This window comes from Nitrobacter sp. NHB1 (assembly GCF_036964665.1).
GTDB lineage: Bacteria > Pseudomonadota > Alphaproteobacteria > Rhizobiales > Xanthobacteraceae > Nitrobacter.
On the sequence record NZ_JBAMDA010000003.1, the window covers coordinates 1 to 113,142 of the forward strand.

103 protein-coding genes, 21 pseudogenes and 1 other annotated feature (1 of these 125 only partly in view) are annotated in these 113,142 nt (G+C 59.2%); of the genes and pseudogenes, 64 read left to right on the forward strand and 60 right to left on the reverse strand.

What is annotated here, in order from left to right:
• Nucleotides 1-223: 223 nt before the first annotated feature.
• The 4 genes and pseudogenes from V4R08_RS15500 to V4R08_RS15515 form a co-directional block, all read right to left on the reverse strand.
• A complete protein-coding gene (locus tag V4R08_RS15500) occupies nt 224-2,509 on the reverse strand; it encodes an HAD-IC family P-type ATPase (RefSeq protein WP_335580316.1) in 2,286 nt (761 codons plus the stop codon).
• Between the two features lie 175 nt (nt 2,510-2,684).
• Nucleotides 2,685-3,070: pseudogene (locus tag V4R08_RS15505) on the reverse strand (ATP-binding protein); the annotation flags it as partial.
• A gap of 209 nt (nt 3,071-3,279) precedes the next feature.
• On the reverse strand, nt 3,280-3,525 hold the full coding sequence (locus V4R08_RS15510; protein WP_335580537.1) for an HP1242/YdcH family protein: 246 nt from the start codon (nt 3,523-3,525) through the stop codon (nt 3,280-3,282).
• 133 nt (nt 3,526-3,658) lie between these two features.
• Entirely contained in the window at nt 3,659-3,838 is a 180-nt protein-coding gene (locus V4R08_RS15515; protein WP_335580317.1) for a hypothetical protein, read from the reverse strand.
• A 64-nt stretch (nt 3,839-3,902) separates the two neighbouring features.
• Here V4R08_RS15515 and V4R08_RS15520 point away from each other — a divergent pair, with 64 nt between their 5' ends.
• Complete coding sequence (locus tag V4R08_RS15520; protein WP_335580318.1) at nt 3,903-4,052, forward strand: hypothetical protein; 150 nt, start codon at nt 3,903-3,905, stop codon at nt 4,050-4,052.
• A 372-nt stretch (nt 4,053-4,424) separates the two neighbouring features.
• On the opposite strand, the gene V4R08_RS15525 is transcribed toward V4R08_RS15520, so the two are convergent.
• From V4R08_RS15525 to V4R08_RS15540, 4 genes and pseudogenes are all read right to left on the reverse strand, one after another.
• Nucleotides 4,425-5,222, reverse strand: coding sequence for a universal stress protein (locus V4R08_RS15525; RefSeq protein WP_335580319.1), 798 nt, complete (start codon nt 5,220-5,222; stop codon nt 4,425-4,427).
• A gap of 323 nt (nt 5,223-5,545) precedes the next feature.
• Nucleotides 5,546-5,773, reverse strand: a complete 228-nt coding sequence (locus tag V4R08_RS15530; RefSeq protein WP_335580320.1) for a hypothetical protein — start codon at nt 5,771-5,773, stop codon at nt 5,546-5,548.
• Nucleotides 5,774-5,880: 107 nt separating this feature from the next.
• Nucleotides 5,881-6,054, reverse strand: a pseudogene (locus V4R08_RS15535) (IS4 family transposase); the annotation flags it as partial.
• A 5-nt stretch (nt 6,055-6,059) separates the two neighbouring features.
• Nucleotides 6,060-6,310, reverse strand: a pseudogene (locus tag V4R08_RS15540) (IS66 family transposase); the annotation flags it as partial.
• A gap of 373 nt (nt 6,311-6,683) precedes the next feature.
• Here V4R08_RS15540 and V4R08_RS15545 point away from each other — a divergent pair.
• Together V4R08_RS15545 and V4R08_RS15550 are read left to right on the forward strand one after the other, a co-directional pair.
• Nucleotides 6,684-7,964, forward strand: a complete 1,281-nt coding sequence (locus V4R08_RS15545; protein WP_442935691.1) for an MFS transporter — start codon at nt 6,684-6,686, stop codon at nt 7,962-7,964.
• A 278-nt stretch (nt 7,965-8,242) separates the two neighbouring features.
• Entirely contained in the window at nt 8,243-9,106 is an 864-nt protein-coding gene (locus V4R08_RS15550) for a formylglycine-generating enzyme family protein (protein WP_335580321.1), read from the forward strand.
• Nucleotides 9,107-9,128: 22 nt separating this feature from the next.
• Here the strand turns inward: V4R08_RS15550 and V4R08_RS15555 are convergent.
• Nucleotides 9,129-9,349, reverse strand: a pseudogene (locus V4R08_RS15555) (IS5/IS1182 family transposase); the annotation flags it as partial.
• 93 nt (nt 9,350-9,442) lie between these two features.
• Between V4R08_RS15555 and V4R08_RS15560 the strand changes: the two are divergent.
• Nucleotides 9,443-9,568: a hypothetical protein gene (locus tag V4R08_RS15560; RefSeq protein ID WP_335580322.1), complete on the forward strand. Its 126-nt coding sequence runs from the start codon at nt 9,443-9,445 to the stop codon at nt 9,566-9,568.
• A gap of 51 nt (nt 9,569-9,619) precedes the next feature.
• Here the strand turns inward: V4R08_RS15560 and V4R08_RS15565 are convergent.
• Nucleotides 9,620-10,009 (reverse strand): annotated as a pseudogene (locus tag V4R08_RS15565) (IS66 family transposase); the annotation flags it as partial.
• Between V4R08_RS15565 and V4R08_RS15570 the strand changes: the two are divergent.
• Nucleotides 10,009-10,433, forward strand: a pseudogene (locus V4R08_RS15570) (glycoside hydrolase family 15 protein); the annotation flags it as partial. The pseudogenes V4R08_RS15565 and V4R08_RS15570 sit on opposite strands and share 1 nt — an antisense overlap.
• Here the strand turns inward: V4R08_RS15570 and V4R08_RS15575 are convergent.
• The 4 genes and pseudogenes from V4R08_RS15575 to V4R08_RS15590 all read right to left on the reverse strand — a co-directional run.
• A pseudogene (locus V4R08_RS15575) lies at nt 10,384-11,947 on the reverse strand (GMC oxidoreductase). The pseudogenes V4R08_RS15570 and V4R08_RS15575 sit on opposite strands and share 50 nt — an antisense overlap.
• Before the next feature lie 179 nt (nt 11,948-12,126).
• On the reverse strand, nt 12,127-13,683 hold the full coding sequence (locus V4R08_RS15580; RefSeq protein ID WP_335580323.1) for an ISL3 family transposase: 1,557 nt from the start codon (nt 13,681-13,683) through the stop codon (nt 12,127-12,129).
• Between the two features lie 205 nt (nt 13,684-13,888).
• Nucleotides 13,889-14,452, reverse strand: coding sequence for a hypothetical protein (locus V4R08_RS15585; protein WP_335580324.1), 564 nt, complete (start codon nt 14,450-14,452; stop codon nt 13,889-13,891).
• A 342-nt stretch (nt 14,453-14,794) separates the two neighbouring features.
• A pseudogene (locus V4R08_RS15590) lies at nt 14,795-15,208 on the reverse strand (sigma factor-like helix-turn-helix DNA-binding protein); the annotation flags it as partial.
• Between the two features lie 176 nt (nt 15,209-15,384).
• Between V4R08_RS15590 and V4R08_RS15595 the strand changes: the two are divergent.
• A pseudogene (locus V4R08_RS15595) lies at nt 15,385-15,714 on the forward strand (IS5/IS1182 family transposase); the annotation flags it as partial.
• A gap of 354 nt (nt 15,715-16,068) precedes the next feature.
• On the opposite strand, the gene V4R08_RS15600 reads toward V4R08_RS15595, so the two are convergent.
• The 4 genes from V4R08_RS15600 to V4R08_RS15610 form a co-directional block, all read right to left on the reverse strand.
• A complete protein-coding gene (locus V4R08_RS15600; RefSeq protein WP_335580325.1) occupies nt 16,069-16,377 on the reverse strand; it encodes a WGR domain-containing protein in 309 nt (102 codons plus the stop codon).
• A complete protein-coding gene (locus tag V4R08_RS18265) occupies nt 16,374-16,508 on the reverse strand; it encodes a helix-turn-helix domain-containing protein (protein WP_442935692.1) in 135 nt (44 codons plus the stop codon). The genes V4R08_RS15600 and V4R08_RS18265 overlap by 4 nt, the downstream gene beginning before the upstream one ends.
• A 34-nt stretch (nt 16,509-16,542) precedes the next feature.
• Entirely contained in the window at nt 16,543-16,737 is a 195-nt protein-coding gene (locus V4R08_RS15605; RefSeq protein ID WP_335580326.1) for a hypothetical protein, read from the reverse strand.
• Nucleotides 16,738-17,081: 344 nt separating this feature from the next.
• Nucleotides 17,082-18,314: an IS701 family transposase gene (locus V4R08_RS15610; protein ID WP_335577531.1), complete on the reverse strand. Its 1,233-nt coding sequence runs from the start codon at nt 18,312-18,314 to the stop codon at nt 17,082-17,084.
• A 389-nt stretch (nt 18,315-18,703) separates the two neighbouring features.
• Here V4R08_RS15610 and V4R08_RS15615 point away from each other — a divergent pair, with 389 nt between their 5' ends.
• Complete coding sequence (locus V4R08_RS15615; protein WP_335580327.1) at nt 18,704-18,850, forward strand: hypothetical protein; 147 nt, start codon at nt 18,704-18,706, stop codon at nt 18,848-18,850.
• Nucleotides 18,851-19,240: 390 nt separating this feature from the next.
• Here V4R08_RS15615 and V4R08_RS15620 read toward each other — a convergent pair whose 3' ends face one another.
• On the reverse strand, nt 19,241-19,786 hold the full coding sequence (locus V4R08_RS15620) for a DUF488 domain-containing protein (protein ID WP_335580539.1): 546 nt from the start codon (nt 19,784-19,786) through the stop codon (nt 19,241-19,243).
• A 150-nt stretch (nt 19,787-19,936) separates the two neighbouring features.
• Nucleotides 19,937-20,437 carry a hypothetical protein gene (locus V4R08_RS15625; RefSeq protein WP_335580328.1) on the reverse strand — a complete coding sequence of 167 codons (501 nt, stop codon included), beginning with the start codon at nt 20,435-20,437 and terminating at the stop codon, nt 19,937-19,939.
• Between the two features lie 124 nt (nt 20,438-20,561).
• Here V4R08_RS15625 and V4R08_RS15630 point away from each other — a divergent pair, with 124 nt between their 5' ends.
• The 3 genes from V4R08_RS15630 (at nt 20,562) to V4R08_RS15635 (ending at nt 21,255) form a co-directional block, all read left to right on the forward strand.
• Nucleotides 20,562-20,837 carry a hypothetical protein gene (locus V4R08_RS15630; protein WP_335580329.1) on the forward strand — a complete coding sequence of 92 codons (276 nt, stop codon included), beginning with the start codon at nt 20,562-20,564 and terminating at the stop codon, nt 20,835-20,837.
• 149 nt (nt 20,838-20,986) lie between these two features.
• Nucleotides 20,987-21,109, forward strand: a complete 123-nt coding sequence (locus V4R08_RS18270; protein ID WP_442935693.1) for a type II toxin-antitoxin system ParD family antitoxin — start codon at nt 20,987-20,989, stop codon at nt 21,107-21,109.
• A gap of 8 nt (nt 21,110-21,117) precedes the next feature.
• Nucleotides 21,118-21,255: a hypothetical protein gene (locus tag V4R08_RS15635; RefSeq protein ID WP_335580330.1), complete on the forward strand. Its 138-nt coding sequence runs from the start codon at nt 21,118-21,120 to the stop codon at nt 21,253-21,255.
• A gap of 227 nt (nt 21,256-21,482) precedes the next feature.
• Here V4R08_RS15635 and V4R08_RS15640 read toward each other — a convergent pair whose 3' ends face one another.
• The 3 genes from V4R08_RS15640 to V4R08_RS15650 form a co-directional block, all read right to left on the reverse strand.
• Complete coding sequence (locus V4R08_RS15640) at nt 21,483-22,838, reverse strand: IS5-like element ISNha6 family transposase (protein ID WP_335580331.1); 1,356 nt, start codon at nt 22,836-22,838, stop codon at nt 21,483-21,485.
• 246 nt (nt 22,839-23,084) lie between these two features.
• Nucleotides 23,085-24,701 (reverse strand): cytochrome c oxidase subunit I, encoded by a 1,617-nt coding sequence (ctaD, locus tag V4R08_RS15645; protein WP_335580332.1) that lies wholly within the window; start codon nt 24,699-24,701, stop codon nt 23,085-23,087.
• Nucleotides 24,702-24,906: 205 nt separating this feature from the next.
• The gene (locus V4R08_RS15650) at nt 24,907-25,059 is read right to left on the reverse strand and encodes an aa3-type cytochrome c oxidase subunit IV (RefSeq protein WP_335580333.1); all 153 of its coding nucleotides are present in this window, start codon (nt 25,057-25,059) and stop codon (nt 24,907-24,909) included.
• Nucleotides 25,060-25,455: 396 nt separating this feature from the next.
• On the opposite strand from V4R08_RS15650, the gene V4R08_RS15655 reads away from it, so the two are divergent.
• The gene (locus tag V4R08_RS15655; RefSeq protein ID WP_335580334.1) at nt 25,456-26,553 is read left to right on the forward strand and encodes an Acg family FMN-binding oxidoreductase; all 1,098 of its coding nucleotides are present in this window, start codon (nt 25,456-25,458) and stop codon (nt 26,551-26,553) included.
• Between the two features lie 359 nt (nt 26,554-26,912).
• Here V4R08_RS15655 and V4R08_RS15660 read toward each other — a convergent pair.
• Both V4R08_RS15660 and V4R08_RS15665 read right to left on the reverse strand, forming a co-directional pair.
• A pseudogene (locus tag V4R08_RS15660) lies at nt 26,913-27,152 on the reverse strand (SPFH domain-containing protein); the annotation flags it as partial.
• A 504-nt stretch (nt 27,153-27,656) separates the two neighbouring features.
• Nucleotides 27,657-28,157: a hypothetical protein gene (locus V4R08_RS15665; RefSeq protein ID WP_335580335.1), complete on the reverse strand. Its 501-nt coding sequence runs from the start codon at nt 28,155-28,157 to the stop codon at nt 27,657-27,659.
• Between the two features lie 83 nt (nt 28,158-28,240).
• On the opposite strand from V4R08_RS15665, the gene V4R08_RS15670 reads away from it, so the two are divergent.
• Both V4R08_RS15670 and V4R08_RS15675 read left to right on the forward strand, forming a co-directional pair.
• Complete coding sequence (locus V4R08_RS15670) at nt 28,241-28,579, forward strand: hypothetical protein (protein WP_335580336.1); 339 nt, start codon at nt 28,241-28,243, stop codon at nt 28,577-28,579.
• Nucleotides 28,580-28,948: 369 nt separating this feature from the next.
• The gene (locus V4R08_RS15675; RefSeq protein ID WP_335580337.1) at nt 28,949-29,467 is read left to right on the forward strand and encodes a GNAT family N-acetyltransferase; all 519 of its coding nucleotides are present in this window, start codon (nt 28,949-28,951) and stop codon (nt 29,465-29,467) included.
• A gap of 197 nt (nt 29,468-29,664) precedes the next feature.
• Here the strand turns inward: V4R08_RS15675 and V4R08_RS15680 are convergent, their stop codons facing one another.
• The 6 genes from V4R08_RS15680 to V4R08_RS15705 all read right to left on the reverse strand — a co-directional run bounded on the left by V4R08_RS15680 (nt 29,665) and on the right by V4R08_RS15705 (nt 34,551).
• Nucleotides 29,665-30,822: an ABC transporter permease gene (locus V4R08_RS15680; RefSeq protein WP_335580338.1), complete on the reverse strand. Its 1,158-nt coding sequence runs from the start codon at nt 30,820-30,822 to the stop codon at nt 29,665-29,667.
• On the reverse strand, nt 30,819-31,763 hold the full coding sequence (locus tag V4R08_RS15685; RefSeq protein ID WP_335580339.1) for an ABC transporter ATP-binding protein: 945 nt from the start codon (nt 31,761-31,763) through the stop codon (nt 30,819-30,821). The genes V4R08_RS15680 and V4R08_RS15685 overlap by 4 nt, the downstream gene beginning before the upstream one ends.
• Before the next feature lie 10 nt (nt 31,764-31,773).
• Nucleotides 31,774-32,547: an HlyD family secretion protein gene (locus V4R08_RS15690; protein WP_335580340.1), complete on the reverse strand. Its 774-nt coding sequence runs from the start codon at nt 32,545-32,547 to the stop codon at nt 31,774-31,776.
• Complete coding sequence (locus V4R08_RS15695; RefSeq protein WP_335580341.1) at nt 32,544-33,263, reverse strand: TetR/AcrR family transcriptional regulator; 720 nt, start codon at nt 33,261-33,263, stop codon at nt 32,544-32,546. Before V4R08_RS15695 ends, V4R08_RS15690 begins: the two co-directional genes overlap by 4 nt.
• 312 nt (nt 33,264-33,575) lie before the next feature.
• Nucleotides 33,576-33,986 (reverse strand): universal stress protein, encoded by a 411-nt coding sequence (locus tag V4R08_RS15700; protein ID WP_335580342.1) that lies wholly within the window; start codon nt 33,984-33,986, stop codon nt 33,576-33,578.
• Nucleotides 33,961-34,551 (reverse strand): universal stress protein, encoded by a 591-nt coding sequence (locus tag V4R08_RS15705; RefSeq protein WP_335580343.1) that lies wholly within the window; start codon nt 34,549-34,551, stop codon nt 33,961-33,963. The genes V4R08_RS15700 and V4R08_RS15705 overlap by 26 nt, the downstream gene beginning before the upstream one ends.
• A 332-nt stretch (nt 34,552-34,883) precedes the next feature.
• Between V4R08_RS15705 and V4R08_RS15710 the strand changes: the two genes are divergently transcribed.
• The gene (locus V4R08_RS15710) at nt 34,884-36,101 is read left to right on the forward strand and encodes an IS256 family transposase (protein WP_335580540.1); all 1,218 of its coding nucleotides are present in this window, start codon (nt 34,884-34,886) and stop codon (nt 36,099-36,101) included.
• Nucleotides 36,102-36,111: 10 nt separating this feature from the next.
• On the opposite strand, the gene V4R08_RS15715 is transcribed toward V4R08_RS15710, so the two are convergent.
• Together V4R08_RS15715 and V4R08_RS15720 are read right to left on the reverse strand one after the other, a co-directional pair.
• Nucleotides 36,112-36,561, reverse strand: a complete 450-nt coding sequence (locus tag V4R08_RS15715) for a host attachment protein (RefSeq protein ID WP_335580541.1) — start codon at nt 36,559-36,561, stop codon at nt 36,112-36,114.
• 58 nt (nt 36,562-36,619) lie between these two features.
• Nucleotides 36,620-38,656, reverse strand: coding sequence for a protein-L-isoaspartate(D-aspartate) O-methyltransferase (locus V4R08_RS15720; RefSeq protein WP_335580344.1), 2,037 nt, complete (start codon nt 38,654-38,656; stop codon nt 36,620-36,622).
• A gap of 410 nt (nt 38,657-39,066) precedes the next feature.
• Between V4R08_RS15720 and V4R08_RS15725 the strand changes: the two genes are divergently transcribed.
• A complete protein-coding gene (locus tag V4R08_RS15725; RefSeq protein ID WP_335580542.1) occupies nt 39,067-39,288 on the forward strand; it encodes a ChaB family protein in 222 nt (73 codons plus the stop codon).
• A gap of 304 nt (nt 39,289-39,592) precedes the next feature.
• Nucleotides 39,593-40,630, forward strand: coding sequence for a zinc-dependent alcohol dehydrogenase family protein (locus V4R08_RS15730; protein ID WP_335580543.1), 1,038 nt, complete (start codon nt 39,593-39,595; stop codon nt 40,628-40,630).
• A gap of 95 nt (nt 40,631-40,725) precedes the next feature.
• On the opposite strand, the gene mgtA is transcribed toward V4R08_RS15730, so the two are convergent.
• Nucleotides 40,726-43,320 (reverse strand): magnesium-translocating P-type ATPase, encoded by a 2,595-nt coding sequence (mgtA, locus tag V4R08_RS15735; protein WP_335580345.1) that lies wholly within the window; start codon nt 43,318-43,320, stop codon nt 40,726-40,728.
• A 182-nt stretch (nt 43,321-43,502) separates the two neighbouring features.
• Nucleotides 43,503-44,336 carry a universal stress protein gene (locus V4R08_RS15740; protein WP_335580346.1) on the reverse strand — a complete coding sequence of 278 codons (834 nt, stop codon included), beginning with the start codon at nt 44,334-44,336 and terminating at the stop codon, nt 43,503-43,505.
• A 180-nt stretch (nt 44,337-44,516) separates the two neighbouring features.
• On the opposite strand from V4R08_RS15740, the gene V4R08_RS15745 reads away from it, so the two are divergent.
• The 4 genes from V4R08_RS15745 (at nt 44,517) to V4R08_RS15760 (ending at nt 48,859) form a co-directional block, all read left to right on the forward strand.
• The gene (locus V4R08_RS15745) at nt 44,517-44,843 is read left to right on the forward strand and encodes a c-type cytochrome (protein WP_335580347.1); all 327 of its coding nucleotides are present in this window, start codon (nt 44,517-44,519) and stop codon (nt 44,841-44,843) included.
• A 32-nt stretch (nt 44,844-44,875) separates the two neighbouring features.
• Nucleotides 44,876-45,106 (forward strand): CBS domain-containing protein, encoded by a 231-nt coding sequence (locus tag V4R08_RS15750; protein ID WP_335580544.1) that lies wholly within the window; start codon nt 44,876-44,878, stop codon nt 45,104-45,106.
• 60 nt (nt 45,107-45,166) lie between these two features.
• Nucleotides 45,167-47,578, forward strand: coding sequence for a phosphoketolase family protein (locus V4R08_RS15755; RefSeq protein WP_335580348.1), 2,412 nt, complete (start codon nt 45,167-45,169; stop codon nt 47,576-47,578).
• 78 nt (nt 47,579-47,656) lie between these two features.
• Nucleotides 47,657-48,859 (forward strand): acetate/propionate family kinase, encoded by a 1,203-nt coding sequence (locus tag V4R08_RS15760; RefSeq protein WP_335580349.1) that lies wholly within the window; start codon nt 47,657-47,659, stop codon nt 48,857-48,859.
• A 167-nt stretch (nt 48,860-49,026) separates the two neighbouring features.
• Here V4R08_RS15760 and V4R08_RS15765 read toward each other — a convergent pair whose 3' ends face one another.
• Nucleotides 49,027-49,377, reverse strand: a complete 351-nt coding sequence (locus tag V4R08_RS15765) for a hypothetical protein (RefSeq protein WP_335580350.1) — start codon at nt 49,375-49,377, stop codon at nt 49,027-49,029.
• Nucleotides 49,378-49,449: 72 nt separating this feature from the next.
• Nucleotides 49,450-50,451: an HlyD family secretion protein gene (locus V4R08_RS15770; RefSeq protein ID WP_442935694.1), complete on the reverse strand. Its 1,002-nt coding sequence runs from the start codon at nt 50,449-50,451 to the stop codon at nt 49,450-49,452.
• Between the two features lie 307 nt (nt 50,452-50,758).
• On the opposite strand from V4R08_RS15770, the gene V4R08_RS15775 reads away from it, so the two are divergent.
• Nucleotides 50,759-52,903 (forward strand): HAD-IC family P-type ATPase, encoded by a 2,145-nt coding sequence (locus tag V4R08_RS15775; RefSeq protein WP_335580352.1) that lies wholly within the window; start codon nt 50,759-50,761, stop codon nt 52,901-52,903.
• Nucleotides 52,900-53,076 carry a hypothetical protein gene (locus V4R08_RS15780; RefSeq protein WP_335580353.1) on the forward strand — a complete coding sequence of 59 codons (177 nt, stop codon included), beginning with the start codon at nt 52,900-52,902 and terminating at the stop codon, nt 53,074-53,076. Before V4R08_RS15775 ends, V4R08_RS15780 begins: the two co-directional genes overlap by 4 nt.
• 182 nt (nt 53,077-53,258) lie before the next feature.
• On the opposite strand, the gene V4R08_RS15785 is transcribed toward V4R08_RS15780, so the two are convergent.
• The 4 genes from V4R08_RS15785 to V4R08_RS15800 all read right to left on the reverse strand — a co-directional run bounded on the left by V4R08_RS15785 (nt 53,259) and on the right by V4R08_RS15800 (nt 56,676).
• Entirely contained in the window at nt 53,259-53,480 is a 222-nt protein-coding gene (locus V4R08_RS15785) for a hypothetical protein (RefSeq protein WP_335580354.1), read from the reverse strand.
• A 164-nt stretch (nt 53,481-53,644) separates the two neighbouring features.
• Complete coding sequence (locus V4R08_RS15790; RefSeq protein ID WP_335580355.1) at nt 53,645-54,754, reverse strand: ABC-type transport auxiliary lipoprotein family protein; 1,110 nt, start codon at nt 54,752-54,754, stop codon at nt 53,645-53,647.
• Between the two features lie 3 nt (nt 54,755-54,757).
• On the reverse strand, nt 54,758-55,537 hold the full coding sequence (locus V4R08_RS15795) for an ABC transporter ATP-binding protein (protein WP_335580356.1): 780 nt from the start codon (nt 55,535-55,537) through the stop codon (nt 54,758-54,760).
• A gap of 2 nt (nt 55,538-55,539) precedes the next feature.
• Nucleotides 55,540-56,676 carry an MlaE family lipid ABC transporter permease subunit gene (locus V4R08_RS15800; protein ID WP_335580357.1) on the reverse strand — a complete coding sequence of 379 codons (1,137 nt, stop codon included), beginning with the start codon at nt 56,674-56,676 and terminating at the stop codon, nt 55,540-55,542.
• Nucleotides 56,677-56,949: 273 nt separating this feature from the next.
• Between V4R08_RS15800 and V4R08_RS15805 the strand changes: the two genes are divergently transcribed.
• Nucleotides 56,950-57,354 carry a hypothetical protein gene (locus tag V4R08_RS15805; protein ID WP_335580358.1) on the forward strand — a complete coding sequence of 135 codons (405 nt, stop codon included), beginning with the start codon at nt 56,950-56,952 and terminating at the stop codon, nt 57,352-57,354.
• Between the two features lie 37 nt (nt 57,355-57,391).
• Here the strand turns inward: V4R08_RS15805 and V4R08_RS15810 are convergent, their stop codons facing one another.
• From V4R08_RS15810 to V4R08_RS15820, 3 genes are all read right to left on the reverse strand, one after another.
• Nucleotides 57,392-60,085, reverse strand: a complete 2,694-nt coding sequence (locus V4R08_RS15810) for a bifunctional acetate--CoA ligase family protein/GNAT family N-acetyltransferase (protein WP_335580359.1) — start codon at nt 60,083-60,085, stop codon at nt 57,392-57,394.
• Nucleotides 60,086-60,158: 73 nt separating this feature from the next.
• Nucleotides 60,159-60,599, reverse strand: coding sequence for a CBS domain-containing protein (locus V4R08_RS15815; protein WP_335580545.1), 441 nt, complete (start codon nt 60,597-60,599; stop codon nt 60,159-60,161).
• Between the two features lie 87 nt (nt 60,600-60,686).
• Nucleotides 60,687-61,157, reverse strand: a complete 471-nt coding sequence (locus V4R08_RS15820; RefSeq protein ID WP_442935695.1) for an Hsp20/alpha crystallin family protein — start codon at nt 61,155-61,157, stop codon at nt 60,687-60,689.
• 160 nt (nt 61,158-61,317) lie between these two features.
• Between V4R08_RS15820 and V4R08_RS15825 the strand changes: the two genes are divergently transcribed.
• Nucleotides 61,318-62,301, forward strand: a complete 984-nt coding sequence (locus tag V4R08_RS15825; RefSeq protein WP_335580360.1) for a zinc-dependent alcohol dehydrogenase family protein — start codon at nt 61,318-61,320, stop codon at nt 62,299-62,301.
• Here the strand turns inward: V4R08_RS15825 and V4R08_RS15830 are convergent.
• Entirely contained in the window at nt 62,257-62,700 is a 444-nt protein-coding gene (locus V4R08_RS15830; protein ID WP_335580361.1) for a hypothetical protein, read from the reverse strand. The two genes, V4R08_RS15825 and V4R08_RS15830, sit on opposite strands and share 45 nt — an antisense overlap.
• Between V4R08_RS15830 and V4R08_RS15835 the strand changes: the two genes are divergently transcribed.
• The gene (locus tag V4R08_RS15835) at nt 62,656-63,897 is read left to right on the forward strand and encodes a bifunctional aminoglycoside phosphotransferase/ATP-binding protein (RefSeq protein WP_335580362.1); all 1,242 of its coding nucleotides are present in this window, start codon (nt 62,656-62,658) and stop codon (nt 63,895-63,897) included. The genes V4R08_RS15830 and V4R08_RS15835 overlap by 45 nt on opposite strands.
• Nucleotides 63,898-63,917: 20 nt before the next feature.
• The gene (locus tag V4R08_RS15840) at nt 63,918-64,826 is read left to right on the forward strand and encodes a CHAD domain-containing protein (protein ID WP_335580363.1); all 909 of its coding nucleotides are present in this window, start codon (nt 63,918-63,920) and stop codon (nt 64,824-64,826) included.
• 120 nt (nt 64,827-64,946) lie between these two features.
• Here V4R08_RS15840 and V4R08_RS15845 read toward each other — a convergent pair.
• Nucleotides 64,947-65,575 (reverse strand): annotated as a pseudogene (locus V4R08_RS15845) (transposase); the annotation flags it as partial.
• Here V4R08_RS15845 and V4R08_RS15850 point away from each other — a divergent pair.
• The 4 genes and pseudogenes from V4R08_RS15850 to V4R08_RS15865 form a co-directional block, all read left to right on the forward strand.
• Nucleotides 65,569-65,793 (forward strand): annotated as a pseudogene (locus V4R08_RS15850) (IS256 family transposase); the annotation flags it as partial. The pseudogenes V4R08_RS15845 and V4R08_RS15850 sit on opposite strands and share 7 nt — an antisense overlap.
• Before the next feature lie 25 nt (nt 65,794-65,818).
• Nucleotides 65,819-65,989, forward strand: a pseudogene (locus V4R08_RS15855) (IS256 family transposase); the annotation flags it as partial.
• Between the two features lie 45 nt (nt 65,990-66,034).
• A pseudogene (locus V4R08_RS15860) lies at nt 66,035-66,553 on the forward strand (IS110 family RNA-guided transposase); the annotation flags it as partial.
• A 302-nt stretch (nt 66,554-66,855) separates the two neighbouring features.
• A complete protein-coding gene (locus V4R08_RS15865; protein WP_335580547.1) occupies nt 66,856-67,887 on the forward strand; it encodes an IS110 family RNA-guided transposase in 1,032 nt (343 codons plus the stop codon).
• A 201-nt stretch (nt 67,888-68,088) separates the two neighbouring features.
• Here V4R08_RS15865 and V4R08_RS18275 read toward each other — a convergent pair whose 3' ends face one another.
• Nucleotides 68,089-68,445 (reverse strand): transposase, encoded by a 357-nt coding sequence (locus tag V4R08_RS18275; RefSeq protein ID WP_442935696.1) that lies wholly within the window; start codon nt 68,443-68,445, stop codon nt 68,089-68,091.
• Here V4R08_RS18275 and V4R08_RS15875 point away from each other — a divergent pair.
• Nucleotides 68,366-68,973, forward strand: a pseudogene (locus tag V4R08_RS15875) (divalent metal cation transporter); the annotation flags it as partial. The gene V4R08_RS18275 and the pseudogene V4R08_RS15875 sit on opposite strands and share 80 nt — an antisense overlap.
• A gap of 79 nt (nt 68,974-69,052) precedes the next feature.
• Here V4R08_RS15875 and V4R08_RS15880 read toward each other — a convergent pair.
• On the reverse strand, nt 69,053-69,889 hold the full coding sequence (locus V4R08_RS15880; RefSeq protein ID WP_335580364.1) for a universal stress protein: 837 nt from the start codon (nt 69,887-69,889) through the stop codon (nt 69,053-69,055).
• Between the two features lie 270 nt (nt 69,890-70,159).
• On the opposite strand from V4R08_RS15880, the gene V4R08_RS15885 reads away from it, so the two are divergent.
• The 4 genes from V4R08_RS15885 to V4R08_RS15905 all read left to right on the forward strand — a co-directional run bounded on the left by V4R08_RS15885 (nt 70,160) and on the right by V4R08_RS15905 (nt 74,191).
• Nucleotides 70,160-70,888 carry a CBS domain-containing protein gene (locus V4R08_RS15885; protein WP_335580365.1) on the forward strand — a complete coding sequence of 243 codons (729 nt, stop codon included), beginning with the start codon at nt 70,160-70,162 and terminating at the stop codon, nt 70,886-70,888.
• Nucleotides 70,889-71,270: 382 nt separating this feature from the next.
• Nucleotides 71,271-72,227 (forward strand): IS5 family transposase, encoded by a 957-nt coding sequence (locus V4R08_RS15895; RefSeq protein ID WP_335580366.1) that lies wholly within the window; start codon nt 71,271-71,273, stop codon nt 72,225-72,227.
• A 686-nt stretch (nt 72,228-72,913) separates the two neighbouring features.
• Nucleotides 72,914-73,306 carry a DUF302 domain-containing protein gene (locus V4R08_RS15900; RefSeq protein ID WP_335580548.1) on the forward strand — a complete coding sequence of 131 codons (393 nt, stop codon included), beginning with the start codon at nt 72,914-72,916 and terminating at the stop codon, nt 73,304-73,306.
• A gap of 237 nt (nt 73,307-73,543) precedes the next feature.
• Complete coding sequence (locus V4R08_RS15905; RefSeq protein ID WP_335580367.1) at nt 73,544-74,191, forward strand: BON domain-containing protein; 648 nt, start codon at nt 73,544-73,546, stop codon at nt 74,189-74,191.
• Nucleotides 74,192-74,243: 52 nt separating this feature from the next.
• On the opposite strand, the gene V4R08_RS15910 is transcribed toward V4R08_RS15905, so the two are convergent.
• Nucleotides 74,244-74,393 carry a hypothetical protein gene (locus tag V4R08_RS15910; RefSeq protein ID WP_335580368.1) on the reverse strand — a complete coding sequence of 50 codons (150 nt, stop codon included), beginning with the start codon at nt 74,391-74,393 and terminating at the stop codon, nt 74,244-74,246.
• Between the two features lie 277 nt (nt 74,394-74,670).
• On the opposite strand from V4R08_RS15910, the gene fixL reads away from it, so the two are divergent.
• The 4 genes from fixL (at nt 74,671) to V4R08_RS15930 (ending at nt 78,117) form a co-directional block, all read left to right on the forward strand.
• Complete coding sequence (fixL, locus tag V4R08_RS15915) at nt 74,671-76,206, forward strand: sensor protein FixL (protein ID WP_335580369.1); 1,536 nt, start codon at nt 74,671-74,673, stop codon at nt 76,204-76,206.
• Nucleotides 76,196-76,810, forward strand: a complete 615-nt coding sequence (gene fixJ, locus V4R08_RS15920; protein WP_335580370.1) for a response regulator FixJ — start codon at nt 76,196-76,198, stop codon at nt 76,808-76,810. Before fixL ends, fixJ begins: the two co-directional genes overlap by 11 nt.
• Nucleotides 76,811-76,879: 69 nt before the next feature.
• On the forward strand, nt 76,880-77,272 hold the full coding sequence (locus tag V4R08_RS15925) for a response regulator transcription factor (RefSeq protein WP_335580371.1): 393 nt from the start codon (nt 76,880-76,882) through the stop codon (nt 77,270-77,272).
• A gap of 158 nt (nt 77,273-77,430) precedes the next feature.
• On the forward strand, nt 77,431-78,117 hold the full coding sequence (locus tag V4R08_RS15930) for a helix-turn-helix domain-containing protein (protein ID WP_335580372.1): 687 nt from the start codon (nt 77,431-77,433) through the stop codon (nt 78,115-78,117).
• 309 nt (nt 78,118-78,426) lie between these two features.
• Here the strand turns inward: V4R08_RS15930 and V4R08_RS15935 are convergent, their stop codons facing one another.
• Entirely contained in the window at nt 78,427-79,668 is a 1,242-nt protein-coding gene (locus tag V4R08_RS15935) for an MgtC/SapB family protein (protein WP_335580373.1), read from the reverse strand.
• A 140-nt stretch (nt 79,669-79,808) separates the two neighbouring features.
• Between V4R08_RS15935 and V4R08_RS15940 the strand changes: the two genes are divergently transcribed.
• The 4 genes from V4R08_RS15940 (at nt 79,809) to V4R08_RS15955 (ending at nt 85,894) form a co-directional block, all read left to right on the forward strand.
• The gene (locus tag V4R08_RS15940) at nt 79,809-81,353 is read left to right on the forward strand and encodes a thymidine phosphorylase family protein (RefSeq protein ID WP_335580374.1); all 1,545 of its coding nucleotides are present in this window, start codon (nt 79,809-79,811) and stop codon (nt 81,351-81,353) included.
• Nucleotides 81,350-82,270: a ribose-phosphate pyrophosphokinase gene (locus V4R08_RS15945; RefSeq protein ID WP_335580375.1), complete on the forward strand. Its 921-nt coding sequence runs from the start codon at nt 81,350-81,352 to the stop codon at nt 82,268-82,270. Before V4R08_RS15940 ends, V4R08_RS15945 begins: the two co-directional genes overlap by 4 nt.
• Entirely contained in the window at nt 82,267-83,865 is a 1,599-nt protein-coding gene (locus V4R08_RS15950) for an MBL fold metallo-hydrolase (RefSeq protein WP_335580376.1), read from the forward strand. Before V4R08_RS15945 ends, V4R08_RS15950 begins: the two co-directional genes overlap by 4 nt.
• Nucleotides 83,866-84,037: 172 nt before the next feature.
• Nucleotides 84,038-85,894: a heavy metal translocating P-type ATPase gene (locus tag V4R08_RS15955; protein WP_335580377.1), complete on the forward strand. Its 1,857-nt coding sequence runs from the start codon at nt 84,038-84,040 to the stop codon at nt 85,892-85,894.
• An 88-nt stretch (nt 85,895-85,982) separates the two neighbouring features.
• Here V4R08_RS15955 and V4R08_RS15960 read toward each other — a convergent pair.
• Both V4R08_RS15960 and V4R08_RS15965 read right to left on the reverse strand, forming a co-directional pair.
• A pseudogene (locus tag V4R08_RS15960) lies at nt 85,983-86,156 on the reverse strand (IS21 family transposase); the annotation flags it as partial.
• 248 nt (nt 86,157-86,404) lie between these two features.
• Nucleotides 86,405-87,550, reverse strand: a pseudogene (locus tag V4R08_RS15965) (efflux RND transporter permease subunit); the annotation flags it as partial.
• Here V4R08_RS15965 and V4R08_RS15970 point away from each other — a divergent pair.
• From V4R08_RS15970 to V4R08_RS15985, 4 genes and pseudogenes are all read left to right on the forward strand, one after another.
• Nucleotides 87,467-88,133 (forward strand): annotated as a pseudogene (locus V4R08_RS15970) (MFS transporter); the annotation flags it as partial. The pseudogenes V4R08_RS15965 and V4R08_RS15970 overlap by 84 nt on opposite strands.
• Nucleotides 88,134-88,239: 106 nt before the next feature.
• A complete protein-coding gene (locus V4R08_RS15975; RefSeq protein ID WP_335580378.1) occupies nt 88,240-88,596 on the forward strand; it encodes an SHOCT domain-containing protein in 357 nt (118 codons plus the stop codon).
• A 48-nt stretch (nt 88,597-88,644) separates the two neighbouring features.
• A pseudogene (locus V4R08_RS15980) lies at nt 88,645-88,863 on the forward strand (DsrE/DsrF/TusD sulfur relay family protein); the annotation flags it as partial.
• A gap of 152 nt (nt 88,864-89,015) precedes the next feature.
• Nucleotides 89,016-89,156 carry a hypothetical protein gene (locus tag V4R08_RS15985; RefSeq protein WP_335580558.1) on the forward strand — a complete coding sequence of 47 codons (141 nt, stop codon included), beginning with the start codon at nt 89,016-89,018 and terminating at the stop codon, nt 89,154-89,156.
• Nucleotides 89,157-89,769: 613 nt separating this feature from the next.
• On the opposite strand, the pseudogene V4R08_RS15990 reads toward V4R08_RS15985, so the two are convergent.
• Nucleotides 89,770-90,036, reverse strand: a pseudogene (locus tag V4R08_RS15990) (ISL3 family transposase); the annotation flags it as partial.
• Between V4R08_RS15990 and V4R08_RS15995 the strand changes: the two are divergent.
• The 6 genes from V4R08_RS15995 to V4R08_RS16020 all read left to right on the forward strand — a co-directional run bounded on the left by V4R08_RS15995 (nt 89,936) and on the right by V4R08_RS16020 (nt 96,856).
• Entirely contained in the window at nt 89,936-90,229 is a 294-nt protein-coding gene (locus V4R08_RS15995) for a response regulator (protein WP_335580379.1), read from the forward strand. The pseudogene V4R08_RS15990 and the gene V4R08_RS15995 overlap by 101 nt on opposite strands.
• A gap of 365 nt (nt 90,230-90,594) precedes the next feature.
• On the forward strand, nt 90,595-90,750 hold the full coding sequence (locus tag V4R08_RS16000; RefSeq protein WP_335580380.1) for a hypothetical protein: 156 nt from the start codon (nt 90,595-90,597) through the stop codon (nt 90,748-90,750).
• Nucleotides 90,751-91,127: 377 nt separating this feature from the next.
• Nucleotides 91,128-92,261 (forward strand): efflux RND transporter periplasmic adaptor subunit, encoded by a 1,134-nt coding sequence (locus V4R08_RS16005; protein WP_335580381.1) that lies wholly within the window; start codon nt 91,128-91,130, stop codon nt 92,259-92,261.
• A gap of 2 nt (nt 92,262-92,263) precedes the next feature.
• Nucleotides 92,264-95,341 (forward strand): efflux RND transporter permease subunit, encoded by a 3,078-nt coding sequence (locus V4R08_RS16010; RefSeq protein WP_335580382.1) that lies wholly within the window; start codon nt 92,264-92,266, stop codon nt 95,339-95,341.
• Complete coding sequence (locus tag V4R08_RS16015) at nt 95,338-95,661, forward strand: DUF3240 family protein (RefSeq protein ID WP_335580383.1); 324 nt, start codon at nt 95,338-95,340, stop codon at nt 95,659-95,661. Before V4R08_RS16010 ends, V4R08_RS16015 begins: the two co-directional genes overlap by 4 nt.
• Nucleotides 95,662-96,139: 478 nt before the next feature.
• Nucleotides 96,140-96,856, forward strand: coding sequence for a cytochrome b/b6 domain-containing protein (locus V4R08_RS16020; RefSeq protein WP_335580384.1), 717 nt, complete (start codon nt 96,140-96,142; stop codon nt 96,854-96,856).
• A gap of 59 nt (nt 96,857-96,915) precedes the next feature.
• On the opposite strand, the gene istB is transcribed toward V4R08_RS16020, so the two are convergent.
• Nucleotides 96,916-97,677: an IS21-like element helper ATPase IstB gene (gene istB, locus V4R08_RS16025; RefSeq protein ID WP_335578154.1), complete on the reverse strand. Its 762-nt coding sequence runs from the start codon at nt 97,675-97,677 to the stop codon at nt 96,916-96,918.
• A 15-nt stretch (nt 97,678-97,692) separates the two neighbouring features.
• Entirely contained in the window at nt 97,693-99,231 is a 1,539-nt protein-coding gene (gene istA / locus V4R08_RS16030; protein WP_335578153.1) for an IS21 family transposase, read from the reverse strand.
• Here istA and V4R08_RS16035 point away from each other — a divergent pair.
• Nucleotides 99,152-99,505, forward strand: coding sequence for a hypothetical protein (locus tag V4R08_RS16035; RefSeq protein WP_335580559.1), 354 nt, complete (start codon nt 99,152-99,154; stop codon nt 99,503-99,505). The two genes, istA and V4R08_RS16035, sit on opposite strands and share 80 nt — an antisense overlap.
• A 5-nt stretch (nt 99,506-99,510) precedes the next feature.
• A complete protein-coding gene (locus V4R08_RS16040) occupies nt 99,511-100,206 on the forward strand; it encodes a VIT1/CCC1 transporter family protein (protein ID WP_335580385.1) in 696 nt (231 codons plus the stop codon).
• Nucleotides 100,207-100,477: 271 nt separating this feature from the next.
• On the opposite strand, the pseudogene V4R08_RS16045 reads toward V4R08_RS16040, so the two are convergent.
• Both V4R08_RS16045 and V4R08_RS16050 read right to left on the reverse strand, forming a co-directional pair.
• A pseudogene (locus V4R08_RS16045) lies at nt 100,478-101,130 on the reverse strand (IS3 family transposase); the annotation flags it as partial.
• Nucleotides 100,754-100,870 (reverse strand) — a sequence feature (AL1L pseudoknot). Its footprint overlaps the pseudogene before it by 117 nt.
• An 86-nt stretch (nt 101,131-101,216) precedes the next feature.
• Nucleotides 101,217-101,582: an ArsR/SmtB family transcription factor gene (locus V4R08_RS16050; RefSeq protein ID WP_335580386.1), complete on the reverse strand. Its 366-nt coding sequence runs from the start codon at nt 101,580-101,582 to the stop codon at nt 101,217-101,219.
• A gap of 125 nt (nt 101,583-101,707) precedes the next feature.
• Between V4R08_RS16050 and V4R08_RS16055 the strand changes: the two genes are divergently transcribed.
• The 5 genes from V4R08_RS16055 to V4R08_RS16075 all read left to right on the forward strand — a co-directional run bounded on the left by V4R08_RS16055 (nt 101,708) and on the right by V4R08_RS16075 (nt 107,962).
• A complete protein-coding gene (locus V4R08_RS16055; RefSeq protein ID WP_335580387.1) occupies nt 101,708-103,000 on the forward strand; it encodes an NAD(P)/FAD-dependent oxidoreductase in 1,293 nt (430 codons plus the stop codon).
• Nucleotides 103,001-103,029: 29 nt separating this feature from the next.
• Nucleotides 103,030-103,233 carry a YgaP family membrane protein gene (locus V4R08_RS16060; protein ID WP_335580388.1) on the forward strand — a complete coding sequence of 68 codons (204 nt, stop codon included), beginning with the start codon at nt 103,030-103,032 and terminating at the stop codon, nt 103,231-103,233.
• A gap of 65 nt (nt 103,234-103,298) precedes the next feature.
• Nucleotides 103,299-104,312, forward strand: coding sequence for an efflux RND transporter periplasmic adaptor subunit (locus V4R08_RS16065; protein WP_442935700.1), 1,014 nt, complete (start codon nt 103,299-103,301; stop codon nt 104,310-104,312).
• Nucleotides 104,309-107,566, forward strand: a complete 3,258-nt coding sequence (locus V4R08_RS16070; RefSeq protein WP_335580390.1) for an efflux RND transporter permease subunit — start codon at nt 104,309-104,311, stop codon at nt 107,564-107,566. The genes V4R08_RS16065 and V4R08_RS16070 overlap by 4 nt, the downstream gene beginning before the upstream one ends.
• Nucleotides 107,567-107,575: 9 nt before the next feature.
• Nucleotides 107,576-107,962, forward strand: coding sequence for a DUF302 domain-containing protein (locus tag V4R08_RS16075; RefSeq protein ID WP_335580391.1), 387 nt, complete (start codon nt 107,576-107,578; stop codon nt 107,960-107,962).
• Between the two features lie 359 nt (nt 107,963-108,321).
• On the opposite strand, the gene V4R08_RS16080 is transcribed toward V4R08_RS16075, so the two are convergent.
• Nucleotides 108,322-108,549, reverse strand: a complete 228-nt coding sequence (locus tag V4R08_RS16080) for an ArsR/SmtB family transcription factor (protein ID WP_335580392.1) — start codon at nt 108,547-108,549, stop codon at nt 108,322-108,324.
• Between the two features lie 155 nt (nt 108,550-108,704).
• Between V4R08_RS16080 and V4R08_RS16085 the strand changes: the two genes are divergently transcribed.
• Genes V4R08_RS16085 through V4R08_RS16095 form a run of 3 tightly spaced genes read left to right on the forward strand, consistent with a single transcriptional unit; the run spans nt 108,705 to nt 111,779 of the window.
• Nucleotides 108,705-109,943, forward strand: coding sequence for an efflux RND transporter periplasmic adaptor subunit (locus V4R08_RS16085; protein ID WP_335580393.1), 1,239 nt, complete (start codon nt 108,705-108,707; stop codon nt 109,941-109,943).
• The gene (locus V4R08_RS16090) at nt 109,940-111,073 is read left to right on the forward strand and encodes an ABC transporter permease (protein WP_335580394.1); all 1,134 of its coding nucleotides are present in this window, start codon (nt 109,940-109,942) and stop codon (nt 111,071-111,073) included. Before V4R08_RS16085 ends, V4R08_RS16090 begins: the two co-directional genes overlap by 4 nt.
• Before the next feature lies 1 nt (nt 111,074).
• The gene (locus V4R08_RS16095) at nt 111,075-111,779 is read left to right on the forward strand and encodes an ABC transporter ATP-binding protein (RefSeq protein ID WP_335580395.1); all 705 of its coding nucleotides are present in this window, start codon (nt 111,075-111,077) and stop codon (nt 111,777-111,779) included.
• Between the two features lie 131 nt (nt 111,780-111,910).
• Here V4R08_RS16095 and V4R08_RS16100 read toward each other — a convergent pair whose 3' ends face one another.
• Complete coding sequence (locus tag V4R08_RS16100; protein WP_335580396.1) at nt 111,911-112,387, reverse strand: hypothetical protein; 477 nt, start codon at nt 112,385-112,387, stop codon at nt 111,911-111,913.
• 399 nt (nt 112,388-112,786) lie between these two features.
• Between V4R08_RS16100 and V4R08_RS16105 the strand changes: the two genes are divergently transcribed.
• Nucleotides 112,787-113,002 (forward strand): hypothetical protein, encoded by a 216-nt coding sequence (locus tag V4R08_RS16105; RefSeq protein WP_335580397.1) that lies wholly within the window; start codon nt 112,787-112,789, stop codon nt 113,000-113,002.
• Between the two features lie 102 nt (nt 113,003-113,104).
• Here the strand turns inward: V4R08_RS16105 and V4R08_RS16110 are convergent, their stop codons facing one another.
• Nucleotides 113,105-113,142, reverse strand: partial view of a hypothetical protein gene (locus V4R08_RS16110; RefSeq protein WP_335580398.1) — the 3' end only. The gene runs 106 nt beyond the window's last position; only the last 38 of its 144 coding nucleotides appear in the window; the start codon falls outside the window, past its right edge; it ends in the stop codon at nt 113,105-113,107.

Sequence of the window (113,142 nt, forward strand, 5' to 3'; positions counted from 1 at the left end):
AAGTCAATCACCAGTTGTCGGTAACGATTAGCTTTCGTGCGATCTTCGCGTCCGGATCCAGATAGGACATACGGTCTTACATTGAAGGCTCGCTCCGCGACGCTCCATCATGCGGCGGCTACTGTCGACGGCGAAGACAACCATGCACTTGGTAGCTCCCTCAAGGAGATCATGCTAGACGTTTCAGCAGCGCCCATCGGGTCTAACGTCGGGCGGTAAGATACTATCGCCGCAGACTCGCAGGCGCATACGTAAGGCGGCTCAATCCATTCAGGATGTAGGCGAGCCACGCCGACGCTACGAGCAGCACGGCAATCGCGAGGACCGGCAGCGGCGTCGCGATATATCCCGTCGTAGCCACAATAACCCCGATAGTTATGTCCGCGACGGAAGCGGCGACGAGCCAACCGCTCGGCGCTGTCTCCCAAAGTTTGCCCTGAGTACGGATCGCATAAATCGTCGCCTGTCCGCCGAAAACCAGCGTGAGAAAGGCGAGCGTCATCAGAGTGTCAGGCCCGAAATGAAGACCAAAAGCCCCGATCGCGAGAACCGCGGTTGCAAAAGCCAGTTGCGCAAGCCCCAGGACCACGCCCTTCGCCGTCAGTGCATCGACGCGCCAGACGTTCGGGGTAAGCGATGGCACCGCGCGGTCGGTTGCGATCGACATTGACAGAAAATCGCCCGCGACCAGCAGCACGATCATCAGCAATGGCGTCAGGATCGGATGGCCAGTCATGACAAAGCCAATGGTGATAAAGAGAACAGTGACAATCTTCTTAACGATCGAATTGAGGGCATATGTATGCACGCGCCGAAACGCCTTGCGGCCTTCTTCGATCGCCGCCAAGACGCTGCCAAGACCGGGCTCAGTGAGCACGAGCCCGGCAGCCGCTTTCGCGACATCGGTCGCCTGCGACACGGCGATGCCCATATGCGCCTGACGGAGTGCAGGCGCGTCGTTGACGCCATCTCCGCACATGCCGACCACGTGACCCTCGGCCTGCAGCGCCCGCACAAGGCTGAACTTGTCCTCGGGCAATACTCCGGCAAAGACTGCATAGTCTGATAGATTTTGTGCAGCAACCCCGGCGACGCAGACAGGGCCGGCGATCCCTATCTCACGCGCGACCGCTTGTGCGGTAACCGGCGCATCGCCCGTGACCATTACAACGCGCACCGCATGCTCGTGCAGGCGAGCGACCAGCGCCGCCGCATCGTCACGCGGCGGGTCGCTCATCGCGATCAGTCCGGCGATGGTCAATCCGTCCGAGTTATCGATTGCGACCGCAAGCACCCGATAACCTTGAGCTTCCATCTTTTCCGCTTCACGGCGGCTTTCTGTATCGGCCTGAGCCGCATCGGCGATCGCAGCGAATGCGCCTTTCACAATACGCCATTCGCGGCCGTCGGCGCCGACCACGCGCGCCTCGGCCCGCTTCGTCGCAGGGTCGAACGGCTGAAATGCAATAAGGGTCGGCAAGCCTCCCACACGAGGTGTCGTAGCCCGGATCGCCGCATCGACAGGGTCGGCGCCACCGTCGGAGCTTGCGAGCGCCGCGAGCCCCAGCAACCGGGCCTCATCATAACCCGGAGCCGGGCGCGCCAGGGCGACGCGCAGTTCATTGCGCGTGAGTGTACCGGTCTTGTCGGAACAAAGCACATCCATGGTGCCAGCCTCATCGAGCGCCGAAAGCCGCGTCGGCAACACACCACGTCCGGTAAGCGCGTGGGCAGCAAGCGCCGCCGCCATGGTGAAGGTTGCCGGCAACGAGACGGGGATCGAGGCAAGGACGCAGACCAGCACGATCGGCTCGATCACTACCCAGGGGGCGCCCGATCGCCAAGCATATCCGGCAAACGCGATAACGACGAGCCCGTTGAAAAAGGCAAGATTGCGTACGACGCGCAGGACCGATTTTTGCTGCGTTCCGACGACGTGAGCCGTCTTGACCAGCTCGGCTGTACGGCCAAACTTCGTGTGCGGCCCGGTCGCGGTGACAACCGCCGTCGCTTCCCCACGACGCACCATCGCGCCGGAAAAAGCGGTGTCCCCTTCACTCGCCTCGACCGGCGCCGATTCACCGGTCAGTATCGATTGGTCGAGCAGCACATTGCCCAAGACGATGCATGCATCAGCCGGAACCACCGCGCCGAGCGACAGCTTTACCGCGTCGCCTGGCACCACGTCCCTCGCCGCAATCGTTTGCCACACGCCATCCCGGTGTACATGAGCGTTGAGGGCGAGGCGTGTCTTCAACGCAGCAAGTGCCGATTGCGCGCGCCCTTCCTGGAACATCGCCATGACGGCGTTGAACAATACCAGCGCCGCGATGACACCTGTCTCCAGCAGTTTGCCTTGCCACAGTTCGAGCACCATGGCGGCTTCGAGCATCCAGGGCACCGGCGCCCACAGCTTGTCCACAAGGCGGCGCGCGAAGCTTTCTCGGGCATCTGGAACCTCATTCGGACCCGACTGGCGCCGCGTCGCTGCAGCCTCCGCTGTCGTCATGCCCGAAGGTGTCTCGCTGGCGCTTATGTGACGGCCCATGATTCAAGGTGCCTGTAGCGGGTTGCTGTCGAGTGATTCGACATGCCATCCCGCACCGCGGAAACGGAGCGATCGCAGGGTGAAGGCCTCGGGATCGTCGAAGCAACGACCTCTGTGAAGCGCGTTGTCAGCAACCTTGGTAGGCGGCAAGGCTAAGGGTGAGCGCGACTGTGTTTTGCCGGTGCCGGAGTTGCCGAGCGCGATAACGTTCTCACGGCGCCGGATGAACTGGCCGCGGGCCAGCTCGAGCACCAGCATCTTGTTGAGTGAGGGGATAGCGCTGAAGTCAAATGTATCGAGGCTCTTCACAGCCGGGAATCTGGCCTCCGTGATGCGCCGCTCGACGACACGACGTTCCCAGCCGATCAGTTCCTGTCCGAGATAGCGAGAACGATCGACGCCATCGCGCGCGCATTCGCAGGCCGGCTTGTCGTATTCTCGCAGCACGGTCGGCAACTTTAATTGCTTAAGATGATGGCTGAGCAGCACCTGCGGCGTTCCACTCGTCGTTCCCACCGGCATCATATCCACAGTCTTCCCATCGAAAACAAAGACGGCGCTCAGTACCCCGCCAACAGCCGATGCGCTGAAGAAGATGCGTCTCGAAACGAGTCTGGCGGCGCACGAGGGACTCCTTCCGATCTCAGTCGACATTTCTGGAGTCGCAATTCGAGCGCCACATTCAGAAATGGCAGCCTGACGATGCATGATGTCGTCGCCGGCCGACCCTATTATGCCCCGCGCTTGTTCAAAGCCGATGCGATCTTGTCCTTGAGAGCCAGGCGCTTCTTGCGCAATGTGACCTCGGTCTCTTCGCTGATCGATTCGATCCGTGTCTCCGCCCGGTGAATCTGATCATTCACCTCATCGTATTCTTCCAAAATCCGCGCGAATTCGGGGTTTGCGACCTTGAGGGCGTGGATAGTGTCCATCTGGTCGGGAAATTCATCACGAAGCGTGTGAGGGGTATTCGACAATTCCTCTTCTCCCTGCTGTTCATCGAAGTGCGCCCGTCGCAAAGGCCACGCGCAATGCTTTCGGACAGAAATTCCGCTTGCGTTGTAATTTAAGTCAGACTGACCGAATTGCGACACTAACAGCGCCACGCGATCAAGGTTTCTCCACACGAACGATGCGATAGGGGTGGTATTGCTTCCCCTGCCCGATCGACACGTATTCACCAATAACAAAGCGTTCCTCGCCGAGACGAAAGCCGATCTCATCGTCGCTTTCGCCTTCTTCGTAGTCAAAGGTACCATTGCCTGCCTGGCTTGCGACGCAGCCGACCAATCTTGACGTCTCCGTGTTTGTCAAAACGTCTCACGCGGCAAACCGCCTGATGCGTCTTCCACTCGTGAGCATCAAGGCGATTGTCCTCGTCGAGCGGCACGAGAAGGTCATAGCCTTCGTGCTGTTCGCCCTCGGGATGCGCCTTTTCGCGCCCGAGCAACAATCGCACGTGACGAAAACGCGGCGTCAAATCCTCAGCCCGGACCATAAATGACCTTTCTTTTTACAATCCATCTTATGCCTTGCGATTCGGGAGTTGATTTTGATCCGCATCAACATTTATGCAGTCGGTGATTCGCGTCGCAAAGAACAGACGGCTTCGAAACTCCAGACATTTCCTCGACGGCGAAACCTGCCTCGCGCACAAAATCTCTGGCAGTCCCGGGACGCCGGGCTCACGCTGGCGGGTCAGAATGTTAAGGGATCCTTTCAAAAGATAGTCGAGAGGCCAAAGTGCAGATGGTTCCAACGAATGCAGACTTTCTTTATAGCGCGACAGTTAATCTGGATCCGCGCAGATTTTCCTGTCTTTTACCCGTGGGATGCCCAAAGCCAGACATGACGATTAATCCAATCTGATGCCGATTTAGTGCGACATGAAAACAGGAACCGTCATCGCCGACAGTATTCCGCGCGTCGCTCCACCAAACACGAATTCGCGGAGGCGGGAATGTCCATAGCCGCCCATCACAAGCAGGCTCGCCGAACCCTCGGCAACGTGCGACAGAATGGCACTCGCCACGTCGGTATCAGCAGCAAGCACTGTTTTCACCTCGACCTTGATATCGTGCCGACCGAGATGTCGGCCGATTTCGGCCCCACGAAGTATCTGCTCATTCGTGGTCTTTTCATTTTCAACAATAAACATTTCGACGGCATTGGCTTTCCTCAGTAGCGGCAACGCATCATTGATGGCGCGCGCTGCAGTGCGACTTCCATCCCAACAGCACACAACCCGATCGAGCTTCAACCTATCCTTCTGTGTGCAAGGAACGACAATGAGTGGCCGACCAGAATCAAACAGCGCCGCTTCGATTAGAATGCTGTTATTAATGCCATTATCATCGTCTGATTGCATGACGATGCTTAGATCGAAGCACCGTGCCATCTCCGAAAACGTCTTAGGCATTCCGAGGATAAGCCGTGACTCAGCCGAAAGATCATCGCGTTTCATAGCCAACTCAAAGCGGTCAATTGCACCGCGCGCCTCTGCTTCGCTCTCGGCAAATAGATCGCCGAGAGCATCTGCGGGAAGGTTTGCCGCAAAGGCAAATATAACTCCCGTCAGATGCGCGGCGAAAGCTCCGGCTATCGAAGCAGCGAAATCGCGAACGGCATCCCGAGAAGAGTCTCGTTCCAGATGAAGAATAATGTCTTTGATCATACAATGGACTCCCAATCTGAGCATCAATCCATAAAATATGGAATCGATGTATCTAAGCAAGTCGGAGATTCAATCGAGGCTGTTTTATTTGGTGGAGGTCGAACGGCGTCAATGGTCCACACGATCTACGCCTGCCTTGCGCTCATTGTTGCGTGGGGCCGGAATTGTTAGGAGCTATTCTCAATGACGTCAGAGGTATGCCAGCACAACGAACAAACCTGTTTTCCGACGACTCTCGACATACCCCAATGAACTTTGTGTTCTGTTCCTCTGGGCTTGCCTTCAATCCCGCGCGCGCCGCAACGCTGCTTCCAACCGATCCTTCACCTTATCGCAATCGGCATCGGAAGCTTGCCTTTTTTCTCAATCGCATCAATTTCGGCTTGGATGACCGCGGCCCGCTTCGCGTGATCCCGCTCAGCCTTGCCCAGCGCCGCTTGCGCCTTCGTGATGGCCTCCAGTCGGCGTTCGGCTCCTTCTGTTCGCGGGCGCTTCTGCTCCCGTTCGTAGGCAAGAGCGGCCTTCCACTCCGCCCTCAGGTATCCCCTCATTCATACGCATGAGAACGTTTGATTTAGCGCGGCGTGTTGATTGATGTATTCGCTAAGCCGCGCGACAAGCGGGCGCGGGCGGACATCCGACATGTTTGGAATCAACCCGTAGGGCATGCATCCCTGGCGGAACAGCGAATGAGCTCGGCGCTTGGCGGTATTGACCTTGAGATGGCGATCCATACCGAGGCTCTCGCCGCCGCGCCGAGCAGCGTCAAAAGCACGATGGCGAAGGCGTTCAAAAGAAGAAGCCTGTCGCGGCGTTGCGGATTGGCGATGCGAAGAACGCCTGGAGGTAAGCTACGCTCGGCGGACCGGTCCCGCCCAAGAGCGATCATCGCATGCGTAGGCCCAGAGCTGGCCGATCTTGGTACGTCCGCGGCCGGGATCGAGCACCGGCGCTGTGGTCTCGTCGGCAAACAGCTTGGCCGAGGTCTTCAAAGTAGCGAGCAGGCGCTCATGCACCGACCGCAGCAACCGGGCGGCGCGGTCGACCCAGTCGGCCAATGTCGAGCGGTCAAGCATGATGCCCTGCCGGCGTAGACCTGGGATTCGGGGATACCGAACCGCTGCGATGTCTCCGCGATGTGATCCGCATGAGGATCGGCGGCGGCCGTGCACGCGACCGGCGTGGATTGCGCAACCACAACGCCCGATCCCGTGCAAACGGAATACGAGAAGGCGTTCGGGAGCCAAGGCAGCGGGATCAGCGCGCAGTTCTAAGCAATGGGCGTGAAGGTCGATTGTTGCCTTTCGGAAATTAATAGACGCGAAGGTTGCCAAGAGATACTCTGTAAACTGGTTAACGTGAAGACTAACAACCGCCTATGGCTCGCCGCGGAGCGTTGCTTGCTCGTCATAGTGCATGAGCGCTGAGCTTAGTGTTTGATGCAAGTGCGATCTCTTTAAGTTGGGAGCAGGCGTGGAAAATCCAGTTATCGCGGCCGATGTGAAGGCCGAGCCACCGGGCAACTCCAGGGTTTTATGGATATCGTCCCTGGCGTTTGCGCTCGGTTTTGCGGTCTGGGGAATGTTTGCCGCGCTCGCTCCTTTTCTAATCAAGTGGTACGATTTCAGCGCGACCCAGGTGCTCGTCTTGGCTGCGATGGAGCCATTTTTCGCGGCCGCCGTCAGCATCCCAGTCGGCATTTTGACGGACAAGTTCGGCGGCCGGGGCGTTTTCACGCTTCTGCTTCTGAGCCTCACCCTTCCCCTGTTTTTCGGGTACTTCGCCGAGGGCTACTACGCCTTTCTGTTCCTGGGGACGCTGCTCGGACTGGGAGGCGCGAGCTTCGTCGTCGGTAACGCTCATGTATCGTCCTGGTACCCCAAATCGAAGCAGGGTACAGCCCTTGGCATCTTTGGTATGGGCAATGTCGGAATCACCGTCGGCATGGTGACCGTCACTTTCCTGATTACCCGTGTCCTGACTGGCCCGGACGGCTGGCGCCTGATATTCCCAATCTTCGCCATTGCGACATTGTTGATGGCGGGGGTCTACTGGTTTTTTACCTCCGATCCGCCGAACAGGAAGCTCAAGAACACGTCGCTGCGTGAAATCTTCGTCGTGTACCGTTCGGGCGTGGTGGTATGGCTGGTGCCCTACCTTTATTGGGTGTCCTTCGGCACTCTCACATTCTTCGCGTCGGCGATGCCGATCTATCTGCTCGATCAGTGGCATGTGGATGCCATCCAGGCGTCCATGGTCTACACCCCGCCATTGGTGATCTGCGTCGCGATCGCCCGGCCCCTGGGCGGCTGGCTGTCCGACCGTTACGATACCTTTAATATCCTGAGCTGGATGTTCGGTATCATGGTCGTTCTGGCCCTGCTCATGGCCATGCAGATTTCGCTGCCTCTCGTGCTGTTTGCCATGTATGGGCTTGCGCTGCTGTCCGGTGCCGCCGCGGCAGCGGTCATCAAGCTGATCCCGATGTACTTTGTGCATGTCGGTGCGGTGAGCGGACTGGCCAAGGCGGCCGGCGCGGCCTGTGGCTTCACCATGACAATCATCCTGGCCACCAGCAAGCAACTTCTGGGCGGCTACACCCTGGGCTTTGCCATCTGGGCGCTGATGAACATCGCCGCGTTCTACATCGTGCTTTCGCGGGTCGGCTTCAGGGATACAAAACCGCTCGCTGAACAACCGAGCGGGACTCAAAAGATTCTAACGGCAAGATCCAGCGCGTGATCGATCGATGCTCGCCGCGAATGACGCTGATGGTGGGCAGTCCGGAGCCTGCCGCTCTTGCTATTCTCTGCTCGTAACCAGATTTCTGCCCTCGCTGACGGATGTATTCGATGTCCTCCCTCGCTGACCTTCCGGAATTCATCGGCTTTTTCAGTTGCTCACGCGAGGGTGCCGCGTTCGAACGCGAACCGCGGGAAGCCGAAGGCAAACGCCACGAAGACGAAGCGCGACCGCAGGCAGGGACTCTAGCGCGCGAAGTCGGTCGGCCGCGGCGTCCTGTGTCGGTGCTGGCATCGTTAGTTGGGCTGTGCGTGCTTGGCGCCGCAATTATCGCCCAGGTCACGCCCGCGTCGACTCAGGCGGCGGCGCAACCGCCGATGCAGGAGCAGACGCTGAAACCGAAGGACATCTTTAAGGAATGCGCGAAGTGTCCGGAGATGGTGGTGGTGCCGGCCGGGAGTTTTACGATGGGGTCGCCGACAAGCGAGCCGGAGCGTTCCGCCGAGGAAGGCCCGCAACATATGGTCACGATTGCTCGACCATTTGCAGTCGGCCGGTTTGCGGTAACCTTCGACGAATGGGATGCCTGCGTGGCCGACGGAGGCTGCAACGGCTACAAGCCATCCGATGAAGGCTGGGGCCGTGGCCGCCGACCGGTGATCAACGTTTCCTGGGACGATGCCCAGGCTTACGTCGCTTGGCTGTCGAAAAAGACCGGCAAGTCGTATCGGCTGCTTTCGGGGTCCGAATACGAGTATGCGATGCGCGCCGGGACACAGACGGTCTATCCCTGGGGTAACACCGTAGGCATGAACAACGCCAATTGCCACTCCTGTGGCAGCCAATGGGACGCCAAGCAAACCGCGCCGGTTGGCTCGTTTGCGGCTAACGGGTTCGGTCTCAACGATATGGTGGGCAATGTCCGGGAGTGGACGGAGGATTGTTACCACGACACCTACAGCGGAGCGCCGCGGGACGGCTCGGCCTGGATCAAGGGCGGTAACTGTTATCACCGTGTCGTGCGCGGGGGGTCCTATCTCCTCGCTCCTGCCTTCCTCCGCTCGGCGAGCCGCTATTGGTTCACTCCCGACTACCGGCTCAAGTACCTTGGTTTCCGGGTCGCTCGGGCGCTTGCACTTTAAGTCGTCCGTGAAGAACGAGATTTCACGCGAACGAGACTGATTGACGGTTGGCATGTGGCCGCATGATCAACACTAACCATGCGCGCAAAAGCAGCCTCGGCCAGGCGAACAATCGGCGGAAGTTATACCCGCCGGCGGCGAGCACGGCGTTGATGGCGTCGCCTTCGGAGTCCTTGAGATAATTGCGTTCCATGCGGTGGTCTGATTTTGGAGACCTATCACAGGCTCGATCGTGTACGACCGCACCGATGTTGTCGCGACCGTCGCTTTGGGCAGATACGGATCGATTGTCATGTCGAGGCGAGACGAACGCCGCTCGATGCGGCACAGTACCAGATGCTTCACAGCATCGAAGCCGACCGCACCGCGCGCGACCGCGTCGCGCACGGCTGCGGCCACGTCGTCGATCTTGAGCACCTCCATCAATCGCAGCACCGTACGCATACGCCGAAGACCGCCTGATTGACGCATGCGCGCGGGCACGGGCAGGTTTATGATAGCATTGCGTGAAGGTCAGACGGCTTGCTGAGAGGTGGGCTCGTCGGCTTGGCGCAGGCGTTTCCACTCCCAGGGCAGCAGTTCGTGCAGACGCGATGCGGGAAGATCGGCGATACGGGAGAGGACGTCGGCGAGCCAGGCCTTGGGACCGACGTCGGTGAGGCGACAGGTCGTGATCATCGTCAGCATGATGGCAGCACGGTCGGCGCCGCGCTGGCTGCCGGCGAAGGTCCAGTTGCGCCTTCCCAAGGTGATACCTCTCAATGCGCGCTCAGCACAATTGTTGGTCAAGCAGATCCTGCCATCGTCGAGGACGCGGGCGAAGTCGTCCCAGCGCCTGAGCATGTAATTCATGGGCTTCAGAACCTCGGAGGAGCGCGAGAGGGTTTCTCGCTCGCGCAGCAGCAATCGAACGAGAGCTGGCTTCCGACGGCTTCGCCCTTCGTTACCGCACAGAAAGCCGCGCCGACGGATTGCCCGCCGGAGAAGGGGTATTCCTGGCCTGCAGCTTTTGGCTCGCCGATATCTACCAGCGGCAGGGCCGGACAGCCGAAGCTGACGCACTCGTTGACCGCTTGCTGTCATTGCGCAATGACCTCGACCTTCTCAGCGAAGAGTACGATACAGCGCCAAACGACAGGTCGGCAATTTTCCGCAGGCCTTCTCACATTCTCACATCTTGCGCTCGTCAGAACGGCCCTTAACCTGCATAAACAACAGCCAGTCCGTGATAGCCTGCACGAACAAAACAAGCCATAATCGGAAGCTTGCGGAGCGCATCAGTAGCTGGCTGCGATGCGGTCGGCTACGCGAAGCGCGTTCGCGATGATCGTCAACGTTGGGTTCACCGCGCCGATCGACGGGAAAGAGCTGGCGTCAGTCACGTAAAGGTTGCCGATTCCGTGTGCTCGGCAGTCCAGATCGAGCACGCTCGTTGTCGGGTCATGGCCGAATCTCAGGGTGCCGGCCTGATGCGCAGTACCGCTGGTCGGCGTGTCCTGCCCGAAATATAACGAGCGATTCAAAAGATGCGGATGAATGTCGAGGCCATCGAGCATGCTGCGCAGCTTCTCGCGCAGCCGATGATGGCCCTCCATGTTGGTTTCCGTCAAATCGAGGTGGACGCGGCTGTCCTTGTAAAAAACCCGGTTTTCCGCCTTTGGCAAGTCCTCGGATGTCAGCCAGAAATCAATCGAGTGTTCTGCGATCCACGAGAACGGCCGGCTCGGCAGCCACTGCATGAATTCGGGTAATCCCTCCACCTCAATCTGAGTTCCGTCCGACTTGCCTACCATCTGGATGTGGCCGAGAGGAAACTCCCAATCGTTCAACGGGCTGCGATCGTGGCCGTAATAGAAATCGTTCAGGCCAAGCGTCTTCTGGAATTGAGTGGGGTTCGCGATCTTTGAGATGGCGAGCACCACCGCATTATTGTGACGCATGTAGTTGCGGCCGACGAGGCCCGAGCCGTTCGCTAGGCCAGTCGGATGGGTATCGCTCGCGGAGCGCAGAAAAAGCAGCGCCGAGGAAAGCGCTCCGCAAGCTACCACCACAATGTCAGACCGGAGTATATGCCGTTTACCTTCGAGCAATACCTGGACGCCCGTAACCGTGCTACCGCTCGGGCTGGTCACCAACCGCTCGGCATAGGTGTTGCGTAGAAGCGTGAAGTTCGAATGCGCGGCCAGGATCGGGTCAACGCACATGATCTGGGCGTCTGCCTTGCCGTTGGTGAGACTGGGATATCCGTCGAAGGGGTCACAGCGCAAAAGCCGCGAATGCGGCAGAGTGCCGCCGCGTCCATCCTCCTCCATGGTGGAAGGGGTGATATCCCGCCCGGATAAGGTCGTCTGAAAGCTTCTGGATGCGAGGCTCGTGACTGATCGCAGGCTTCGGGTAAGGTTTGGTCCAAGGCGGCTCGGTCGGGTCCTCACCGCGAGCGCCGTGCACCTCAAAAAGATCCTCCGCTGCCTGATAATACGGTTCGAGCACGTCGTATTTGATTGGCCATTCCGATGAGATACCATCGGAATGGTGAACGCCAAAGAAGTCGCTCTCGCGAAGCCGAAACAGCGCTCCGCCGTAGACTTTGGAATTGCCTCCGACGAAATAATGCAATCCCGGCCTAAATGTGTTGCCGGAAGAAGAACTCCAAGTCTCGTCGGCCTGGTAGCGCGCCTTTCGGAAGACCTCGTCCGTGTCCCAATTCTGGCGCTCACGCGGCAGATAATCCCCTCTTTCAACCATGAGGATTTTCTTGCCCGTGCGGGCGAGCGACCAGCCGATCGAGCCCCCGCCCGGTCCGGACCCGATGATGATAACGTCGTATCGGTCGCCATTCATCCCGCTTTCCTTTGGATCATCATTGGGGAAACAGTCACTGGCGCCTTCATGTTCCATGGTAATCAGCGGCGAACCTTCGCGGGCTTGGAGTGTTATGAAGCCAGCAGCCCGCCATCCCGTTGTGGGTAAAACCGCGCGCAACTTTGGGTCTGACGCATATTTGATGACGGCGTCGGGGATCATGCGGCCCCGAACAATCGTGCTTCGAGAAGGTCAATTTTTGCGCGACCATACATTTGTCGTTTGACGAGTTTGAGTTTCGTAATTTGTCCTTCGACCTGGCCGTTTGACCAAGCCTGGGTGATCGCAGCGCGCACGGCGGCTCTATCCTTGACGATTCCCCTTGCGAGAGATGAGACGAGGCTTGTCTGTGCGTTCGCGATCCAGGCGTCGAGTTTGGCCTCGTCCTTCTTCCGGATCATGTCGTGGAACTGGTCGACGAGCGTGCGGGCCTCCACAAGGGACGGCACACCGGCCTCGATGGCGGCAATGACCACGGCATCAGCCTTGGTCATGCAATCTCGTTTAATCGTCATGAGACGGGCGATAGTTCTGGCCGAGGGAATTCTTTGCAGCGGTTGTTTGCTGATCGCTTCGGACCGACGGCGACGTGTTGTCCACTCGCCAACCGAACGCAGAGATCCCCGGAACCCTCGCGCCTGCAAGCGACGCCAGAGTTCGGCGCCGTTGCGGCAGCCACCGCTCCACTCGTCCTCAAGGAACAGATAATACGCGTCGAGCGAGCGCCGCCGCGTTTGGAACATGTCGGTTCGCCCGCCACGCAAGATCTGGCGAACGAGATTGCGACTATGGCCCAGGCGGTGGACGATCTGCTTGATCGACATGCCGTCCCGCGCGAGCGTCACGATTACCGTATTTGTATCCTCGCGCCGCATATAACTCTTGTATCGCAGCCTTTCTGCCGAGGTGAGCAGTTCTGGGGTAATTGCCGGCGTGCCGATCGCGCTGCGGATTGCGCGCATGGACTTGCGCACCGCGTCGAGGAAGGCCGCGCTGGCGTTCTCCATCAGGTGCCAACGATCGGCGACCTGAACTGCGTCGGGTAGCGCCTTGGCGGCCGCCTCGCCATAACCGCCACCGCGATCGCGGGACACGATCTTGATCCCAGGATGATCGGCGAGCCAGGCGCGAACTGTCGCGACCTCGCGATCTGGCAACAACGTCACGATCCGTCGCCGCTCGAGATCACAGACGATCGTTCCGTAGCAGCGATTGCGTCGAAAGGCCCAATCATCGATGCCGACGACGGTCAGAGGATCGGCTCGTGGCACCGTCCGCCGTCGTACAACCCGAAGCAACGTATCGTTGCTGACCGGCAGCATCAGTCGTTTGGCGAAGCTCGCTGCTGGTCTGCCGCCAAGTGCCACCCCCAGATGGTGGACGATGCATTCCAGCCGTGCCGTCCGGCGCGACCGGGTCGGAAGAACATCGTCCCCGAACCGCTCAGCAAAAATCTGCCGCCGGCAATGAGGCACCTCGCAAACGAACCGTCGCGTGATCACGCGGAGGCGTACTTCTTTGCCTGCACAGGGCAAATCCGCAACCTGTCTGTCGTATCGGTTATGGATCCAGCGCGATCTCGTCCCGCACAATGGGCACTCGGTCACACCGCCATCGGATCGAACGGTCAAAATAATCGAGTCAGATGAATCACTTACGCTCTCGATAACCAACCCACTCGGCACAAGCGACGAGATTCGAATGCCAGCTCGCATGGTCCTGATTCCCCCGTTGGAGAACCACAAGCTCGGCAGAAAAAATCATCAGATGTGAGTCAGACCCAAACTTTGACCCCGCCGGAAAAGTCTCACAGTGCGCTGGTTATGTTGAAAAAAATATTGGAATTGAAGAGGGCGACTTTTGTATCCAACCATGACCCTACCCAGGAAGTGGATTCGCGCGCGTAATCAATGAGATGCTTCAACCTTGGGAGGAGGCGCCATTGGAAGCGATTTCACAGTCCGCCGCGATTAGGGCGTCGATATCCTCTTCGGTAAGCGCGGGACGGCTCAGCAGGGCTGCAGCGACGCGCTGGATCGCAGGCCAGTTTTCTTGGACCAGATCGGCAGTCTTTTGGGTCGTACGGCTGAACAGGCGGCCGAACTCCTCTGTCTCGGCGCCGTCCAACTCGACGTAGCTGCCCGGCACCGCCGGCTTGCCGTGCTGCCGCAACACCAGCATCGCCAGCAGGCTGGTCGCGTTGGCGCGATCCACGCGCCAGCCACCATCGCACGCGCGATTCTGGGCCACTATGGACATGGGACGGTAGTGATGCTCGGCCTGCGGGCCGGCCAGCGCGACAATGGCGTACTTCTCCGGCGTCTCAAGGTCGTCGTTGGTGAGGTGAGTCGTCCTTGACGTCGTCACCACGGCGCTGGCGCCGTCGAGTGCATCGAGGGTCGCGTAGCTTACCGGGATGTCCAGCACGCGCGCGATCACTGCGTGTCCGGCCTCGTGATGGGCGATGGTCTCTTTCTTCCCCACGACGACAAGCTCCGATAACCTGCTGACCAAAGCAGCCGACCTGGCGCTCGAACGCCGCATCGGCCTGACCTGACCTCGGACGTTACCCGATGGCCAAACGGAAGAAAGGTAGCAAGACGGCACCGAAGGGCAAGGCGCCGCTCGGGGCTTTGCCCCTCCGAGATCCCGGTTGGGAAGCTTCATCTCGCCGGCGGATGTCGGCGCTTCCCGCCCAGGCAGCTTCAGCATGACTCATACCGGATCGATCGGGAGATAACGCACATGACGGGCGCCAGTCCGCCGGACGCGGAATCGCCGAGCAAGACGGCAATGCCGCCGGTAACAACCACGAGCGAGGAGTCCAAATGTCGCGCTCGTCCGGCGCTCGAAAGCGGCGTAGCGTTCACAAAACCAGGCGTAGCCGTAGCCGTCGGGATGGGTAGCGCGATATTCCTGCCACAACAGCGTTAGCGTCACGCCCTTGCGCTTCAGCTCCCGGGCGATCAGTGCAAAGTCCGGCTCGCGCTGATCGCGGGGCGGACGGCCGGCACGGCCGAACAGCAGCCGTTCAAGCGCCACGTCATCGTCATGGGCCGGCGGCAGCGGCCACGACAGACCGGCCTCCCGCGCCCGCAGCAGATAGGTCGATATCATCGTCTTGCTGATCTGCAGCCGTTCCGAAATCTCGCGCACCGACAGACCCTGTTCATGGGTCAGGCGCAGGATCGTGCGGATATCCCTCACTGTCGTTTGTCTCGCTTGCTTCCGTCTTGGCATGGCCCCTCTCAACTCAATCGTGAGGGCCAAACTGCCAGAACGGCGCAGCCGAGAACCGGTCGCCAAATCCAATCCCGGAACTGTCCGGGATTTAGTGAAATAGCTGTCCCGTAACTACTGAAATCGCTGTCCGGGGTTTACCGGAATCTCTGTCCGGGAATTACTGAAACACGCACATTGCGCACGCGAAGGCGCTTCCGGGAAATCCATACGACGGCCACACGCTGGAAAGCATCATCCCCGATGTCGAGCGTCAAATCGGCGCGCCCATCAATCGGCTCGCCGCCGACAAGGGCTATAGGGGCCACAATGCTCCGCCAGAATACAAGTTCAGGATTTACATCTCGGGCCAGAAACGCGGTGTCACCGCCCCGATCAAGCGCGACCTGCGACGACGTTCGGCGATCGAGCCTGTGATCGGTCACGCAAAATCAGACCACCGCATGGACCGCAATTATCTCAAGGGCTCCGAAGGCGACGCCATCAACGCCGTGCTCGCCGCCGCCGCGGCCGCATGCCAACCATTAATCATTCTCGGTCGCATGAAATCTCGTTCTTCACGGACGACTACTTCGGCGGCCGCAACCCAGGCGAATTTGCCCAAGCGTCCAAATAAGCTGCGGTATCGACTCTACGAGCGCACTTTTCGAGGCAGCTTTTCTCGGCGCCGGGTGGGAGCACGCTGGCTTGTTCCTCTACGCCGTTAGCGAAAGCCTTGAGCCGATTGTGTAGTGAAATGGTCGATTTGGAACGTTGCCGTTTTTGCATGGCGGACCTCGTCCGTTTGAGTAGCGGGAGGGGCCGTAGCCTTTTCTCATCATCGATGGATACCGCGGGGTCGTGCGATGACGACGGCAACGCTAGGGCAAACCTGAGTCGAAAGCTTTCACCCATGTCAAAGTTGACGCTCGTGACGCGTTAAATAAACGTGAACGGTTGAACCGCTCAGTGATATCCCTTTCGGGCTTTCCGAGTGTAGTGGCCGACCATGGCCAGGTCAGCGGTGCCGCGCGTGGGATAGTTGTCGAGACGCACCTGACCAGGCCGGCCGAGACGCCCCCCTCGCGGACGAGCGACCAGCCGCCGAACAAATCGGGCTGCACGTCGAGCTTGTAGAATCGCTGCATGTTTTGGGTCGCGCCGATGCGGGTGAGTACGATAGCGGTCATGATTGCCTCCTTGAGATTGTCGAGCGGTGAACGCCGTAAGACTCGGCCAGCTTCACCTGGGTTTCGCCATTGGCCAGACGCTCGCGTATCTCCGCGAGCTGCACGGCCTTGAGCTTCGGTTTGCGGCCCATCTTCACGCCACGGGCTTTCGGCTGGCGGCGGCCTTCATTGGTGCGTTGAGGATGCGCTCGCGCTCTGGGCCAGCGAGTGGCCGATGATCGACACTGCGAGCGATGCACTCGTCATGACGCCGAGCGCACCATTGGCCAAGGACGCCACGCGCTTAGCATGGAGGTCATCGGCGAAGATTCCAGCGAGAAAGTCGTGAACAAAATCAATGCGCTTGATCGGACGGCTCATGGCGGCGGCTCGTAAGGATGCGAGTCGCGATCCTCATGAGGTGTCGGACAAATCAGGCTCATCTGAGTCCGCCCAAAATGAGGGGAGCCATGAGGCAGGGGTCCACATCAAGGCTCCAAAGTGAGAATCAGCAATCACCTTGGAATCACTCGGACTTCAGCCACTCAACCCTTTTCGAAACGACCTCTAACATTACAGTTGCCGTTTTGATTTGAAGTGAGCGCGCTGAGCGGCAGCCTGGTGAGCCCTGCGCCAGCAAGACCATGCGATGATGTGTGCGGGTTGGATCCGCTTTCGCGCGAGTCGGATGGCAACGCGGCGAATTTCCTGGATCGACCAACGGATCAGTGGCGGCGTGGTGATGCTTTGGCTTTTGCCGGCGGGCGGCGTTTGGTTTTTTTGGGTGGCGGATTAGCGCGATGTCGGATCGCCGCCATCATGGCGAAGGCGAGCATCACCAGGGACACATGACGGTGCCACCCATGCCAGGATCTGCTCTCGTTGTGATCGAGGCCGAACTCGTTTTTCGCGGTTTCAAAGCTGTCCTCGATTGCCCATCGATGGCCTTCAACCGCGACCAGCGTTTCAATTGATGTGCCTGCTGGACACCAGGTGGTGAAGAAGGCGAGGTCATCGTCGGCGATGCGACGGCGGATCAGGAGACCGCGCGTCCACACACCATCATTTGTGCGGTTGAACTGACCGGCCTCGAGATCGGCCAATTCGAGATAACACCAGTCGTGCAGCCGCGGCCCTTTGGTTCCGGCTCCCGCCGACAGGCGCTTCCAGTCAGATGAGCGCCGCGTCCGGGCGATGTCTGCAGCCGTCCCGGCGACCGGCGATCGCTTGCCCCAGGATCGAAACACATGAGCGCTGCTGACCCCAAGCACGTAGCCTTTGCCTGCCCGACGCAGTTGCTGTTCGATGTCGCCAACACCGTAGACGGTATCACCGGCAACCCACTTGAATGGGACAGACGCGGCTATCGCGCGTGCGATCATTCTTGTCGCAAGCTTCGGTTTGGTCGCAAAGCCGACGTCGGCAGGCACATATGCGGCTTTTAGACGGTCGGGATCGTCGGTCCATTCCTTCGCAAGATACAACGCCCGATCGATGAACGCATGACCATGACGCGAAACGTAGGTCGCGAAGACCCCGATCTGGCAGTTCGTAATCTTCCCTGCCGAACCCGTGTATTGCCGCGCCACGCCGCAGGACGCTTTGCCCTGCTTGAGAAAGCCGGTCTCGTCGATCACCAGCACCGCATCGTCATCCGCCAGATGCTCGATGACATAGTCGCGCACGATATCGCGCAGGGCATCCGCGTCCCAATCTCCACGACCCAGAATGGCCTGCTGCCGCCAGGGGCCAGGATCGCCTGCCGCCTCGGCGCGCATCCAACCGGTCTTGCGCGGCTCGTCTCCGAGCAGGCCTTCCAGGAACAGGCCGGCATTCGCTGCAATACGCTGTTGCGTGAACAACGGACGTATCCGCTGCTTGATTTCTCGAAGCGACGCCGCCCACAACGCAAGCGTCTCCTCAATCGACGCTGCTTGCGTCCATGATCTCCGAATCATGGTTGCCTATGGATTCAGACGTCTCTCAAAAAGGCAACTGTAGTGCTAAGACGCAATCCAGCTTTAGTTTCGCTTACAAATCGCACCGGCGCACATCAGAACGCGCAGCGCGTAGTCACAAAAAGTTGTCAAGCATCGCTGGCACTCCGGTTGCGGTCGACGCGGATAAAGATATATCTATAATGCATCTTTAAAGGGCAGCCTTCGAACATGCGGTACCGGTGTTCCGGCTAGCCGCAGCAAGGATAGGCAGGATAGGTCGCGATCCTGCCTCGCCAAAGCGATCCGCGACGGAAGGAGCAGCAATGTCAGAGAGAATCAAAGGTTCAACCGTAAACGGGATGATCCTGGCAAGGGCGGCGAGCGGTCTTTCACATAGGAGACGTATGATGAACACAGCTAACAGATACGATCAGTTCCATGGCAGCGACGAAGGACCATCGTTCGATCCCGCTAACACTTTGGTGCCGATGCTAATCGGAGGTCTTGGTCTTATTGTCGTTGGGATGATCGCAGTCGGCATATTCGCGGGATGACCGTTTAATACGGAAGCAGACAAATCGTGCGCATTGACCATTTGAGGCGGGCACGGGCGGCTTGGTCGCTCCTTGCCGGCCGGGCGGTCAACGACCTGCCGCCATACACCTATCGGGAGATTTGCGACGAGATCGGCGTGCATTGGCGAAGCGCCCACCATTTTCTGGGCATCATCCGAAGGCATTGCAGCACGCACGGACTACCGCCGTTGCAGGTGCTGGTGGTGAATGGAGCGACTCGTTTGCCGGGCCAGGGTTGCGCGGGGGTGCCGAGAACCCGCCTCGCCTATGAAAGAGCCTTGCGCGCGATTTACACGCACGGATGGCCGCTTGTTGCTCCCTTTTAGGGAGGGATTACAAGTGGAAACCCGGCGCCGCACCGCTGCTCATTCAGCCGGCAATGTTTTTTGCCGTGTAGGTCACCGTCCCGTTTTTCCCGACGCGCGCGCCGGGCGTTAGTTTTGCCGGATCGACCTTATCCTTGCCCATCAGATGAAAGACGCTCTCGCCACGGGCGATGAGGTTATCTGCGACCAGACGCCGGTGGCAGCGCCACCAGACCGCCTCCGAGCACATCATCGCACACCGCTGCTCCCGTCCCAGCGCGATCAGTCGGTTGAGACCGCTCGCGAATGAGGTGGTGAGCGCATAATCCGCATAATTGTGAAAACTGGTGTTCTCCCAGAACCCGTTGATGTCCGGGTCGATCGCCTTCGCTTTACTGCGCAGGCCGCCCAGCTCGGCGATATGTTCGTACCCGATCTGAAACCCGGCCAATGCCTGCGGCAGTGTGTCGGTGTTGAACTGCGGATTGGTCCGCGACCTCGACACCGTGCGAATGTCCGCGACAACGGTCACGCGGCCTGCCCGCAGCAACTCAACAAACACCTCGATTGTCCGGGTGGAATGACCAATCGTGTAGAAAGGAAGCGTCATCCCGTCATTTGTGCGCCGTCTTTGCCGGCGTGTCACCTTGAACGTCAGCGCGTGAGCGGGCTTTTGCGTGAGGGATTGTGACCCGGATGGGCGGAGATAGCGCAAGCAGCTCCGAACACCGGTTAAAGCCCGGCCGGAACGGCACGCCCATCAATTCAAAGCGACAGCGCGAACGAAGGTCGAATAGAACGGCTCATCCATCGATACCGGCAACGCGCGCTCGATGGGCATGCACAGCGTCAGCGCCTTGCCACGCCGTACTGCGGGCACCTCGTCGAGCTGGTCGAGCCGTATCCAGTAGTCGGGGCGCTCGCCGCCTTCGGGATTGAGGCAGGCAAAATAGACGGTGCAGTGAAACAGCCGTGCGAAGGTGCGCAGCTTCCCCACCTCGTCGAGGTCGAATATCACCCCCTCGGGATAGATGGTTTTCGCCTTCACGTCGAAAGCCACCAGGCTGACGCCTGGAATCCCCACGATGTAATCGGGGCGCTTGATTTGCCCGCGCAACGGCAACGGCACGGTCAGGGGTGATTGTTCGACGTAGATGTGCGGCAACACCGCCGCGTCGAGCCCCTGGCGGAACGCCAGCTCGGCCGCCTCGCCCTTGGCGGCGTCGGCGGGCGCAATCGGCTGGCGCGGTCGTGACGGCATGCTGACAGATGCAGAGCGGCACCAGCGCGGGCTGACAGCATCAGCCGGGTTCCCGGCCGCTCGGCGATGGGGCACAGCCCGCCGAACCGTGCTATATTTGTCCGGCAACGGAAAGAACACGACCATGGCAGGCAAGGCGATCGGTATCGAACTGAGCGTGAAACAGCAGGCGCTGCTACAGCGTCAGCTTGAAAGCGGCCAATACGAGAACCTCATCGAGATGTTCGACGACGTGTTGCGGTTGATGAACGAACCCGACGCGGCGTTGTGTAAATGGCTGCGCGAGGAAATGCGGGCATCGCTGGCGGACAGGCACGCGCTCTCACCCAGGGATGAAGTATTCAATCGGGTGCGGGTGAAAATGAACCGCACGGCAAAAGCCGTCAGGCGTGGTGCATAAGGTCACTGACCGGCGCCGCGCTGAAATGCGGCGGCTGACAGAGCCGGCGCTCTACATCACCCTCGGGGCGTGCTTTTGGCGGCCTCGGGCATGCTGACAACGCCCGCGGCCGATGCATCAGCGCGCGGGACGTGGTATGGTTCGAGCCCGTGGCATCTGGCAAGGCAATCATCAAACTCGACGCAAAGCAGCAGGCTATTCTGCGACAGCAGTTGAATTCGGGGCGATATAAGAACGCAAACGAGGTCATCGACGATGCGTTGCGGCTGTGAGCCGCCGGATGTTCAAAGATCTTCTGAAGGATGAGAAAGATCACGCCGACGAGATCGCCGATTTGCCCTACACGGTCGATCCGACGACGGGCAAAACCATCCAGCAGTTCACGGGCGATTCGGTGAGCAAGCAGTCCAAAGGCTAAAGCTCTGGACGCTTGGCCGCTCATAACGAGAGAGCGAGGCTGGCCTCCGCATCGCAAGTTGAATGTGCCAACGAGATCGCCGACGAAGTGAAAGCCGGCTCGGCCGGGATAACAATGCTTTGTGACAGAGCACTACTACAGAGCTTATTATTTACTCAATGAATACGCCCTCTTACAACCTCCAAGGGCGAGAAGTCCATAGTTCGTCGTCCGTGAAGAACGAGATTTCATGCGACCGAGAATGATTGATGGTTGGCATGTGGCCGCATGATTGACACTAACCATGCGCGCAAAAGCAGCCTCAGCCAGGCGAGCAATCGGCGGAAGTTGTACCCGGCGGCGGCGAGCACGGCGTTGATGGCGTCGCCTTCGGAGCCCTTGAGATAATTGCGGTCCATGCGGTGGTCTGATTTTGCGTGACCGATCACAGGCTCGATCGCCGAACGTCGTCGCAGGTCACGCTTGATCGGGTCGGTGACGCCGCGTTTCTGGCCCGAGATGTAAATCCTGAACTTGTATTCTGGCGGAGCATTGTGGCCCCTATAGCCCTTGTCGGCGGCGAGCCGATTGATGGGCGCGCCGATTTGACGCTCGACATCGGGGATGATGCTTTCCAGCGTGTGGCCGTCGTATGGATTTCCCGGAAGCGCCTTCGCGTGCGCAATGAACTGGCCGCCCCTGGAATGGTTGAGCGTCGTGGCGATGGAGACTTTCACGCCGAACTCATAGGGTTTGTGCGATTTGCCCTTGGCGATGCATTCGATCTCCGGCGCGTGCAGGGAATAGATTTTCTTGCCGCGCTGCCTTTGTTGTTGATGATGCACCGCGTGGGCCAGCGACAACAGTTGCGCGAAAGCCGCCTGCCTGTCCGGATCGCCGGCGATCTTGCGCCTGATGTCGCGCATCACGCGGCCGAGATACGTGCGCAATGTCTTCAGCGCCCGGTTGGCGCGCCTGAACTGTTTCGCGTGAGCGTAGCGCTGATGCGCGATCAACGCGTGCTTGCCAACACGCTCGTAGGATTGCCGCAGGACGACGCCGTGCTTTTTGGCCAACCGCGCCAGCTTCTCGCGGGCGCGATGCATGAGTTTGGCATCGGTCGGGAACGCCACCGCCTTCGGCTGCACCGTCGTATCGACGATGATGCTGGTGAAGTCCGACGGCTTGGCCGCGCCAACGCGCGTGGCGACATTCAGGCTCTCCTGAATGAGCGCGACGATCTTGTCTTCGCCCATGCGCTGACGCCAGCGCGTCATCGAGGAGCGGTCGAAGGGAACGTCGTGACGAAAGAACGCCTCGCCACAAAACAATTGATAATAGGGGTTTTCGACCCAGCGTTCGCACAGCGCCTCGTCCGACAGATTGAACGTGTGCTTGAGGATCGCCAACCCCGCCATCAGCCGCGTCGGCAGGGGCGGCCGGCCGGGAACATCGGCGTAGACCGCCCCGAATTTGCCCTCGAGAAATCCCCAGTCGATCTGGCGCGCCAGCTTCGCCAACGCGTGGTTCATGTCGACGATCTGGTCGAGGTGCGACTTGAACAAATCATTCTGTCCGCTGTCTCGCCGCTCCTTCGGAAGCATCGCGATATCTCCGAATCAAACCCAGCCGGAGACATGGAATCACGCCGATTCCGCCAAATCAAATTGCAAGGAAATCGATATCGACATCCCCAAAACCGGCGATATCGAATACTTGCAAAACCCGCGAAATCATTCCGCCAGGACGGCTTCTGCATTTTTCACGGGCGACTAGTTCTATTGGCCAAAACCCGGTTCTGTCCAGACTGTGCGCGGCGCGCCAGGCGCGCCGCGCACGGTCATGACTGCTTACTGCACCTTCGGCAGCGTTCCGAACTGGTGGAACGGCGGCGGCGATGACAGCGTCCATTCCAGCGTGGTGGCGCCCTCACCCCACGGATTGTCGGCCGCCTGCTGCTTGCGCGCGAAGGCGTCGATCAGGCCGTAGAAGAAGATCAAGACGCCGAAGCCCGTGATGAAGGCGCCGTAGGACGAGATCTCGTTCCAGCCCGCAAACGCATCCGGATAGTCGACCGAACGCCGCATCATGCCCTGCAGTCCGAGGAAGTGCTGCGGGAAGAACAGAACGTTGGCGCCGATAAACATGAACCAGAACTGCACCTTGGCGATGGTCTCGTTGTACATGTAGCCGGAGATCTTCGGGAACCAGTAGTACCAGCCCGCAAAGATCGCAAACACCGCGGCAATGCCCATCACGTAGTGGAAGTGCGCGATGACGTAGTAGGTTTCCTGCAGCACGCGATCGACGCCCGCATTGGCCAGCACCACGCCGGTGACGCCGCCGACCGTGAACAGGAAGATGAAGCCGACCGCAAACAGCATCGGCGCCTTGAACTCGATCGAGCCACCCCACATCGTGGCGATCCACGAGAACACCTTCACACCCGTCGGCACCGCGATCACCATGGTCGCAGCGGTGAAATAGGCCTGCGTCGACGACGTCATGCCGACCGTGTACATGTGGTGCGCCCACACCACGAAGCCGACGCCGCCGATCGCGACCATCGCATAGGCCATGCCGAGATAACCGAAAATCGGCTTCTTCGAGAAGGTCGAGATCACATGGCTGATCATGCCGAAGCCGGGCAGAATCAGGATGTACACCTCGGGATGACCGAAGAACCAGAACAGATGCTGAAACAACACCGGATCACCGCCGCCGTCGGCAGCGAAGAACGTGGTGCCGAAGTTACGGTCGGTCAGAAGCATGGTGATCCCGCCCGCCAGAACGGGCAGCGACAGCAGCAGCATGAACACGGTGACCAGGATCGACCACACGAACAGCGGCATCTTGTGCATGGTCATGCCAGGCGCGCGCATGTTGAAGATCGTGGTGATGAAGTTGATCGCGCCGAGAATCGAGGACGCACCGGCCAGATGCACCGAGAGGATGACGAAATCCACCGCCGGACCCGGATGGCCGCTCGTCGACAGGGGCGCATACAGCGTCCAGCCCGTGCCGGCGCCAAGAGCGCCCGGTTCGCCCTCCACCATCGTCGAGATCAGCAGCAGCGCAAACGCCGCCGGCAGCAGCCAGAACGAGATGTTGTTCATGCGCGGAAACGCCATGTCGGGCGCCCCGATCATCAGCGGCACAAACCAGTTGCCGAACCCGCCGATCATTGCCGGCATCACCATGAAGAAGATCATGATCAGGCCGTGCGAGGTCGCAAACACGTTGTACTCGTGAGCAGGATGAAAAACCTGCACGCCGGGATACATCAGTTCCGCCCGGATGCCCATCGACATCAGGCCGCCGATGACCCCCGCAATGATGGCGAACACCAGGTACATGGTCCCGATGTCCTTGTGATTGGTCGAATACGCAAAGCGCCGCCACCCGGTCGGGTGGTGCGCATGGTCGTCGACGTGGTCATGGTCATGAGCAGATACTGCGGTTGCCATTGTCTACCCTTTCCAATAGGTGGTTTCGGATGAGGTTATACGCTGGGCTCAGGTGCTCTTGGATAGCTTGCCTAGGGGCCGCGAACTGCCGGGCCCGTCGATCAGCATCACAACGTCGGCTGTGGTCGGCGGACAAGCCGTCGACCACGCACAACTAAAGCACCAGCCACATTGCAAACGAAAATCCGGAACGACGACTGGACGATCAGATAAGGAAAATCGCCAACAACACGATAACGGTGGCGGCGGTCGCTGTGCCGAACATCCCTATCTTGAGGAACGTCTTATACTGTTGCTCGTGCGCCGGATAATCCATTCCTTCCGCTGTCAAATACACAATTTCGCTATGATCGGACATGCCAAGTCTCCCAAGGCACTGTTGATGTTGCGCCTCTCACGACGGTGACCGGTGAGATCGATATAGCTGCTCGCGGTCGCCGCCCATTCATGCAGTTCTGGGGGCTTACCCTTGCGGGTGTTCGCGATGGTAAGCGGTAGTCTGACGCTGGCCATAAGCTATAGCTAGAGAGAATATGGTTATGACGCCGGCAACAAGCGCGGTCGCAATGATTGTTTCGATTGGCATGTCGATCTCCTTTTTTGTTTCAACGAGCCAAGAATACATACAATTCTCATGCATGTTATGATCTGGCGCAAAGACGCCGAAAAACGTTCGTGGGAGATCGTAATGAAATACAATATCAGGCCGGCTTTCCGCACGGAAAGCCGCAAGAATATGTAACGGGAAACTACCATGCGTAATTCCCACCAACTGATGGACGACGATCCCTGGAAAGTGGATGCGGCCGACTGGCCAATGCACGGCACGCTAAACGAGAAACTGATATTTCTGCTGAATTATGCCGTTCTCGCGCCATCGATCCTCAACACGCAGCCATGGCGTTTCTCTCTTGCGGACGGCTACATCAGGCTGGAGGAAGACTGCTCGCGCCGTATGCTGGTAGTTGATCCCAAGGGTCGCGAAAGTACGATCAGCTGCGGCGCAGCACTGATGAACCTACAGGTCGCCGCGCGTAGTTTTGGCTGCGATTTGAAAATCGAAGTCATGCCGAAGTCTCACCCGGTCAATACGCTGGCTGCGATAAAGCTCGATGAGCAGAAACATCATCCTACAGAGGTCGATCAACAACTACGTGAGGCGATGAAACTCAGGCGCACGTTCCGTTTCAGCTTTGACCGGAGACCTGTCGATCCGCACCTCCTACATGAATTCTCGAAACTTGCGCGCCGCTACAACGTCGATCTCACTTGGATCGTCACGCACGAGCGCCACCGTGCGGTTGCTCAAGTGGTTGCTGAAGCTGAGAAGGTGCATCTCAGCAACCCAGACTTCAGGCAGGAGATCAGGCTTTGGCTTCAGCGGCGGCGTAGCGAAGATCATGAAAGTCTGAGAGAACTATATGCGCGGATGGGATCAGCCTCCGGGCACTCGCCCCAGAGCCGCGCGCATCCGGATCAGGGGACGCTCAGTGGTGCAGAGACGGCACGAAGCTTCGCAACTCCCGAATCCGGCTCTGCGCGCCAGTATGCATTGGTCGAATCCTCACCGGCACTTGTGTTGCTGGCGACGGAAAACGATAGTCGAAGCGAATGGCTCTCAGCGGGACAGGCTCTGCAACGGGTGCTCCTTGCGGCGGCCGTTGCCGGCTTATCCGCATCCTATCTGAACCCTCCGATAGAGCTCCCCCAACTTCGTCGCGAACTGGCGACCAGATTTGAGACCAGGGTCCTGCCGCAGGTACTGCTTCGGCTGGGGTTCGGAAGGACTATTCCGCCAACGCCTCGACGCACCGTACGGAAGGTATTGACGCTCAGCTCCGTCGTGAAGTGAGCACAGAGTTATCTTCTATATCGTTCGACCATCCCTCCGAGCGATTTCGGCGCGGAATCGTAAGCGAGACCGGGACGGTTGCCCGGGCGCCTTGCGATCGAAAAGGCCGTCCGGGCCGAGTGCATTGAACTTCATCACCCAGTCGCGAACAATTTGCACACCCACTCCGCCGATCTAGACCCCATGTTCGCGGCTGAGGGCTAGCGGCCCGCCCCACGGCAAGCTCCTATCGAGGGATGCGCCGGAAGGACCGGTGCCGAGCCTCAAGCATGGGGTCTAGGTTGCTTCCGTCCGCGTCGCACCGTCGTAGATCGCGGCCAGAGCCAGAAGTCGCCGCGCCTGCGGCCCGTCTTCTCATCCTGATTGTCGCGCCGCACATTGATTACTTTCTCCCGCCGCAGCCGCTCCGCCTCGGCCTGCTTGGCGATGGCGCGAGCCATGTTTTCATTGAGATCGATGTCCTTGATCTCGATATTGGCGACCTTGATCCCCCACGCATCGGTTTGCTGATCGAGAATCTCCTGAATGTCGGCGTTGAGTTTGTCGCGCTCCGCGAGCATCTCATCCAACTCATGTTTGCCGAGCACTGAACGCAGCGTGCGTCTGCGCTAAGGAAGCTCTGAACAACTTGGCGTGTGTTTCGGCTGGGGGTCTGGACGCCGATCGGCGCCGGGGTCACCGTTACCACACCAATAAAATCAGGACCTTAGTTCTGCGCGCGCGCCGGTTAAGGGGTCAAAGTTGGATCAGCATTTACACCTGTCAGCAATGAGGGGCCGTTGGGATCGACCGGGTAGAACCTGTCAATCGATTGCGAGGTGGAATCCGCTCGAAGGCACCATCGGCACATCTGTGCCACGTCCTGGAACCACGTGCTATGGCGATGATCGCGGAACGTCGCATTGTCGGAGAGCCAGCGTGCAAGGCATCGCGATTTGGTCGCCCCGACGACGAAAACCCTCCTCGCGCTCGATGATCTCAATGCACTTTCTCTCGCACTCGTCGCAGATATACGGGATGCACGGCGAGTCGTCATCCTCGTCGCTTCCACGTCGCTCGCTCAGTGCAGCAATCAACCATCAGGCAGGTCACTTCGTCCTCACTCACTTCGCCGCCGGCGTTACCGCATCGAGGCGATAGCCAGCGTGACAGGCGACGCAGTCCGAGAGCTGCGTGCTGAGACTCGCGAGCAGCTGCTCGCGGCTCGCGCCCGAATCGGCTGCGGTGGCAATCTCATCGAAGCGCTTATGGACGCTGAGCCCGAGCTGCTTGAACTCGAGCGGCAACTTAGCCATCAGTGCCGGATTGACGTCAGCCGCCGCCGTCACGCCGCTCGCGCGCGCCGCCTGCGCAACCTGCTTCATGTCGCCTGCCTTCACCCCGTCGACGACAACCTGCACGGTCTCAAGCATGCCGCGCATTTCGGTGAGCACGAGATTGCGCTCATCCGATGCCAGCAGAACAGCCGTGCGCCCGTCGGGCGCCACCTGCGTCTGACCGCGAACGAAGAAGAATACGGCGACAGCAACGGTAACAAGCCAAAGGGCGATGGCCGCGACGGACAGCACACGTGCAGTCATAGGATCATTCTCCTTCTTGCCCATGAGTAGCAGTTGTTGCCGGTGAAGTAACAGCCATCCATGCGCAGTGTCCACCATCGATTAGCAGTGCCAAGTCGCGCAGTCCATTGAACTTGAATATTCCGTCCGTGCTCCAGTGCCTTGATTTGTGTCAAGCGATAGATGTGCTGGCTCTCACCGAGTATCAACTTTTCCGGTTCCGTAATTTTTGTCACGTGCTAAATCACGACGTGCTCGCGCTTGAAAATTTGAGAAGCGTTTCTGGGTTGATTTGCCTCAATCACCTTTCAGGTTGTAGCGAACTGATCGCTGGCGGTGATGCAAGGCTCACGCGAGTTGCCTGCGCCTGCCGGCCGAGCACCGAAGTCACCAGCCGCTGCAATTTCGGCCGGCTATGCGGCGTGCTGACCGTTGACGGGCGGACGCTTGTTCGCACCGGCGATTGACTCAATAAATTCAAATTGAGAGCTCGAATTCGAGATCATTTCCCCGCCGGTCGGCTTGCGTCTGGGCTACGCCTCAATAGCTCAGCGAAAGCGTTGTCTTCCGAACCCATGAAATCCGCGAGGCCTGAGGCGGTACTGGGGTTTGCGCGATGGCGGCGCTGGACAGGGCCACGGCAAGAAATGCCGCTGTGATCTGCGTCAAGGGCAGCAAACACGCAATCGCTCCTCTGTTCGATCCCAGGACCGATCCCTGCAGAGGCAGGTATCCGACACGAATGTTTGCACCACCTTGCGCCAGCTCAAAGGCTACCGGTTGCACCTCAATTAGCTGGTGAGATCGCCATCCGGCGAATAGGCGGGAGAAAGCAAATGGTCGATCATACTTCGAAACTTGTGACTCGCACGGGCCTCACGATTGTTGTGCAACCAGCGGGCTCGGATGACGATGCAATTCTCAATGAGTTATTCCATCAGGTCCGCCCACAAGATCTACACTTTCGCTTCTTGGGCGGGATGAAGGAAGTTCCGCCGCGGCAGATCCATCAAATGACCCATGTCGATCATCGCACGGCGGAAACTTATATCGCCTTTCTCGAAGACAATCATACCCCGGTTGCCACGGCCATGCTGGCACGCGAGGGCGCGAGTGACCGCGGCGAGGTCGCAATTTCGGTCCGGGCCGATTACAGGGACCACGGAATTGGCTGGGTTATGCTTGCCTTCGTGGTCCGTCAGGCTGAAGCGTGGGGCCTGAACGTGATCGAATCGATCGAGAGCCGAGCCAATCATGACGCCATTGAGCTCGAGAAAAACATGGGATTTTCCGTCAGCCCATATCCGGACGACGCTACGCTTCTGCTCGTTAAGAAAACTCTGAGAACAACCTGACGCGACGCGTATCGAACTACCGCATCCCTCGATGGACTGGAAGCCGTTAAACGTCCTGATCCGTCCAGACGTGAAGCTTTCGGCCCGAAAAGGCCGCAGTGACGCTGTTATGAAGTCAAGGAGCTCGATGCGTCGCCAGCGTTTTGATTGAGCATGATCTTGTCCGAAAACCGGTTTCCACTTTTCGGGATCGTGCTCTAATCCAGCGTGCGGCGGAATCGTGTCACTGCGATCACCATCGCCACCAGCATCAGCGCCAGCAACGCGAGCGCGTCGTACCGCAGATTTTGCAGCGTCGCTCCCTTCAGCATGATGGCGCGAACAATCCGAACGTAGTGCGTCAGTGGCAGGCATTCCCCGACATACTGCGCCCAGACCGGCATGCCGGCGAACGGAAACATGAAACCGGACAGCAGGATGCTTGGCAGGAAGAACATCGTCGACATCTGCATGGCCTGGAGCTGGTTCTGCACGATGGTCGAGAATGTGTATCCGACAGCGAGATTGGTTGTGATGAACAGTGTCGACAGCAACGCCAACAGCGTCAGGCTTCCGTCGATGGGAACGCCGAACAGCAGCGCCCCGATGCCGATGATCAACGCCGCCTGGATAAACCCTACCAGTACATAGGGCAGGATCTTGCCGATCATCACCTCGACCGGCGTGATCGGCATCGACAGCAGGTTTTCCATCGTACCACGCTCGATCTCGCGCGTGACCGACAAGGCCGTGAAGATCAGCATGGTCATGGTGAGAATGGTGCCGACAAGCCCGGGCACGATGTTCAGCCGCGAGGACGCCGCGGGATTGAAACGTGCATGGACCCGGATTTCGAATGGCGGATCGGGCGAGTTGCCAATGAACAGATCGTGCGCGAGCGCGGTCTGCACGATCGGGCCGAGCGCGCTCAACGCGGCGCCGGCGGCGACGGGATCGGTGGCATCGGCGGCAACCAGCAGCGCCGGACGGTCACCACGCCGCACGCCGCGCTCGAAGCCGCGCGGAATCTCGACGCCGAACAGCACCTTGCCGGATTTCAGGAGATTGTCGAAGGTATCGACGTCGTGCACCTGCTGCGTGAAGCGGAAATAGGCCGTATTCTGCAGCGCCTTGAGAATCGAGCGCGCGAGGTCGCTGTCCTCCTGCACCAGAACCGCGGTGGGCAGATGGCGCGGCGTGGTGTTGATGGCATAGCCGAATAGCAGAAGCTGCATCACCGGAATCATCACGATCATCGCGAACGACACCCGGTCGCGCCGGAGCTGGATGAACTCTTTCACCAGCATGGCGTAGCTGCGCCGCCAGAAGCCGAACGGCATCTCCCTTTCGGCGGCATGGTCGTCCGCGGCGCTCATTGGAAATTGTCCTTCGCACGGCTCATCAGTTCGATGAATACGTCTTCCAGCGACGGCTCGGCCTGCTGCCAATGCAGATCGCCACGAACGCGGTACGGCGCGATCGTCGCTTCGAGCGCGGCCTTGTCGCGGCCGGAGACATGCAGGCTGGTACCGAACGGCGCGGCCATGTCGATGCCCGGCTTGCCTGCGAGCTCGGCCGACAGCTCGTTGATATCGCCGCCCGCGACCGTGTAGGTGGTCAGCGCCGACTTTGCGATGACGTCATCCACGGTTCCATGCACCAGCAGATGACCGTAGGCGATGTAGGCGATCTCGTGACAGCGTTCGGCCTCGTCCATGTAGTGCGTCGAGACCAGCACCGTCAGGCCGTCTGCTGCCAGCGCATGAATCTCGTTCCAGAATTCGCGCCGCGCCTTGGGATCGACGCCGGCGGTGGGCTCGTCGAGCAGCAGGAGTTGCGGGTTCGGCAGCGTGCAGGCGCCGAGCGCAAGGCGCTGCTTCCAGCCGCCGGACAATTCGCCCGCAAGCTGCTCCTCGCGACCGGTAAGACCGAGCCGCTTGATCATGGCCAGCGCCGCGCCAAGCGCATCGCGCATGCCATAGAGCCGTGCGACGAACTCCAGGTTCTCGCGCACCGACAGGTCCTGATACAGGCTGAAACGCTGGGTCATGTAGCCGACCCTGCGCTTGATCTTGTCGGCGTCACGGCGGATGTCATAGCCGAGGCAGGTGCCCTCACCGCTGTCCGGCGTCAGCAGTCCACAAAGCATACGGATGGTGGTGGTCTTGCCCGAGCCGTTGGGACCGAGGAAGCCGTAGATCATTCCGCGCTTCACCTGCATGGACAGATCGTGCACGACCTCGCGACCCTTGAACGACTTCGACAGGCCGGAAACGTCGATCGCGATGTCGGATGCTTTCATGGCTGCCTGGCTCATGGCGCGGCCCTCAGTGTGTCGCGGCGTCGAGCTGAACGGTGACCGGCTGTCCGACGCGGAGACTGTCCGGCCGGTTGGGCCGCGCCTGAATCAGGAACACCAGCTTATTGCGTTCCTCGAGGCTGTAGATCACCGGGGGTGTGTATTCGGCCTGGGTGGCGATGAAATAGATCTTTGCCGCCAGATCGGGCGCACAGTTGTCACAGGTGACGCGGACGTCTTGCCCGATGCTGATTTTCGGCAAATCCGGCTCCGGCACGAAAAAACGGATCTTCATGTTGCCCGGCGGCATGATCGATAGCACCGGCCGTTCCGCCGGCACCATCTCGCCTTCGCGAAAATAGATTCTCTGAATGGTCCCTGCGACCGGCGCAAAACCCTTGCGCCGCGACAGCCGCGTCTGCGAGGTGTTGACCCGCGCCTCGGCGACACGCAGCGCCGAGATGGCGGCATCCAGGGTCGCCTGCGTGCCGGCCCCGGTTCTCCTCAGCGATGCCGCGCGGTCGTAAGTCTGCTGCGCATTCGCCAGCGTCGCCTTGTTCTGATTGAGATCGGCCTGCTGCAGGTCATCGTCGACTGAATAGAGCTGCGCGCCGACCTCGACAGCGTCGCCCTCGCGCACCGTCAATTTGGTGACGCGGCCACTCTCGTCGGGACTGACAAAAATCATGTCGGCCTCGACCCAACCCTGATAGCCCGGCGGCGACTTCGGGCCGCAACCGGCAACGAGAACCGTCAGCACCAACGCGGCGCTGGCACGCACGATAACGCGCCGCGGGGTCATAAAACTCTCCGTTCGCCAAAGATCAGATCGAGATGGACCTTCAGCATCGCCACGGCATCGAGCGGCGCCTGCCGACCGAACAGGCCCTGCCACATCACGGCAACCACGGCGGGCGCAACGACGATCTGGGGGAAGTCGACAAGGCGCGCATTGCGGATTTCTCCGCGCGCGATACCGTACTCGATCAGCTTGCGCATGCTCGCGAGGCCGCGCGAAATGACTTCACGAAAGTAGAAATCGGCGAGCGACGGAAAGCGCGCGCCTTCCGCCATGATCAAGCGAACGATATCGCCGCGCTTGGTTTCGGCAACCTCTCGCACAAAAGTCTCGGCGAAGCGTTCGAGGATATCGCGCACCGATCCACCAGCAGCAGGCAACGCCGTCAGATTTGCGATCAGCGGCACGAGCGCCGTTCTCACCAGCTCCTGGAACAGCGCCTCCTTGTCCTTGAAGTGCAGATAGATCGTGCCCTTGGCGACACCTGCCCGCTTCGCCACGTCGTCCAAACGGGTGGCGGCAAAACCACGCGCGGTGAATTCATCGAGGCCCGCCGCAATGATCGCGGCGCGCCGCTGCGCCGCGCGTGCTGCGCGGTTCGGAGGCTTGGCCGTCCTGCCGGTCGGTGTGGACGTCGCACCGGCTTTGCCTGCGGCAGATCGGCCATTGGCGGAGTTCGCAGTAGCGGTCTTTCGTCGTTTGGATTTCGCAGCTTTCATGATATGAATATGACTGACTAGTCAGTCATATTCAAGATGAAACTTCACACGAGCGGTTCTAGTACGGTGGTGGAAAGTCCTTGCAAATTCGCGGCGGATGACAACATGGACAGCCGATCGAGCCAACTCCACCTACCGCTCCATTGAGCCGTCCCCAGCCGGCGGACGTTCACGGCGCTGATCCTATCGCCGACCTTGCGGGATTCGCGTTTTGCAGTTGTGGACGATGGTCGAACCGGACGCTTCAATCTTCGAACAGTGGCGGGTCCAGCCGATCGCGAGGCTCGCCGCGCTCGACTGACTCATTGTCCTCTATCGGAATCTCGCGTTCGACGTCGACCTGCTCCTTTTCGACCAGACCCGGAGCTTCGTCTGTTTGTTCTCGCGGCTGAGGGCGCCTCCTCCGTGGAGGCGATGCCGATTCAGAGAGTTTCTGTCGAAACGAATTATACGCGCGCAACTCGTCACCTCAATGAGACAGCAGATCGGACTCGTCGTGAGCAGATCGCGAGTCATCCCGCCGAATATCCATTCGTTGAGTCGACTATGGCCGTAAGCTCCGGTTACCAGGAGATCAGCGTCTTCGTCATCCGCCCATCCGATGATCTGATCCGCACGAGAGCCACTAGAAGCCTGTATTATTTCGACCCGCCGTTCTGCCTTTATCCTGTGCTGCGCGAGATAGCGAACGACATCATCAACATGATCGCGCGCCGTCTCCATCTGTTCCTTCTCGCATATCTCCAGCAGTTACGCGTTTGGCCTCGTGAAGGAACGGTAACGCATCCTGAACCGCTCGCCGCGCCTCCCGCGTATCTTTCCATCCAATCATGACATGGTCGGCGGTAAGGGATTTCACTGCCGCAGGCACCACCAGGAAGGGACGGCCGGCTCCCAGAATTGCCGCTCCGACAGCGGCGCTTCGATACATATCGCCCGCGGATCTTCCACTTTCGATCACGATCAAGTCGGCACAGCGCGCCTCACTGATCAACGTCTCCGTGGGGTACTCGATGACGGACCGCCATTCGATCTGGCGACCGCTTCCCACAGCGGCCTGAACCTTGTTTCCAACCGTCGCAAGGCTGGCTTTCACCTTTCCTATGTCGAATTCGGTCGCATTATCGACGATTACAACACCCTCGGCGACAAGGGGCGGAACAATCGCAACAGCCGACAATCCAATTAAATTGGTCGCGAATTTGTTCGCCACACCTGTCGCGACGCCAACGAACTGCTTCGAGACGTGGTCGACATTGACCCAGGCCATCAGCGTTGCATAGGACATAACAAGCCTCCACTTCGGCGATCATCTATCGCGTCCACGTCCTGACGCAGGCTGCTTGATCCAAATTAAATTCTCGCGGTGAGAATTCCGCAGCTTGAAGAGACACGCCATATAATCAGGTTGAACCATCACTTATAAGATGCTTTTCAATCTCTCTGACCGAATGCTTGGTCAGATCCTTGTTGGCGCCGTCGCGGAGTTGGTAGGAATTGAGGATGGCGTAGTCTCCGGGGTGATCAACCTCGAATCATCCGGCGTTGAAGCGTCGGACTGGAGACCACGCCATGACGAATGTTACCACGAAGCCTGATTCTTTGCAGCCTGCAGCCGATATGGCTGTTGATCTTTTCGACAATTGGTTCGACCCGATCGAGACCGAGGTGCGGGCTCGATCGCGTCAATTTATTGAAGATCTGCTTCGCGGCGAGCTCGACGCTGCGCTGGCACGGCCGCGTTACGAACGAAGCCAGATGACCGGCAATGAAGCAAGAGCCGGCGTTGCGGGCCACCGCCACGGCAGCCGTACGCGGTCGCTGACAGGCACGTTCGGGCCGATCGAGATCGCGGTGCCGCGAGCCCGGCTGACCACTGCGGAAGGCAAGACGACGGAATGGAAGAGCCAGGCGCTGCGGGCCTATCAGCGGCGCACGCTTGCCGCCGACGCGCTGATCGCGAGCACCTATCTCGCCGGCACCAACACCCGGCGGGTGCGCCGCGCGCTGGCGGCGTTGTTCGGCGGCACCGTCGGCAAGGACACGGTGAGCCGGACCTGGCGCAAGGTGAAGAGCGATTGGGATGCCCGGAACACCCGCGCGCTGGATGGAGAGCCGATCGTGCGCCTGATCCTCGACGGCACCGTCGTTCGCGTGCGGCTCGACCGCAAGGCGACCTCGATCTCGCTCCTCGTTGTCCTCGGCGTGCGCGCGGACGGCCAAAAGGTGCTGCTCGCGATCAAGAGCATGGGCGGGGAGAGCGCCGAGGCATGGCGCACTGTCCTCGACGATCTCATCAAGCGCGGGCTGCGGCGGCCCGAGTTCCTCATTGTCGACGGCGCGCCGGGGCTCGACAAGGCCATTGCCTGCGTCTGGGACGGCGTGCCGGTGCAACGCTGCACGGTTCACAAGCACAGAAACCTGTTCGCCCATGCCCCCGAGCGGCTGCATGACGAGATCACCGCGGATTACAACGACATGATCTACGCGACGACGCCTGAGGAGATCGAAACGCGCCGCAAGGCCTTCGTCCGCAAATGGCGGCTCAAGCATCGCGCCGTTGCCGATAGCCTCGAGGAGGCGGGAGAACGCTTGTTCACCTTCACGCGCCTGCCGCCGAGCCAATGGCGCAGTGTACGCACCACAAATGCAATCGAGCGTTTGCACGAAGAATTTAAGCGACGGATCAAGACGCAAACTGTTCTGCCATCCGCCGACACCGCCGCGATGTTGTTCTGGGCGCTGCTCGCTTCAGGACAGATCAACATGCGAAAGGTGGATGGCTGGCAGACGCTCGCCACAAAGCCTATTGAAAAGCCGATTGACCTTGCAGCCTGAAATGATACCTTCATGCTTCCGGAGAATGCGCCACACCGAATTCCAACCGCATTCCGGACGGCACCTCCTTGTTTATCTCGGCGACAATGCAAGCCTTCACCTCAGGATGGAATGCGGTCCGCAAGTCGGCTAATGTTTTTGGCGGCGCGACCACGATGAGAGTCTTTGCCTTACTCGTTCGGACCATCTGCTCCATAGCCGCCGCGACTGTCCGCGCGAACCGGTGCTCCTCGATATCATGCCAATCAGTCTGCTCGACAGCGCTTTTGCGGCCGGGCAGTGCTGCCTCGCTTACCCGCCCCGGCCGATCGCTCCCTTGCTCGTGAGTCATCGGATTTGTGTCTTCAAAGACTTTCTCTGTCTTGAGATTGAGCGATAAAGCATCGCCGGCGTTTCGCAGAAACAACGCCTTTCGGCCGTCGCCGACAAATATCAACGCATCACGTGGAATCCTAAACATGCTCATCTGCTCCTCGGGACAGTTTGGTTCTCTCCAACATGCTCGCATACACCCGGCGTCACACGCCAAACGGATATGTATCCGGAAGGCCCTTGATCATCGCCGTCTCCAGGGGAGTCACCGCGCGAGTATTGTCGAACCAGATATACTCATCGAACTGTCGCGGCAGACTGGCTTGAAAGTAGTGGCTCGCACGTTCGGTTTCCGGCCGGTAGATGACGCCAATCGCGCGCTCAAGGCGCTCCTTGCCAAGGCCGGTTGGCCCGCACAGACCGTTGCGACCAAGCAGACCCAGCATAAAACGCGCCAGCCCGGTCGCGTGACACACCTGTTCGTAACTCTTGGGAAGCGCCGGCCGCACGGTTTTGATCTCCATCGACCCATCCCATTTCGATGCCGCAGCAACCGTCCCGCTATGAGTTCCGAATCCGATCAGATAAGCCTGCGCGCCAAATGCTTTGCGGCAGAGTTGACCCAGATTGTGCTCGCCACGCGCGGCCATTTCAGTCGCTTCGGCGTTACCAACGTGGGAGTTATGCGCCCAAATGATGGCCTTGCTGTCCGGACCGTGAAACGCGAGCAGATTTTTCAGCGTTGCGAACATGTGGCTATCGCGCAGATTCCAGGATGCCCGCGAGCCGTAATACATGATGCGATAGTAGCGCTCCGCGCTGGCGACGAGACGCGCGTTCTGTTCCGCGTCGAGAAACCGTTCGCCGTCATGCTCGGCGTAAGCCTGACGTTTTGCGAGGAGGTCGGTCAGCGCACGCACCACGTGCGGCTCGCACGCCGGATAGAAGCCCGTCAACGCCGCATGGCCGTACGTCGCCGGATCGCGCTGCCATGGCGTCAGGCAACCATAGCGTTCGCGAGCGACCCGCGCAGACTCCGGATCAACCTCATCGAGATAGTTCAAGACCGATCGGATCGAATCATAGAGGCTGTAGAGATCGAGGCCATGAAACGCGACACGCTCGTTGCGCTCGATCGTGCCGTTATGCTTGCGTAGCCAGCTTACGAAGTCGTGCACCTCCGTATTTCGCCACATCCACGTCGGAAACCGGGCAAACGCAGTCCATTCTGACGGTGGATATTGAAAGTGCCGCACGTAGTGATCGACACGCGCGGCATCCGGCCAATCGGCCTCGATGGCAACAAAGCGAAAGCCCTTCTTGATGATGAGGTCACGCGTGATGCGCTCGCGCATCCGATAGAATTCGGAGGTGCCGTGGGTTGCTTCGCCCAACAGGACAATGCGCGCCGAACCGATCCGGTCCATTAGCGGGTTGAGATCGGCAGCCTTGATCGATGAAAACGATTCTGCAGCATCCGCAAGATCACGAACCAGGATGTCCTCGTCCGAATAGATCGGATGCAGTTTGCCGCGCGCTTTCCTGCCTTCTCTAGCGGTTGCCCATCCCTCTTCTCCGATCAGTGGAACGAAGCGCACATCGGCAATGTCTTCACTACGGTACTCGTCCGCCGAAATTCGGGTCACTCGTACCAATTCCTGACTGCGGAAGTCCGCGCCAACCGGGATTACCAGCCGACCACCGATCTTCAACTGCTGCCTGAGGGCTTCCGGAACCTGCGGCCCGCCAGCAGCCACGACGATCGCATCATAAGGAGCGTGCTCAGGCCATCCTTTTGTGCCGTCGCCATGCAGGACGCGAACGTTGTCATAGCCGAGTTCGGCCAGTAGAGCCGCCGCCTTCTCGGCAAGCGGGCCGAGCCGCTCCACGGTGTAGACATCGGCCGCGATTTCCGACAGTACCGCAGCGGCGTAGCCGGACCCGGCGCCGATTTCGAGAACCTTCTCGTTACCCTTCAGTAGCAGGGCTTCAACCATGAAGGCCACGATGTAGGGTTGAGAAATCGTTTGCTCTCCGGCAATGGGAAGCGGCGCATCCTCGTAGGCGAATTCACGAAGCCTCTCCGGCACAAACGATTCACGCGGTACCTTGCGCATGGCGTCGAGCACCAGCTCGTCACACACACCTCGCGCGGCGATATGATGCTCAACCATCTGCTTGCGAAGAGTCAGGAACGAAATCCCTTCATTGGAAGAAACTCCTTTGGAGGCTGGATTTCCCATGACAACGGCTCCTCCTATTCGCGCAACTACAAGACAACGACGCCGGCGGGCCGGTGTTACATCCCTCAAGGACACTCTGACGCAGCGGAAGCGCCGGAACAGCACCGCCAACGTGACCAAGGCGAACCGGCTTCGATTTAATATTCGATCATGAAATTTGCCCGAGCAGTTTGATCGGTATCAAGGGCCTGGCCACCATTAGCCAGCAGGCTGCCCGCGAATTTACACCGGAATACGTCGAAGTAGCCGCATTGCGAGGGCTAGCAGCCGCAGCGATCCAGGCTCCGAGCGCCGTCAATCAACAGCCTTGGCGTTTACGATCGGCTCGAGTCTCAGAATCAAACCGGTTTGCTCTGGATCAATCCTATTTTGTCGGCCCAGCTCCATGCTTGAGCAACGAGGAATTGCACTTGCCATATGCATCGGTCGACGACCTACCTTCATCCGTTCGGGCGCATTTACTGCTGCACGCGCAGGAGGTATATCTCGCTGCCTTCAATAACGCCTGGACTGAATATCAAGATCGTGGCGCCGAACAGCGCGAGCGGACAGCTCACCGCGTCGCCTGGGCAGCAGTGAAACAAAAATATCTAAAATCCGGCACCTATTGGATTCCACGTCAGCCCGAGTGACATGGTGACTCCCTGCTTGGCAATTGACGATGGCCCGCGGTCCGACTGATTCCGGTCAACACCAGCATCGCGAAACGATGCCACCAAAGGCTGCAGTTCACCCTTAAACGGACGGATGATTCTTCATCAAAGGTCCGGGAGACGCTTGTGCCATCTCAACACGAGATCGGCTTATACTCCATTAGCGGAGCGGCCAACCGACGACTCTTGTCAAGCCGAAAGGTCGGCCTTGATCGAAATCAACGTGCGGCGCGGCGGACCAGTTTTTATTTACACCAAGCAACCCATTGGATCGGAATATTCCATGAAAGCGCTTGTCTACCATGGACCCGGGCACAAAACGCTCGAAGACCGCCCCAAGCCGGAAATACGGTCCGCAGGAGACGCTATCGTTAAGATGGTGAAAACGACCATCTGCGGCACGGACCTGCATATTCTCAAAGGTGACGTGCCGACTTGTACACCCGGCCGCATTCTCGGGCACGAGGGTGTCGGCATCATCGATTCAGTTGGCGCCGGTGTCACAACTTTCAAACCAGGCGACCATGTCCTCATTTCCTGCATTTCCTCTTGCGGTAAATGCGAATACTGCCGTCGGGGTCTCTATTCCCACTGCACGACCGGCGGCTGGATCCTTGGCAACGAGATCGATGGGACACAAGCCGAATATGTCCGGACCCCACATGCAGATACTAGCCTTTACCGCATTCCAGCTGACGCCGACAAAGAGGCGCTCGTCATGTTGAGCGATATTTTGCCGACCGGTTTCGAATGCGGCGTTCTGAACGGCAAGGTGGCGCCGGGGTCAACCGTCGCAATCGTCGGCTCGGGGCCAATCGGTCTTGCCGCATTGCTCACAGCGCAATTTTACTCCCCCGCCGAACTGATCATGATCGATCTCGATGACAAACGTCTCAAGATCGCCAAGTTATTCGGCGCTACACATACGATCAATAGCGCGGGCGGGAAGGCTGCTGACAAAGTGAAAGCATTGACCGGTGGCAAAGGTGTCGATACGGCGATCGAGGCAGTCGGCGTTCCCGCAACCTTTGTGCTTTGCCAGGATATAGTCGCTCCCGGCGGCATCATCGCCAACATCGGCGTGCACGGCAGTAAGGTCGATCTGCACCTGGAGAGATTATGGTCGCACAATATCTCCATTACGACTCGGCTGGTCGACACGGTCACGACGCCCATGCTTCTCAAGACGGTGCAATCAAATAAGATCAACCCTGCCCAATTGATTACGCATCGATTCCCCCTCGACCAAATCATTAGGGCGTATGATACATTCAGCCGCGCAGCCGATACGGGCGCACTGAAAGTAATCATTACGGCCTGAGGCCAGAGGACCCGTCCCGTTTTCAATCAATCTTTGATGGACGCAAATAGATATTTTTCCTGCTCAGGACAGGATCGCTTCAGGCTGGCCGCTGCTTAAGAAACAGGCATTTTGTGGAATGAAACGTCTCGATACGGCGGCATGACGACACGCTTCAGAATCTCTGCCGTCACGAGATAAACCCCGCTCACGCCAGCGAGCGCAGCCAACAGGACCGGTGGCAGTGCTACAAACCCGACAAAGCCACCAAGCGGCGTTAGCGCCAGAATGAGCGCTCCTCCGAGTGCCCCAAGCGACGTCGCCACGAGCGCAGGATGGGGGCGACTTTCCCATAAAGGCCGAGCGGTCCGAATCACAAAAATGACGAGAATCTGAGTCGCGATGGATTCGACGAACCAGGCGGTCCGAAACACAGCCTCATCCGCGCCAAAGCCAAGACGCAGCAGCGAAAATGTCGCCGCGTCGAATAGCGAAGACAACGGGCCCATGACCAAGGTAAAGCGCAATACGGATTTCATGTCCCAGGCCTGCGGCCTGACAAGCTCGTTTTCATCGGCCGTATCGAATGGAATTCCGATCTCGGAAATATCGTAGATGAGGTTGTTGAGAAGAATTTGCAGGGACGTCAGAGGCAAGAACGGCAGCACCAGCGAGGCCAGCGCCATCGACAGCATGTTGCCGAAATTCGAACTGGTGCCCATTCGCACATACTTCATAATGTTGGCATAGGTCCGCCGGCCTTCCGCAACACCGGCGGCCAGCACGCCGAGATCCGGAGCAAGAAGAATAATGTCGGCTGCCGCACGCGCCACGTCCGTGCCACCATCAACGGAGACGCCGACATCGGCGACATGGATAGCTGGCGCATCATTGATTCCGTCGCCCAAAAAGCCGACGGTATACCCGTTCCGGCGCAACGCACGTACGATCCTCATCTTTTGGTCCGGTGAAATGCGAACGAAGATATCCGTTTCAGCCACGCGCGCAGTAAGCGCCGCATCGGTCATCAAGGGCATCTCGTCCCCTGAGAGTAATCCGCGTGCTGGAAGTGCAAGCGTGTTGACGAGATGCAAAACGACAGGCGCCGCATCTCCGGAAACAATTTTTACACAAACCCCGGCTTGAATCAGATCGTCGACAGCTTTGGTCGCCGACGCCTTTGGTGGGTCGAGAAAAGCTGCATACCCGGCAAAAACGAGGTCTCTTTCGTCGCCGATACCGATCCGGTCGCCGTCGGTTCCAATCTCCCGCCAGGCGACGCCCAGCAGACGAAACCCTTCCCGGCCTTTCTCCTCAAAGAGCTCACCTATTTTTAATCTCGTTGCGTCGTCAAGCGGCACTACTGAACCATCTGTCGTTTCTACTTGTGTGCAGAAGGGCAGCAGTCCCTCCGGCGCTCCTTTCGTAATCATCGTGCGCACATTGGCGCGCAACACAAGAACCGACGATCGCCGCCGCTCAAAATCGAACGGCAGGTCGTCGAGACAGATCACCCCGTCGGCAAGCGGCGGAATTTCAAACAAGATTGCATCGTCGAGACTACTACGCACGCCGCTCGCGAAACGGCTGTTCAGGCGAGCGAGATCTGTGACACGGGCGCTCTTCGCTCCGTCGGGACCGAAACTGCCAACATGAATGATCTTGGCCTCGGTCAGCGTACCCGTCTTGTCCGTGCACAAAACGTCCATGGCACCAAGGTCATGAATAGCCGAGAGTCGCTTGACAACGACCTTGCTTTCAGCCATTCGCACGGCTCCACGCGATAATGTAACCGTCATGACCATCGGCAGAAGTTCGGGAGTGAGGCCCACAGCCAGCGCCACCGCGAACAAAAAACTCTCTAGCGAAAGTGCGTGTTTAATCAGCTGAGTCAGTAATACGAACAGCACTAGAAAGCCGGTCAAGCGCAGAATAAGCATCCCGAGTGCGTGCACTCCGCGTTCGAAGGCTGTCGGCGCGACCTTGTCCTGAAGCGAAGCTGCGATGGCGCCGAAGCGTGTCGCACCGCCCGTAGCGACGACAAGCATTACGGCTGCTCCGCCAACAAGACTCGTTCCGCTGAACAGCGCGTTGAAGGCGTCCGCCGGCGACTTGGCATCGCACGGACCGCACCGCTTCTCCGTCGGGTAAGCCTCGCCAGTCAGGATCGCTTCATTGGCCAGCGCTCCCCGGCTCCGAAGCACGATACCGTCAGCCGGCACCAGATCACCCGCGCGAAGCTCGACCACGTCTCCGGGGACGATATCCGGTACCGCAAGCTCAACAGGCCGCCCGTCGCGCAAGACCGACGCCGTAACAGCAACGGAACGTTTCAGCGCCTCAACAGTGTTCTCCGCCTTTTGCTCCTGAAACACATCGAGTGCGATGGAGAACAGGACAATCAAGACAATAACGATAAGGCTCCGCCAATCGCCCACCGCGCCGGATATCAATGCGGCGATAAGAAGAATGGCAATCAGCGGCTCCGCGATTCGCCTGACGAACTTGATGATGAGACTTCGCCGGATGTTCAGCACGGAGAGATTTGGACCATAGCGAGACAGTCGCCGTTTTGCTTCCGCGCCGGTCATTCCTTCCTTTTGGGTCGCAAGATCACGCAGAAGGGCTTCGTTGCTTTCGCTCCAAAACTCCTCGTTGGGTCTGGGAGGCCTGATGTAACGATCGCGAGATCCGTCGGAATACCGTCCCATGCGCAATCCCCATCTTGCTGTCTCCACGGACCCGATCGGATCAGAGAATCCGGAACGTGGTTCGAGCCTGTTCCGTAGGCTCTCGCACAGACGGTCCGGACATCACCGCCAACCGCATCATTTCCCGCGCGACACGGGATATGAAATTGAACCGCGGTCGCCCTAACCTCACCGCCACCCGCCTAGTGTGACATGAAAACAGGGACCGTCATCGCCGACAGTATTCCAAGCGTTGCTCCGCCAAGTACGAATTCGCGCAGACGAGAATGCCCGTAGCCGCCCATCACAAGCAAGTTCGCCGAGCAGTCAGCAACATGCGATAGAATAGTATTCGGTACATCGATATCAGCGGCAGGCGACCTTATCACTTCGATCTTGATATCGTGGCGGGCGAGATGTCTGCCGATTTCAATACCGCCAATGACGCTCTCATTAGCGGTCTTCTTATTCTCGACGATAAACAATTCGACGGCTTTGGCTTTCCTCAACAACGGTAGCGCATCATTGATGGCACGCACTGCGGCGCGACTTCCATCCCAACAGCACACGACCCGATCGAGCATCAACCCGGCCTGCTGAATGTAAGGAACGACTATGAGCGGCCGACCAGACTCAAACAACGTCGCTTCGATCAGAACGCTGTTATTGATGCCATTATCATGGTCCGATTGCATAATGATGCTTAGATCGAAACACCGCGCCATCTCCGAAAACGTCCTAGGCGGTCCGAATTCGGTCCGCAAGACCAACCGCGGTTCGACCGAAAGACCGCCGCGCTTCATGGCCGCCTCAAAGCGGTCAATTGCACCGCGTGCCGCTGTTTCACTTTCGGAAAGCAGGTCGGCAAGAACACCTGCAGGGAAATTCGGAACAATATAGTTGGGAATGCTCGCCGCAAAGGCAAACGAGACCCCAGTCAGATGGGCGGCGAACATCTCGGCTGTCGAAGCAGCAAAATCGCGAACGATGTCCCGGGATGGATCGCGTTCCAGGTGGAGAATGATATCTTTGATCATATAACTTTCTCCCAATCGGGGTGTGTATGAAAATGATAGGATACGGATATGAGGTCGAATTGACGTACCTCAAAGCAAAACCGCAGATTTCAGGCGTCGACGCCTTGACCTAAGTCAACAAGACTGGGCCGCGTTCTATTAGGGTGACTGCCAGATTCAATTTTTGCTTCAGGAAAAACAATGCGCGCTGCTAACTCATCGTCGCTTTTCGCCTTGGCCCTGATCGTCACCCTAGGGCTGTCGCAACGCGTGGAAGCCGCCAGTGTCGAGCAAGGTCGACGCCTGGCGCTGCTTTATTGCGCGGGATGTCACGCAATCGACAAGGTGAGTCCCAGCCCGCTTCGGATTGCGCCACCATTTCGTAACTTGCACAAGCGCTATCCTGTCGAGACGCTTGAGGAAGCCCTCGCTGAAGGGATCATGACTGGACATCCCAGCATGCCGCAATTCCAATTCGAACCTGACCAGATCAACGATTTTATCATGTTTCTGAAATCCCTGGAGTGATCCGCGCTGCCGAATGCGAGGAAGCATGACGCATATTCACCTGTCGAGAAGTCACATCCGACACTTCCGTGGTCGACGCCGCCAGCACAATGTTGCAGCAACACATCAGTGGGCTTCCGGTTGTGAATGAAGCCGGCACACCAAGCAGGTCGGAAGGGGCGCCGGCCCTTCCGCCAGGTTCAAGCCGCCCCTCATCGGCGCACTTTCCGCGATGTTGGCTGACGCTATCTCAGCACAATCGATGTGTATCTTTCCATAATTAGAAATAGCGGCTGGACAAGCGCTCGCCTCTGTTACCTCATGTTTGTCCGGGAGACGTTATCATGCGAACCGACAATGCACACGATGCCGATCCGATGGCCCACGATCTGGAATTGCTCGATCGGTACTGGCGCGCCGCCAATTATTTGTCGGTAGGTCAGATATACCTGCTCGACAACGCCCTTCTGCGCGAGCCACTGCGGCCTGAGCACATCAAGCCTCGGCTGCTCGGACACTGGGGCACTACGCCGGGACTTAACTTCATCTACGCCCATCTCAATCGCGTTATCCGTGCGCGCGACCTCGACATCATCTACGTCTGCGGCCCCGGCCATGGCGGTCCAGGCATGGTCGCGAACACCTATCTCGAGGGCAGCTACAGCGACATCTATCCCGATATCGGCCGCGACGCAGATGGCCTGCGTAAACTGTTTCGCCAGTTCTCGTTTCCCGGCGGGATTCCGAGCCATGCCGCGCCGGAAACGCCGGGCTCCATCAACGAGGGCGGCGAACTCGGTTACGCGCTGGTCCATGCCTATGGCGCCGCATTCGACAATCCCGATCTGATCTGCGCCTGCGTGGTCGGCGACGGCGAAGCCGAAACCGGCCCCCTCGCCGCTTCCTGGCATTCCAACAAATTCCTCAATCCGGCGCATGACGGCGCGGTGCTGCCGATCCTGCACCTCAATGGCTACAAGATCGCCAATCCGACGGTGGTCGGCCGGATGAATGATGACGAGGTCAGAAGTCTTTTCCTCGGCTATGGCCATGAGCCGCTGTTCGTCGAAGGTGATGATCCCGCCACGATGCACCGCCTGATGGCGGCGACTCTCGACACTGCATTCGACAAAATCCATGCCATCCAGAAAGCCGCGCGGGACGAGCGCGCCACGGTCGCGCGCCCACAATGGCCGATGATCGTGCTGCGAAGTCCCAAAGGCTGGACCGGACCAAAGCAAGTCGACGGCTTGAAGGTCGAGGGTTTCTGGCGTGCCCATCAGGTACCGATCGCCAACCCTCGCGGCAATCCGGACCATCTGCAACTGCTTGAGCAGTGGATGCGGAGCTATCAACCGGAAACGCTATTCGATGAGAACGGCCGGTTGAGCGACGAACTGCAGGCGCTCGCTCCGTCCGGCAACCGTCGGATGGGCGCCAATCCGCACGCCAATGGCGGCTTGCTGAAACGCGAGCTCAAGTTGCCCGACTTCCACGCCTATGCGATGAAAGTGCCGAGCCCCGGCGGCGTCGAAGCCGAAGCAACGCGTGTCATGGGACAATTCCTCCGCGAGGTCGTATCGCTGAACGCCGAACCGCGAAATTTCCGGATGATGGGACCGGACGAAACCGCATCGAATCGTCTCGATGCGGTGTTCGATGTCACCGAGCGGGTGTGGATGGAGCGGATCGAACCCTACGATGTTCATTTAGCCCAGGATGGCCGGGTGATGGAGGTACTGAGCGAACATCTTTGCCAGGGTTGGCTCGAGGGGTATCTACTGACCGGACGACATGGCTTGTTCTCCTGTTACGAGGCCTTCATTCACATCGTGGATTCGATGTTCAACCAGCACGCCAAGTGGCTGAAGGTCTCGCGCAGCCTGCCTTGGCGGCGCCCGATCGCCTCCCTCAACTATCTCCTGACATCGCACGTCTGGCGGCAGGACCATAACGGCTTCAGCCATCAGGATCCGGGTTTCGTCGATCTCGTCGTCAACAAAAAGGCCGATATCGTCCGCGTCTATTTTCCACCGGACGCCAATACGCTGCTTTGGATCACCGACCATTGCCTGCGCACCTATGATCGCATCAACGTGATCGTCGCCGGGAAACAGCCGTCACCGCAGTGGCTCACCATGCAGCAGGCCGCGACGCATTGCGACGCCGGGATCGGTATCTGGACATGGGCAGGCACCGAGCGCGAGGACTTAGAACCCGACGTGGTCATGGCCTGCGCAGGCGATGTGCCCACGCTTGAAACGCTGGCCGCCGTGGATCTGCTGCGAAAAGCATTTCCCACGCTGAAGATTCGCGTCGTCAACGTCGTCGACCTCATGACGTTGCAGCCGAAAGACCAGCATCCACACGGCCTCAGCGACCGCGATTTCGACGGCATGTTCACGCGCGACAAGCCCGTGATCTTCGCCTATCACGGCTATCCCAACCTGATCCATCGACTGACCTATAATCGCGCGAACCACTCCGGAATGCATGTTCGCGGCTTCGAGGAAGAGGGTACGACGACCACGCCGTTCGACATGGTGGTTCTGAACGAACTCGACCGTTTTCATCTGGCGATTGAAGTCATCGAGAGGGTGCCCGCGCTTGGCATCGCCGCCGCGCCCGTCAAGCAGCAGTTCCGTGACGCATTGCTCGAGCATACACGCTACGTCCGCCAGCACGGCGAGGACATGCCACAAATCCGGGACTGGAAATGGCCATATGGTGATATCGCGCCGCGCGCTCACGCGTAAGGAAACGGCAATCTGGCAGCGTTTTCCGGTCACCGCATAACACCAATTGCTTGCCCACTTCAGGTCAGGGTCAAGGTTATGAGCGATGCCATTCTGATCCTGAACGCTGGTTCGTCCAGCATTAAATTCTCGCTCTTCGGAGGGCATAAACGACCGGACCCCAAGGGTCTGATCTGCGACGGCGAATTCGAAGACATCGGACATCGTGCGCATTTCGTTGCAAAGGACCGTTCAGGAACGTCTCTGGTCGACCAGTACTTGACAGAAGCGACCAGCCACAAGAAGGCGCTCGCCACGCTCCTTGGTTGGGTGGAGCGCCAGTTTCCGATCAACCGTCTGGTCGCTGCCGGACATCGCGTGGTGCATGGTGGATCGCTCTATAGCGCCCCCCTCCGCATCAGTTCGCCGGTGCTCGACGAACTCCGCCGCCTCGTTCCGTTGGCGCCGCTCCACCAGCCCCATAATCTTGCGGCGATCGTTGCGATCTCGAAGCTTCACCCGGATTTGCCGCAGGTCGCGTGTTTCGATACCGCCTTTCACCTTACCCAGCCGGAGATAGCCGCGGCTTACGCGTTGCCGCGCGCGATCACGTCCCAGGGCGTCCGGCGATACGGATTTCATGGTCTGTCCTATGACTATATTGCTGGTGTGCTTCCTGACGTGCTCGGCCCGATCATTGCCGAAGGCCGTGTCGTTGTTGCGCATCTTGGCAGTGGAGCCAGCATGTGCGCGATGCGTCGGCGCCGAAGCATCGCAACGACCATGGGTTTCTCCACGCTCGATGGCCTTCCCATGAGCAGCCGATGCGGCAATCTCGACCCGGGTGTCGTTCTTTACCTGATGCAGGAGAAAGGCATGACACGACAGGCCGTAAGTGACCTGCTCTATCATTCGTCGGGCTTGCTGGGCGTATCCGGCATCAGCGACGACATGCGAACCCTGCTGGCCAGCAACGATCCCCTCGCCGCCAATGCCGTTGACCTATTCGTGTATCGAACCAGTCGAGAGTTGGGGTCGCTTGCCGCCGCCCTTGGCGGGCTGGACGCGCTGGTTTTCACCGCTGGCATCGGCGAACACGCTCCCGAAATTCGTCGTCGTGTGTGCGAACAAGCCGGCTGGCTCGGCGTCGAATTGGACGATGCAGCGAACGTCGCAGGCGCTGCCATGATCACGACGTCCGGAAGCAAAACCCACGCCTGGGTCATTCCTACGAACGAAGATTTGATGATCGCTCGTCATACGTGGCATCTGATCGAAGGCCACAAGACAGAAGAACACTAACAATAGCTGGCGGCCATATCAGGCTTACCGCTCGTTCAATGGATCCCAACCGATCAGCGATGCGCGCCGACTCCGCGAGCCCGGGATTATGACGTGTCCAGCCGCTATCTCGCCGCCTTCAACGTCTTGACGTAGGCGGCGATCTCACCGATCTGATAGTCCACCACCTATCTACGCTTGTCTTGAGGCGAGAATACCTGATCGCTGAACGGTGACGCAGTCGGCACCCTCATGACAATATAGCCATGTCCCATCGACTGATGGCAGGTATTGCAGCCGGCTGTCAGTGAACCGAATGTGTTTTTGAACGCGCGATTGTCTTTTGCCTTAATGGCATCGGCGACGGCCTGAATGGGTATTGCCATCGTTGTAACATTCGTCACCGGAATGTCCGGATACAGCACAGCTGCTTCGATCAGGCTCGCCCTGAACTGCCGAAGTTCGTAAGCGGCGAGTTCCCAATTCGAAGACTCGCCAGCAAACCAGAGTTTGATATGTCGCAACTGCGCGGCACTCATGATATCGGCCAGCCGTGGGACATGTCGCCCGTTCGCACTTGTCGAGGACAACAACCGGTCGGCTCCGCTCGTTCATGGCGAGCCTTGCAGGTTTCTGGGCCAGGCAACGTCCGGATTAGCACGGACATAGGCCACCCCCGGCAGTCCACTGCGCACCGACTGCGCATGATCACGCGAACGGTCGGGGTCGATCCGCACACGAACGCGAAACATGAGTTTGTCGCGCTCGCTTTGGGTCTCTACCGTTTTCGGCGTGAACTGCGCATGGCTCGCGAGAAACGAGACCTTCGCCGGAATCGGCGCGGTCGGGTAGGCGTCGAGCAGGATCCGAGCATCCGTGCCGACCTTGACCTTTCCTGCTTCCGGTGCGGGCAGATAGATGTCCATGTAGACATAGGAGATGTCCAGCATCGTAAACACCTTGCCGCCCGCTGGAAGCACCTCGCCGATATTCGCGATTCGATATTGAATCCGGCCGTCGCGCGGGGCCGCCAGATCATTGTCGTTGATGTTGACCGTGTAGAGCCCCACGTCATGTTCGGAGGCTTCGAGCGCGCGCTCGGTTTGGGCGACGCGCTCCGTTGCGGCTCTCAAGGCTGCATTGGCAGCATCGAGGGCCTGCTTCCGCTGATCGAACAGTTCTTTTGTCGCCCAGCCGTTTTTAAGCAAGGCCTGTGTCCGGTCCAATTCCTGCGCAGCCAGCGTTTGCTGCGTACGCTGCTGCTCCAGATTGGCGTTGGCTTCCTCGATCGCGCGCTGCGCCTGATTGACCTGCGCCTGGGACTTCTTGAGCGATTCCTGAAGATCCCTCGTATCCATGCGGGCGACAACCTGTCCCGCGGTGACCATGTCGCCGATGTCGACACGCAGTTCCGCGATCCTGCCCGGAAATTTGGTGTCGATATCGATCTCGTCGGCTTCCAGCCGGCCGTTGCCCCAGCTGATGCCGGCCGGCAGTTGCGACTGGACATGCTTCCACCAATAGAAGCCACCTCCGCCAGCAGCTAAAAGACCGACAAGGAGCGCGATTGAGAATCGCAGCCGCCGGACGTTCCAAGTGCGCACAAAAGGCACGGTCGCCGGTAAATTTCTTGTACCGACGACCGGACGAGGACTTTCATTTTGAGCGCAACATCATCTGGGGCCTGTACGGTCGCAGGCAATTTCTCGTCCACATTTTCAGTTAGGCGCTGCAAAGTCTTCTCCGCCAACCGGTGCCGCTTCTTTTGAAATGTTTGGCACTGCGCGAGCGGAGGGTATTGAGCAATATCAAACGCAATAAACAACCGCAGAGCTTAAATGATAGCAACTCGGGCCAAGAGTTGGCCCCCGGGTTCTGTTACTGGAACCGGTAAGAACTCCCGCGACGGCCCGCAAAGCCATGGAACGATCGGCAGAGGGACTTTCCACCGCTGAGGCCGGCCGTATTCGCGCCCAGCTTGGCCCGAATGCGACCCCCGATGTCGCCGTTCATCCGCTGCGGCTGGTCCTTGGCAAATTCCTGGCGCCAGTCTCTGTCCTGCTTGAGATCGCCATCGTCCCGCAACTGGCGCTCGGTGAATATGTCGAAGGTTCGATTATCGCGGCACTTCTCGTATTCAATACCGCCATCGGATTCTTTCACGAGAGCCGGGCTCAGTCGACGATTGCGGCGCTAAAGTCACGGCTTGCGCTGAACGCGTCGGTTCTGCGTGACGGCGCCTGGATAACTATATCGGCCGCCGAATTGGTCCCGAAAGATATCGTCAAGCTCTCCCTGGGTACCGTGGTCGCTGCTGACGTCCAGATACACAACGGTTTCATCCTGCTCGATCAATCCATGCTCACCGGCGAGTCCCTGCCGGTCGAGGCGGGATCAGGCACCAATACCTATGCGGGCGCCCTGGTCCGGCGCGGCGAAGCCGTGGCCGAGGTGGTGGCCACCGGGGTGCACACCAAATTCGGGCGTACCGCGGAACTCGTTCGCACCGCCTACGTCGTCAGCACGCAGCAGAAGGCGGTGTTTCGGGTTGTGCGCAATCTTGCAGGCTTTAATGGTGCCGTCACCGTGCTGCTGATGATCTACGCCTACGAAATCGGCATGCCGCTGTCCGAAGCCATTCCCTTGGTACTGATATCCGTTCTCGCCTCGGTGCCTGTGGCGCTGCCCGCAACATTTACACTCGCAACAGCGATCGGAGCGCAGGCCCTTACCCGGGCGGGTGTACTTCCGACCCGACTCTCCGCGGTCGATGAAGCCGCGAGCCTCGATGTCCTGTGCATCGACAAGACCGGTACGTTGACGCGCAACGAGCTCGCCGTGGCCGCCATCCATCCAATGCCTGGTTTCGATGAAACCCGCATCCTGGCCCTGGCTGCCCTTGCCAGTGCCGAGGGCGGGCAGGATCCCGTCGATGCCGCGGTTCGAGCCGCCGCAAACCTGCAGCAGACAGACGCCACGTTTCTGAAGGTCATCAAACTCGTGCCGTTCGATCCAGGGACAAAAATGTCGGAAGCGCGCGCTGTCGATCATGACGGCAAGGCGCTTCGCATCGTCAAAGGCGCCTTTGCGGTGGTTCACGGGCTGTCACAACCCTCGCCAGAAGCGGAGCTGGCAGCCAACGAACTGGAAAGGCGCGGCCACCGGGTTCTCGGGGTCGCGATCGGAACCGACGGCGCCATGCGTGTCGTCGGAATCGTCGCACTGAGCGATCCCCCGCGTAGGGATTCGAAGCCGATGATCGATCACTTGCGGACGCTCGGGGTCCACACTGTCATGGTGACGGGGGATGCGGCCACGACCGCCGCCTTCGTCGCCGACGCGGTCGGCCTTACCGGCGCGGTTAGCCTCCCCGGCGAGATTCCCGAGTCCGTTGGGCCGGACGATTTTTCCGTTTTCGCCGGTGTACTTCCCGAAGACAAGTTTCGCCTAGTCAAGGCGTTCCAGAATGCCGGCCATACCGTTGGCATGTGCGGGGATGGCGCGAATGACGCGCCGGCACTGCGTCAGGCCCAAATCGGCATCGCCGTTTCCACCGCCACCGATGTCGCCAAGTCGGCCACGGGCATCGTTCTGACCGAGCCGGGACTGACGGGGATAGTCGCATCCGTTCGGGAAGGCAGGATCACATTCCAGCGCATCCTGACCTACGCACTGCGATCGATTGTTAACAAGTCTCGGCAGGTGTTGTTTCTCGGATTCGGCCTGATACTGACCAAGCACGCGATCTTGACGCCGACGCTCATGGTCATTTCGATGATGACCGGCGATTTTCTGGCGATGTCGTCGACCACCGATAACGTCCGTCCCTCGCCGAGGCCAAACGCCTGGCGGATCGATACGCTGACGATTGTCGGCATTGTCCTGGGGCTGTTCGATCTCGCCTTCTGCGTCGCTCTCCTGAGCTTCGGTTCGCTGGTCCTGCACCTCGACATTGATACGCTGCGAACGATGACACTGGTCATTCTCGCATTAAACGGGCAAGCCGTCTTTTATGTCGTCCGCGAGCGCAAACGGCTGTGGTCTTCGCGGCGAGTGTGCTGGTGATCGCGTCAAGCATCGCGGATGTAATGATCATCGGTACATTGGCACTTGGAGGAATATTAATGACACCGCTTGCACCAGAAATCGCCGCAGGCATTTTTTTGGCGGCGATTGTCCTCGCTTTCGTTATGGATCAGGTAAAAATCTGGCTCTTTGCTCACTTCAAAATGGCATAGGGATGCAATCCACCGTCCCTCACTTCACCAGGGCATAGTGTGGAGCAGCAATCACTCCCTCCCATGGCATCACGCTTACGTCCAGTCAGTCACCAGGTTTCGTATTTTTTGTATCATCATTGAAGCAGGTGAGTACGATGAGTTCATTGACTCGCCAATGTTGGTTGACTTTGCTCGACCGTCTATTCGACCACAAGACTCGTAAAAAACGGTTCGATGATCTCCGCATTGGTTGCGCTCTCCTCGTCAGAGGCGTCCAGAGTGATGAACTCTTTCCTGCATTCAAGGCATTTCCAAAGATGTTGAACCTCGCGCGGATTCAGACGCTCCTCCCACTCAAGATGGATCAAGCGTGAGCCACATCGCGTGCAAGTCTCGTTATGGTCTTTTGTGGTCGATGCCATCATTGCGCTCCCTCATTTCCAAACCACCCTTTCAGATTACGCAGGTTACGGAGCTGGTTCGCCACGATGCTGATCTAGGTCAAAGAAAGTGCGGCGCCGACCCTGAGCGCTCGTCAAACCCTGCAATCGCACGCCGCCGCGAATCCCGGCCGTGAACGTGCGCTCTACAATGCCTTAACGGTCCACGCGATCATATCCTTGGCGATCCGCCCAAATGCATCGTTGAACGCTGCGCTGGCCGCCGCGGGCTCGATTGTGTCAAGCTTCTGCGTGTCCTGGAATAATCGCGCCGCCACGACCTTGCCGTCCTTGTTCAGGATTCGCGCCGACAATCCGATATCAGCGACCGGTTCGGGATCGGTCGCGATCTGGAAGCGCCGGATGTCGATCAGGAGTTGATAATCCGCCTGCACTCCATCCATTGAGCGCAGTGGCGCATGGGCGATGTCGTAATTTTCGAAGCTCTCAAGCAGTTTCGCCTGTAGCAGCTTTGGAATGCTGTCAGCCCACATCGCCTCGGCGAAACCCGGATAATCCTTGGCCGGAGAGAATAGGAATCGCTGTGTGTCCAGCATGATCACCGCCGTCGGTTCCGGAATAACCACTTCCCCCTTGAGAGTCTTGCGGGGTATGCCGGGAAACGTCTGGGCGGCACGAAGGTCATAAGTGACCTTCCGCCCTGGGGTGGCGCCACCGCCCGTCATCCGCTCAAGGCCAGCCACGATGCCATCAAGCTTACCGGTATTGCGGGCCAGGCCTTCGGAAAACACCTGTAGGTTGGCGATCGTGGTTTTCAACGGCTCCGAATTTTCCGCCAGCACCGCATCAACCCGACGCAATGCATCGCGCGCAGCCTGAGTCATGCTCTGTCCCGCCCCGGCGTCCGCGATCAAGGTCGGGACTGGGCCGGGACCGCCGAGCTTCTCACCACCTTCCAACGCAACAACCGGTACGCCAGTCAGGCCCTGAAATTCGAGACCAACTTTTGTGTCGGGTCGCACTGGCGTCGTCGATGTCACGGCGATCGCCGCATTGACGCGCCGCGGATTATCCGGCGCCAGGCTGAGATCGGTCACCTCGCCAACACGAATGCCGTTGAAAAGCACCGCCGCACCAACAAGAAGGCCGGGAACCGAGCCCTCGAATTGCACGTGAAAGGTCGTTCGCGGGCCGAGACCGCCAGTGTTGTGCAGCCAGTAAACAAAGCCGAACACCGCGGCGATGGCAGCCAGCACGAAAGCACCGACGATGACAAAGGGAGCACGGGTTTCCATCGCTCAACTCGCTTTCGGTTGCAGCATCAACGAGCGCTTGCCATGGAAGTAGGCCCGCACCCACGGATGTTCGGATTGGAGCAGCTCGCGCATCGGCCCAATGGCGACAATCTTACCGTCCGCCAGCGCCGCGACGCGGTCGCAGACGGTATTCAGGCTCGCGAGGTCATGGGTGACCATGAACACCGTCAGCCCAAGGGTTTTCTGTAAGGTCTTGATCAGGGCATCGAAATCACCCGCCGCGATCGGATCGAGGCCGGAGGTCGGCTCGTCGAGAAAAACGATCGCCGGGTCGAGCGCCAGCGCCCGCGCCAACGCCACGCGCTTGGTCATGCCGCCCGACAGTTCGGAGGGAAACTTGTCGCCATCCTCCGGGGTCAAGCCGACCATTTCCAGCTTCGCTGTCGCAATCTCGTCCATCAACGCATCCGACAGCACAAGGTTTTCACGCAACGGGAACTGGATATTCTGCCGCGCGGTGAGCGAAGAAAATAGCGCACCTTGCTGAAACAGGATGCCCCATCGACCTGCCGCCATCTGCGTTCCGCGATCGTGGGTCAACCCGATCTTGGCGTCCATCACCTCGATCTCGCCGCTTTGTCGCGGGATCAGGCCAATAATGGTTCGCATCAGCACCGACTTGCCGCCGCCAGAGGCGCCGACCAGGCCGAGGATCTCGCCACGGCGCACATCGAGCGAGAGATGGTCGATGACGACGCGGCGCCCGAAGCCAACGACAAGATCGCTGACCCGAATTGCAAATCGCCCCACCGATGCATCCATCGCTACATTCCAATCGACGCGAAGAACACCGCGAACAATCCATCGAGCACGATCACCAGGAAGATCGACTTCACCACCGAGGTTGTCGTCTGTTTGCCGAGCGATTCGGCACTGCCCTTGACGCGCAGGCCTTCGCTGCAGGCGACGATGCCGATCACCAGGGCCATGAACGGCGCCTTGATCATGCCGACCTCGAAATGCGTCACGGAAACGGCGTCGCGCAGCCGCGCTATGAAAATAGCCGGACCCATACCGCCGTAGAACCACGCCACCAAGCCGCCGCCGTACAGCGCGGCCATTGATCCGATGAACGTCAGAATCGGCAACGCGACAATCAACGCGATAACGCGCGGCAGGATCAAAACGACGACCGGATCGAGCCCCATGGTGGAGAGCGCATCAATCTCCTCACGCATTTTCATGGAGCCGAGCTCGGCGGTGTAGGCGCTGCCGGACCGGCCGGCGACCATGATCGCGACAATCAGCACGCCGAGTTCGCGCAGCACGAGAATTCCGACCATATCGACGACATAGGAATCGGCGCCGAACTTGCGAAAATGAAAGATGCCCTGCTGAGCGATGATCGCGCCGATCAGAAACGTGATGAGCAGGATGATGGGGATCGCCTGCCAACCGACCCGATACAATTGATAGACCAGCGAAGTGAGCCGCAGCGAGCGCGGCCTGCGAATGATGCCGACCAATGCGCTGCAAAGTGAACCGAGCATTTGCAAGAACACGGCCACATCTTCTTTGGAACCCCAGGCAGAGCGGCCAATCTCCTCCACTTTGGCAATCACGGGATTGCGTACCTTGGGTGCCGGAGGATTGTGCCGGTTTACATGCCGGACTTCCTCGATCAGGCCAGCGTAGTTTTCCGAGACCCCGACGACTTCGATCGGATGATCGGTAGACGCCATTCGCCGCGACAATTTTTCGAGCAACCACGCTCCCAACGTATCGAGTTCGCTCAGGCCGCTCATATCCATTTTCAAGAACTTCGCCCGCTCGACCTGCGGCGTGACGGCGCCCGCGAGCGCTTCCAAGACGGTGACATTCGCCGCGATCCAAGAACCGTCCGGGCGCAATTCGACCGTATCGTCCCTCGATGTGACCGCCAATTGGGGTGCCGTCGCCAAATGCAAATCTCCAGCTCGCTGCCTCCTCCATAAACTGGACTCGGGAATGGACGTTGACCTGCCTCAAACCGGCATCACAGCAGCTCGTCGAAGACATTTGATGCAAGTCAACGGCACGAACTGGCGCCCGCATAGATTTCCAACCGGTTCGTTACAACCATCATCCGCAGCCTGACCAAGCCGAACCCTGGACAGGACTCCGGATTATCAATCACGACGGAGCACTAGGTTGGCTCGTCGGTCGAAAGGCCATCAAACGCGAGGATTATGGTCATGAATCTCAAGCCGATCCTAAATACATCTCTGCCGCTGCAGTTCCGGCAGATTCACCTTGAGCTGGCGCGCGAACCAGGTCACCCCGAAGGAGATAGCGGCGTCGGCTACATCGTTATCGCCCCGCTCGCCTCCGACGGCCGCATCGACCCCAAATCATGGAAAGAGCATCGCGAAGCCTGTCGCGTGACACGTTTGCGGCCGGACGGGGATGACGACGATGTAGGTCATCTCGTTCACCGCCCCGGCGGCACCTGGGCATTCCATTACGACAGCGCGAGCAACCTGCCCGACGAAGCCGGCTATCACTTCGAGGACGAGCGTTTCGTGCCTGGTGAATACGTCTCAATCAACGAAGGAGGCACCATGCACACCTATCGCGTCAGGTCGGTCGCTCACCTGTGATACAATGAATGATTGGACGCTACAGGATATGCCTTGGCTAAAGCGCAAGCCTGACATGGCAAATGTCATGCTCGACGGGATCGTTCGCGATCTCGAAGCCGAGATCGCGGCACATCGCGAGCATGACCGTATTTTCCGATAGCACATCGCCGGCAATGTGCTTCAGTCCTTCGGATTTGGCGTAATCGATGATCAATTGCATCAACGCCCAACCGAGCCCCCTACCCTTCAAATCCGAGCGAAGCAATATGGCGTACTCGCCGGATTCATAAATCGAATCCGAGTGGATGCGGACGACGCCAACCATCTCGTGGGTGGCCTCGTCGAAGGCCACGAAAGCCATTGCGCGCGCGTAATCGAGTTGCGTCAGCCGCGCAACAAATTCGTGGCTGAACTGCTTCATGGCCGCAAAGAACCGGAGCCTCAGGTCCTCCTTGGTGACGTGGCGCAAGAATTCGTGAATCAACGGCTCGTCGTCAGGCCGAATCGGCCGGACCATGATTCGCCAGTCGTCCTTCAGTTCAAGATGCCGCAGCCATTGCGACGGATACGGCCGAACAGCAAAGTTGGCATTGCCCGGGCCGACAAATTTTCGTACCGGAGGCCCCACCGCGATACGAGCATCGACCGTAAGAACGCCGGTCTCATCGGCGAGTAGCGGATTGAGGTCCAGTTCGTCGATCTCGGGAATATCTGCCGCGAGTTGTGCCAGCTTCACCAACGTCAGCGGTATTTCGTCTTGTTTGACGGCAGGCACATCGCGATAGGCGCGCAACAGCCGTGAGACGCTGGTGCGCCCAACGAGATCACGCGCGAGCTCGAGATCGAGCGGCGGCAAGACCAGCGCCTTGTCGTTGATCACTTCCACGGCCGTGCCTCCGTGACCGAAAACGATGACGGAGCCGAACGTCGGATCGTTGGCGATCCCCAGGATGAGTTCACGAGCCTTCGGCCGCAGGACCATCGGCTGCACCATGAAGCCATCAAGCTTCGCATCCGGACGCTTCGCTTTGGCATTCGCAAAAATGCTGACGGCGGCGGCGCGAACCGAATCGGCGCTCGTGAGATTGAGAACGACGCCGCCGACATCGGACTTGTGCGAGATGTCGCGCGAAAGCACCTTAAGAACGACGGTGGCGCCTTGTGCAAACCACGACTCCGCCTGAGCCGCAGCCTCCTCGGCATTGGCAGCCACCCGCGTCGGCACGCTGGCAATCCCGTAAGCGTTCAGGACACCCATAACTTCAATAGGATCGAGCCACCGCCTGCCCTCCGCCACCGCCGGCTCAACAATTCGCCGCGCCGCCTCGGTATCCGGCACGAACTCATGCGGCAAGCTCGGTGGAACAGCAGCCAGCGATTCGACCACCTCGCGGTGATGAACGAGATACATGAATCCGCGCACGGCGTCGTCTTCCGTCGGATAGTCGGGAATGCCGGCATCGGAAAATGTTCTCGAAATCGTTTCCTCCGCGCCAACCCATACCGCCAGTACCGGCTTTGCGGGGACAGCGTGCTTCTGCCGATCTGTGCCCACGGCGCTGGTGACGGCCGCAACAATGTCGCTCGAATCTGCAATCGCCGTTTGCACATTCATGACAAGGACAGCATCGCTATCGCCATCCTGCAACAGAATCTCGAGCGCCGCCACGTAACGGGCCGGATCGGCGTCGCCAATGATATCGACCGGATTGGAGCCGGACCAGGCCGCCGGCAAAACGGCGTCGAGACGTTGTTTGACGACAGGGTTGAGCGCCGCCGGAATTCCTCCCAACTCGACAAGCCGATCGACCGCAAGAACACCGATACCGCCGCCATTGGTGAGCATGGCCAGCCGCTTCCCAGACGAAAATTTGAGTCGGCTCAGCGTCTCCGCACAATCGAACAGTTCACGGAGATCGAACACACGCAGTATGCCGGCGCGACGGAACGCCGCATCATAGACGGCATCCGAACCGGCAAGCGCACCGGTATGGGTTGCCGCCGCCTTGGCTCCCTGCGCCATTCGTCCGGATTTGACGACGACAACCGGCTTGACCCGCGCCGCCGCCCGCGCCGCCGACATGAATTTCCGGGCGTCCTTGACCGCCTCGATGTACATCAGAATCGCCTTGGTATCGGTATCGAGCGCAAAGAAATCCAACAGATCGGCGATATCGACGTCAAGCTGGTCACCAACCGATACGACCCCAGAAAATCCGACACTACGATGCGCGGCCCAATCGACCATCCCGGTGGCGATCGCACCGGATTGAGAGATCAGCGCCAGATTGCCCGCGCGCGGCATATGAGCCGCGAAGCTCGCGTTCAGATTGACCTTCGGCATCAATATTCCGAGGCAATTGGGCCCGATCAGCCTCATACGGTGCGCGCGCGCCGCATGATCGGCAGCTTCCGCCACTGAGCCCGCTCCGTGGCCGAGACCAGCGCTGACAATGATGGCTCCAGCGGCGCCGAGCTGTCCGGCTTCGGCAACGATCTCAGGAACCGTTCGCGCAGGCGTCGTGATAATCACAAGCTCCGGTACAAACGGTAAGTCCGCCAAACGGTTAACCGTCGGCATACCGACAATCTCCGGGTAGTGCGAATTGACAACGCCGAATGGGCCTTCAAACTGGGATGCGCGTATGTTTTTTATAATCGCTTGCCCGACCGAGCCGCGGCGCGTACTCGCACCGACCAACGCCACCGAACCCGGGGCAAGCAGACTATTCAATCGATAAGTCGACATGGACCCTTCACGCCGAAAGGCGCCTGCGCTGCAATCTTGATGGCTTCTTGCGGCGCATCAGGCAGCTTTGATTTTACAGGGCACGCTGCTCGCCACGGGTGCAGTCTCGCAAAGCTCGCATGACATCCTCGCGCGAGATGATGCCGACCAGATGCTGGCCCGTACCCATAACGGGAATACTGCGAAGCCGGTGCTCGACCATCAACTGCAACACGCGCACCAACTTCGTCGTTGCGCTCACATAGATAAATTCGTGGATCATCACATCGGAAACGGTTCGTTTCATGAGTTCGTCATAACGCGGCACCATCGAGCTCAGCGTAAGGGCAAAACATTTGAGGAAATCGAACTTTGTCACCAGGCCAACGACCTCCAGTTGGTCGACGACCGGATAGGCATTAAAATCATCGCTGGCGAACAGATCGTTGAGTTCGTCCATCGTGACATCGGACGATACCGTCTTGACCTTGCGTGTCATGTAACGGTCGACGGACTGTTCGAGAAATTGATACAAGATGTCACCCAATTTTGCTGCATTTGGCTTAGAGCGGGCTGTGGCTCGGGCGCGCGCAGTACATGCCGTGCGCGCCGGATTCTCAAATCAGGCTGCCGTTTTGACTTCGATTGTTTTGGCCTGCGCGGGTGCTGGCTTCGGTACCGTGACCTTCAGGACACCCTTCGACATCACTGCCTTGATGCTGTCGAGGTTCACGCCCGGCGGCAGTTCGACAGTTCGCACGAAGGAACCGTAGGTCCGCTCGACAAGATGATAGTCCTTTTCTTTTTCCTCTCGCTGGTTTTTCTTCTCGCCGCGAATCGTCAAATGATTGTCCACGACGTTCAACTGTACGTCTTTCTCCTCCATGCCGGGCAGTTCCGCGGTCAATTCAATCTCCTTGTCCGTCTCGGCAAGATCCATGCTGGGCATCAGCGTCCGTGACGAGAGACCGGCAAAGCTCCTGCTGAAGCCATCGAACAGCCGGTCCATCTCTTGCTGCAACGCCGCCAACGGATTTGCTTCGGTACGTGCCAGGGAACTATCCCGTCCTATAGGGATGAGCGACTTCATCATGATTGGTCCTCCAAACAATGACCTCTGAGCGACGTTATCTCACCACCCGCAAGCGGGAATGTTTTGATCGAGGTCAAACAGAGGTGGCCATTGCACTGCAATAAATACCGGAGTTACTTTCCAAGCGGATCGGACATACCTTGGCCTTAGGGAGGTTTCCATGCGCGCGATGGTGCTCTCGGCTCCAGGCACACAGCTCCTGATAAACGAGCGCGACGATCCAATCCCTGGCGACGGAGAGATCCGCGTCAAAATCAGTGCGTGTGGGGTTTGCCGCACCGACCTCCATGTCGTTGATTCGGAACTTCCCGGCATCCGCTATCCGATCATCCCAGGCCATGAAATCGTCGGCCGCATCGACCTGATGGGTCTCGGCGTGACCGGTCATGAGATTGGTGACCGCGTCGGAATCCCCTGGTTGGGGTACACCTGCGGCGTTTGCCGTTATTGCCGACTCGGCATGGAGAATTTGTGCGACCGCCCGCTTTTCACCGGCTACACCCGCGATGGCGGCTTCGCAACCCACACCATCGCCGATGCGCGCTATGCTTTCGCGATCGATGGAACCGGCGACGACGTATCGGTCGCGCCGCTATTATGTGCCGGCCTGATAGGCTGGCGGTCGCTGGTCATGGCGGGCAATGCCGAACGGCTAGGTATCTACGGGTTTGGCGCGGCAGGCCATATCGTCGCTCAAATCGCTATCTGGCAGGGGCGCTCCGTATTTGCCTTCACCCGCGCCGGGGATGTCGCGGCGCAGGACTTCGCCAGGCAACTTGGCGCCGTCTGGGCCGGTGCATCCGATCAGCGTCCGCCGGCCGAACTGGATGCCGCCATCATCTATGCCCCGGCCGGTGAATTGGTCCCGCTCGCCCTGCGCGCAGTTCGCAAGGGTGGCCGGGTTGTATGCGCTGGAATCCACATGAGCGATATTCCGTCATTTCCATACAGTCTCCTTTGGGAGGAGCGGCAGCTGCTATCCGTTGCCAATCTGACGAGGCAGGACGGCATCGATTTCTTCAAGATCGTTCCTCAGGCCGGAATTCACATCCGCACGACGACCTTCCCCCTCGACAAGGCAAACGACGCCCTTGCCATGCTAAGGGCAGGACAACTGCTGGGGGCAGCCGTTCTTCAACTCTAACCAAAGCCGGACATGACAAGCCCGACCACGCAGGAAACTGCCATTCAGCGGGAAGTCTTTGCCTTCCTGACCGACCCCGCGACACATGGCGATGCCGACGTTCGGCGCATCGACACCCATTCCGCCGTGGTTTTTCTTGCACGCGACAGAGCACTGAAGGTCAAGCGCGCAATCCGGTTTCCATTTCTCGATTATTCCACACTGGCGAAACGGAAGGCGTCCTGCGAAGAAGAGATCAAGATCAATCGTCCATCGGCGCCGCAAATCTACCGCCGCGTTGTCGCAATCACACAAGGCAATGACGGTTCGTTCAGCATCGACGGCGACGGGCTGCCGGTCGAATATGCCGTCGAGATGGAGCGCTTCGACGAGCGTCTGACGCTGGATCACCTCGCGCAAGCCGGCGCATTGGATCCTGCTCTGGTCGTTGACCTTGCCGACGCCATCGCGGCATCGCATCGGACAGCATCCGCCGCCGCGGTCGACGGATGGATTTGTTCCGTTCCCTCCATTATCACCGACAATACATCCGCGTTCCGGGCTTCAGGCTGCTTGCCTGCAGACGCCATCGATGAGCTTGATGCGGCAAGCCAGACTGAGTTCTCGAGGATTCGAGCACGATTAAAGGAGCGCGGCCGCCTCGGGCTTGTTCGACGCTGCCACGGCGATCTACATCTCGCCAACATCGTGCTGATCGGGCACAAGCCAGTTCTGTTCGACGCGATCGAGTTCGATCCCGCGATCGCCTCAGTCGATATTCTTTACGATCTGTCGTTCACCTTGATGGATCTTCTGCACTACGGACGTCGTATCGAAGCCAATATCCTTCTCAACAGATACCTGACCATACCATTTGAAGACAATCTCGACGGAATCGCGGCGCTCCCGCTGTTCATGTCGATGCGCGCCGCCATTCGTGCCAATGTCCTGCTGGCACGCCTCGGCGGTCACTATGCTGATGAAGCGCCCATACTGCTGGCGACCCGCTCCTATTTCGCTTTGGCACGCCAACTGATTTCTCCTTCCTCGCCAACGCTTGTCGCTATTGGCGGCCTGTCCGGAACCGGAAAAACCGTGCTGGCCCGCGCGCTCGCTGACGCCATTGAACCTCCGCCCGGAGCCTTGATTTTGCGTTCAGACGTCGTGCGCAAACAGTATTTCCAGGTCGATGAGACGCAACAGTTGCCTACAACTGCCTACCAGCCGGAGGCTACCGCGATCATTTATCAAATCCAGACCGAACGCGCCGGACGAATTCTCTCGCAAGGGCACTCCGTCATTCTCGACGCCGTCTTTGCCAAGCCGGCCGAGCGGCATTCGGTTGCCGCTATCGCTCGCAAGCTCAACCTGCCATTTGTCGGTTTCTTTCTCGTGAGCGATCTAATAACCCGAATGAAACGGGTCAGACATCGCGTAGACGATGCGTCCGATGCCACGCTCGATCTCGTCAGACACCAGGAGAACTATGATATCGGCCCGCTTGACTGGCACATCATCGATGCCTCCGGAACACCTCAGCAAACTCTGCAACGCTGCAAGGAACGGTTTGGCATGGCTCAAACCGATCTCTCGCCAAAACCGCTGGACCCACCGTGACTGGCCCCCGAAACTCTCGCTTGAACAGCTCACGCTCCCAACAGCGACGGGAACGGCATCGCCGCTACAAACTGCCGCGACTGACCGCAACGATGACATGCCAGGAAGCATTTCGCACGATTGCCCGCGGTTGTCTCGACGATCTGGTAGAAAATCAACAAGCAACGTGCGAGGGAAACCGTGAAGCGCTGCACCAGATGCGCATTGCACTGACCCGTTTACGGGGTGCCCGATCTTTTTTTTCCTCTTCCATTCCATCTTCAGAATGGTCCCCCTTGAAGGGTGAATTGAAATGGTTGAACAAACATCTGAGCCAGGCGCGCGATCTGGACGTCGCGCTTAAACGACTCTCCTCAGTTGAGGACACGAGTCCGCAACAATCGCTCGATCGCGTTTGGCGGAAAACATGGAGCACTAGCCATCGAGAACTCAGCCGGGCGCTTCACTCAAGGCGATACCGGATACTGCTGCGCGACATGTTAATCTGGATGGAGAATGGAAATAGGTCGCCGGACAGCCTGAAACCGTCAACCTCGCTCACGACGTATTCTGACCGCCAGCTTGACCGGTGGTACAAGAAACTGATCAAAAAAAGCCGCGCCTTTGACGATATGAATGCAGGTCAGCGCCATCGACTCAGGATACAAAGCAAACGACTCCGTTATGCGCTCGAAACCCTTGGACAGCTTCTCCCAAGTAAATCTCACGCAAAAGTGAGAGAGTTTCTGAAGTCTCTACGCAAGATTCAGAAATGCCTGGGGCAGTTAAACGACGCCGAGCAAGGCCGCGCTATCGCAACCACCTTGGCAACGCGGGATGACGGGGCGAGATCCCGCTCGCTGTTCCCGACGGGCCGAAAAGCCAGGAAACGGATGATCAAAGCCGCTGCACTCACTTTCCGACAGATGGCGGAGCTGAAGCCATTTTAGATTATAGTCGTAGTTTTTGTTTGATGTGGGCATTTTGAGCGATGGCTTGGTGAGCGCGTCGCCACAGCGACCATGCGATGACATAGCCAAGTCGAATTCGTTTTCGCGCGAGCCGCTGCGCTATTCTGCGGATTTTCTGGACCGACCAACGGATGAGGTCTTGCGCGTTCGGGTTGCGCGCGAAGTGTTTTTTTGGGGCGGCGCGTTAGCTTTTTGGCGAATGGCGGCCATCATGGCGAAGGTCACTATGACAAGCGACAGTGACGATGCCAGCCATGCCAGGATCGCGTTTCATTATGATCGAGGCCGAACTCGTTCTTGGCGGTCTCAAAGCTGTCCTCGATCGCCCAGCGATGGCCTTCAACGGCGACCAACTGCCTGATGGAAGTTCCGGCGGAACACCAGGTGGTGAAGTAGGCAAGTTTGCCGTCGGCGATATGGCGTCGGATCAGCAGGCCGCGCGTCCACAGGCCGCTGCGCTCTTCATTGAACTCACCGGCGTCGAGATCGGCGAGTTCGAGGTACGCCCAGTCATGCAAGCGCGGCCCCTTGGTTCCGCTGCCCGCCGACAGGCGTCGCCAGTCGACTGGCTTTAGCGTTCTAGCGATTTCTTCCGCCGAGCCGCTGATCAACCGCTTCTGGCTCCAGGATCCGGACCAGTGATTGGCGGCGACGCCGAGCACATAGCCTTTGCCAGCCCGGCGCAAATCCCGCTCGATGTCGCCGACGCCGTGGACGCTGTCACCCGATCGAGAGCGTATTCGCGACAGTGCATCATCGAACCGTGCGGACAAAGGGCGCGCTATCGGCAAAGACCGCCAAGCTCATGGTGTTCAAACTCGTCAATGCCGCCGCGAAAACATGGCGCCGATTGAACGGCGAGAACCAGTTGCCAAAGGTCGTTCAAGGCGTCAAATTCAAAAACGGAATCGAGGTCACTGAAATGCCGGCTCACCACGCCGCCTGATCAACCTCGTCACCCAAAATCCCGCATAGCTCCCAGGGGCCACTTCCCAAGCGACGATGCGGCAACCAAGCTGCTCTATCTGATCTTGAACCGATCGGAAAAAGAGTGGAAAATGCCGCCACGTGAGTGGACCATGGCCAAGGCCCAGTTCGCCGTCATCTTCGGCGAGCGCTTCATCCGGGCAATGGCGACATAATGTTCAACCGCCCGCCCGCACACGGAATTCCTGACAGTCCCGGTCTCCAACCTCCTGGAGCCAGCCCGTATCATCCTTGGCGCTATCATCGCCGAACTCCGTGCGCTCAATGATCGGGTGTCGGTGCTTGATGCCGAGATCGTGCGGCGCGCGAAGGAGGATCCGGTCGCGAGGCGGTTAATGACCATCCCTGGTATCGGGGCGATCACCGCAACAGCCCTGGTCGCGCTGGCACCATCGGCCGCGACCTTCCGACGAGGGCGCGACTTTGCCGCATGGCTGGGTCTTACGCCGGTGCAACACTCCAGCGGCGGCAAGGAACGGCTGGGTCGAACCTCTCGGATGGGAGAACGAACGCTGCGATGTCTGCTCATCATTGGGGCGAGCGCAGTTGCCAGTTGGGCATCCCGCAAAGGTCCCGTGCCGGGATCGTGGCTGGCCAGCATGATGGCGCGCAAGCCGCCGATGCTGGTGCGGGTCGCGCTGGCTAACAAGTTGGCCCGAACAGTCTGGGCGTTGCTCGCCCATGGCGGGGTCTACCGAGCTCCGGCGGTGGTGGCGTAAGCCGCTAACGTCGTGGGGTTGCCGTGGAGCAGGCTGAGGTTGAAGGAGAGTATGGCGCAACGGTCGTGAGACGGGATCGGGAAAACCAGTTCATGGACAAGCGTCTCGAGCGCGCCAGGTTGTTTTGGAACCGATCCGCGAACTCCTATATGCCGCAGCAGAGGCCGGACACATGTCAGCACCCGATCCGCACGCCATTTACTTTCCAAAGATTCAGCTTGCTTCAACGGGGGCAATGGTATGGACCCCGCCCTCGCGGCGAGGTGGAATCTCGAGCGCCAACTGCGATGAAGGAGGATGTCATGCAAGTCGTTCGGATAGGTCTGGATCTTGCGAAATATGTGTTTGAGGTTCATGGCGTCGACAGCCACGGGAAAGTCGTCGTGCGCAAGACGCTGCGTCGCAATGCGGTAGCCCACTTCTTTGCCAACTTGCCACCGTGCCTGGTCGGCATGGAAGCTTCGAACGGTGCGCATTACTGGACAAGAGTGCTCACTGAGTTCGGCCACCAAGTGCGGTTGATCAGTCCGCAGTTCGTGACACCGTACGTAAAATCCAACAAGAACGACCGAAACGACGCGGAAGCCATATGTGAAGCCGTCGGCCGACCATCAATGCGCTTCGTGCCGCCGAAATCGGTGGATCAGTTGGCGGTGCAAGCCGTTCATCGCATTCGCCGGCGTCTAGTCGCGGACCGGGTCAGGCTCGTCAATCAGATTCGTGGTCTTCTTTCCGAGCATGGAATTGTCATCGCCCGTGACATTACGCAGTTACGACGCGGCCTCGCGAAGATTGTCGGGAGCAGCGATGACGGGCTCAGCGGCCTGGTTCGGTCGCTCATGCGGGAATTGCAAGTCGAGATAGCTGAACTCGATCAGCGAATAACATCCTATGATCGACGGATACGGGAAATCTTCCGCAACAGCGAGCAATGCCAGCGCTTGGGCAAGATCGAAGGCATTGGCCCTGTGACAGCGACGGCATTGATTGCTGCCGTGGGGGACAGAACGTGCTTCAGGAATGGCCGCCAGTTTGCCGCATGGCTGGGCTTGGTGCCGAAGCAGCGATCGAGTGGAGGGCGAGCTCGTTTGTTCGGCATCAGCAAGCGCGGCGACCGTTATTTACGCACCCTGATGATCCATGGCGCTCGCGCCGCTTTGGGTCGAGCCGGCGGCAAACAGGATCCTCGAAGCCTCTGGCTCGGCAAATTGCGGCAGCGGCGACATCCCAATGTTGCGGCTGTCGCGCTCGCCAACAAGAATGCCCGCATCGTGTGGGCCATGCTTTCCGGCGATGCATCCTACGAACCGGCGATGTCAGTGACGGTAGCCTGAGGCAAAGCCGCAAACGGAAGAAAGAGAAGGAGGTCTCACCCCAGCAATTGCAGCAAATGGCAGGAGATGGCGAAACGGTCACCGCGTCGCTTCCCGAACCTGATGTGTGGACCGGCATGGCTTAGCCAATGTCTCCGGGGCATTGAGGTGGAAGCGGGCGAAAATCCATCGAGGCTCGCGGCGAAGATTGGTCAAGCCGCATCAGGAAGCCGGATATACGTCAGCAGTTGTGACCTGTGATCCTGATCCGTCCAACCTGTTGCAATCGGGCGGGGTCCATATACGTCCACACATGTCCATGACCTTGGCGTCATGCACACTACCTGTGGTCACGCCCGCGGTGTGCACGAGCCCGCTTGTCGTGTCGATACCGATATGGGCCTTCATGTCAAAGTACCACTGGTTGCCCTTCTTCGATGAGCGCATCTCGGGCGCGCGCTTCTGTATTTTTTTCTTCGTCGATGGCGATTCGACGATGGGAGCCTCGCCCCTCGTCGACGACGCACCCGCTGCGAATGTTGAACTCAGCCGCATCCGTTGGGACACCTGGAGCGGCATGCTCTACTCTGACATCACGGCCTACTTCATCATCCTGGCGAACGCCGTCACGCTCAACGTCGCAGGCATTACCGATATCGAAACCGCGGCGCAAGCAGCAAGTGCGCTGCGGCCACTTGCCGGAGACTACGCATTCACTCTCTTCGCTCTCGGCATTCTCGGGGTTGGCCTGATCGGAGTACCAGTTTTTGCCGACTCTGCTGCTTATGCTCTCTCCAAAGCAATGGGCTGGAAATGGGGCTGGAAAGAAAGGCCACCGATGCTCGCAACTTCTACGGCGTCATAGTCGTCAGCGTGCTTGCCGGGCTGCTCATTCAGTATTCGCCGATCAGCCCCATGAAAGCACTGTTCTGGAGCGCGGTGATCAACGGGATTGTTGCGGTGCCGCTTATGATTATCATTATCCTACTCGTGTTCAAGAAATCCGTGATGGGCGCCTTTACTGCCGGACGCCCCGTCATCCTACTTGGCTGGATCACGACGGCGCTCATGGGCGCAGCGGCCGTGCGAATGTTTATTCCGGGTTAGCTTGCGTCTGATCGATCGGCCAGAACAGGGGTCGGTCGTCCTCCTCACGCTACCGAAACCGGCTGCGAGCCGGTACGGATCAGCGCGATAGCAACGCGCAACGCGTCGATTCAGTCGCAAAATGCTGCGTTACGCCACCGAGTACCCACTCACGCAATCGCGAATGGCCGTAGGCTCCCGCAACGACCACGCCGGCTCCAACGCTGGACGCGATTCTATCCAGTGCAACCGCAGCATCCCATGTCGAACTCTCTTCCGGAACAAGTGCGTTTGCTGCAATGTGATGATGCGAAAGCCACATAACCACATCACCAGTACGCTTCAATGCCGCCTCGCGGCTGCCGCCGTCCTCGACAATCTCGGCGATCGTGACGTCCTTGGCTTTACGAAGCAACGGAAGCGAATCGACGATTGCCCGTCGCGCCTCGGGGGTGTCTTTCCAGGCAACTAGCACACTTCGTAAATCGAGCCATCCAGCTGCTTCCGGAACAATGAGCAGTGGCCTGCCCGCCTGCATAATCAGATCGCTCGGATTGACCCTGGCAAAGGGGTCTGTAAATGCACTGTCTCGACTTTGCCCGATCACGATAATATCGGCAGTACGTGCTTCTCGTGCAACAAACCGAATAGGCATCTCCATGTTGGAGCGCCATTCGACGTGTTTCGTGCCCCGATTCATGACATTTCGGAACTCGGACTCAAGCTCCGACAATCGCGTCTTGATGGCGTTCCGACCTTGTTCAATCATCTTATCGGCTTGCTCGCCCGAGGTAAAATAGAGCGGCGGACTGAACTCCGCAGCCGCGATTCCGACAACTCGCGCATCAAATCGTTCAACCATTTCGCTGGCAATGGCGAGACAGCGCTCGTTCGACTGATCGGACGCAAGGCTAACCATGATCGTCGCGTAGGTCATTCTTTTCTCCCGATGCGGCTCAATTGACACTCTCAAATGGTGTCATCCACCAATATGCATGGGTCCGAGTTGATGAAGCGAGAATGATCCACGTCAAATAACTACAAATGATGCGGTCGCTGCTGCAAACGATGAGAGACACTCGCCGCTAGGCAGGAATTGCCCGTATTGCGATTGCGGTCAGCCATCGCGATTGACCTAGGTCAAGCCACCTCGATGCGTTGGCGATAGCATTTTGAGACGCTTTATCCAAACTTTCGGAGCTTTGCCATGCGCGCTCATCAGATCATGACCAGGCAGGTCATCACGGTCCATCCTGACACGACCATCGTCAATGCAGCAAACATTATGCTCGAACGACACATCAGTGGCCTTCCGGTTACCAACGCGGCAGGAAAGTTGATCGGTATCGTTTCGGAAGGAGATTTTATTCGCCGTGCCGAAATTGGAACACAGCGCAGGAGGGCTCGATGGCTGAAATTCCTGCTCGGTGCCGGCAGGGACGCGTCGGACTTCGTTCACGAGCAAGGTCGCAAGGTCGGTGAAATCATGACACCACACCCTTGTACCGTGTCAGAAGATGCGCTGCTGGAAGACATTGTGACGACGATGGAAAAGAACAGCATCAAGCGGTTGCCGGTCATGCGGGGCAACCAGATTGTCGGAATCGTCACACGCGCCAATCTACTGCAGGCCGTCGCAGGGCTTGCCCGCGAGATTCCAGATCCGACCGCGGATGACGACCATATTCGCGACCGCATCATTACATCCATCGAAAACAGCGACTGGTGTCCATACGGACTGGGCGTCATTGTGCACGGCGGACTCGTCCATCTCAGCGGGGTCATTACCGACGAACGGGCCCGACAGGCTGCCGTGGTCGCGGCAGAAAATGTTGCCGGCGTGAAGGAAGTTCACGATCACCTTTGCTGGGTCGATACCATGTCTGGGCTCTACTTGATTTCTCCGGAAGATGACCAACTAGCAGCGGCGCGTTGATTACACCAGAAGAACACAACAGATGCAGGCACACTATCGCTGTCGGCCCTGAGACGGATTGAATATTAGCTCACGACCGCGTCCGGGCCAAGCTTCCACGCATTCAAGAGGATGAGCTGGATGGAATCGGCTCTTGCATCAATGTCAATGAATAGGGTCGCAACTCGACCGGTGCTGCCGCTAGGCGCTGATACAAAGCACGCCGCTGCGCAATCGGCCACCAATCATAAAGAAAGATTTCCAATGGGCGCCAGTTTGCGACCCATCCCAGGATCAGGAAACTTTCTCTAGCTACATTTTTTAACTGTGCACCAGTTAGGGAAGCTCTGAACAACTTGGCGACTATGGCACTCTTCGATCATTGATTCGGGGAGGCGCTCGGATGGCCCAGCTGAGTTTCGCGTCGCTCGATTATGCGGCCAAGAAGAAGCGCACGAAGCGAGATGTGTTTTTGGCTGAGATGGCAGCCGTGGTGCCTTGGGTCGCGCTCGAAGCTTTGATCGAGCCGCATTATCCCAAGGCGGGTCCGAGTGGCGGTCGGCGACCATTTCCACTGGCCGTGATGCTACGGATTTATTGCTTGCAGCAGTGGTACAACCTCTCTGACCCCGGCGCGGAAGAAGTCCTTTACGACATTTGCTCGATGCGCACGTTTGCGGGTCTGGAGCTCGGACGCGACACCATCCCCGATGAGACGACCATCTTGAACTTCCGGCATCTGCTGGAGCGTCACGAGTTGACGAAGGCGATATTCGTCGCGATTGCAGAGTTTCTGGAGACTCGCGGTGCTCTACTGCGTGGCGGCACCATCATCGACGCGACGCTGATCGCGGCATCGCCATCGACGAAGAACAAGGCACAGAAGCGCGACCCCGAGATGCGCTCATCGAAGAAGGGCAACCAGTGGTACTTTGGCATGAAGGCCCACATCGGTGTCGATGCGACAAGCGGGCTCGTGCACACCGCGGGCGTGACCACAGGCAGTGTGCATGACGCCAAGGTCATGGACAATCTGATCCGCGAGGATGACCGTGCGGTGTATGGCGACAAGGGATATGCCAACGACCGCAAACAACGACAGGCGGAAGCAGCGGGCGTTCTGTGGGCCGTGAAGGCGAAAGCGAAGCCCGGGCGCCCCCTGTCGATATCGCAACGCCGGCGCAATCGCCGCTTCGGAAAAATCCGCGCCAAGGTCGAGCACGTGTTCCGGGTGATGAAATGCCAGTTCGGCTTTCGCAAGGTTCGCTATCGCGGCATCGCCAAAAACGGCGCACAGGTCTTCGCGTTGCTCGCGCTCGCAAACCTATTCCTTGCCCGCAGAACCCTTGCGTCCGCTTGACAAAGTCGCCGGGCGAATGCCGCCCGCGGCAGGTGCAAACAAAGAACCCTTCACCGCCAACGCAAACCTGTTGCGACTGCTTCAGAAAACGTGACGTTGCTCAGAGGTTCCTTAGGTATCCGTCGGCGAAATGCGCGGAAGCAAGGCATAATATAAGAATGGCGACTCCAATCCCAAGCGATCTGCGTCCAATGCGAAAGAATTCATTCAATTCATGCTGAATAACGACCGCACGGCTAGTGAAATAGCGGCTGAATGCCTCACCGATGTCTTGGAGTACGCTCGTTTTGAATTCGGTATCCGAGAGATAAATAATAATTCTGATCGGCTCGTTGCCGGGTAACTCCCGAGCCCAGCGCACGATATAATTTTCGACGTCCTGGTCGAGATCCTTTTCTCGAAATGGAAAGGGATCGAGTGTGTGAAAGAGCTGCGCAATCGCGCACCTCAATATAACTTTCCCGGATTTCTGATGTCATGGCAACACCATATCGAACACTGTTGAAGTTCTTTCGTCCTCGTTCGAATCTGCTGAAATGCATTTGGCATGATGGCCACCGTCATGACTACGGTTGCCGCAGAAAATTTACTTTAAGCGTCCTCCGCTTGCCCTGCACTTGATCTGCCGCAAGGAGCGCCAACGGAATGTCCTCATGCTGAGAGGCATCATTCCGAAGGAAACCACAATGAAATACTACTTCAGTAAAACCTTGCCCGTCGGGTTTGACGAGGCCATACAGCAAACAACGGACGCCCTTAAGGACAACGGCTTCGGCATCATTACCGAGATCGATGTCAAAAAGACATTCAAGGAAAAACTCGGAGTCGAATTTCGCAACTACCGTATCCTTGGGGCGTGCAATCCCAAGCTGGCCTATGAGGCGCTTCAACTTGAGGACAAGGTCGGAACCATGTTGCCATGCAACGTCGTTGTTAACGAAATTGCTCAAGGTCGCACCGAAGTTGCGGCCATCGATCCCGTCGCTTCCATGCAGGCAATCGATAATCCGCAACTTAGACAGTCGGCGGAACGTGTCCGGACTCTGCTGCAGAACGTGATCGAAAGCCTCAAAGGCTAGTTTCTTCGATTAAGGTTTCTGTGAATGTTTGCGATGCGCCGACCATGACGAGCGGCGACACTGAGACGCCGCGAACGGCCCGGATCGATCCAAACTGATCTGGCTGATTGTCGTCACGCCGCTGAGGCGATGTCCAATGACGGCGATTCATTGCGGCCGTTTTTGATTCTGATCAATGTGCCGCACCGTGGACGAGCCAGGTTATTTGCCTTTGGACAAACCCCATGGAGAACGACCATGATTGACTCTCAACTTCGTCAAGACATCATCGACGAATTCGAATTTGACCCAGCTTTCGATGGCGAGCATATTGGTGTCGCCGTCGATAAGAATGTCGTCAGCTTAACCGGCCACGTTACCAGCTATGCCCAGAAGGTCGCAGCCATCGCAGCTGCTCGGCGCGTCAAGGGTGTGCACGCGATCGCGGAGAACATCGAGGTCCGCTACCCGTTCCAGACCAAGACGGCGGATGACCAGATCGCCAAACGGGCGATGGATATCCTGAAGTGGAATGTCACTGTTCCAGATACCGTCGACGTGCTCGTTCAAGACGGCTGGGTCACGCTAAGCGGCCACGTCAATTGGTACTATCAGAAAACAGCGGCGGAAGACGATGTTCGCAAACTTTCCGGCGTGCGCGGTGTAACGAACAGAATCACCATCAAGCCCCACGCTGAGGCATCGAACGTCAAAACCAAGATCGAGTTGGCGCTCAAACGCCACGCGGAAATCGAAGCCAATGCTATTCGCGTTACGGTCGAGAATGGCAACAAGGTCATTCTAGACGGCAAGGTCGACAATTGGGATGAACGACGTGCCGCCGAAAACGCCGCTTGGTCAGCACCCGGTGTGGCCTTTGTCGAAGACCACCTAACGATCCGCTGATCGCCCAGCCTGCAGCATCTTTTGACGGTGCTGCAGGCTGATCAAACACAACTCATTTCTTTTTTAGAGAGGAGGGAGGCAGCTCTTTTGCCTCCTCCACCGCCAGCAACCTTGAAATAATTTTACGCTTTTCTTCATCCGTCGTCTCCGCAAGCAGCTTGCGATAGAGAAGAATGTTTTCCTCGTGAACATAGCGTTGCATCGAGAATCCCCTTCACGCGGAAGTGGAAGCAATCCAGCGGCTTTGCCGGGAGACCGTCCCGGCCGGGACCAGTTACATGTGTGACATTTTATGGTGTTTTTTAGCCGGACAAAGCCCTATCCTTCGATTTCGGAGGTGGCCTGCTACCATAAGTAGCGTTCAAGACCTCCGATAGCCTCATTAGTGTACGAGGGGGCTCAATGCTTATCGAGGTACAGTAGATTTATCACAGCAGATTTTTCAATGAAGTTTTCCTTGCCATGCCGGGAAGTGAACTGTGACGAGTGACGATCCGCCATTCTTTGAAAGCCTATTCCGGGACGAGGATTTACAGCGCGGCCTCGACGAATCCGGAATTGGGGTATGGGATCTCGATCTGTCGACCCAGGAATTGATCTGGTCCAGCGCAACACGCAGGCTTTTTGGCGTCTCGCAGAATGACCCTGTCAACTATGATCTTTTCCTCTCCCTGCTCAAGCCGAAAGATCGTGAACGCACCGAATCGGCTATTCAGCGCTCCATCCAGACCGGGTGTAAGTTCGATATTCAGTTCCGGATCCGCGAGAGACCAGAAGGGAGTCACTGGGTTCGGGCACGAGGCGGCCTCGTCATCAACGAAGACGGAGTACCGCGCCGCCTGAGTGGCGTGATACTCGATATCGACGATCAGAAGTTGGTTGAGGAAGCGTTACTCGCGCGCGAAGATCATCTGCGTTCGATTCTCCACACGATTCCCGATGCGATGATCGTTATTGACGGTCACGGCATTATGCAGCGCTTCAGCACGGCCGCCGAGCACTTGTTTGGCTACTCAGAACCCGAAGCCATTGGCCAAAACGTCAGTATTCTTATGCCTGAACCGGATAGCAGCCGCCACGACGGCTATTTGGCTCGCTATCAATCCACCGGCGAGCGGCACATCATCGGCATCGGACGGATTGTGACCGGAAAGCGTCGGGATGGGACCACCTTTCCAATGCACCTGTCCGTCGGTGAGATGCAGTCCGGTGGGAAACGGCATTTTACCGGGTTTGTTCGCGATCTCACGGAGCATCAGCAAACTCAGGCAAAACTTCAAGAGCTGCAATCCGAACTGGTTCACATGTCTCGCTTGAGTGCGATGGGCGAAATGGCATCGGCTCTCGCGCATGAATTGAACCAGCCCCTTGCCGCGATCAGCAACTACATGAAGGGATCGCGTCGTCTTCTGGCGGCCAGCGCCGCCCCCAACATCTCGAAGATCGAAACGGCGTTGGATCGCGCTGCGGACCAGGCCATCCGCGCCGGCCAGATCATTCGACGGTTGCGAGATTTCGTCTCCCGGCGGGAGTCCGAGAAGCGTGTCGAAAGCCTGGCGAAGCTGATGGAAGAAGCCGGGGCTCTCGGTCTCGCGGGCGCCCGCGAGCAAAACGTCATGCTGCGGCTTGAGCTAGATCCGGAATGCGACCGCATCCTGGTCGATCGCGTGCAGATTCAGCAGGTCCTGGTCAATCTCTTTCGAAATGCATTGGAGGCAATGGCAGAATCGCCGAAACGGGAACTTGCCGTTTCCAGTGCGAAGGCTTCAGACGATATGATCGAATTGTCGATATCGGATACCGGCCATGGCTTCAGTGAGACCGCCGTTAAAAATCTGTTCGAGACTTTCTTCACCACGAAGGAAACCGGTATGGGCGTCGGGCTCTCGATCAGCCGGTCGATCGTGGAAGCCCACGGTGGCCGAATGTGGGCCGAAACGAACGATTTCGGCGGCGCCACCTTCCGACTGACCTTGCCAATTGCGCCGAATGAGGATTTGCCAGGTGCCGCATAGCGGAAATGTCTACGTTATCGACGACGATTCCGCGTTGCGGGACTCGCTCGATTTTCTCCTTGGCACGGTGGGCTTTGAAGTGACGGTGTTTGAAACCGCCGCTGACTTCCTCGATGCCCATGCCGGTCTTGGTTTTGGCTGTGTCGTGTCGGACGTTCGCATGCCGGGTATCGATGGAATGGACCTGCTCCGTCGCCTTAAAGCCAGCACCTCGCCCCTGCCTGTCATCATCATGACCGGACACGGAGACATCGCCCTCGCGGTTGAAGCTATAAAGTTAGGGGCGCTCGATTTTGTCGAAAAGCCGTTTGAAGATGAACGGCTGATCGGAATGATCGAGGCCGCCCTCCAGAGCCATGATCATGTGAAAAGCGACGCCGTCTCGGCCGAGATCGCATCGAGGGTCGCGAGTCTCAGTCAACGCGAACGTCAGGTCATGGACGGCCTTGTTGCAGGATTATCCAACAAGCTGATCGCCCGCGAACACAATATCAGCCCCAGAACGATCGAGGTTTACCGGGCGAATGTCATGACCAAAATGCAGGCGCACAACCTGTCCGAATTGATCCGGCTCGCACTGCGCGCAGGCATTTTGAACGATTGAGCCAAATCAAGCCGTCGCATTCCCATAATCGTATCGTCAGCGATTAACCTTTCGGATTCGCGGCATCAGATGACAGACCGAACAACCACAAAGCACAAGATCTGCGTTCTCGATGACGATCCTGACGTGCTTCAGTCGCTGCGGTTTCTTCTCGAAACCCACGGTTTCGAGGTTCGCACGTTTAGCGCCGCCGCGCCGCTGTTGACGTCCATTGACCTGGACGGTGTCGATTGCCTGGTGATCGATTACAAACTGCCCTGTATGAATGGACTGGATGTGGCGGCTCGTCTCCGTCAACGCAATGTCGTGGCGCCGATCATTCTCATTACCGGCTATCCCGACCAGCATATCGCGGAGAAGGCCGCGGCCGCCGGCATAGATTATATTTTGTTTAAGCCTCATCTGGAGAGCCTCGTGACGCGCGTTCGGGAGGCCATCTCTCGCCAATACCTGAGCCATTAGAAACCCTTCGCTGGAACCAAATGGCCGTTCCCGGAGATCCGCGCAGCCTGGCTCACCTCCGGTAACCTACTTAGGGTGCGGCCCCTAAGATATCGGACGCAATACCCCTCGATGGTGAAGCATCTTACAAACCGTCATCCCAACCAAGGAGATGGCGCATGCTTACGCAGTCAGTCAGCACCCACGAAATGCCCCGCAACAGCAAGCTGCCCGTTGAAGTCGGAGACAAGTTCGGGCTTATCGTGGGCCGTGCCTGCCTCGTGGCAACAGAATTCAAATACAGCAAGGAAGAAGAGATCTACGGCGAGAACGAACCTGCCGAGTTTGTCTACCAGGTCGTCCGCGGCGCCGTTCGTAGCCACAAGTTGCTTTCAGACGGGCGGCGCCAGATTGGCGCATTTTACTTGCCGGGGGACGTGTTTGGGCTGGAGGCCAGTTCGAACCACAGGTTGACGGCAGAGGCTATTATCAACACAACCGTTCGCCTCGTAAAGCATAGCAGCTTGGAGCACGCGGCAGCAATCGACGTAGAGGTTACCCGCAGGCTCTGGAACATGACGGCTGGCGATCTTCAGCACGCCGAAAACCATATGCTATTGCTCGGGCGCAAGACCGCCATGGAGCGAGTCGCTGCCTTTCTGCTGGAAATGGACCACCGCCTTTCGGCTGCGGCGATGATGGCTCTACCCATGTGTCGACGTGATATCGGGGACTACCTCGGCCTTACGTTGGAAACAGTTTCGCGGGCCCTCTCCGAGCTTCATGATCGAGGCATCCTCGATTTTTCAGGAGCCCGCCAGATCGTCCTTCGGAATCGCCAGCATCTCCGCACCATGAGCGCCTGAGGGTCATCGTTCTCGATCGAACCTCTGACCTCACTGGTCTGATGTCGATCAATATAGCTGACCATTGGCTACGGTACGTATCGTCTATGATCGCCCCGACTTCATACAGATGTTCTCGCACCGGTCAGGATGTACTGACAGTACTCGACCCACAAACCGCCGACACAGCCCGGGCGCATAAAATTGTGACTTACCCAGTGTGCAGGCAAATTCACGTCATCAATCGAACCGCCGGCATTTGGTAGATGCAATGAACAGCACGCTGCAGCCTCTGGGCCATCTAGGCTTACCCTTTCTGAAACTGTCAGACTAGGCAGCTACAACGAGACCTCCGGCAAGCGCAATGGCGCTAATACCCCCGACCAGGATCCCGACTTTCTTGTTTCCGACCCAACTGGCCATAATGGTCTTGGAGACAGTGTTGATTGCGATTGCTATCATGATGGCACGAGCCGCTGTATTCACATCCACATCGCCTCCACCCATGCGAGCGATCGAGATCGTCACGGCATCGACATCCGCGATTCCGGAAAGCGCGGCCACAACGAGGATGCCGACCCCGCCGAACATTCGACGCACTAGTTCTGCGACCAGCATCACGACCGCGAGCAACACCGCCAGCTTGATCGCAGTTCCGACCTCAAGAGGATTCCTGATTTGAAGTTCAGGCGTTTCCTGCTCGATGTTTCTAAACCACAAGATGGCGGCTCCGATGCCGAGCACCGCTGCCGCGGTTGAAAGCGCGGGTATAAGCGGCACAAAGAGCGCACCATTGAGCGCTACTACAATCGCTCCCGCACGCAGCATCATGACGACACCGGCCACCAAAATACCTGCACTCAACAATCCCGACGATGACGGATGCTCGCGGGCCAGCTTCGCCAAAGCGAGCGTGGTCGCAGTGGACGATGCCAGCCCTCCCGCGACGGCCGCCATGAAGACCCCAAGCCGATTTCCGAATGCCTTCACTGCCACGTAACCAGCGAATGAAATTGTCGCGATCATAATGGCGAGAAGCCATATCTGATAAGGATTGATGGTCCTCCACGGATCGACCGGTCGATTCGGCAGTAAAGGCAACAGCAGAAACGACATCGCGAGCAAACTCAGTACGGCGCGAATTTCCTGCCAACTCAACGAGTCGATCCATCGATGCAACGGCTCTCGCAACGCCAGAAGGACCGTCATGCCGACGGCGCAGGCAATGGCAAGTTGCAGATCTCCGACGACAGCCATAGTCCCGAGCAGAAATGTCAGCATTCCCGCGACAACTGACGTCACGCTGGCATGGCCTTCGTTTCTGGCTTCAAGCCAATGAAAGGCCGCAAACGCCGCTGTATACCCTAGAAAGACCCATCCAATGACCGAAGCACCCGTTTGAAGTGCGATGAGGCCGGTTATGCCGCCCAACAGTCCGGACAGCGCAAACGTGCGAAAGCCCGCGGCTCGCCGATTGTCTTCTGCATCCCGCGTTTGCCAGCCGCGCTCCAGACCGACAAGGAGCCCAATGGCCAGCGACACCATAACGCGGCTCAGAACTTCATAATCCATGCCGTTCCACTTTCGCCCGAGATCGATCGCTACAAAACATCAATATATCGACACTGCAGGTGACGAGCATGATTTGAGTCAATGAGAGTTCCGATGGGTGCGCTAGACTAACTCATCATGTCATTCCACGGGCCTTACACATGAACGATATCGACCTCCCTCGGCCCCAGCCGAAGATCCGTCGTGTCAACCTCGATACCGGCCGCGAAAACGTCGTCGTTATATCGCGGCGCTCCAGAGCCCTCCGACCGGAGATCTTTCGGGGCTTCAGTCGCGTGGAGCTCCGTCGGAATGCCAAGATCATGCTGGCCACGCTCATCATTACCGACGATGACTCGTTAGTGGGCCCCGACGACCTGGGGCTTTCTGAGCCGGCATTCAGGCGCTTCGCAGAGTCCGTGGGCAGCGCCGTAACCGTTGCACCGGCAACCTCTCCGTCCAGCCTCGATGCGGTGCGCGCCAAAATCATGGGGCAAACCTTCAGCGCTGTCGATATCAGCACGATTGTCGATGATCTCACCCATTATCGGTACTCCGACATGGAGATAGCCGCATTCCTAATCAGTTCTGCCAGTTTTATGACAAATGGCGAACTCATCGCTTTGGTCGATTCGATGGCTCGGGCCGGGACGCAGCTCAAGTGGAGCAATCCGATTGTCGTCGACAAACATTGCATCGGCGGCATTCCCGGAAATCGCACATCCATGATTGTGGTGCCGATCGTGGCAGCCCATGGGCTCACGATTCCAAAGACGTCATCCCGAGCGATTACCTCCCCCGCCGGCACGGCCGATACGATGGAAACGCTGGCGCGTGTCGATGTGGGCGTTGAAGAAATGAAAGACATCGTGGCTGCATGCCGCGGCTGTCTGGTGTGGGGTGGACATGTCAATCTGTCCCCGGCGGACGACATCCTGATTTCGGTTGAGCGGCCACTTGGTCTCGATACCCGCGAGCAAATGGTGGCGTCGATCATGTCAAAAAAGCTCGCCGCCGGCTCAACCCACCTCCTGATTGATCTGCCTGTCGGTCCGACGGCCAAGCTCGTCAACACGATGGATGCGATGAGGCTGCGCAAATTATTCGAGTTCGTCGGTGATCATTTTGGGATATGCGTTGAGGTTGTCGTTACCGATGGTTGCCAACCGATCGGCAACGGCATCGGTCCAGCTCTTGAGGCTCAGGATGTTATGGCGGTTTTGGCTAATGATCCGGGAGCGCCAGCAGACCTGCGTGAGAAATCTCTGCAGCTTGCCGCGAGCCTGCTCGAATATGATCCGAAGCTGCGTGGTGGGAGCGGCTATGCCCGCGCACGCGAACTGCTCGATAGCGGCGCCGCGCTCAAACAAATGCAAGAGATCATCGACGCGCAAGGGCCTTCGACTTGTTGCACAGACTTGGGGAAATTGACGTTCGATGTCACAGCTTCACGCGATGGATTCGTCTCCAGCATCGATTGCTTGCAACTGAACCGGCTTGCGCGAACTGCGGGGGCGCCGATCGATAAAGGCGCCGGCATCAGGCTGTTCAAGAAACTTGGAGACCGCGTCCAGCAAGGGGAGCCGCTTTACCGTATCTATGCATTTGACCAGTCGGAGCATGATCTTGCCGCCGCCGGAACAAAGATCAATACGGCCTACAAGATCGGAAGCGAGCAAGCCAGCAGCCTTGAGGCGCCATCGTGAGCAGTATTACCATCCAGTATCTGTCATCCTCGGCGGCTGATGCGAAGCGGCTTGCATCCCGGCTTGGGATTGCCGCTCATGAGATTGCCCTGCATTACTTTCCCGATGGCGAGATGCGTGTGACGGCTGGTCCCGCGACATCGACAACAATCATCTACGCCTCGCTCGACCGGCCCAACGACAAATTGATCGCCATCTTGTTTGCCGCCGAGGCGCTCCGCCGCCAAGGCTCGAAACGCCTCGTGCTGCTAGCCCCATATCTTTGCTACATGCGTCAGGACACCGCTTTCCATGAAGGCGAGGCGATCAGCCAGAAAGCCGTCGGCCAAATGATTGTGAACACCGTCGATCGTGTCATCACAGTGGACGCTCATTTGCATCGGACCCCTGACATCAGAGTTGTCTTTCCAGGTATTGATGCCGATAATCTTTCCGCCATGCCGGCGATCACTGGCGCGCTTCGTGCGGAAAATATCGACCCGGCGACGGTCGTGGTCGGCCCCGATGCGGAATCCCGGCAGTGGGCGAGTTATCTTGCAGAAAGTCTCGGCCTGACCTGCGCCGTTGCGCAAAAGGCTCGTCATGGCGACCAGTCTGTCGAACTCAGATTTGCCAACCCCTCTTTGTTTGCCGGCCGCCCTGCCCTGATAACCGACGATATCGTATCATCAGGCGGCACCCTGATCGCCTGCGCGAAAGCTCTTTCGGCCGCCGGCGCCACGGTTGTTGATGCCGTCGTCACGCATGCGCTGTTCCCGCCGGAACTGATGGTTGCGCTCGCGAACGTCGGCATTCATTCGATCCGATCAACCCACAGCGTGCCGCACGCCACCAACACGTTTGTTCTCGATGATCTCTTCGCTTCGGCCCTCCACCGCGAGTTCGGCGATACCATCCTGTTCGAGGCTATTTCATGAGCGTCACCATTCAATTCTGCGGTGCGGCACGCACAGTTACGGGTTCTTGTTATCGCTTCAAGACTCCGGCAGGCAGCTTTCTGGTCGATTGCGGGCTTTTTCAGGGGCAGAAGACGCTCAAGGAGCTGAACTACACTGCCTTCCCATTTCGCCCGGCCGATATCGATGTTGTCCTTCTGACTCATGCCCACATCGATCACAGCGGACTGCTGCCGAAATTGGTGCGCGAAGGTTTTCGCGGCCGGATACTGGCGACGCGCGGAACGATCGATCTGTGTTCGTATATGTTGCCGGATTCCGGGAGCATTCAGGAATCCGAGGTCATCGCTCTGAACCTGCGTAACGCAAAACGCGGGAGATCCGAGGTCAGCCCGATCTACACCCAGGCCGATGCCATTGCCTCACTGCAGGCGTTCCAGCCCGTTGAGTACGAGGCGTGGACCGACGTCATACCGGCCGTACGCGCTCGCTATTGGAATGCCGGCCATCTTCTCGGGTCTGCCTCGATCGAACTGGAGTTTTCTGAAGAAAGCACATCTTCCCAACCTCTGCGACTGCTCGCTTCCGGCGATGTCGGCCCCGATACGAAGTTGCTGCAACCCAACCCTGTCGCCCCGGCAGGATTCGACTACGTCATTTCGGAATCGACCTATGGCGATCGTATTCGCCCGGAAACGACACGACAAAGCCGCCAGCGACGCCTGACCGCCGAGGTTCGCGACGCCGCCGCAGCGAACGGCGCCTTGCTGATTCCCGCCTTCGCTGTCGAACGCACGCAGGAGCTGATCATCGACTTGGTTGATCTGATGGAACGCAGCGAAATACCTGCTGCACCGATCTTCCTCGATTCCCCTCTCGCGATTCGCGCAACAGAAGTTTTCCGAAAGCATGCTGCAAGCCTCGATCCGAGCATCGATGCGCTTCGCTTGCTCAATTCACCTCATCTCAGATTCACTGAGACGGTGGAAGAGAGCAAGTCGATCGCCAAGCTCTCCGGCTTTCACATCATTATTGCAGCGAGCGGCATGTGTGACGCTGGCCGTATCCGCCACCATCTTAAGCATTGGCTGTGGAATAGTCGGGCCACGGTGCTTCTGGTCGGCTTTCAGGCCCGCGGCACGCTGGGGCGGTTCCTCGAGGACGGAACCAAAGCCGTCCGCATCCAGGGCGAGGAGATCAAGGTGGCGGCGCGGATTCGTCGGATCGACGATTATTCAGGACATGCGGACGGCTCCGAACTGGCGCGATGGATCGCAGCTCGCCGTCCCATTCGGAGGGGCATATTCCTGGTTCATGGTGAAGAGTCGGCCATTGTGGGACTATCGGAGCGGATTGCAGATCGGCTTGTTCCATCCGCGAAAATTTTTCTTCCTCTTCTCGATGACATCTATGACTTGTCGACAAATGTGCCGACGAACCTCAATGCGGCGAACCGCCGTCGGCTAACACCCGAGGCCGTTGTCGCACTCGATTGGCACAACGATATGTCCAAACTTATACTCGACATCAACGAAAAGGTTGCAGCGGCCGCAGACGATCGTGCACGAAACGTCGTCATCAGAAGATTGAGACGAGCACTGGATCCGGAAAACTGAGTGATGATTCTCCAAAACTGATACCTGAGAAGTCATCGCTCGAATTTCGGCCTGCGTCGCCATGATTGCGAGCTCGATATTCAGATGACGTCGGTGGTGAACCCATTATCGCCGCAGGCGCGACGGGAAGGGTTCGAGATCCCGACCAGTGCTGCGATCGAGGTCATTGACCATGCTTTCTAATTCTATCGTTCGGTCAGTTCTTGTTGCATTACCGGCTTTCGGCCTCCTATTAGGTTTTGCTGTGCCTTTGTTTGGTTTGCCAGCATGGCAAGGAGGGCTATGGGCTGCCTTCACTGTGCCGGTTCTGGTGGCTCTGCTCTATGAGATTGGAGCAAGTCTGAGACGCGCGGAGGTCGGTCTCGATATCGTCGCAGCGCTGTCGATGACGGCAGCGCTGGCGGTTGGCGAGAACCTTGCAGCTGTCGTTGTCGCGTTGATGTATTCGGGAGGCCAGTATCTCGAAGCCTTCGCCGAGGGGCATGCGCGCCGCGAGATGACTGCAATCCTCGCGCGGGTACCTCGTACGGCTGTCAGGCATGGCAATAGCGTGCTTGAAGAAGTCGGTCTTGAGAAAATCGTGCCGGGTGATCGGCTACTCATTCGACAAGGAGATGTTGTCCCGGTCGATGGAACAGTCGCCAGCGGCGTCGCAATTCTAGATCAATCGGCGCTGACAGGTGAACCGATCCCGGTTCAACAGCGGGCCGGCGATGAGGTGATGAGCGGATCGACCAATGCCGGCGAAGCTTTCGACCTGGTGGCGTCACATTACGCCGCTGAAAGCACCTATGCCGGCATTGTCAGGTTGGTCGAGGAGGCGCAGCGCTCCAAGGCACCGATGTCACGGCTTGCCGACCGGTTTGCCATACTGTTTCTTGGCGTGACCGTGCTGATTGCAGGTTTAGCCTGGTACTTCACCGATGATCCCATTCGTGCCGTCGCCGTTCTAGTGGTTGCAACGCCGTGCCCGCTTATTCTGGCGGTGCCGATCGCCATCGTATCCGGCCTTTCACGCGCGGCGCGATTTGGTATCCTGATCAAGGGCGGGAAGGCCATTGAGGCGCTGGCGCGCGTGTACTCGCTCGTCATTGACAAGACGGGAACGCTGACCGACGGCAGGGCCCAGGTCATATCGGTCAACGTTCGCGATCATCTCGCTCCCGACGACATCTTGCGTATTGCAGCCTCGCTCGATCAGGCGTCGAAGCACATTATCGCCCAAACCCTTGTGATCGAGGCGCGCGACCGCAAGCTGCACCTCTCGACCCCGTCCAATGTGATCGAGACGGCGGGCGAGGGCATCGAGGGCAGCATTGACGGGCTAAATGTGGTGGTCGGCGGCATCCGCTTCGTCCGATCTAAATTGACGAAGACGGCAACAAATTCGTTTGAGCCAACGCAAAAGGCCGGCGCCGTCATTGTCGCCGTTGCGATTGGTGGCAAAATGGCCGGCGAGATCGTGCTCGCCGATGAATTACGCGTTGGCACGCAGGCCCTTCTGCAAGCGCTCAGAAAATTGGGAATACAGCGAATCGTTCTCGCGACCGGAGATCGCCGCGAGGTCGCGGAAGCTGTAGCGGACGGACTCGGGATCGATGGCGTTAGGTCGGAGTTGACGCCGGATCAGAAAGTGTTGGTTGTCCTTACGGAGCGGAAGAACGGTCCGGTCATGATGGTCGGCGACGGTGTGAATGACGCCCCGGCGCTGGCCGCGGCTGATATTGGGGTAGCAATGGGCGCACGGGGCACAGCGGCGTCGGCCGAGGCAGCAGATGTAGTCTTTCTGGTTGACCATCTTGATCGTATCGTACCTGCGATTCAGATCGCACGACGCTCGCGCCTGATCGCGCTCGAAAGCGTCGCTGCGGGGATTGGACTATCGCTGCTCGGTATGATCGCCGCAGCGTTTGGTTATATCACGCCCGTTCAAGGTGCTTTGCTTCAGGAGGTGATCGACGTCGCGGTCATACTCAACGCGCTGCGGGCGCTCGGTGGAAATGAGATTCAATATACGCTTGCGAAGTAAGGCGGCTCAGGACCGACCGTGAGCCCTCGGCCAACTACCGCTTCTGGGCGCGAACCGGTCCTTCGTCAGAGCGAAGCGAAGTACCCCTCCGCTGAGGATACGCTTCGCCGGTGATGGGATCGAAGATGTCGATGGCGTCGCCGGCGAAATCGACGAACACCTTCTCCCCACCTACGTGGGTCTGACGCATGCTAGGGCGCGCACGCTTCTTCCAGGCCTCGAACGTCGTGCAAAACCAAGTATAGCCAAAGCCGTCGGGATTGGCTTTTCCGCGATCTCTCGTCCGGTGAGGATGACTGCGTTCCACCGAAATACCCGCCTCACGAGGAATTGTCAGCACCGTCGCCGGGTAGTCAGCGGTGAGCATGGCGACCGAGACTCCTGCCTGATCAGCAATCCTGATCGCCTCCGGAACGCCGCACCACCACTAAGCCCGTTGCAGACAGCCCGAGAACGATTCATTGTTCCACCCTGTCGATTTCCCAAATGGACCCTCATGGCTTCCTGTGTTCAGGTTGATGCAGAGCCGGCATGAGTCGGCTCCGGGGGCGGCGGTGCCTGCCGGCCCTGATTGGGCTGCCGGTCTCCTCTCAGCACGACATAAATTGCGGGGATGACGAGCACGGTCAGCGCCGTTGATGATGCCAGACCGAACAGGAGCGAAATTGCGAGCCCCTGAAAGATCGGGTCCGTGAGGATGACGGCCGCGCCGATCATGGCGGCAATCGCGGTCAATATGATCGGCTTGAAGCGGATTGCGCCCGCCTCCAGCAGCACGTCGATCAGCGGTCGGTCGGGACGCTGCGCATGGCGGATGAAGTCCACCAGCAGGATCGAGTTGCGCACGATAATGCCGGCGAGCACGATGAAGCCGATCATGGAGGTCGCCGTGAAGGGCGCACTGAACAGCCAATGGCCAAGCATGATACCAATGAAGGTGAGCGGGATCGGCGTGAGGATGACGAGCGGCAGCTTGAACGAGCCAAACTGCGCCACGACGAGGATATAGATCCCCAAGATCGCCACCATGAAAGCCGCTCCCATGTCTCGGAAGGTCACCCAGGTCACCTCCCATTCGCCGTCCCAAAGCAAGGTCGGATGGGTTTCGTCGTCCGGTTGGCCGTGCAGCGCGATCGCGGGTTTCGGCAGGTTGCCCCAGTCGATCCGGTCGATCGCGTCGCGCACCGCGAGCATGCCGTAGATGGGTGCTTCATAGGTGCCGGCGAGTTCCGCCAGCACCATTTCGGCGGGGCGGCCATTGTGCCGGAAGATTGGATAGGACGCCGGCTCATGGGTGACACCAACAACATCGCCGAGTTCGACCACCCCGCGGCCGCCGGGCAACGCGTTGGCGGGCACCGGCGTCGTCAGCGCGCGCGCGTCCATCACCGCGTTCGCCTTGGGCAGGGCGAGGCGGATGGCGATCGGGTAGCGTCCTCCGCCCCGCTGGGAGTAGCCCACCGTGGTGCTGCCATAGAGATAGTGCAAGGTGTTGTATACGTCAGCCTGCGCGACCTTGTAATATTCGAGATTGTCCTGATTGATCGCGACGCGAACGCGCTCAGCCTAGTTGTGGTAGCTGTCGTCGACATCGACAATGAAGGGGACGCTCTTGAACGCCGCGCGAACCTTGTCGGCCACGGCGCGCCGGGTTTTCCGCTGATCGGCGCCGAGGTGTTCAAGATCGGCTCGACGACGCTCGTCGTCTCCTTCATCGTCAGCTTCGGCGTAGTCAAGGCGTGCGCCAACCTGATCTCCGGTCAGCTCGCCGACAAGTGGGGCGCAAGGGGGTTCTGATCCTCGGATGGCTCGTCGGCCTTCCGGTGCCGTTTATGATCATCTGGGCGCCAAGCTGGGCATGGGTGACGCCGCCAATGCCCTTCTCGGCATCAATCAGGGCTTTGCCTGGTCGATGACGGTGATCATGAAGATTGATCTGGTCGGGCCGAAGTCGCGCGGCCTGGCCGTGGGTTTGAACGAGCTCGCCGGATATCTCGCGGTCGGCGTGACCGCTTACCTCACCGGATATCTTGCGTCGGAGTACGGGCTGCGGCCGGCGCCGATCTACCTCGGAGTGGCCTATGCCATCCTCGGCGCCGGGCTCTCGATCCTATTGGTACGCGATACGCGCGAGTACGTCCGGTTGGAGACTGCGGCGCATGCTCGTCAAGCGTCTCCAACAAGCTTCCGCGAGATCTTTGTCCTCACGTCCTTCAGAGATCGGAACCTGTTCACCGCGTGTAGCGGTGTTCATGCGGGAACATGCGGCGGGTTCGGTTGATCTCGCGCAAAAAGCGAGCCGACCGGCGAAGTAGAGTGGGTTTCTTCGATGATGGAGCAAGCCGATGCAGAAAGTCTTGGTCCAAGCGGTCGCTGTGCTCTGTCTCCTACCCGGTTCAGTATGGGCGCAGGCGCCGTCAGATGCCGAACGCTACTACGGCTGGCATCAACATATGATGGGGTGGGGCGGAGGATGGTACGCCATGATCTTCGGTCCGTTGTTCATGATCCTTTTTCTCGCAGTCCTGGTTGCCCTCGCGATTATCCTCGTTCGCTGGTTGCGCGCGCCATGGCCAGGGACATATCCGCCACACCAACTGCCGCCCGCACGCACGCCGCTTGATATCCTGATGGAGCGCTTTGCGCGCGGCGAGATCGACAAAGCGGAATTCGAGGACCGGCGGCGCGTTCTTGGCGAGTGACTCGACGCGCCCGCCTCCAAGCTCGCTTAGTTGGAAATGGGAACGCCCATGCAGGTTCTGCTGATACTGAACGACCCATCCTACGGCACCGAGCGGACCTACAATGGCTTGCGCCTCGCTCTCGCTCTCGCCAAGAACGATCCAGCGACCACCGTGACGGTATTCTTGATGGCTGACGCGGTCGTGGCCACAAAGTCGGACCAGAAAACGCCGGACGGCTACTACAATGTTGAACGCATGCTGAAGGGCGTTCTCGCGGCTAAAGGACAAGTCCTGCTTTGCGGCACCTGCATGGACGCCCGCGGGCTCACTGATGCCGAGATACTCAGTGGCCTGAGACGCGCACCATGGTCGAACTCGCGACCCTTACCGCGTCCGCTGAGAAGGTGTTGGTATTTTGAACCACCCGAGGAGCTAGTATGCCGCCGATCTATCTCGACTACAACGCAAGCACGCCGGTGGATCCGGCAGATGTCAGGCAACAAGGCGCGCATTCGAAGCGGCATGTGCACGTCTTTGTCATAGATGGTCATCACAGGCGCTGGCCGAATGACACGTGAAAAATTCTCTCGGTGGGAGGGTCGAATGATCGTCCGCATCCTCTTATTGGCATGTTCTCTTCTACTTGCGAGCGAGCTGCCGGCGGCAAGCTTTCCATCTAAGGATGATCCCTGGAATCCCCACCACATAGATGCACTGCCCCCCGACATCCGCCACTATATAGCGATAATCTGCAAGGGACCGGCCAGGGCGCAGCATGATTTCGCAACCTATTCTCCAACTGAGAGGCGTTGGCGAATAAACCTCGAATATCTTCGATGCGATGGCCTCCGCGATTTCCGACGAGGGCACCAATGCGTCGACGTAGACTTTATCCAGGTTGGTTCACGGTTCCGGCTTTCCACAAAACAATACCGTGAATGCGGCTTCTGAAGCGGAGCCGCATCGCGTCGGCTACGAACCTTCGCAATCATTGCGCTCGCATCCCAATCCGTCCCGTTCTGATTGGATTGCAGAGTTGATAGTCAGAGATGTAGCCCCGGGCAACGGTGCACCGTCCAGCGCATTTCGCAAAAGCGGGACAGGTGTTTCGCTAAATCGCGGACAGCGTGGCTGGGGCTAACTTTTGGTTGCCTGATTGTCAAATCGCATCCAAGTGCGACCCCTTTTCGCGCCCCGAAGGACCTGGCGGACACGATTGCGACTGTGGCTTGTTTTGCGAACGATCTGCTTGATTGCCGCGCCATCCTTGGCGAGCGCCAAGATGATGGCAATGGTCTCCTCACGTCGCAAGTAACTCTCGTATTGCAGTCGTTCCGCGCAGGTCAGTAGTTCTGGATTGATCGTCGTTGCGCCGATCGCTGCACGGATCGGACGCATCGATTTACGGACGGCGCTCAAGAAAGCCGCGCTCGCGTTTTCCATAAGATGCCAACGATCAAATGCCGACGAAGCGTTTGCGATATTGGAAAACCGCTCGGACACTGCGCTGCTTTACCCGGACATCCAAATGGACGGCTTAGACCTTGCGCGAACCGTCCATGACCGATGGCCGGCCATCGAGATCATTTTGGTGTCCGGACAGGTGGAAATGTCTGAGCGCGAAAGACCCGCCAACAGTCGCTTCTATTAGAAGCCGTTTGCCATGAAGTAGATGCTGGAAGGATTGCAAGTGATCATTTCATCTCGATGAACGGCGCGCTTTAACTTCACAAATCGACCAAGGCCCGTCTCGAATAGATATCATGATGCAATTGCAATGAGTGGCGATCGATCCAGACTCTTGAAGGTTGGAGAGTATGTCTATTGGGAAAGCCGCAAGACAGATCGGGGCAAGATCGACTTGAGCGCCGTCAAGATACGTTGGGACAATTGGCTCACGAATTCGATTTGCCAAAACGACATGACCAACGTGGCATTGGCGCACGTAAAATCCTAAGCGTGGGTGTGAGCGGACTTACTTGGAGCTTATCACCGCGAAATCGAACGAGATCATTTATGGCAATTCCGACGATTGAAAAGCGAGAGGAATACGTCGGCTACGCCGAGCATTGCGTGAAGCTGGCAAGACAAACAAAAGATCCGGAATCCCGGCGCATTCTGCGAGAGATGGCCGCGGAATGGCTAAAACTGGTAGACAAGACCTACCACTAGCTGCGGCTTTGCTGATTGGCAGGGAGGCATTCGTGCAAGGCAGCCAACAGCGCGGCCGTAACGTGGTTTGGCGACGAGAAGCCCGGCAGCATTCGTCGTTTGCGAATCATTCGCGACAGGGACGCAAGCAGGAACGAACTGCAGAGGCGCAAAAACATGAATTCGATCGATCACGTGAGTATCCAACCTAACAGATCGTAGCTGACAATTCGCCGACATGGATCAGCGACCTGTCAGGCCCCTTGGAGCAGTGTCGCTCACGCCAGCCACAACTGCGGACTTGGTTGACACAAATCAACCGTCCGAGGGCTGAGCGAAATAACAATAACCGGAGAGAAACTAAGTCGGTGGTCGCCGGCACACATGGAACACTGACAATGCACCACCGTCAGGCGAGCTCGTGTCTGCGCTCTTGGCACAGTTCGGCTCGAACCATTCTTGCATTGGCCTTTATCGGCCTGTCGTCGATATCCGTGGCCGAGGACGCGGTGAAACTCAGCCCGGAACAGGCAACGAGCCTCGGCGTTCGGGTCGTTCGTCCCGTTGCAAGCCCGACCGACAAGACCCTGCCCTATCCCGCCCAGATCGTGATCCCTACGCCGCAATTGTGGGTCGTGAGCAGCCCGGTAGCCGGCATGGTGACTAATCTTTCAGTGGCGCGGGGCGACCGCGTTATCGCTGGACAGCCGCTCGCCATTATGGAGAGCCCAAGCTTCGTCTCCCAGCAACGCGACTACCTGCAGGCTGTGGGGCAGGAAGTTCTGACCGCCCAACAGCTTACCCGCAATACCCAGCTGTTCAAGAGCAATGCGGTGCCGCAACGTGTTCTGGAGTCCAGCCAGACCGAAGGCCGGCTGGCCAGCATCGTGGTTGCGGAGCGGCGGCAGATGCTTCGGCTCAGCGGACTTTCCGACGACGCTATCTCAAAACTGACCAGCGAGGCTGCCATCAACGCGACCCTCACGGTTGCCGCCCCGCGGTCGGCGACCGTCGTGGACATCATGGTTTCTCCCGGTCAACGGGTGGAGCAAACGACTTCGCTGATCAAGCTCGCACAGCTATCTCCGCTATGGGTCGAGATCGCCGTACCTGCATCGAACATCCGCGCCATCCGTCCAGGCGCGAAGGTGGAAGTTGACGGCTATGCCACGCCAGGCCAGGTCGTGCTGGTTTCCGAGACCGCCGATGCCGCTACCCAAACCGTGTTGGTCCGCGCAGAGGTGCCCAACACCGGCGAACTGCGGCCCGGGCAGACGGCCGAGGCGCGTATCGGCTTCGCGTCCTCGGCCGAAAGCGCCTGGGAGCTTCCCTACAGCGCACTGATCCGGCGCGGCGAGCAGGCGTCGGTGTTCGTGGCAACACCCGGCGGCTTCCGTCTCGTGCCGGTCACGCTGCTGGAGGAGGACCAGGACCATGTCGTGGTCTCCGGCGCGATCACAGACCAGGACGAAGTCGCCGTCGGCGGCATCTCCGCGTTGCGTGGAATCCTGCTCAAGCTTGGAGCCGGCTAGTTATGCTCGAGCGCCTTGTCGCATTTGCGCTTTCCCAGCGGCTGTTCGTCGCGCTTGGCGTTCTTCTTTTGATCGGCGCCGGAGTGGTGATGTTGCCGAGCCTGCCGATCGACGCGTTTCCGGATGTCTCGCCCGTCCAGGTCAAGGTCATCATGAAGGCGCCGGGCCTCACCCCGGAAGAGGTCGAACAGCGGATCACCGTGCCGATCGAACTTGAACTGCTCGGCTTGCCCAACAAGGAGATCCTTCGCTCCACCACAAAATACGCGCTCGCTGACATCACTGTCGATTTTGAGGACGGCACCGACATCTACTGGGCGCGCAACCAGGTCTCCGAACGTCTATCCAACATCGCGCGCGACCTGCCGGAGGGCGTGAGCGGCGGGCTGGCTCCGATCACGAGCCCACTCGGTGAAATGTTCATGTTCACCATCGACAGTCCGGATCTGTCGCTTGCCGAGCGGCGCAGCCTACTTGATTGGGTAATTCGTCCCGCGCTGCGAACGGTGCCCGGCGTCGCCGACGTCAACTCGCTTGGCGGCTATGTCCGGGCTTTCGAGATCGTTCCGCTCAGCGATGCGCTTGCGGCCCACGGCATCTCCTATGACTTGTTTCGGCGTGCCATTGAGGCGAACAGCCGCAATGACGGCGCCGGACGTGTCAATCAGGGCGAAGACAGCGCTCTTGTGCTTATCGAGGGTAGCATTCGCACCATCAGCGACATCAGGCAAATCGTTGTCGACACCAAGGGTGGCGTTCCGATCCGGGTCAAGGACATTGCCCGCGTTCAGGTGGGCTCGCTGACCCGCTATGGTGCCGTCACCGCGGATGGTCACGGCGAAACGGTCGAAGGACTTGTCCTTGGGTTGCGGGGCGCCAATGCCCGCCAACTAATAAGCGACGTACGCGCACGCCTTGACGAGCTCAAGCCGTGGCTGCCCCAGGGCGTCACCATCACCGTGTTCTATGACCGCAGCCGGCTGGTCGATCGCGCCGTCGGAACCGTCATCCGAGCGCTTGGTGAGGCAACCCTCCTGGTCATTGTTTTGTTGCTCCTGTTTCTGGGCAATTGGCGAGCCTCGTTGGTGATCGCGCTGAGCCTGCCGCTCGCGATCGTCATCGCGCTGATCATCATGCGCATGGTGGGCATGTCGGCCAACCTGATGAGTCTCGGCGGCCTTGCCATCGCAATCGGCATGCTGATCGACGCCATGGTGGTGGTCGTCGAGAACGTCGTTGGCAATCTCAGCAAGGAACCGCAGGGAAAGGCCGCGCCGCTCGTCCATATCATTTTCCGCTCGGTTTCTGAGGTGCTGCAGCCCGTCGCATCCGGGGTGCTCATCATCATGATCGTTTTCGTACCGCTGCTGACGCTACAGGGACTTGAGGGCAAGCTGTTTATCCCTGTCGCGCTCGCGATCATATTCGCGCTAGGCGCCTCGCTACTGTTGGCGCTCACGGTTATTCCCGTGGCGACCTCGTTTCTGCTCAAGAACGCTTCGCACCACGAGCCGTGGCTGATCCGCACCGCGTCGCGCCTGTATGCGCCTGCACTTAACTGGGCCCTGAACAATGAGCGTAAGGTGATTATCGCCGCGCTGGTTGCTCTGGCTGCTGCGGGCTACGCCTACACCCAGCTCGGCAAGACATTCATGCCGACCATGGATGAAGGCGATATTATCGTCAGCGTCGAGGCGCTGCCGTCCATCAATCTCGATGAGATGATTGCGATCAACACGAGGCTTCAGTCCGCGATCCTTGCGAAAGTGCCTGATGTGATAGGTATCGTGGCCCGGACCGGATCCGACGAACTCGGCCTGGACCCGATGGGACCCAACCAGACCGATACATTCCTAGTCCTGAAACCCGCGGGAGAGCGGAAGACGGCCGACAAACCAGCTCTGATTGAGGAGCTACGGCACGTGCTGGCCGATTTCCCGGGGCTGTCGCTCAGCTTTACGCAGCCGATCGACATGCGCGTGCAGGAGATGATCAGCGGCGTGCGCGGCGATGTCGCGGTGAAGATTTTCGGGTCTGACATCGCCAAGCTCAACGAGATTGCCAGCAGACTGTCAGCCATCCTGTCCAGCATCGACGGCGCCGAGGATGTCTACACCACGCTCAATGAGGGCGCGCAATATTACACGATTGTCGTGAACCGCATGGAGGCAGGACGTCTCGGCCTGACGGTGGACGCGATCTCCAACTCGCTGCGCACCCAAATCGAAGGCCGCACGATCGGCACGGTGCTGGAAGAAGGACGCCGCACTCCGATCCTGGTCCGCGGCAGCAAGACCACGCGGGAGGCGCCCACCCTGCTGGCTAGCCTGCCATTGACGCTGCCCACCGGTCAGCACGTCGCGCTATCGCAGGTCGCCCGCATTCATCGCGTCGACGGTCCCGTCGTGGTCAACCGCGAGAACGGATACCGAATGAGCGTCGTACGCGCCAATGTGCGCGGCCGCGATATGGTCGGCTTCGTCGAGACCGCCCGCCAAAAGGTTGCGGCGGAGTTGCCATTGCCCCAAGGCTACCGGCTCACCTGGGGCGGCCAATTCGAAAATCAGCAACGCGCCGCCGCACGGCTCTCGATCGTGGTGCCGGTTGCAATCGGCCTCATCTTCGTGCTGCTGTTCACAACGTTCGGCTCGATCCGCCAGGCGCTGTTGGTGCTGGCCAACATCCCGTTCGCGGTCATTGGCGGTGTCTTTGCGCTGGTCCTGACGGGCGAGTATCTCTCGGTTCCAGCCTCCGTCGGGTTCATCGCGCTGCTCGGCATTGCAGTCCTCAACGGCGTCGTGCTGGTGTCCTATTTCAACCAGCTCCGCGCCCATGGCATGCCCGAGGGACGGATTGTCGTTGACGGCGCCAAGCGGAGGCTTCGACCCGTCTTGATGACGGCAAGCATTACCGCCCTGGGCCTCATCCCGCTGCTATTTGCCACCGGGCCGGGATCGGAAATTCAGCGCCCGTTGGCCATCGTGGTGATTGGTGGTCTTGTCTCGTCGACGGCTTTGACGCTGATCCTGCTGCCTATCCTCTATCGCCGGTTTGGCGGCGTCGCCAAGGAGCTCAAATGAGTGCCGAACTGGTCTGCCTCACGTTGATTGCCGCGCGATCGCTTCGCGATGAGTTGTTCGACTATCTCAATGAACAGCGCGATCTCGTTTCTGGCTTCACGGCCTCCGATGTCGCGGGACATGGCCCCGACGTTCGATTGCAGACATCGGCTGAACGGGTTAAGGGCCATGACGACGAGCTTATGGTGCGGACAATTCTTCGGGTTCAAGACGCGGCACAGTTGCTCGATCGTCTGAAAATGGACCTCGCTGGATCGAGGATAGTCTATTGGACCATGCCGGTTTCAAAATTTGGCGTGATCGGCATCCCGACGCGATAAATCCGCGCCGATATCGAACTTCGCGCTCCTACGCCCTATCTCAGGCGACGAGCGAGGTACCACCAGAGGCAAAGCGCTTCAGCACGGCGAAAATCCGTGTCGGCACCGACTTGGTCTCCGATTCTCATTATTCCGCGCTTACGGATCGCATCCGCATACTTCGGGTCAGCGTTAATGACTAAATCGAGGTCCGCGATCGCACGATCCAGCAGTCCCTCGTGACCAAAGGCTGCTGCGGCCCGAGCCAAATGCCGCAAGATCATCTTGCCCCTGTCGTAAATCTCAGCACGAACACTTCATGTGCTCGACCTGCTTGATTGTATTAACGACCTGCCGATCGTCTATACGGCTGCCCCTGCATGTTAGGCATGCCAGGTCGCTTCGTTGATGGAAATCAACCTTTGGAAGACATTCTTGTGTAATTCTTGTGTGAGAGCCTACTCGAACGCGACAAGCCGCAATAGTAAGGAGTGCCTCAATGTCCCGGACGCCCTCTGAGGAATATCGTGCCTACAATGTATGGGACGCCCCGACGCGGTGGTTCCACTGGATTAACGCACTCGCCGTGCTCGGCTTGATAAGCGTCGGAGTTATGCTGCTGAACGATGATGCGCTTGGACTTTCGGTCGGCGGCAAAGTCCAGCTCAAGCAGATCCACGTGGCGCTGGGTTACGTCATGGCATTGAATTTAATTTGGCGCTTTGTTTGGGCCTTTCTCGGCAACCGCTATGCGCGATGGCGTGCGATGTTGCCCTACGGGCCTGGCTACTGGGGCGCATTGCGCAGCTATGCCACTGCTTTCCTTTCCGGCGAGCCGCAACAATATGTTGGGCACAATCCGGCGGCGCGCATCGCAATCGTACTCATACTGTTTCTGCTCCTCCTTCAGATCGCTACCGGACTAATCCTGGCTGGAACTGACTTGTTCTGGCCGCCGTTCGGCAAATGGTTCGCGGGCTGGGTTGCTGCGCCCGGTTTGGATTCGGCGTTGGTTTCGCCACTGGCTTCGAATACGATGGACCAAGCTGCATATAAGGCAATGCGCGCCTTCCGGTCCCCCATTGTGACGGTCCACTTATATGCGTTCTATGCGCTTGCGGCCGTCATCTTGACTCATCTCGTTGCGGTGATCGTTGCGCATTTCGGTGATCGTGAGCGGCGATTTCACTCGATGGTGAGCGCTCGTTTCATTTGATCGTGAGCAGACATTTCAGGCGATCATGAGCAGCCGCTTTGGCCGACTTGGTGATTGGTTCAGGGGTTCGCGGCTTCGTCAAGCGTTCTGTTTCGCGCGTTCTGTTTTCGCATGCTTTCTCCGCTGAGTTGGAGGCGGTGGGCGTTGTGAACGAGGCGGTCCAGGATGGCGTCGCCCAATGTTGGGTCGCCGATGACGGCGTGCCATTGATCGACCGGGACCTGGCTGGTGACGACGGTGGAGGCGCGACCGTGGCGATCATCGAGGATCTCGAGAAGGTCGCGTCGCTCTGACGGGTTGAGCACCGACAGGCCCCAATCGTCGAGTACCAGCAGCTGCACGCGGCTGATGGTTTTGAGCAGGCGGCCATAGCGGCCGTCGCCGCGGGCCAGCGCGAGCGCCTCGAACAGGCGGGGCACGCGATGGTATTGGACCGATCGATTGTCGCGACAGGCCTTGTGGCCAAGTGCACAGGCAATCCAACTTTTGCCGAGCCCGGTTGCCCCGGTGATCAGCAGGTTCTGATGACGGGCGATCCAATCGCCGGCGATCAATTTGGCGAACACAGCGCGATCGATGCCGCGCGGCGTGCGCAGGTCGATATCTTCCACGCATGCGTTTTGCCGAAGGGCTGCGAATTTGAGGCGGGTGGTGAGACGTTTGGTGTCGCGCTCTGCGGCCTCGCGATCAACCAGCAAGCCGACGCGCTCCTCGAACGACAGCGCGTTGAGATCGGGTGATCGTCGTTGTTCCTCCATGGCCTTGGCCATGCCGGTCAAGCCGAGCGTGATCAGCCGTTCGTGGGTAGGATGTGTCAGCATAGGGATCTCCAGGGTTCAGTGGAAATAGTCCTGACCGCGGATGTTGCCGTGGCGCAGGGGGTGGTCGTCGGTTGCCTCGTCGAGGAATGCGCGATCCAGTCCGTTCTTGAGGATCGAACGGATCGAGGCGACGGAATGCGCCTTGATCAGGATGCCGCGCCGGCAGGCGGCGTCGATGCGGGCATCGTCGTAGCTCCTGGTCAGCGCCAGGATGCCGAGGCAGGTGCGAAAGCCTTGTTCTGGATGCGGCCGGGCCGCGATGACGGCCTGGAAAAACGCCGCGGTCGATGGGCCGATCTTCTCGCCGGCGGCGATCAGCCCTCCCGGCGTCCACTTGCCGTAGCGGCGATGCGCGCTCGGCATGTGGTCGGCAATTGTGGTGTGGCCGCGCCGGTTCGGCGCACGCGGGTGGCTGGCAATCCTCTGGCCCTTGTGGAAGATCTCGACCGTCTTGTCGGTGATGCGAACATCGACGAGTTCACGGATCAGGCGATACGGCGTGGAATACCAATGGCCATCGACCTCGACGTGATAATCGGGGGCGACGCGGCAACGCTTCCAGCGCGCAAAGACATAGGGCTGCTCCGGCAACTCCCCCAGCTTGGGACGGTCGACCTCGGCAAACAGTTCGGCACGGCTGGTGCCGAATCCGCGCATCTGCCGGGCGTTGAGCTCGACAACCAGGGTACGAATCGCAGCATTCAGCTCTGCCAGGGAAAAGAACCGTTGATTGCGCAGGCGCGCCAAAATCCAGCGCTGTGCGATCTGGACGGCGACCTCGACCTTGGCCTTGTCCTTCGGTCGTCTCGGCCTCGCCGCAAGGATCGCGGTGCCGTAATGACCGGCCATCTCGGCATAGGTTCGGTTGATCCCGGGATCGTAGCGATCGGGGTTGGTCACGGCGGCCTTGAGATTATCGCAGACCACGAACTTCGGCACGCCGCCGAGATACCTGAACAGGTTGGTATGCACGCCGATCCAGTCGGACAGGCTCTCGCTTGGGCAAGCCTCGGCGTAGGTGTAGTTCGAGGCTCCCATCGCCGCGACGAACAGCTTCATGGCGTGCGCTTCGCCGGTGATCGGATCGACGACGTCGATGGTGTCGCCGGCAAAATCAACGAACACCTTCTCCCCGCCGATGTGGGTCTGGCGCATCGACGGGCGCACGCGGTTCTTCCAGGCCTCGAAGGTCGTGCAAAACCAGGTGTAGCCAAAGCCGTCCGGATTGGCGGCGCGATACTCTTCCCAGAGCAGCAGGCGCGTCACGCTGCGGCGGCGAAGCTCCTTCTCGACAAAAGCCCAGTCCGGTATCGGGCGCCGGTCGCTTTGCGACGCTGACGCCGGTGCCGGGAATAGCAACAGTTCCAAGCCATCGTCGTCCATTCCTTCCGGAAGTGGCCAGGCGAGCCCCGCCAGGCGCGCTCGCCGCACGTAGCCATGGACCACGCCATTACTCACCCCCAAGGTCCGCGCGATGACCCGCTCGGTCAACCCTTGGTGCCTCAAACGTAAAACTTCTCTGATCCGGCGCATCGACAATCTCTCGGTAGGCATCGGGCTTCCTCATCGGTTGAATGAGGAACCCGTAACCCGGTTGAGTTTGTCGGCCGAAGCGTCAGGCACCCGCGAAAGGGGTGCTCACGATCGCCTGAAATCGCTGCTCACGATCCCGCGAAATCCCTGCTCACGATCATCTGAAATCGGTGCTCACGATCCCGCGAAACACGCAGTGATCGTGACCGAGATACATGAGGGCGGAGGTATTACGTCGGCGATGTTTACTGGCCGCAAGATTCTCAACCGCCCGCCGCAAGACTTCGGAAAATAAGAAGAATGCATCCCCTTCACCGTGAGGCGCACCTCATTGAGCGTATCGGCTGGCTGCGCGCCGCGGTTCTGGGCGCGAATGATGGAATTATCTCTACGGCGAGCCTTGTTGTCGGCGTTGCCGCAGCGGCAAGTTCGCATAGTGAGGTGCTAGTTGCCGGCGCTGCCGGCCTCGTCGCCGGCGCTGCTTCGATGGCCGCTGGAGAGTATGTCTCCGTGAGCTCGCAGGCCGATACAGAGGCCGCCGATCTAGCGCGAGAACGACGCGAGCTTGCGGAGCAGCCGGCAGCAGAACTCGATGAGCTAACGCACATTTATATCGAGCGCGGGGTCGAACCCTCGCTGGCCTGCCAAGTCGCAGAGCAGCTGATGGCAAGGGATGCATTTGCGGCGCACGCTCGGGATGAATTGGGTCTGTCGGCACACATCGTCGCTCGTCCGGTTCAAGCTGCTTTGACCTCGGCGGCGACTTTTTCAATGGGTGCTGCATTGCCGCTGTTGATCGCAGTGTTTTCGTCGTTGGTGCAAATCCCGTGGGTGGTGTCGGGAGGTTCACTCGTTACGCTCGCGATTTTAGGGGCTATTGGAGCTCAGACGGGTGGAGCTGGCATCTTCAAGCCGACGCTGCGAGTCACCTTTTGGGGCGCCGTCGCCATGAGCACGACCGCTGCTATCGGTCGCCTTGTAGGTCATGCTGTTTAGGCGCTGTAATGACGGCGCGCTTATGAAACAGTAGACGGTTCGGCTAAGCGCACTTTCCATCCGGCGCAATTCTGGGCCTTTTGACCGGTCAGCCATTCGAACACGAAGCGCAGGATGTTCAGCCTGCCTGGCCACATCCTGCAACTTGGAGCCAGAGCCGTTCCTACCTTTCGACCTTACTTGTTGCCCTCGGCCTTGCCCGACTACTCTCCTGGCTGGTTTCGTGCGAATTCGCATGGCATGCCCCTTCGGGTGGTCGATGTTGAATGCACGGACATGGCGCGGCCTTGTCTTGCACCGTGGTTCGGACCGGCTTGCCACGGATGACGCCCTGGAGACCGAGGTTGGCCATCAGCCGCTCGACCGTGCAGCGGGCCACGGCAAAGCCTTCGCGCAGCATCTGCCTCCAGACCTTGCGCGCGCCATAAACCTCGAAGTTCCCGGCGAAGACGCGCTCGATCTCGGGCTTCAGTTCCAGGTCCCGCTTCGCCCGTGCCGACAGCTTCTCGGGATCGGCGCGTTTGGCGACATGGTCGTGGTAGGTCGACGGGGCGATCGGCAGCACCTTGCAGATCGGCTCGACCCCATGCGCCTCGCGGTGATCGTCGATGAACGCGATCATAGCTTGAACCGGCGGTCGAGCTCCGCCTGGGCAAAATACGCAGATGCCTTGCGCAGGATCTCGTTGGCCTGCCGAAGCTTACGGTTCTCCCGTTCAAGGGCCTTCAGCTTCGCGGCCATGTCCGTCGGTACGCCGGCTCGCTTGCCGGCGTCGACCTCGGCCTTCTTCACCCACTCGTTCAGCGTCTGGCCCGTGCAGCCTATCTTGGCCGCAATCGAACTGATCGCATCCCACCGCGAGGGATGTTCATGCTCGTGATCCAGCACTAACGGCGGCGACGCCGATGAGCAGCGTCCGGACAGACGAGGTCAGCGAAAGCGCGTTTGCCCTATCTTCGATCCTCGCCTTATCTAGGGGAAGGTTCTCGTGCTAGGGAACGGTTGCGCGATCATCTCTTCGATTGGCCGCCGCGCGAGCCCCCGGCTGGTGCGCAGAAGGCTGAATGCAACGCATCCACAACGGTCAAAACCTCCGGCCGTGTGATGGAATAGTAGACCGTCGTCCCCTCGCGGCGGGCTTCGACGAGTCCGTCCGATCTAAGCCGCATGAGTTGCTGCGACATTGGCACCTGCTCGATCCCGAGCTCCTGACGCAGTTCGGCCACTGACCTCTCACCATCCACCAGGGCGCAGAGCACCAGCAGGCGCTGTGGATGGGACAGGCTTCGCATCAGCACCGCTGCCGATTCCGCCGCCGGCATCATGTCCGCTACATTCATGTTATTGAATTTATGTTCCTTGAATGTTAGATGCAAGCTGCCCGGCCTTCCGAGAGACGGGCGCAAGGTTCAAAGGGATAATTTGCTCCTGCCTTGAACCAGATCAAGACGGAATGCGCGATGTCAGGGGAAACTCAACGAATAAATCGGAGGAATAGTCCATGTCTCACGTTGTCGTTCTCGGTGCGGGCCTCGGTGGAACTATCATGGCCTATGAGATGAAGACCAAGCTGCGGCGCGATGATCGTCTCACCGTCGTCAATCTCGGGTCGACTTATTCGTTTGTGCCTTCGAATCCTTGGGTTGCAGTCGGCTGGAGACAGCCGGCAGATATTGAAGTCGACCTTGCCCCGGTGCTGAAACAGAGAGGCATCGAATTGCGGCCGGAGGGAGCCAAACGCGTCGAGCCGAGCGAAAATCAGATTCAACTCAACGACGGCACATCTATCCATTACGACTACTTGATCATTGCCACCGGGCCGGACCTTGCCTTCGATGAGGTGCCGGGACTCGGCCCGAAAGCCCATACCCAGTCCGTCTGTCAGACTGACCATGCTCTCCAGGCCAAAACCGCGTTCGACAAACTCGTCAAGACGCCGGGACCGGTGGTGATCGGCGCCGTGCAAGGCGCATCTTGCTACGGCCCGGCCTACGAATTCGCCTTCATCCTTGACACTGCCTTGCGCAAAGCGCGCGTCCGCGATCGCGTACCGATGACCTTCGTGACGCCGGAACCCTATATCGGTCATCTTGGGCTCGACGGTGTCGGCGATACCAAGGGGCTGATCGAAAGCGCGATGCGCGACCGCCACATCAAGTGGATCACCAATGCGCGCACGAAAAAAGCCGAGGCCGACAAACTCATCGTCGAGGAAGTCAACGACGACGGCTCGGTCAAGGCGACGCACGAACTGCCGTTCGTCTTCTCCATGCTGCTGCCGGCTTTCCGAGGCGTTTCGGCCGTTCATGGCATCGAGGGTCTGACCAACCCGCGCGGCTTTATCGTGATCGATAAGCACCAGCGCAACCCGGCCTTCCCGAATATTTTCGGGGTCGGCGTTTGTGTCGCCATTCCGCCGGTCGGCAAGACGCCGCTTGCGGTGGGCGTGCCGAAGACCGGTTTCATGATCGAATCCATGGTCACCGCCACGGCGGAGAACATTGCTTCGCTCCTCAAAGGCGAGCAGCCGAAGGCGATCGCAACCTGGAACGCGGTCTGCCTCGCCGACTTCGGCGATGATGGCATCGCTTTCGTTGCACAGCCACAAATCCCACCGCGCAACGTCAACTGGTCGTCGCAGGGCAAATGGGTCCACGCAGCCAAGATCGGCTTTGAGAAGTACTTCCTGCGCAAGATCCGGCAGGGCAAGGCCGAGACCTTCTACGAAAACCTCGTCCTCGACATTCTTGGGATTAAGAAACTGAAGGAAATTCACGTGGAAACGGCCGAATAGGCGCAGTCTTCAAACAAAAGGAAACGACAATGACAATCGATCGCGCCGTGATGATGTTTGCCGGCTTCATGGTTCTCGTGTCGCTAGGGCTCGGCCTCTACGTGTCGCCCTGGTGGTACCTGCTCACGGCCTTCGTCGGGCTGAATCTGATCCAGGCGTCGATGACAGGATTCTGCCCGGCGGCCATGGTCTTCAGGAGGCTCGGCTGTCCCGCAGGCGTCGCGTTCAAATAAAGGCAAGCCTTCTTCATCCGATGGTCGGGCAAAACCTGAGATCGCCCGTGAAAGTTGCACGCTCCATGTATCGACCGATCTTGTGCTTCCTGACAGCCATTCTCGCCGGTGGCGCAATCATCGGCGCGACGGCGACTGAGGCCGGCGAATTCGTCGTCAAGGCCACGACGATTCCCGAGATGAAGGCCGTGTTCGGCCAGGTCGAAAGTCGTATCGTGGTGCCGGCGCGCGCGCGCATCGGCGGCTCGGTTCGGGAGCTCCGCATCAGCCAGGGCGACGAGGTCAAAGAAGGGCAGGCAATCGCCGTCATTGTCGACGACAAGCTCGCGCTCCAGCTCAACGCTGCCGATGCCAAGGTCGAGGCGCTCAACTCGCAGCTCGCCAATACACGCGTCCAGCTTGAAAGGGCGCAGCAGCTCCGGGCGAGCGGAGCAGGCACGCAGGTCAACCTTGATCAGGCCAAGATGCAGTTCGAGGTCGCAACCAACCAGGTCGCGGCGGCCAAGGCGGAGAAGACCGTCATCGAGCAGAGCGCGCGCGAGGGCACCGTCTTCGCGCCGGCAACGGGCCGGGTGCTCACCGTCCCCGTCACGCTCGGTTCGGTTATCCTGCCCGGCGAGGACATCGCCCGCATCGCGCCGGGGCCGTATTATCTGCGGCTATCGTTGCCGGAACGCCACGCCGGAGAAATCGTTCAGGGCTCTGACGTGCTGGTCGGCGCTCGTGGACTCTCGACTGCGCCAGACGGGCTTCCCGCCGCGCACCGCGGCCGCATCGTCAAGGTCTATCCGGAGATCGTCAATGGGCGCGTGATCGCGGATGTCGAGGTCGAAGGGATCGGCGATTACTTCGTCAACGAGCGCACGCTGGTGTCGATCCCGGTCGGCAAGCGCAGGGTGGTCGCCGTCCCGCCTCAGGCGATCCGGACGATGCATGGCATCGACTACGTGCGCCTTGTCACGCCCACCGGAGGAATGGACGTCGCCGTCATTCTCGGCGAGGCCGTCGAAGAGGACGGCCAAAGGCGCACAGAGATTCTCACGGGCCTGCACGACGGCGACCGGATCGTGCTGCCATGAAGCTTGGACTCGCCGGCAATCTCACCCGCGCCTTCATCGCTTCTCCGTTGACGCCGCTGTTCCTGCTCGCATCCCTTGCGCTCGGGCTTGTGGCGCTGATCTCGCTGCCGCGCGAGGAAGAGCCGCAGATATCCGTACCTATGGTCGATATCCATGTCGCCGCCAACGGGCTGAAGGCCGAGGACGCCGTGAAGCTCGTCACCGAGCCGCTGGAAACGATCGTCAAGAGCATTGATGGGGTGGAGCACCTCTACTCGCAGACCCAAGACGACGGCACCGTGGTGACGGCGCGGTTCAAGGTCGGCACCAATTCGGACGCCGCCATTCTTCGCGTGCACGAGAAGGTCCGGGCCAACATGAACCGGATCCCGGTCGGGATTCCGGAGCCGCTCATCGTCGGCCGCGGCATCGACGACGTGGCGATCGTGGTCGTCACGCTGCGTCCGACGACGGCGGCAGCGTCCCGATGGACTGCGAACGGGCTGACGCGGCTCGCCCGCGAGCTGCAGGTCGAGGTGTCCAAGCTGCCCGACGTCGGCCTCACCTACATCGTCGGCGAGCAGCCGGAGCAGTTTCGCGTCGAACCCGATCCGGAAAAGCTCTCGCTCTACGGCATCACCCTTCAGCAGCTTGCCGCCAAGATCGAAGGCGCCAACCGTTCGTTCCGCATCGGCACGGTGAGGGAGGACACGCAGCAGCGCGCGATCGTCGCCGGGCAAACCCTGCAGGCGTTGCCCGAGATCGGCAACATCCTGCTCACCGCGCGCGACGGCCGTCCGGTCTATGTCCGCGACGTCGCCAATGTCGTGCTTGCGACCTCGCCGGCCGAAAACCGCGTCACTGACATCCGCAAAACGACGGATGCCGGCCTTGAAGGCGCGCCCGCCGTTTCGCTCGCCATCGCCAAGCGTCCCGGCACCAATGCGGTGGTGATTGCCGACGAGATCGTGCGGCAGCTGGAGCAGGCGCGCGGCCAGATCTTTCCGGCGGATGTCGAGATGACGGTCACGCGCAACTACGGCGAAACGGCGAACGAGAAGGCTAACGAACTTCTGTTCCATCTCGGCCTCGCCACTGTATCGATCGTTGTGCTGGTCGCCGTCGCCATCGGCTGGCGGGAAGCGCTCGTGGTCGCGGTGGTGATCCCGACCACGATCCTGCTCACGCTGTTCGCCTCCTGGATCATGGGCTACACGCTCAACCGCGTCAGCCTGTTCGCTCTGATCTTCTCCATCGGCATTCTGGTGGACGACGCCATCGTGGTGATCGAGAACATCGCCCGCCACTGGGCGATGCGCGACGGCCGCTCGCGCGCGCAGGCCGCGATCGACGCGGTCGCCGAGGTCGGCAATCCGACCGTCGTCGCGACGCTGACGGTGGTGGCGGCGCTGCTGCCGATGCTGTTCGTGTCCGGCATGATGGGGCCCTATATGAGCCCGATTCCGGCCAATGCCTCGGCGGCGATGCTGTTCTCCTTCTTCGTCGCCGTTATCCTGACGCCATGGCTGATGATGAAGTTCGGCGGTGGCCATGCGGGCGGCGGTCACGAGGATGCGGGCGGCGGCCGTCTCGGCCGGATTTACGTTGCGGTCGCAAGGCCCATCCTTGCTGCCCGCTGGCGGTCCTGGACTTTTCTTCTGGTCGTCGGCTTTGCCACGCTGGCCTCGCTCGGACTGATCTACACCAGGCATGTCACGGTGAAACTCCTGCCCTTCGACAACAAAGCCAATCTCCAGGTCGTGCTCGACCTGCCGAAGGGCTCGTCTATCGAGGACACCGACCGGACGCTGCAGGCGATGGTCGATCGCCTGGCATCCGTGCCAGAAATCGTGTCGTTCCAGACCTACGCCGGCACGGCTGCGCCGTTCGATTTCAACGGGCTGGTGCGGCACTATTATCTCCGCTCCGGTCCCGAGCAAGGCGATATCGCCGTGAACCTGCTCGCGAAAGGCGACCGCGCGCGCGCCAGCCACGCCATCGCGCTTGAACTCAGGCAGCGCCTGAGCGGTCTCGACCTGCCGAAGAACACCGTCGTGAAGGTGGTCGAGCCGCCTCCGGGGCCGCCGGTGCTCGGCACGCTGCTCGCGGAGATCTACGGTCCCGATCCGGACACCCGGCGCGCGGTGGCCGCCAAAGTGCGCGCGGCGTTCAAGAGCGTGCCGTTCATCGTCGATGTCGACGACAGCTATCACAACCAGGCTGAGCGCGTGCGCGTCGCGATCAATCAGGACAATCTCGAATATTACAAGGTCGAGCAATCGGACGTTTACGACACCCTGCGCGATCTCTATGGCGGCACCACGGTGGGCTATTCCCAGCGCGGCGGAGGGCGCTATCCGATCGCCATCCGCCTCGCGCTGCCCAAGGCGAACGCGGTGATGGATGCGCGCGCGCTGACGACGCCGGTGCCCGCCAACGCGCTACCCGGCGGCCGCGGGGTGGTCGAACTCGGCGATGTTGTTAGTGTCTCCCATGAGCCGGCGTCCTATCCAATCTTCCGGCACAATGGCCGCCCCGCCGAAATGGTGCTGGCGGAACTCGCCGGCGCCTACGAAGCACCGATCTACGGCATGCTCGCGGTGCGCGACGCGATCGATCGGATCGACTGGGGCAGCCTGCCAAAGCCCGTGATCGCACTGCACGGTCAACCGGACAACGAAACGTACCCGACCCTGCTTTGGGACGGCGAATGGGAGGTGACCTGGGTGACCTTCCGCGATATGGGCGCAGCTTTCATGGTGGCGATCCTCGGCATCTACATTCTGGTGGTTGCGCAGTTTGGCTCGTTCAAGCTGCCGCTCGTCATCCTGACGCCGATCCCGCTCACCTTCATTGGTATCATGCTTGGCCACTGGCTGTTCAATGCGCCCTTCACGGCGACCTCCATGATCGGCTTCATCGCGCTCGCCGGCATTATCGTGCGCAACTCGATCCTGCTGGTGGATTTCATCCGCCATGCGCGCCGGCCCGACCGGCCGTTGACCGACGTGCTGCTGGAAGCGGGCGCAATCCGCTTCAAGCCGATCCTCTTGACCGCGATCGCCGCCATGATCGGCGCAGCCGTCATCCTCGCCGACCCGATCTTCCAGGGGCTCGCGATTTCGCTCCTGTTCGGTCTGGCATCATCGACGGCGCTGACCGTGCTCGTCATCCCCGCAATTTATGTCGTGCTGAGAGGAGACCGGCAGCCGGGTCAGGGCCGGCAAACACCAACGCCTGCTGAGTTGCCGGCTCAGCATCAACCTGAAACATAGGAGACCACCATGAGTTACTATTTTGCGAAAACACTTCATTGTTCTTTCGACGAGGCCATGCAACGGGCGACGGACGCGCTCAAGCAAGCTGGCTTCGGTATCATCACCGAAATCGACGTGAAGGAGACGCTAAAGAAGAAGCTCGACGTGAATTTCCGCAACTATCATATCCTCGGTGCTTGCAATCCAGCTATGGCGCGCGAGGCTTTGGAGATTGAGGATAAGATTGGCACGATGCTGCCTTGTAACGTCATCGTTCAGGATATCGGCCGCGGTGATATTGAAGTCGCCGCCATCGATCCTGTCGCATCAATGGTTGCGGTCGACAATCCCACGCTGAAGGTACCAGCCGGAAAGGTGCGCGATATGCTGAAAGCGGTCGTCGATATTCTGTAGGAAGCCTTTTGGTTGCGCGCTCATCCAGCCCATGTCCTGGCGCTTTTAGCTGACGCTCCGGCGCAATCTGAAAGTCAAGTTTCTCGATCTGGTAAACGTTATCCGGCGATCGCTAAAGTCGTTCGGCAGGTCGAACGTATGACTTTCGAGCAGCGCGCAGCGATAGCAGGCGGCGCTTCGGTGACCCGGTTGATGGGCGCGATGATGACGGTGCGTCGGCGCCGTAGAAGGAATGTTTTTGACTGCGCGACCTGGTCGTGAAGTTTGTCGCCTTTAGCGAATTGGCTCGGGCGCTTCATGGCGATCCCAGCGTCGGCTTGGGTGACGACGCTGAGATTCGGAATACACAGTGTACGATTTCATATTTGCGGCTGTCCATCAGTTTTGATCCAGCGCAATACGCCCTGTAAAAAACCTGCATAATACGCAAGATGCTGGGACGCCGTCGAATCGCGAATACCAAAGAAGTCGGCGAACTGACCAACCGATTTCTCTCCGTTGACAAGTTGGAAGAGGATCAGGCGGGTTGATAGCACCTTTAGCAATTCTCTGGCGCCGCTCGCGGCGCTGCGCAGAGTCAAGCGCAAACGATTATCCGCCCATCGTGAAGAGAGCTTCGAAGATGCTTAGCAGCGATCACACATCGTTTGTCCCGCTGTAGATCGCGCACCGCGGAGCACGCCGCCGCGCCAGCTGAAATGCGGGAGTGATTTCTAAATCAGTGATAAACTAGAGTGTGATCATGAACGACCCTGCACACGCCACTGCTAGGCCACTATCCGAGCAGAAACGAAAAAACGCGGATTTTCTCACCATCTTTCGCAAGCCGGTAACGAAATATGCGCTGACAGTGATTGGCATCCTTGCCGTCATCACAGCGGCTGTCTTTATCTATTCCAACCACCCGATCAATGTTCAGGTGGCGACAATCGAGCGGAACGTTCCGATCCGGGTGTTCGGCCTGGGTACGACCGAGGCTCGCATTCTCTCGAACATCGGGTTTGAGGTCGGCGCCACGCTCACCGAACTGCGCGCCGACCATGGCGACCGTGTCAGCGAGGGGCAGGTACTTGCCCGACTTAGCACCGGCGAGCAGGATGCCAAGGTTGGCAAGGCACGTGCCGCACTGCTGGTCGCCGAGGTCAATATTGCCAAGAGCGCCGCCAATGTGGAGAAAGCGCGCGCGGTGTTCACCCAGAAGCAGGAGACAAATCGGCGCAAGCAGACCCTGGCCGGCCGTGACGTCGTGTCACAGCAAGCGGCGGAGGAAGCGATCCGCGACGAGGCCGTGGCCAAGGCGGACGTCACGGTAGCGGAGAGTGAGGTGGAGAGCGCCAAGGCGCAGCTGACTGATGCCCGCGCCCAGCTTCAGTACGAAGAGACCATGCTGCGGCACCGGACGCTGGTTGCGCCGTTCGATGCGGTCGTCATCGAGCGTCACAAGGAATTAGGTTCAGTGATCAAGGCTGGCGATCCGATCTTCACTCTCATTGCGGTCGGCAGCTATTGGGGCCTCGCCTATGTCGATGAGGCGCGCGCCGGTTTCATTGAGGAAGGGCAACCTGTCGAGGCGCGCCTGCGCTCCCGGCCGCTCGAATCCTTCACCGGCCGCGTGGTTCGTATCGGGCTCGAAAGCGATCGCCTCACCGAGGAGCGGCGCGTCTATCTCAGAGGCGAGAATCCACCGGCCCGTGTCTATCTCGGCGAACAGGTGGAGTTCTTAATCACGGTGGCCAAGCTCGACAAGGCACTGCTCGTGCCTTCGGCCGCGGTGCATGGCTACGACGGCCGGCAAGGCACGGTATGGACAGTGGAACACGGACGTTTGGAGCGCCGCCTGGTTCAATTCCGTCATCGCACTGAAGATTCCCGCCTTGAGATCGTCGATGGATTGCCCGCAAACGCCCGCGTCGTGACCCGGTTAGAGAACGGGCTGCGTGAAGGTCGCGCGGCGCGCGCGACCGAGGCGATACCCAAATGAACCTCGCCTATCGTGACATCCGGCACAAGCTCGGCCGCTTTCTACTGACGTGCTTAGGGCTTGGTCTTTTGCTCGGCGTCGTGCTGGCCATGATCGGCATTTACCGTGGCCTCGTCGTCGATGCCCTGACGATCGCCCGGGCGCCGGCCATCGATCTGTGGGTCGTGCAAGCTAATACACGCGGTCCTTTCGCCGAAGCCTCACGGATTCCCGGTGACCTCCGCGAGGCAGTGGCGCGTATCGCGGGGGTGACCGCCGCTGGGAGCATCACCTATCAGACTGTCGAAGCTGAGCATCAGGGCGGCAAACTGAGGCTTTATGTCATAGGTTACGAACTGACGCGTCCGGGCGGGCCGCCGGAGATCGCCGAAGGCCGCGATATCGCGCGCAGCCATTACGAGATGGTCGCCGACCATTCATCGGGGCTCACCTTGGGCGAACGAATTCGGCTCGGCCGCAGAACGTTCACCGTCGTGGGGCTAACCCGGAACCAGGTCAATTCCGGCGGCGACCCTGCTGTCTACATTCCCCTGGCCGACGCACAAAAGCTGCAATTCGAACTCGCTCCGCCGGCGGCGCGGGTGCAGCTTGCCCGCGGCACAGGCAGCGCCAGCCTGAACACCGTCAATGCTGTGGTCGCTCGTCTACACCCGAATGCCTCCTCCGATGCTACCGCGGCAACGATACGACGCTGGAAGCATCTGGCGGCAATCACGCAGGATAATCAGGAGCTCATTCTGTCGCGCTCGCTGGTCGACCGCGCGCGGCGGCAGATCGGGCTGTTTACCTCGCTGCTGCTGGTTGTCTCGGCCGTCATCATCGCGATCATCATCTACACCATGACCATGGAGAAATTAAAGCAGATCGCCACGCTGAAGCTGATCGGGGCGCCCGACCGGACCATCATCGGCATGATCGTGCAGCAGGCGATGGCTCTCGGGCTGATCGGTTTCGCCATTGCCGCCACGCTTATCATCGGCATCAAAGATTACTTCCCCCGGCGCGTGGTGCTGGAGCCGGACAACGTGGCCGTGCTTGGCGTGATCGTATTCGTGGTGTGCCTGCTGTCCAGCGGCCTCGGCGTCCGTGCGGCGCTGCGGGTCGATCCGGCGACAGCGCTCGGAGGCTGACATGGCGGAACAAGGATCAGACACGCCGCTGGTGCGGCTTGAGAGCATCTCCAAGCATTTTGGCGAAGGCGAGACGCGCGTGGACGCATTGCGTGACGTCTCGCTCGAAGTATTTCCCCGCCAGGTGGTAGCGCTGCTTGGACCTTCTGGCTCCGGCAAAACCACGCTCCTCAATGTCATTGGCTGCATTCTCGATCCGTCGGCGGGCGCGATGGAGCTCGACGGCGAGCTGGTTCTGTATGACGGGCAGTGGCAGCGCAGCGACCTGCGGCGTCTGAGGCTCGACAAGATCGGATTTATCTTCCAGTTCCACAATCTACTGCCGTTCCTTGATGCCACCGACAACGTCGCTGTTGTCCTGCAACTCGCAGGCGCCGACAGTGCGACGGCACGCAGGCGGGCCGGCGACCTGCTCGACGACCTGGAGATCAGCCACCGCAAACACGCCATGCCGGCCAAGCTCTCGGGCGGAGAGGCGCAGCGCGTGGCCATCGCTCGCGCGCTGGCCAACAGCCCGCGCATCATCCTCGCCGATGAACCGACCGCCGCGCTCGATTCCAAGCGTGCCGGTATCGTCATGGACCTGTTGCGCAAGCTCGCTGTTGAGCACGATGCTGCTATCATCGCCGTCACACATGATGAGAAGATTTTCAACCGTTTCGATCGCATCTTCCATCTCCGCGACGGCCACCTGGCCGATGCGTGATTCTGAATCGGCACAGGGCTCAGATCGCTGCAGGTGCCGGCAGTAACGCCGGAAAAAGCCGGTCGGAGTGGACCACTGGCGCGCTGCATTCAGTGCAGCAATCAACCCTCAGGCTTGTCACTTTGTCTCACTCACTTCGCCGCCGGCGTCACCGCGTCGAAGCGATAGCTCGCATGGCAGGCAACGCAGGCCGACAGCTGCGTGCTGAGTCTCGCGAGCAACTGCTCGCGGCTCGCCCCCGAATCGGCGGCGGTAGCAATCTCATCGAAGCGCTTATGGACGCTGAGCCCAAGCTGCTTGAACTCGAGCGGCAACTTGGCCATCAGTGCCGGATTGACGTCGGCGGCCGCTGCCATACCGCTCGCGCGCGCCGCCTGCGCAACCTGCTTCATGTCGCCTTCCTTCACCCCGTCGACGACAATCTGCACGGTCTCAAGCATGCCGCGCATTTCGGTGAGCACGAGATTGCGCTCATTCGATCCCAGCAGAACAGTCGTGCGCCCGTCGGGCGCCACTTGCGTCTGACCGCGAACGAAGAAGAATGCAGCGACGGCAATGGTAACAAGCCAAAGGGCAATGGCAGTGATGGACAGCACACGTGCAGTCATAGATGATCCTCCTGTTGCACATGAATAGCAGTTGTTGCCGGTGAGTGACAGCCATCCTTGCATCGCTGATGCTCGGCGATGCCCTCAACGCTGCAATACACACCAGACAAGACACCGCGCCGGACATGCGGCGGCCAGAATCGACTCCGATCGTTGAACTGAATCGCTAAGATGGGGTGCAAAACTGCTCAAAGTGCGTGGCTACCGCTCCAGTAGCCACACCGTCGGCGACAAACCGGCGATACGTGGCGATCACCTGGAAGAAGCGGTGTGAGATCAGTAGGCCACCTGGAGAACCCGCGTCGCGTGGCCGAGGCATACTCCGCCGCCTTCTTCAGGCTCGCGACGAAACTCGCGAGCCGGATGAGATCGTCCGCCTGGAACGGCAGATAACGGCAGATGGCCACCTTGCGTCGCGGCATCGGTCGGCTGATAGACCGCTATGCCGAGGATGTCATCGACAAGGTGGAATTCGACGCGGTCGATGTGGCCGAGAATGAACGCGAGCTGTCACTCTTGATCTTGATCAACCGCTTGGAGGAGTTCTTCGCCAAAGTGAAGGTAGGACTCGCTGCCTTGACAGGACCGGCATGCGACAGATCGTCCGTGCCGTAATTCGCGGGGTCGAGATCGATGACACGCAGGTCGAGATCATCTTTAGGGTTCCGCCACTCGACGGCCCGGCCAGGCCAAAATCGCCAAGCAAAATGACCGGGCTCAGGCAATATTGTACAGCGGATCGTCGAACGGACGTT

What these genes read in the sequence shown, in the direction of transcription:
- V4R08_RS15500 (WP_335580316.1), bottom strand. Translation starts at nt 2,509, where the DNA reads ATGACGACAGCGGAGGCTGCAGCGACGCGGCGCCAGTCGGGTCCGAAT.
- V4R08_RS15525 (WP_335580319.1), bottom strand. Translation starts at nt 5,222, where the DNA reads ATGATCAAAGACATTATTCTTCATCTGGAACGAGACTCTTCTCGGGAT.
- V4R08_RS15530 (WP_335580320.1), bottom strand. Translation starts at nt 5,773, where the DNA reads ATGAGGGGATACCTGAGGGCGGAGTGGAAGGCCGCTCTTGCCTACGAA.
- V4R08_RS15560 (WP_335580322.1), top strand. Translation starts at nt 9,443, where the DNA reads ATGCTTCACAGCATCGAAGCCGACCGCACCGCGCGCGACCGCGTCGCG.
- V4R08_RS15580 (WP_335580323.1), bottom strand. Translation starts at nt 13,683, where the DNA reads ATGCGAGCTGGCATTCGAATCTCGTCGCTTGTGCCGAGTGGGTTGGTT.
- V4R08_RS15600 (WP_335580325.1), bottom strand. Translation starts at nt 16,377, where the DNA reads ATGACCGCTATCGTACTCACCCGCATCGGCGCGACCCAAAACATGCAG.
- V4R08_RS18265 (WP_442935692.1), bottom strand. Translation starts at nt 16,508, where the DNA reads ATGGGCCGCAAACCGAAGCTCAAGGCCGTGCAGCTCGCGGAGATACGC.
- V4R08_RS15605 (WP_335580326.1), bottom strand. Translation starts at nt 16,737, where the DNA reads ATGAGCCGTCCGATCAAGCGCATTGATTTTGTTCACGACTTTCTCGCT.
- V4R08_RS15610 (WP_335577531.1), bottom strand. Translation starts at nt 18,314, where the DNA reads ATGATTCGGAGATCATGGACGCAAGCAGCGTCGATTGAGGAGACGCTT.
- V4R08_RS15615 (WP_335580327.1), top strand. Translation starts at nt 18,704, where the DNA reads ATGAACACAGCTAACAGATACGATCAGTTCCATGGCAGCGACGAAGGA.
- V4R08_RS15620 (WP_335580539.1), bottom strand. Translation starts at nt 19,786, where the DNA reads ATGACGCTTCCTTTCTACACGATTGGTCATTCCACCCGGACAATCGAG.
- V4R08_RS15625 (WP_335580328.1), bottom strand. Translation starts at nt 20,437, where the DNA reads ATGCCGTCACGACCGCGCCAGCCGATTGCGCCCGCCGACGCCGCCAAG.
- V4R08_RS15630 (WP_335580329.1), top strand. Translation starts at nt 20,562, where the DNA reads ATGGCAGGCAAGGCGATCGGTATCGAACTGAGCGTGAAACAGCAGGCG.
- V4R08_RS15635 (WP_335580330.1), top strand. Translation starts at nt 21,118, where the DNA reads ATGTTCAAAGATCTTCTGAAGGATGAGAAAGATCACGCCGACGAGATC.
- V4R08_RS15640 (WP_335580331.1), bottom strand. Translation starts at nt 22,838, where the DNA reads ATGCTTCCGAAGGAGCGGCGAGACAGCGGACAGAATGATTTGTTCAAG.
- ctaD (WP_335580332.1), bottom strand. Translation starts at nt 24,701, where the DNA reads ATGGCAACCGCAGTATCTGCTCATGACCATGACCACGTCGACGACCAT.
- V4R08_RS15650 (WP_335580333.1), bottom strand. Translation starts at nt 25,059, where the DNA reads ATGTCCGATCATAGCGAAATTGTGTATTTGACAGCGGAAGGAATGGAT.
- V4R08_RS15655 (WP_335580334.1), top strand. Translation starts at nt 25,456, where the DNA reads ATGCGTAATTCCCACCAACTGATGGACGACGATCCCTGGAAAGTGGAT.
- V4R08_RS15665 (WP_335580335.1), bottom strand. Translation starts at nt 28,157, where the DNA reads ATGGGCAAGAAGGAGAATGATCCTATGACTGCACGTGTGCTGTCCGTC.
- V4R08_RS15675 (WP_335580337.1), top strand. Translation starts at nt 28,949, where the DNA reads ATGGTCGATCATACTTCGAAACTTGTGACTCGCACGGGCCTCACGATT.
- V4R08_RS15680 (WP_335580338.1), bottom strand. Translation starts at nt 30,822, where the DNA reads ATGAGCGCCGCGGACGACCATGCCGCCGAAAGGGAGATGCCGTTCGGC.
- V4R08_RS15685 (WP_335580339.1), bottom strand. Translation starts at nt 31,763, where the DNA reads ATGAGCCAGGCAGCCATGAAAGCATCCGACATCGCGATCGACGTTTCC.
- V4R08_RS15690 (WP_335580340.1), bottom strand. Translation starts at nt 32,547, where the DNA reads ATGACCCCGCGGCGCGTTATCGTGCGTGCCAGCGCCGCGTTGGTGCTG.
- V4R08_RS15695 (WP_335580341.1), bottom strand. Translation starts at nt 33,263, where the DNA reads ATGAAAGCTGCGAAATCCAAACGACGAAAGACCGCTACTGCGAACTCC.
- V4R08_RS15700 (WP_335580342.1), bottom strand. Translation starts at nt 33,986, where the DNA reads ATGGAGACGGCGCGCGATCATGTTGATGATGTCGTTCGCTATCTCGCG.
- V4R08_RS15705 (WP_335580343.1), bottom strand. Translation starts at nt 34,551, where the DNA reads ATGTCCTATGCAACGCTGATGGCCTGGGTCAATGTCGACCACGTCTCG.
- V4R08_RS15710 (WP_335580540.1), top strand. Translation starts at nt 34,884, where the DNA reads ATGGCTGTTGATCTTTTCGACAATTGGTTCGACCCGATCGAGACCGAG.
- V4R08_RS15715 (WP_335580541.1), bottom strand. Translation starts at nt 36,561, where the DNA reads ATGTTTAGGATTCCACGTGATGCGTTGATATTTGTCGGCGACGGCCGA.
- V4R08_RS15720 (WP_335580344.1), bottom strand. Translation starts at nt 38,656, where the DNA reads ATGGGAAATCCAGCCTCCAAAGGAGTTTCTTCCAATGAAGGGATTTCG.
- V4R08_RS15730 (WP_335580543.1), top strand. Translation starts at nt 39,593, where the DNA reads ATGAAAGCGCTTGTCTACCATGGACCCGGGCACAAAACGCTCGAAGAC.
- mgtA (WP_335580345.1), bottom strand. Translation starts at nt 43,320, where the DNA reads ATGGGACGGTATTCCGACGGATCTCGCGATCGTTACATCAGGCCTCCC.
- V4R08_RS15740 (WP_335580346.1), bottom strand. Translation starts at nt 44,336, where the DNA reads ATGATCAAAGATATCATTCTCCACCTGGAACGCGATCCATCCCGGGAC.
- V4R08_RS15745 (WP_335580347.1), top strand. Translation starts at nt 44,517, where the DNA reads ATGCGCGCTGCTAACTCATCGTCGCTTTTCGCCTTGGCCCTGATCGTC.
- V4R08_RS15755 (WP_335580348.1), top strand. Translation starts at nt 45,167, where the DNA reads ATGCGAACCGACAATGCACACGATGCCGATCCGATGGCCCACGATCTG.
- V4R08_RS15760 (WP_335580349.1), top strand. Translation starts at nt 47,657, where the DNA reads ATGAGCGATGCCATTCTGATCCTGAACGCTGGTTCGTCCAGCATTAAA.
- V4R08_RS15765 (WP_335580350.1), bottom strand. Translation starts at nt 49,377, where the DNA reads ATGAGTGCCGCGCAGTTGCGACATATCAAACTCTGGTTTGCTGGCGAG.
- V4R08_RS15775 (WP_335580352.1), top strand. Translation starts at nt 50,759, where the DNA reads ATGGAACGATCGGCAGAGGGACTTTCCACCGCTGAGGCCGGCCGTATT.
- V4R08_RS15785 (WP_335580354.1), bottom strand. Translation starts at nt 53,480, where the DNA reads ATGGCATCGACCACAAAAGACCATAACGAGACTTGCACGCGATGTGGC.
- V4R08_RS15790 (WP_335580355.1), bottom strand. Translation starts at nt 54,754, where the DNA reads ATGGAAACCCGTGCTCCCTTTGTCATCGTCGGTGCTTTCGTGCTGGCT.
- V4R08_RS15795 (WP_335580356.1), bottom strand. Translation starts at nt 55,537, where the DNA reads ATGGATGCATCGGTGGGGCGATTTGCAATTCGGGTCAGCGATCTTGTC.
- V4R08_RS15805 (WP_335580358.1), top strand. Translation starts at nt 56,950, where the DNA reads ATGAATCTCAAGCCGATCCTAAATACATCTCTGCCGCTGCAGTTCCGG.
- V4R08_RS15810 (WP_335580359.1), bottom strand. Translation starts at nt 60,085, where the DNA reads ATGTCGACTTATCGATTGAATAGTCTGCTTGCCCCGGGTTCGGTGGCG.
- V4R08_RS15820 (WP_442935695.1), bottom strand. Translation starts at nt 61,157, where the DNA reads ATGATGAAGTCGCTCATCCCTATAGGACGGGATAGTTCCCTGGCACGT.
- V4R08_RS15825 (WP_335580360.1), top strand. Translation starts at nt 61,318, where the DNA reads ATGCGCGCGATGGTGCTCTCGGCTCCAGGCACACAGCTCCTGATAAAC.
- V4R08_RS15835 (WP_335580362.1), top strand. Translation starts at nt 62,656, where the DNA reads ATGGAGCGCTTCGACGAGCGTCTGACGCTGGATCACCTCGCGCAAGCC.
- V4R08_RS15865 (WP_335580547.1), top strand. Translation starts at nt 66,856, where the DNA reads ATGCAAGTCGTTCGGATAGGTCTGGATCTTGCGAAATATGTGTTTGAG.
- V4R08_RS18275 (WP_442935696.1), bottom strand. Translation starts at nt 68,445, where the DNA reads ATGCCGCTCCAGGTGTCCCAACGGATGCGGCTGAGTTCAACATTCGCA.
- V4R08_RS15880 (WP_335580364.1), bottom strand. Translation starts at nt 69,889, where the DNA reads ATGACCTACGCGACGATCATGGTTAGCCTTGCGTCCGATCAGTCGAAC.
- V4R08_RS15885 (WP_335580365.1), top strand. Translation starts at nt 70,160, where the DNA reads ATGCGCGCTCATCAGATCATGACCAGGCAGGTCATCACGGTCCATCCT.
- V4R08_RS15895 (WP_335580366.1), top strand. Translation starts at nt 71,271, where the DNA reads ATGGCCCAGCTGAGTTTCGCGTCGCTCGATTATGCGGCCAAGAAGAAG.
- V4R08_RS15900 (WP_335580548.1), top strand. Translation starts at nt 72,914, where the DNA reads ATGAAATACTACTTCAGTAAAACCTTGCCCGTCGGGTTTGACGAGGCC.
- V4R08_RS15905 (WP_335580367.1), top strand. Translation starts at nt 73,544, where the DNA reads ATGATTGACTCTCAACTTCGTCAAGACATCATCGACGAATTCGAATTT.
- V4R08_RS15910 (WP_335580368.1), bottom strand. Translation starts at nt 74,393, where the DNA reads ATGCAACGCTATGTTCACGAGGAAAACATTCTTCTCTATCGCAAGCTG.
- V4R08_RS15925 (WP_335580371.1), top strand. Translation starts at nt 76,880, where the DNA reads ATGACAGACCGAACAACCACAAAGCACAAGATCTGCGTTCTCGATGAC.
- V4R08_RS15930 (WP_335580372.1), top strand. Translation starts at nt 77,431, where the DNA reads ATGCTTACGCAGTCAGTCAGCACCCACGAAATGCCCCGCAACAGCAAG.
- V4R08_RS15935 (WP_335580373.1), bottom strand. Translation starts at nt 79,668, where the DNA reads ATGGATTATGAAGTTCTGAGCCGCGTTATGGTGTCGCTGGCCATTGGG.
- V4R08_RS15940 (WP_335580374.1), top strand. Translation starts at nt 79,809, where the DNA reads ATGAACGATATCGACCTCCCTCGGCCCCAGCCGAAGATCCGTCGTGTC.
- V4R08_RS15950 (WP_335580376.1), top strand. Translation starts at nt 82,267, where the DNA reads ATGAGCGTCACCATTCAATTCTGCGGTGCGGCACGCACAGTTACGGGT.
- V4R08_RS15955 (WP_335580377.1), top strand. Translation starts at nt 84,038, where the DNA reads ATGCTTTCTAATTCTATCGTTCGGTCAGTTCTTGTTGCATTACCGGCT.
- V4R08_RS15975 (WP_335580378.1), top strand. Translation starts at nt 88,240, where the DNA reads ATGCAGAAAGTCTTGGTCCAAGCGGTCGCTGTGCTCTGTCTCCTACCC.
- V4R08_RS15985 (WP_335580558.1), top strand. Translation starts at nt 89,016, where the DNA reads ATGCCGCCGATCTATCTCGACTACAACGCAAGCACGCCGGTGGATCCG.
- V4R08_RS16000 (WP_335580380.1), top strand. Translation starts at nt 90,595, where the DNA reads ATGGCAATTCCGACGATTGAAAAGCGAGAGGAATACGTCGGCTACGCC.
- V4R08_RS16005 (WP_335580381.1), top strand. Translation starts at nt 91,128, where the DNA reads ATGCACCACCGTCAGGCGAGCTCGTGTCTGCGCTCTTGGCACAGTTCG.
- V4R08_RS16010 (WP_335580382.1), top strand. Translation starts at nt 92,264, where the DNA reads ATGCTCGAGCGCCTTGTCGCATTTGCGCTTTCCCAGCGGCTGTTCGTC.
- V4R08_RS16015 (WP_335580383.1), top strand. Translation starts at nt 95,338, where the DNA reads ATGAGTGCCGAACTGGTCTGCCTCACGTTGATTGCCGCGCGATCGCTT.
- V4R08_RS16020 (WP_335580384.1), top strand. Translation starts at nt 96,140, where the DNA reads ATGTCCCGGACGCCCTCTGAGGAATATCGTGCCTACAATGTATGGGAC.
- istB (WP_335578154.1), bottom strand. Translation starts at nt 97,677, where the DNA reads ATGCTGACACATCCTACCCACGAACGGCTGATCACGCTCGGCTTGACC.
- V4R08_RS16035 (WP_335580559.1), top strand. Translation starts at nt 99,152, where the DNA reads ATGACCCGCTCGGTCAACCCTTGGTGCCTCAAACGTAAAACTTCTCTG.
- istA (WP_335578153.1), bottom strand. Translation starts at nt 99,231, where the DNA reads ATGCCTACCGAGAGATTGTCGATGCGCCGGATCAGAGAAGTTTTACGT.
- V4R08_RS16040 (WP_335580385.1), top strand. Translation starts at nt 99,511, where the DNA reads ATGCATCCCCTTCACCGTGAGGCGCACCTCATTGAGCGTATCGGCTGG.
- V4R08_RS16055 (WP_335580387.1), top strand. Translation starts at nt 101,708, where the DNA reads ATGTCTCACGTTGTCGTTCTCGGTGCGGGCCTCGGTGGAACTATCATG.
- V4R08_RS16060 (WP_335580388.1), top strand. Translation starts at nt 103,030, where the DNA reads ATGACAATCGATCGCGCCGTGATGATGTTTGCCGGCTTCATGGTTCTC.
- V4R08_RS16065 (WP_442935700.1), top strand. Translation starts at nt 103,299, where the DNA reads ATGTATCGACCGATCTTGTGCTTCCTGACAGCCATTCTCGCCGGTGGC.
- V4R08_RS16070 (WP_335580390.1), top strand. Translation starts at nt 104,309, where the DNA reads ATGAAGCTTGGACTCGCCGGCAATCTCACCCGCGCCTTCATCGCTTCT.
- V4R08_RS16075 (WP_335580391.1), top strand. Translation starts at nt 107,576, where the DNA reads ATGAGTTACTATTTTGCGAAAACACTTCATTGTTCTTTCGACGAGGCC.
- V4R08_RS16085 (WP_335580393.1), top strand. Translation starts at nt 108,705, where the DNA reads ATGAACGACCCTGCACACGCCACTGCTAGGCCACTATCCGAGCAGAAA.
- V4R08_RS16090 (WP_335580394.1), top strand. Translation starts at nt 109,940, where the DNA reads ATGAACCTCGCCTATCGTGACATCCGGCACAAGCTCGGCCGCTTTCTA.
- V4R08_RS16095 (WP_335580395.1), top strand. Translation starts at nt 111,075, where the DNA reads ATGGCGGAACAAGGATCAGACACGCCGCTGGTGCGGCTTGAGAGCATC.
- V4R08_RS16100 (WP_335580396.1), bottom strand. Translation starts at nt 112,387, where the DNA reads ATGACTGCACGTGTGCTGTCCATCACTGCCATTGCCCTTTGGCTTGTT.
- V4R08_RS16105 (WP_335580397.1), top strand. Translation starts at nt 112,787, where the DNA reads ATGGCCACCTTGCGTCGCGGCATCGGTCGGCTGATAGACCGCTATGCC.